Below are 112031 nucleotides of genomic sequence, written 5' to 3' on the forward strand. Positions count from 1 at the left end.
GTCGACCACTTCTTCGTCTCCACCACGCACCACTGGCTGCTGTTCTTCACCAACAAGGGCCGGGTCTACCGGGCCAAGGCGTACGAGCTGCCGGACGCCGGGCGGGACGCGCGCGGGCAGCACGTGGCGAACCTGCTGGCCTTCCAGCCGGACGAGTCGATCGCCGAGATCCTCGCCATCCGGGACTACGAGGCGGCGCCGTACCTGGTCCTCGCGACCAAGGGCGGACTGGTCAAGAAGACGCCACTGAAGGATTACGATTCGCCCCGCTCCGGTGGTGTGATCGCGATCAACCTCCGTGAGCGGGAGGACGGTTCGGACGACGAACTGATCGGTGCCGAACTGGTGTCGTCCGACGACGACCTCCTGCTGATCAGCAGGAAGGCGCAGTCGATCAGGTTCACCGCCACGGACGACACGCTGCGGCCCATGGGCCGGGCGACCTCGGGCGTCAAGGGCATGAGTTTCCGCGAGGGCGACGAGCTGCTCTCGATGAATGTCGTTCGACCCGGTACGTTCGTGTTCACTGCCACCGACGGCGGGTACGCGAAGCGGACCGCCGTCGACGAGTACCGCGTCCAGGGTCGCGGCGGCCTCGGCATCAAGGCCGCCAAGATCGTGGAGGACCGCGGTTCGCTCGTCGGCGCGCTGGTTGTCGAGGAGCTCGACGAGATCCTCGCCATCACGCTGTCCGGCGGTGTGATTCGTACGCGAGTCAACGAGGTCAGGGAGACGGGCCGTGACACCATGGGCGTCCAACTGATCAACCTGGGCAAGCGCGATGCCGTCGTCGGTATCGCTCGTAACGCCGAGGCGGGGCGCGAGGCGGAGGAAGTCGACGGCGACGTGGCCGTGGACGAGTCCGCGGAGGATGCCGCGACCACCGGCACGGACGAGGGTGAGGCGCCCTCGGCCGAGTAGCACGAGGAGTGAGTCATCGTGAGCGGAGCCACGGGCGCCGGTACGTCTTCCGGGAAGAAGGGCGGCGGCGGCCGTGGCTCCGCCGCGCAGGTGACGGATCCGCACACGACCAACCTCAAGCCGGTCAAGGTGGACACCGACTCGCCCTCTGTCGACGCGGACGGATCCCAGGGGGGAACTGTGACGGAGACCCGAGGCCCGCAGGCCCAGCAGTACGGGGCAGGCGCGGGCCCGGCCGGCGGCGCGGAGACGGCCTCGCCGCTGCCCGGCGAGCGCCGGACGCAGCAGCAGGGCGGGCCGTACCACCCGCCGCAGGCCTACCCGGCGCAGGGCGGCGCCGCGGCCGGCGCGGTACGGCGGCCCCGGACGGGCGCGCGCACCACGCCGCGGGTGCGCAAGGCCCGGCTGCGGGTGGCCAAGGCCGACCCGTGGTCCGTGATGAAGGTGAGCTTCCTGCTCTCCATCGCGCTGGGCGTCTGCACGATCGTCGCGGCGGCGGTGCTGTGGATGGTCATCGACGCGATGGGCGTCTTCTCGTCGGTCGGCAGCACGGTCTCCGAGGCGACCGGCTCCAACGAGTCGAATGGCTTCGACGTCCAGTCGTTCCTGTCGCTCCCCCACGTGCTGACGTTCGCGACGATCATCGCGGTCATCGACGTGGTCCTCGCGACGGCGCTGGCGACGCTGGGCGCCTTCATCTACAACCTGTCCGCGGGCTTCGTGGGCGGCGTGGAGTTGACGCTCGCAGAGGACGAGTGACCTGCGGCCAAACCCCTGGGGGCGGCCCCCGGACAACCGATTTTGGGACTGCCCCGGTCGTGCGCTAATCTTCAGGAGTCAGCGCGCGGGACACACCGCAGAGCGCGGCGGGGCTATAGCTCAGTTGGTTAGAGCGCATCCCTGATAAGGATGAGGCCACAGGTTCAAATCCTGTTAGCCCCACCAGCACGAAGACCCCCGGTCCCCTTGGGCCGGGGGTCTTTTGGCATCCACGCTTGACACCAACGGCGACGGCAGTGATCACCGGCGATCCTTCCCTGAAGTCAGCCACTCGCCGACCGTCCAGGACCGGGACGGTAGCTGACACCAACAAGGGCGGACGGCGGCGGAGGACGTCGACCCTCAGCGGACCGTCCGTTGAGGAACATGGCGGGTTGACGCAGGACCCCGGAACCGCATGATCGACCTGATAAGGACGGGGCCACAGGTTCACATCCTGTTAGCCCCACCAGTACGAAAACCCCCGGTCCACCCACTTGGGCCGGGGGGCTGCGCGGGGATGATCCGTTCATGCGCGTGCGGCGAGAGGTCCGGTGGGCCTTGTGGGGGTTGTGGGTTGCGTGTTTGGCGTTCTGCTTGTGGTTCTTCGCCGAGGTGATCGTGCTCTTTCGGCAGGCCGAGTCCTGGTGACGTGGGGCGGTGCCATGATGAGCGCATGTTCGTGGGGTTTCTGGCCGCGGCCGGTGTGCTCGGTGTTCTGACCATGGTTCCCGGGCCGGACATGGCTGTCGTGACCAAGCGGGCCGTGGCGTGGGGGTGGCGGGACGGGCTGCGGACGGTCGGGGGTATCGCCTGCGGTCTGCTCGTCTGGGGAGCACTCACGGTGCTGGGGCTGGCGGCCGTGCTGGCCGCGTCGGCCACGGCCTACACGGTGGTCAAACTGGCCGGCGCCGCCTACCTGCTGTTCCTGGGTGCGCAGTCGCTGCTGCAGAGCCGGCGTCACCGTGCTGCCGCTCCGGTGGCGGCGGGCGGTGCTGCGACGAAGGGGAACCCCTGGCGGACCGGGCTCGTCAGCAACGTCTTCAACCCGAAGATCGCCGTCTTCTACACCGGGCTCCTGCCGACCCTGGCGCCCTCGGGCATGTCACCGCACGCGGGCATGGCGCTCCTCGTTCTCCTGCACGCCGTGCTCACGCTCCTCTGGCTCGGCGGCTACGTGAGGGTGCTGGCGAAGGCCCGGGCGTTCTTCGAGCGGCCTGCGGTGCGGACGGCCATGGACCGGGTCACCGGCGTCGTCCTGCTCGGGTTCGGCGTCAGGGTGGCAGCGTCCCAGCCCTGATGGGGTGCACACGGGTCCGGGGGCGCGGTGTGCCGTCAACTGCCTTGCCCGTGGGGGGCCGAGGTGCGTGGATGAGCGTGTGACGCGAGTGGTGCGGAAGCGGGTGGCCTTCTTCGGGGCCGGGGCGGTGCTGGTGATGGCGGTTCTCGGGGGACGGTGGTGGGTGGGCGAGTCGTGGGGTGCCGCGGTACTGATGGGTTGTGTGGAGGTCGTGGTCATCGCGGGTGCCGTGGCTGTGCGGCGGGGGCGGCGCCCGGGTGCGGGGTCCGTGCGTCAGTCCGGGCACGGGGGGTCGTAGGACAAGCGCGGGAGGTATTCGTGCCAGGTGGTGGGTGTCAGGACGTCGTGGGTCGTCGTGCAGATGTGGGTGATCGCCGCGTCCACGTCGAGGTTCCACAGGCGGACCGTGCCCGCGCCGCTGGAGATGCCCAGGCGGTTGGTGCGCGGGGCGAAGGCGAGGAAGTGGCCCGTCTTGGCGTGGGGGCTCATCGACTGGCCGATGGGTGAGGGGGCGGCGGGGTCGCCGACGTTCCACAGGCGCACGGTGTTGTCGTTGCCGCCGCTGGCGAGGGTGTGGCCGTCGGGGCTGAAGGTCAGGGACACCACCGCCTCGGTGTGGCCCGACAGGGGGTGTGCGGAGGGGGTGGCGGCGCGCGGGTCGGTGACGTCCCACAGGCGGACCGTGTCGTCGTCGCTGCCGGCCGCGAGGGTGTGGCCGTCGGGGCCGAAGGCGAGGATGTTCACCGGGCCGGCGGGGCCGGTGAGGGTGCGGACCGGGGTGGCGTGGCGGGGGTCGTCGACGTTCCACAGGCGGACCGTGCCGTCCGCGCTGCCGCTGGCCAGGGTGTGGCCGTCCGGGGCGAACAGCAGGCTGTTGACGTAGCCCTTGTGTCCCGTGAGCGGGCGGCCGAGGCGGGTGGGTCGGCCCGGGCGGGTGACGTCCCAGAGCTGGATCGTGTGGTCGTCGTACGTGGTCGCCAGGGTGCGGCCGTCCGGGGCGAAGGCCAGGGCCGTGGGGCCGGAGAAGCGGGTGCGCAGGAGCAGGGGCGGGCCGTAGGAGACGGCGTGGGACGGGTCCCGGACGTCCCAGAGGTACACCTCGCGGTTCGGGGTGAGCACCGCGAGGGTGCGGCCGTCGGGGGAGAAGGCCAGGGTGCGCTCGGCGCCGTCGCCGCGCAGGAAGGGCTCGCCCAGGGACACCGGCCGGTCGGGACGCGTGACGTCCCACAGCCGGACCCTGCCGTCGCGCGCCGCCGTGGCCAGCACCCTGCCGTCCGGGCGGAACGCCCCGCTGCGGCCGATCACGTCCGCCGTCGGCACCGACCACAGCCGCAGCCGCCCGTCGCCGCTGCCGGTGGCGAGGGTGCGGCCGTCGGGGCTGAAGCCGACGGCGTACATCTCCCCGCTGCTGCCCGCCAGCGGCTCGCCGACCTGGGAGGGGTGGGACGGGTCGCTGACGTTCCACAGGCTGGCGGTGCTGTCCGCGCTGCCGGCCGCCAGGGTGCCGCCGTCGGGGCTGAACGCCACTGACCACACGGGGCCGGTGTGCCCGGTCAGCGGCGCGGCGAGGGCGCCGGGGTGGCGCGGGTCGGCGACGTTCCACAGGCGCACCGTGTCGTCCGCGGCGCCGCTGGCCAGCGTGCGGCCGTCGGGGCTGAAGGCGACCGAGTGCACCGTGCCGGTGTGGCCGGTGAGCGCGGTGCCGATCCGGGCCGGCCGGTGCGGGTCCGCCATGCTCCACAGGCGCACCGTGCCGTCGTCCGCGCCGGTCGCCAGCAGGTGTCCGTCGGGGCTGAACACCACGGAGCGCACGGCCTCGCTGTATCCGCTCAGGGTGGCCGACACCGTGGGCCGGTCCGGCTCGCGCAGGTCCCACAGCCGTACCGTGCGGTCGTCGTTCGCGGCCGCCACCGTGTGGCCGTCCGGGCTGAACGCGATCAGGTAGATCGTGCCGTCGTGCCGGGTGAGCGGCGTGCCGAGCGGGGTGGGGTGCCGGGGGTCGGCGACGTTCCACAGGCGGATCGTGCCGTCGTCGGAGGCGCTGGCGAGGGTGCGGCCGTCGGGGCTGAAGACGGTGCTGCTCACCCAGCTCGTGTGGCCGGTGAGCCGCCGGCCCAGCGGCCGGGGCCGGCCGGGGTCGGACACGTCCCACAGGCGTACGGTCCGGTCGTTGCCGGCGGTGGCCAGGGTGCGTCCGTCGGGGCTGAAGGACGTCAGGTAGACGGCGCCGGTGTGGGCGGCGAGCGGGGTGGCCAGCGGGGCGTTGACGATGGAGACCAGCCGGTTGCCCGTGTCCGCGTCGTGCGGCCGCAGCCGGTGGGCGACGAGGTCGATCTGCGCGGACAGCGACGGGTCGGAGTACTGCACCCGGTCGGCCTCCGCGAGCACCTGTTCGAACACGGCGTCGTCGCGCTGCTGCCATGCCAGCACGGCCGAGCCGGCCGCCAGCACGGCGAGCGCCACCAGCGCCGCCACCGCGCCCCGGCTGATCCACAGCGTGCGTCTGCGCAGCCGGACCGAGGCGGCCAGGAACTCCTTCGCGCTGCGCGTGAGGTACGTGTCGCCCGCGGTCGCCGCCCAGCCGCGGGCCTGCTCCAGCCGCGACCCCCGGTACAGCAGCGAGCTGTCCCGGTGCGAGGCCTCCCAGGCCCGGCCGTCCTCCTCCAGCCGCTGGCGCAGCAGGTGGTCGCCGCGGTCCTCGTCGATCCAGTGCCGCAGCCGCGGCCACGCGTGCAGCAGCGCCTCGTGGGTGATCTCCACGGTCTCCGCGTCCAGTGTCACCAGCCGGGCCCGGACCAGCGCCTCCAGCGACTCCTCCGTGCCCCGCGGATCGGTGGACTCCTCCGTGAGACGGCGCCGGTCACCGCGGCGCCGTGTGGCCTGGGTGTCCTCGCCGAGCCGCACCAGCCGCAGCAGGAGCAGCCGGGCGGCGCCGCGCGCGGCCGGGTCCAGACCGGACCAGGCGCGTTCCGCGGTGGCCGCGACCGCGCCCTGGATGCCGCCCGCCGCACGGTAGCCGGCCAGCGTCAGCCGGCCCGCCTTGCGGCGCTGCCAGGTGACCAGCAGCGCGTGCGACAGCAGGGGCAGCACCCCGGCGTCGTGCGCCCCGCGCGGGCCGTCGGCGCCGACCTCGCGCACGATCAGCTCGGCCAGGCCCGGTTCCAGGTCCAGGCCCACCGCCTTGGCGGGGCCGGTCACCGCCTCGCGCAGTTCGGCCGTGGTCAGCGGGCCGAGCACCAGGGGGCGGTGCTGGAGCGCGTCGGCCAGCTCGGGGTGGCCGAGGCACTGCTCGTAGAAGTCGGCGCGAATGCCGAGCAGGACGATCGCCGGCGCGGGTTCGTCCGGGCCGCCCGGGGTGCACGCGGCGTGCAGGAGCCGGATGAAGGCGCGGCGGTCGGCCTCCTCGGCGCACAGGGTGAACGTTTCCTCGAACTGGTCGACGATCAGCACGGGCCGTGCGGCCGACGGCGTGGCCCGCCGGGCCCAGGCGGCGACGGCCCGACGCACGGCGTCGGCGTCGGGGGCTGGGGCGAGGCCGGGGCCGGGGCCGGGGTCGCCCACCGGCCCTTCCACCAGCGACGCCAGCTCGGGTATGCGGCGGGTCAGCTCGCCGACGGGATCGTTGCCGGGGACGAGGTGCAGCACGCCCCGGGCCCGGTCGCCCAGGGCGCCCTCGCGGAGCGCCGGGACCAGGCCGGCGTTGAGCAGGGACGACTTGCCCGCGCCCGAGGCACCGACCAGCATCACCAGGCCGCCCGTCCCCTCGGCCGCGCGGAGCTGCTCGACCAGCGCACCGGTGCTGCGCTCCCGGCCGAAGAACCACCCGGCGTCCTCCTGCCGGTACGCCGCGAGCCCCCGGTAGGGGCACACGCTCGGGGACGGGCCGTCGTCCACGGGGCGGGCCGGGGGGACCGGGGACGAGGGGTCGGCGGACGGTGACCCGGCGCCGACCGGGTCGGCCAGCGCCCGTTCCCACAGCCGCTGCCACTGGCCGACGTCGTACAGACCCGGGACCACGGGGGCGGGCCGGGCGCGGCGGGCCGGGGGGATCAGCACCTGGAGGACGGCGGTCAGCGCGGCGAACTGGGCCGGCACGTTCCTGGCCCGGCGCCAGTCGCTGATGCGCTGCGCGGACACCCGGACGGGGCGTCCGCGCTCGTCGACCTGCTGGAGCCGGGCGACCGCCTCGGCCACGCTCTTGAGCGGTGGGTTGCCCGCCTCCTGGTAGAGCAGCGCGAGGCGTTCGGCGAAAGCTGTGCGTGCCCCTGAGTCGAGACCCAAGGTCCCACCCCTCACTTCCCGCATGCGGACGTCCGGACCGGAAAACTCACCTTACCCGGCTGACCTGCGGCGATGGTCGGAAACGGAGACCGGAGCCTGCCCGGCGGCCCCTCCCACCTGGCACGATCGCCGAGCGACAGCCCGACGCAGCCGCCGCACCGTCCGGCCCCCTCGGGGCGCGGGAGCGGCGCCGTCCGACGACCTCGCCGTCGGGTGGGGGTCGCCCCTCGACGCGTCCTTCGGCACCGGTCCCCGCGTGGGGAGGGACCGGCGCCGGAGGGCACGGAGCACGGACGGGCCCCCTCGGGTCCGGACACGGCGAAGGCCCGGTTGCTCCAGGGGAGCTTCCGGGCCTGCATCGTGCGGCTGTACGCAAGTCGCCGTTACAACGGTCGTGCGGTCGGTGCGGTCGGTGCGGTGCTGCGGGAACGGTCGGCGCGTGGGATCACGGGGGTCTCAGCGCTGCAGGGGAACCGTCCGGGAGTCCGCCGCCGGGGTGTCGTCGCAGGCTCCGTCCGGGTGGGCCGCGTCCGGCAGGCCCTGCGACTCGGCGTCCGCGAGGGGGCGGTGCCGGCAGCTCGGGGACTTGCCGTGGGCCTCGGCGCGGATGCGCTGTTTCATCGTGGGGGGAAGGGCCCTCGCCCGGGACCAGGCCCAGGGCAGTGCCGCTTGTGCCGGAATCGTCACCCGGTCGGTGTTCTCGCCGGTGCTGCTGTTGCGCGTCGGCTCGGTCTGTGCGACGGCCGGGGCGGAGGTGGTGGTGACGAGGCCCAGTGTCGTGCACAGGGCGAGGAAGGCGGTGACGATGGCGGTCCAGAGCTTCATGACCTGGGTCTTGGCCATGATCCCCTCACTTTCGGGTTGGGCGATTTGCGTACTTTCCTCATGATGTGTATGCGGCTCGCGAAGTGGGGGACCGACGCACGCGGCGTGGCGATGTTCCGATGAACACCACCCGGATGGCCGCAAGAGGGGTGAAGACAGGGGAAAAGGGGACCCGCTCACCCTCGGTGGAGGTGTGATCACCTTTCGATCGGAGGGGTGTGAGGCGCGTCTACTGAGCTGGCGCGGGCGGCAGTTGGGGCCGCCCCGGCAGGTCACCGATCGGTATCGGCCGGTGTGTATAGTCGGGCGCCAGAGGTCCCCTACGTCAAGGAAAGACGAGGTCGCGCGGTGAAGAAGCTTCTCCTGGTCGCACTGGCCGCCATCGGCGGGCTCCTCGTGTACCGCCAGATCCAGGCGGATCGCGCCGAGCAGGATCTGTGGACGGAGGCGACCGACTCCGTGCCCACGGGTTCGTGAGTCCGCACCCTGCCACCAGCACAGACCCCGGCCGCGCTCAGCGGCCGGGGTCTTGCACTGCCCGGGGTCCCGGGTTGCGGATCACCGCGGGTGCGGTGACACTCTGCGCGGCCGTCGCGCTGGCCGCTCCCCAGGCCCGGGCCGCCGACGCCCCGTCCTACGCCTTCGCCGCCGGTGCCCGTACCGTCCCCGGCGCCACCGGTACCGCCGACGCCGTGCGCCTCGCACCCGGTACGACGTACCGCAGCACCCTCTCCGACGCGGAGCGCACCTACTACCGGCTCGAACTGGACGACGCGTCGAGCACCTACGTCTCCGTGACCGCCGTCCCGCGGCCCGGCGCCCCGCTCGACGCCGGCGACGGGATCCGGGTGTCGGTGCAGGACGCCGACGGGCTGAGCTGCTCGTCCTTCGACTCCGCGACCGTCGGCGCCACCGGGAGCCCCCGGCCGCTCACCGCGTGGGGCGCGCGCGAGGTCGTCGCGGACCGGTCCCTGTGCCGCACGGCGGGCACCTATTACGTCGTCGTCGAGCGGGCCCGGCCGGAGAGCGCCTCCCAGCCCTGGGACCTGGAGCTCGCGCCGGTCTCCGAGCCGCCCCTCGCCCGGCCCGGCGCCACCCGGGCCCCCGGGGCGTGGGACTCGGCCACGCCCGCGCCGCCCGCCGGTGAGGCCGTGGACCGGCCGGGCGGGGCCGGGTTCGCCACCGCCGCCGCCGTGGGACCGGGTGCGTGGCGGAGCCGGATCGTCCCCGGGCAGACCCTCTTCTACGTGGTTCCCGTCGGCTGGGGGCAGCAGCCCGACGCCACGGTCGAGATCGGCAGCACCGGTGGCCGCAGCGCGGACTACGTCGGCGCCGCCCTCTCGCTCACCCTGCACAACCCGGTGCGCGCCGAGGTCGAGTCCGCGCAGACCGGCTACGGCGGCAGCCAGAAGTCGGCCGCCCTGGCCCCGGTGCCCCCGGTCTCCTACGCCAACCGGTACGCCGTGTCCGCCCCGGTGAACGGCATGCGCTTCGCCGGGTCCTACTACCTCGTCGTGCACCTCGCCGCCGAGGTCGGTGAGAAGTTCGGGGACGGGCCCTACGGCGTGGTCCTGCGCGTCGGGGTGCGCGGGAGCGCGCGTCCCGGGCCTGAGTACGCGGGGGAGTCCGTGCCCCGCGGGATGTTCGGGGCCGGTGCCTCCGGGGGCCCGGGGGGTGCCGGGGGACACGGCGGTGACCTGGGCCTGCGGGTCCTCGCCGCCGGCGGGATCGGGACGGGCAGCGCGCTGCTGCTGGGGCTGGCGGTGTGGACGGTCACCGCTCGGCGGCGGGACGCCGCTCAGATCCGGGCCAACGCCCAGAACCCGACGGCGTAGCAGAGCAGCGCCAGCAGCAGCACCGGCACCGCGATCCTCGCGGGCGGCCCGGGCCGGGACACCCGCCGTCCGTGCCGCCCGGCCCGGCGCCCCTGGGCGGCCACGGGCCGCGGGTCCTGGGTGGTGTACGAGGCGGTGGCCGGGTCGGCGCGCGGCAGGACGTAGGTGTGCGTGGGCTCCGGGGCGGAGTGCGGCGGGGGTGCGGGGGCTGCGTAGGACGGCGGGAAGAGGTGCGGGGCCTGCTCCTGAGGTGGCGCGGGGTGGGAGCCCCGTCCTGCCGGCGGCACGGGGTGGGAGGCCCGCCCTTGGAGTGGCGTGGGGTGCGAGGCCGGTTCCCTGGGCGGTGCGGGCTGCGGGGTCGGCTCCTGAGGTGGCGGCAGGTGGAAGCTGCCGGTGTCCGACATGGACGGCCCGGGGGTGGGGGCCGGGGTGGCCGTGGGGGTCGGCCCGGGGGCGGGGTGCGCGGTGGGCGGGTGTGCGGGCGGGCGGGGGGCGCCTGGCGACGGGTCGGGCGCCCGGCGGCGCGGATCCGTCGGTGCCACGGCGGCGGCACCCCAGCCGGTCGGGACCGAGCCGGTGCCCGCCTCGGCCGGGACGGAGCCGGTGCCGGGCCAGGTCGCCTCGGAGTCGGTCCCGGTGCGGGTGCTCCTCCCGCCCCTCCCGCTGCGCCCGGAGAAGGGGAGAGCGGCGTCCGGCACGGTGGGGCCCGTCCGGCCGCTGCCGGCCGCCGGGTCCGCCCCGGTCGGCTCCAGCGGGCCCTGCGGTCCGAACCCCTTGGGCAGCGGCCCCAGTTGGTCGAAGATCTCGATGATCTCGTCGTCCGGGCCGGGCGGCGGCAGCAGCTCGGTGGCCGAGGCGAGGGCCTTGCGGGCACCGGTGGCCGTGCGGAACCGGGCCTCGGGATCCGGCTGGACCAGGGTGGCCACCACCTGCCACAGCGGCTCGGGGACACCCTGCGGGGCGCCCGGCGTGCCGTGGTCCAGGAAGTGCTGGACCAGCGCCTTGGCGTCCGGCTTGGCCCCCTGGAGGAGGTACAGCGCGACCAGGCCGGCGGCGAACAAGTCGGCGGGGAAGTCGGGTTCGGCGCCCATCATCTGCTCGGGCGCGAGGTAGCCGGGGGTGCCCACGACGAGGTGGGTCTCGGTCAGCCGGGGCTCGCCGAGCCGCATCGCGATGCCGAAGTCGGACAGGCGCAGGCGGGGCCGGGCGGTGCCGGTGGCCTCGAGCAGGATGTTGGCCGGTTTGATGTCCCGGTGGACGACGCCCTCGGCGTGCACGGCGGCCAGGCCGGAGAGCAACTGGTCGAGGAGGGTGCAGACGAACAGGGGCGGGAGGGGGCCGTAGTCGCCGATGAGGTGGACCAGTGAGCCGCCCGCGACCAGGTCCATGGTGAAGAGCACCTTGTCGTCGTCCGCGGCCCAGCTCGCCGGGGCGAGCACGTGCGGGTGATCGATGCGCAGGGCCTGCTCGCGGACGAAGCGCAGCAGGGAGTGGGCGTCGCTCTGCTGGAGGACCTTGGCGGCCACGTAGCGGCGACGGCGGTGGTCCCAGGCGCGCCACACGGCGCCGACGCCGCCGCGCCCGATGGGGTCGACCAGTTCGTACCGTCCGGCGAAGACCTCACCCATGTCCCCTGTGCCGCTCCTCCCCGATGCGGTGTCCCCCGTGCCCCCGTGCCCCCGTGGTGCTGCGAGTCCCCCGTGTCCCCCGTGTCCCCCGTGTCCCCCGTGGGAGCCCCGATCAGCTCTGGTGGGACTGGTAATGCGTCACGGCGTCGGAGGTGCGGCCGGCGCCGTACACCCGGAGGAACTCCGCCAGCTCCGGATGGGTCGGGGCCAGGGTGTCCGCGGCGTCGATGATGTCACCGGCGGCGGCCACCGAGCGCAGCAGCGACTGGATCTCGCGGACGACCCGCTTCACCGTCGGCGCTCCCGAACTGCTCGTCGTCTGCGTGGTGTTGTTCAGCACGGAACCCCCCTGGGACCGCTTGATCTCCTCCATCCGCTCGGTCGCCTCGGCCGCGCTGACGCTCCCGTCGGCGACCTGACCCGCCAACTCCTGGAGCTGCTGCACGCGCTGTACGACGGCCGGATTGCCGATCTTCGCCCGCTGACCGCTCATCAGCTGGGACAGCATCGGCGCCGACAGTCCCAACACCCCCGCGAGGCGGGCCTGGTTGAGCCCGAGATCGTCGATGAGCTTACGGAAGAGCGCCCCCAGTGGCTCTCCGTACCAGTTCCGCTGGAGCTCCCGCGCTCTCGCGGTCGCTTCCTGTTGTGCGGCGTCCATTGCGTCTCCCCATCGCTTCCCCAAAAACGGCGGTTCGCTGTAGCGAACCACGTCGAGCATCCTACGGAGAGTGGTCGTTCGCGGGGACCCCCCAACTTTTTGGAAGATCCCGGGGGTGACCCGGTACTCTGGTCTGCGGCGCACGGTGGAGGGATCCGCCGTGGACGCTTTCCGGGGCCTTAGCTCAGTTGGTAGAGCGCCGTCTTTGCATGGCGGATGTCAGGGGTTCGACTCCCCTAGGCTCCACACCAAAATCCCCTCCGTCCCGCGGTCACGCGGAGCGGAGGGGATTCGTCGTACGCGGCGGGCCGTGGGGCGTCCGGCCGTTTCACGTGAAACATGGCGATGGGGCAGGAGACACGTGCTCTCCTGCCCCACGGACCGGCTCGGCTCAGGGTCAGTCGCGGTCCTCGCGCGCGGCGTCCTCCTCGGCCTGCTTGGCCTCGACCTCCGGGTCCAGGACGTCGCCGCTGCCGTCCACCGACGTGAGACCGCCGGATGCGGGGACCTCGGTCGCCGCGGGCGGCTCGACGAGCCAGTCGGGGTTGGCCTGCTTGTCCCACCACTTCCAGGCGGCGTAGGCGCCGCCGACGACGACGCCGGTGATCGTCAGGACCTTGGCGACCTTGCCGATCTTGGCCCGCCGCCGGTGCTTGCGCACCAGCCGCTCGATCTCCTTGGCCGTCACCTGCCCGCGCAGCGCCGCGAGCGCGGCGAGACCGCGGGCGGCGGCCTCGTCCTTGACGGGGCCGGCCGCGGCCACCGCCTGCTCCAGCTTCGGGCGGGAGAACTCGGCGGCCTGACGGGCGGCCACCTTGGCACGCAGGGCTGCTTCCTGCGCGGCCAGGTCGACCTTGGGGGGTAGCTGCGCACGGGCCTGCTCCAGGCGCGGCGCGACGTGGGCGTCGTACTGGACGCGGGCTTGTTCGGCGGCCAGCGACACCTTGGGCGCGAGCCGTACGCGGGCCTCTTGCGCGTAGTGCGCGGCCCGTTCCTTGGCCGTGTCGGCGTAGGGCGCCACCACTTCCGCGGCGTGCAGCACGCTGTCCTTCGCCGAGCCGGTCGCGGCGCGCACGCTGTCGATGCGGGTCACGGGTTCCTCCTCCTCGGTGGCGTACGGTAATCGACTGTCCACCCTTTTGCGGATCATGCCTGTCCCGGCGCGGAGAAGCATGCGGGGACGGGCATTTGGGTGCCCGGTGGATGAATACGGGGCAACAGGAGCTTGTCGTCGACAATGCCTCGACCATGCCACGGATCGCCTCTGCCCGCTCTCTCCCGCGCCATGCCGATTGTTTTTCGCCGACCCCTCCCACGCCCGCGCGGTGGGGTGGGAGGGCGGACGACGGGGGGTGCGGGGCGTGCGAGGATCGGGGGGTCACAGAGAGACGACGGAAGGCACATCGTGGCTGAGCAGCTGTACGCCACCCTGAAGACCAACCACGGCGACATCGAGGTCCGGCTCTTCCCGGACCACGCTCCCCAGACGGTCAGGAACTTCGTCGAGCTCGCGACGGGCGGCCGGGAGTGGACCCACCCCGCCACCGGTGTGAAGTCCGCGGACAGGCTCTACGACGGCACGGTCTTCCACCGGGTGATCAGCGGGTTCATGATCCAGGGCGGCGACCCGCTCGGCAACGGCACCGGCGGCCCGGGCTACCAGTTCGAGGACGAGTTCCACCCCGACCTGCGCTTCGACCGGCCCTACCTGCTGGCCATGGCCAACGCCGGCCCGGGCACCAACGGCTCGCAGTTCTTCCTCACCGTCGCCCCGACGGCCTGGCTCAGCCGCAAGCACACCATCTTCGGCGAGGTCACCGACCCGGCGAGCCAGAAGGTCGTCGACGCCATCGCGGCCACCCCGACCAACCCGCGCACCGACCGCCCGCTGACCGACGTGGTGATCGAGTCCGTCGTCGTCGAGAGGCGCTGACCCTCGGCGCACGCCGCCCGACGGGAACCATTCGCCCTGCCCGTCCGTAAGGAGGGACAGGGCGATGCAGTGTGTTCGGCTCGGTGTTCCCCGGCGGCGCACCGGCCAGGAGAGGGATCCGATGGAACAGGCGCCAGGCAGCCGGCCGGACGCCCAGGGCAGCCTGCCCGGGTGCTACCGCCACCCCGACCGGGAGACCGGCGTCCGCTGCACCCGCTGCGAGCGGCCCATCTGCCCGGAGTGCATGGTCAGCGCGTCGGTGGGCTTCCAGTGCCCGGAGTGCGTGCGCAGCGGTTCCGGCACGGGACACGCGCCGGACGCGTCCACGCCCCGCACGGTCGCCGGGGGCGCGGTCGCGGCGGACCCGCGCCTGGTGACCAAGGTGCTGATCGGCCTCTGCCTCGCGGTGTACCTGGTGCAGCTCGCGGTGGGCGACCGCTTCACGGACCGCTTCGAGATGATCGGCCACGCGATCGTGCCGTCGCTCGGCACGGACCACCTCGAGGGCGTCGCCGAGGGGCAGTGGTACCGGCTGCTGACCTCGATGTTCCTGCACGGCGGCTACATCCATGTGCTGTCCAACATGCTGAGCCTGTGGTGGATCGGCGGCCCCCTGGAAGCGGCGCTCGGCCGGGTCCGCTACCTCGCGGTGTACCTGCTGTCCGGTCTGGCCGGCGGGGCGCTGACCTATGTGCTCGCCGCGCCCAACCAGGGTTCGCTGGGGGCGTCCGGCGCGATCTTCGGCGTCTTCGGCGCCTTCGCCGTGCTGGTGCGCCGGCAGCGCTACGACATGCGGCCGGTCGTCGCCCTGCTGGTGATCAACCTGATCATCACCTTCGGCTGGAGCGGCATCGCCTGGCAGGCGCACGTCGGCGGTCTGGTCGCCGGTGCGCTGATCGGCTACGGCATGTTCCAGGCACCCCGGGAACACCGCGCGCTCGTGCAGTACGGCCTGTGCGGCCTGGTGCTCGCCGCCGTGGTCGTCATGACGCTCCTGAGGACCGCGCAGCTCACCTGAGCATCCCGTTGTCCACAGCGCGTGGCAGATCTTGTGCACAACGTGCGGGAACACCTGTGCCCCCTGTCACCGACCCGTGTTCACGCAGGTCAGGCAGGGGGCGAACAGGTTTTCGAGAGGAGCCCGGCGCCGGTAGTTCCGTCACACCGGCGTCAACCCCCGCTGAGTTATCCACAGATCGTCGTTCTTTTCCCCACTGTGGAAAACGGCTGTGGATAACTCAGCGGACAGCCCTGGTCAGAGGTTTCTCCGCTACTTCCACTGGGTGGAGACGCCGAACCCGGCCGCGATGAACCCGAAACCGACCACGATGTTCCAGTTGTCCAGCTTGTCGATGGGCAGCGAGCCGTCGGTCACGTAGAAGACCACGATCCACGCCAGCCCGATGATGAACATGGCCAGCATCACCGGCGCCACCCAGGCGCGGTTGGTCAACTTGATGGCCGCCGCCTGCCTGGCCGCCGGCGGCGTGTAGTCGGCCTTCTTGCGAATACGTGACTTCGGCACGAGGGTCTCTCCTGCTGGCAAGGGGACACGGAGCGCTCCCCCGGGCGTCCGTTAGCGTAGTGCTTCTACGGCGCCGAAGGAGATAAGGGTACGTTGAGCAATTCTGCCGACTCCCCCGGGACGGGTACAACGGGTTCCGCCCCCGCCCCCCGGCCTCGTTTCCGTCCGGTGCGGGTGCTGACGGTCGCGGTGTTCGCGCTCGCGGGGCTCCTCTTCTTCACCAGCTTCAACACGGCCAAGGGCACCAACCTCCGCACCGACACCTCTCTGCTGAAGCTGTCCGACCTCATCCAGGAGCGCAGCCGCAAGAACGGCGAGCTCGAGGAGTCCAACGCGGCGCTGCGCGACGAGGTCGAGTCCCTGGCCGAGCGCGACGACGGCCGCTCGAAGGCCGAGGACGACAAGCTCACCGAGCTGGAGCACACCGCGGGCACCCAGAAGCTCAAGGGCCGGGCGATCACGGTGACGCTGAACGACGCCCCGCCCAACGCCACCGCCAAGCTGCCGGGCTACCCCGAGCCGCAGCCCGACTACCTGGTCATCCACCAGCAGGACCTCCAGGCCGTGGTGAACGCGCTGTGGCAGGGCGGTGCCCAGGGCATCAAGGTCATGGACCAGCGGCTGATCTCCACCAGCGCCGTGCGCTGCGTGGGCAACACCCTGATCCTCCAGGGCCGGGTCTACTCCCCGCCGTACCGCATCCAGGCGGTCGGGGACCCGGAAAAGCTGCAGAAGGCGCTCGCGGACTCGCCCGCGATCCAGAACTACATGGTCTACGTGAACGTCTACGGCCTCGGCTGGAAGGTGACCGAGGACGGCACGGTGACGCTGCCCGGCTACTCGGGCACGGTGGACCTGCACTACGCCGAGCCCGCGGGGTAGCCGGCCCGCACACCGTTCCGGGGGACGTTGAGGTGATCGACCCCGTACCACGTAAGTCGGGGTACACGCCGTCCCGCGGGCCCCGTGGCGCCGCGCCGCTAGTCTGGTGCGGTACGGCGTGGGTCTGGTGCCGTGGTACGACGGAAGGGACGGCATGTACGGCTGGATCTGGCGGCATCTGCCGGGCAACGCGTGGATCAAGGCACTGATCGCGTCGGTGCTGGTCCTGGCCGTGGTCTACGTCCTGTTCCAGTACGTGTTCCCGTGGGCCGAACCGCTGCTTCCCTTCAACGATGTGACGGTGGACAACCAGTGAGCGCGCGCATTCTCGTCGTCGACAACTACGACAGCTTCGTCTTCAACCTGGTCCAGTACCTGTACCAGCTGGGCGCCGAGTGCGAGGTCCTGCGCAACGACGAGGTCGCCACCTCCCACGCCCAGGACGGCTTCGACGGGGTGCTGCTGTCGCCCGGTCCGGGCACGCCCGAGCAGGCGGGGGTGTGCGTCGACATGGTCCGCCACTGCGCGGCCACCGGCGTCCCGGTCTTCGGCGTGTGCCTGGGCATGCAGTCGATGCAGGTGGCGTACGGCGGTGTCGTCGACCGGGCGCCCGAGCTGCTGCACGGCAAGACCTCGCCGGTCGAGCACGAGGGCCGGGGTGTCTTCGCCGGGCTGCCGTCGCCGTTCACCGCGACCCGGTACCACTCGCTGGCGGCGCTGCCGACGACCGTGCCGGACGAGCTGGAGGTCACCGCCCGTACCCACGACGGGATCATCATGGGCCTCAGGCACCGTGAACTGCCCGTGGAGGGTGTGCAGTTCCACCCCGAGTCGGTGCTCACCGAGCACGGGCACCGGATGCTGGCCAACTGGCTGGCCGAGTGCGGCGACCGGGACGCGGTGGCGAGGTCGGCGGGGCTCGCCCCGGTGGTGGGCAGGGCCACGGCGTGACCGCGCTGCGCCCCGAGCGCGAGGACGCGTACGGCACGACGTCGTACGGGTCCTTCGGCGTTCCCGGCGCGGGGGCCCCGTACGGCCCGCCCCCCGACGACGAGACGATGGCCCTGCGGCTGCCGGAGGCACCGGACGCCCCGGGGTCCTACGGCGAGCCCCTGGCGGCCCCAGGCGGCCCGGCGGCCCCTTACGCCCCTCCCGGACCGGGGGGCGGCCGCGCGGCCCGCAGGAAGGCCGCCAAGCGCCGTCACGGCCGCCGTGGGGGACCCGAGGGCGGCAGCGAGCCGCAGGGGCCCGCGCGGCGCGGGGACGACGACGGCCGGCCCCTCTCCCGCGTCGAGGCCCGGCGCCGGGCGCGGGCCAGCAAGCCCGGCCCCGCGGTCCTCGCCAGCCGGGCCGTCGGCGAGCTGTTCATCACCACCGGCGTGCTGATGCTGCTGTTCGTCACCTACCAGCTCTGGTGGACCAACGTGCGCGCGCACGCCCAGGCCGACCGGGAGGCCAGCAGCCTCCAGGACGACTGGGCCAACGGCCGGCGCAACCCCGGCGCCTTCTCGCCGGGCCAGGGCTTCGCCATCCTGCACATCCCGAAGCTGGACGTGGTCGTCCCGATCGCCGAGGGCGTCAGCAACAAGAAGGTCCTCGACAAGGGCATGGTCGGGCACTACGGCGAGGGCTCCCTGCGGACCGCGATGCCCGACGCGAAGACCGGCAACTTCGGGCTCGCGGGCCACCGCAACACCCACGGCGAGCCGTTCCGGTACATCAACCGGCTCCAGCCGGGCGACGCGGTGGTCGTCGAGACGCAGGACGAGTACTTCGTGTACAAGGTGGCCTCGATGCTGCCGGTGACCTCGCCGGGCAACGTGAGCGTGCTCGACCCCGTCCCGAAGGGGTCCGGGTTCACCGGGCCGGGCCGCTACATCACCCTCACGACGTGCACGCCGGAGTTCACCAGCAAGTACCGCCTGATCGTCTGGGGCAAGATGGTCGAGGAACGGCCGCGCAGCAAGGGCAAACCGGATGCGCTCGTAGAGTAGGGGCGGATGACACCGTGGCAGCCACCACAGACGGCACCGGCGAGCACAGCGGCCCGACGGCACCGGCTCCCCCTCCGTCCGCCCCGTCCGACGCGTCCCCGCCCGCGCGGCGGCCGGGACCGGTGGCGACGGCGGTCAGCGTCTTCGGTGAACTCCTCATCACGGCCGGTCTGGTGCTCGGCCTGTTCGTCGTCTACTCGCTGTGGTGGACCAACGTCGTCGCCGACCGGCACGCCGACGCGCAGGCCGACAAGGTGCGCGACCAGTGGGAGCACCAGGCCACCGGGCCCGGCGCGCTGGACACCCGGGACGGCATCGGCTTCCTGCACGTGCCCGCCATGAGGAACGGCGAGGTCCTCGTCGAGAAGGGCACCACCTCGAAGGTCCTCAACGAGGGCGTGGCCGGCTACTACACCGACCCCGTCCGCGCCACGCTCCCCATGACCGGCAAGCCGGGCAACTTCTCGCTGGCCGCCCACCGCGACGGCCACGGCGCCAAGTTCCACAACATCGACAAGCTCGACGAGGGCGACCCGATCGTCTTCGAGACGCGCGACGACTGGTACGTCTACAAGGTCTTCGCGATCCTCCCGGAGACCTCCAAGTACAACGTCAAGGTCCTCGGGCAGGTCCCGAAGGAGTCCGGGCGGACCAAGGCCGGCCACTACATCACGCTGACCACCTGCACGCCCGTCTACACCAGCCGCTACCGGTACGTCGTGTGGGGCGAACTGGTCCGCACGGAGAAGGTGGACGGCGACCGCACCCCGCCGAAGGAACTGCGCTGAACCCCGCCCGCGCGGCGGGGACGGACGAAGACGAAGGCCCCGGCACTCGACGAGTGCCGGGGCCTTCCTCCGCTCCGGGTCAGGACGACGGCGTCAGTCCTCGCGGCCCGATCCTCCGGTGAGCCCACCGAAGAACTGGGTGCCGCCGTTGTTGTTCCCGCCGTTGTTGCCGTTGTTCCCGCCGACCGTGGCCAGGTTCACCGAGCTGCCCTTGTCGACGGTGCTGCCCGGCTGCGGGTCGGACCCCACCACGATGGCGTTGTCGTCCTGGGCCGGGCCCACGGTGCCGACGTTCAGCCCGGCGTCCTGGATCGCCTTCTTGGCGTCCTTCAGGCTCAGCCCCTGCAGGTTCTGCGGGACCTGGGTCTGGCTGCTCTTGCCGATGTTGATCTGGACCGTGGAGTCCTTGTCGACGGAGCTGCCGATGCCCGGGTTGGTCGAGACGACCTTGCCGACCTGGTTCTGGTCCTGGACGTCGACCTCGGTGCAGTTGCCCTTGAGGCCGTTGGCCTCCATCTGGGACTTGGCCTCGTCGCAGGACTTGCCGGAGACGTCGGGGACGGTCGCCTTCTCCACGGCCTTGGCGACCGTGAGGGTGATCGTGGAGCCCTTCTCGACCTCGTCACCGAGTTTGGGGTTCTGGTCCAGGACCGTGCCGGGCTCCTCCGAGGACTCCCGCTGCTTGGTCTTCACGTCGAACTGGTACTGGTCGCCCTCCAGCAGCGAGCGGGCGTCGTCCAGGCTCTTGCCCAGGACACTCGGCACCGCCACCTTCGGCGCACCCGTCGACACGACCAGGGCGACCGTGGAGCCCTTGTCGACCTCCTTGCCGGCGGTCGGGTTCTGCGAGCAGACCTTGCCGGTCTCGGTGTTCTCACAGGGCTTCTCGGTGAACGTCAGCTTCAGGTCGGCGTTGGTCGCCATGGTCTGCGCCTGGGCCTTCGTCTGGTCCACGAAGCTCGGCACCGACACGGTGTCGTTGCCCGCGCCACCACCGCCGCCGAAGGCCCACTTGCCGATCAGGATGGCGCCGACCAGGACCAGCACGGCCGCCACGACCAGCAGGATGGTCGAGGTGTTCGACTTCTTCTGCCGGCGCCGGTCCGGGCGGTCGTCGTAGCCGTAGCCGCCGTCGTCCGGGTTCGTCGGGGGCAGCATCGTGGTCGCGCCGCCGCCCGCGTCCGAGCGCAGGGCCGTGGTCGCCTGGTCGTCGGGGTAGCCGCCGTAGCCGACCGAGCCCATCGCCGCCGTGGCCGCGACCGGCTGGCCGTCGAGGCAGGCCTCGATGTCGGCCCGCATCTCGTCGGCGGACTGGTAGCGGTAGTTGGGGTCCTTGACCAGCGCGCGCAGGACGATGGCGTCCATCTCGGGCGTGATCTCGGGGTCGAACACGCTCGGCGGCTGCGGCTCCTCGCGGACGTGCTGGTAGGCGACGGCCACGGGGGAGTCGCCGACGAACGGGGGCCGCACCGTCAGCAGCTCGTAGAGCAGACAGCCCGTCGAGTACAGGTCCGACCGGGCGTCGACCTGCTCGCCCTTGGCCTGCTCGGGGGACAGGTACTGGGCGGTGCCGATGACCGCCGCGGTCTGGGTCATCGTCATGCCGGCGTCGCCCATGGCGCGGGCGATGCCGAAGTCCATCACCTTGACCTGGCCGGTGCGCGTCAGCATGACGTTCGCCGGCTTGATGTCACGGTGCACGATGCCGCTGCGGTGGGCGTACTCCAGGCCCTGGAGGATGCCGATGGTCATCTCCATGGCGCGCTCCGGCAGCAGCTTGCGGCCGGAGTGCAGCAGTTCACGGAGTGTGGAGCCGTCGACATACTCCATCACGATGTACGGGATCGAGACCCCGTCGATGTAGTCCTCGCCCGTGTCGTAGACCGCCACGATCGCGGGATGGTTGAGCGAGGCGGCCGACTGGGCCTCCCGGCGGAACCGGGCCTGGAAGGAAGGGTCGCGCGCGAGGTCCGCGCGCAGCGTCTTCACCGCCACGGTGCGGCCCAGGCGGGTGTCATGCGCGAGGTAGACCTCGGCCATGCCACCGCGGCCGAGCACCTGGCCCAGCTCGTACCGGCCGCCGAGGCGACGCGGCTCTTCCATAAGCTACCTACCAGCCCTCTCCGTCGGTCCCGACCGCACCCTGTTGGGTCCGGCGGTGTGCCCACCGGGCATACCGTACCCGGCTCGCTCTGTGTGACCTGGCCAAGCCCGTCACCCGATACAGGACCGGTATCGCTACGTGCACCGATGTGCAGGCGATGTGGGCAGGGTCACTTCTTGGTGCCGATGACGGCCTTCATCACGTTCCGCGCGATCGGGGCGGCGAGGCCACCGCCGCTGATGTCGTCACGGTTGGCTGCGCCGTCCTCGACGACCACCGCGACGGCCACCGGCGAGCTGCCGTCCGACAGCTTGGCGTAGGAGATGAACCAGGCGTACGGCTTCTCGCTGTTGTTCAGGCCGTGCTGGGCGGTACCGGTCTTGCCGCCGACGGTGACGCCGTCGATCTGCGCGTTGGTTCCGGTGCCCTCCTTGACCACGGTCTCCATCATCTGCTGGAGCTTCTGCGCGGTCTCCGAGGAGACGGCCTGGGAGAGCTGCTTGGGCTCGGCGGTCTCGATGACGTCCAGGTTGGAGGCGCGGAGCTGGTCCACCATGTACGGCTGCATCAGCTTGCCGTCGTTGGCGATCGCCGAGGCGACCATGGCCATCTGCAGCGGGGTGGCCCGGTTGGAGGCCTGGCCGATGCCGTCCATGGCGTTCTGCGGCCGGTTGTCCTCGGGGTAGATGCTCTGCGCGGCGCGCACCGGGGTGTCCAGCTTCTTGTTGTTGAAGCCGAACCGCTCCGCCTGCTCGATCATCTTGTCGTTGCCCACGCTGTCGGAGAGCTTGGCGAAGACGGTGTTGCAGGAGTAGCGCAGCGCGACGCGCAGGGTCGCGTTCTCGCAGGGGATGTTGCCCTCGTTCTTCAGCTCGGTCCTGGAGTCCGGGAGCTGGTACGGCAGCGGGGAGTCGGTCTTGTCGTCGATGCCGGAGACCTTGCCGTTCTCCAGCGCGGCGGCGGCGGTGACGACCTTGAAGGTCGAGCCCGGCGGGTAGGTCTCGCGCAGCGCCCGGTTGAGCATCGGGTCGTCGCGGTTGTTCTTCTTCTGCACCGCGTTCCACGCCTTGGCGTCCTCGTCGGTGTTGCCCGCGAACTTCGACGGGTCGTACGACGGGGTGGAGACCAGCGCCAGGATCTTGCCGGTGGCGGGGTCGATCGCGGCGACCGCGCCCTTGCGGTCGCCCAGGCCCTCGTAGGCGGCCTTCTGCGCGGCCGCGTTGAGGGTGGTGACGACGCTGCCGCCCTCCTTCTTCTTGCCCGTGATCATGTCGAGCGTGTTGCGGAAGAAGAGCCGGTCGTCGTTGCCGGTGAGGATGCCGTCCTCCAGCGCCTCGAGCTGGTTGGCGCCGAAGGCCTGCGAGGAGTACCCGGTGACCGGCGCCCACATGGCGCCGTCCTTCCAGGTGCGCTTGTACTTGAAGTCGCCGCTGGTGTTCTCCACCGAGCCGGTGATCGCCTTGCCCCCGACGATGATGTCGCCGCGCGGGGTCGCGTAGCGCGCGATGTTGACGCGGCGGTTCTTGTCGTCCGTGGCCAGGTCGTCGGCCTTGACGTACTGGAGCCAGTTGTCGCGGATGAGCAGGGTGAGGACGAGCAGTCCGCAGAAGATCGCGATCCGGCGCAGGGGCTTGTTCATGACGGGCGGACCACCTGGGTCATCTCGGCGTCGGGGTTGGTGGCGGGGGCGGGGGCCGGGCGGCGCGCGGTGTCGCTGATGCGCAGCAGGATGCCGATGAGCGCCCAGTTGGCGATGACGGAGGAGCCGCCGTACGCCAGGAAGGGCATCGTCATACCGGTCAGCGGGATGAGACCCATGACGCCGCCGGCGACGACGAAGACCTGGAGGGCGAACGCGCCGGACAGGCCGATCGCCAGCAGCTTGCCGAACGGGTCGCGGGCGGCCAGGGCGGTGCGCACACCGCGCTCCGCGATCAGGCCGTAGATCAGCAGCAGCGCCATCAGGCCGGCCAGGCCCAGCTCCTCGCCGAAGGTGGCGAGGACGAAGTCGGAGTTGGCGGCGAACCTGATCAGCTCGGAGTGGCCCTGGCCCCAGCCGGTGCCGAGGGTGCCGCCGGAGCCGAACGCCCACAGCGCCTGCATGGCCTGCTCGGAGTGTCCCGGGACGTTCTGCTGGGACAGCATGTACTCGTGCATCGGGTCCAGCCACGCCTGGACGCGCATCTTCACGTGCGGCTCGACGCTCGCCACGCCGACGGCGCCGACCGAGGACATCAGCAGACCGAAGAGGATCCAGCTGGTCCGCTCGGTGGCGACGTACAGCATGATGACGAACATTCCGAAGAACAGCAGCGACGTGCCGAGGTCGGTCTCGAAGACCAGGATCAGGATCGAGATCGCCCAGACCACGATGATCGGGCCCAGGTCGCGGCCGCGCGGCAGGTACACGCCGAGGACCCGGCGGCTGGCGAGGGCCAGCGCGTCGCGCTTCACCATCAGGTAACCCGCGAAGAAGATCGCCAGCACGATCTTGGCGAACTCACCGGGCTGGATGGAGAAGCCGCCGACGGAGATCCAGATCTTGGCGCCGTAGATGTTCTGGCCGAGGCCCGGCACGAGCGGGAGCAGCAGCAGGAGCACCGCGCCCAGCATGGAGATGTAGGTGTAGCGCTGCAGGACCCGGTGGTCCTTGAGGAAGATCAGCACCACGATGAACAGGGCGATGCCCAGCGCCGTGTACAGGAGCTGCCGGGGCGCGGCGGTGCCGGCCTGGTGGATCCGCTGGAGCAGCTTCGACTGGTCCAGCCGCCAGATGGCGACCAGCCCCAGCCCGTTGAGCAGCGTGGCCAGCGGCAGCAGCAGCGGGTCCGCGTACGGCGCGAACTTGCGGACGACGAGGTGGGCGACGCCGGCCAGCAGGCCGAGCCCGAGTCCGTAGCTCAGCAGGCCGGACGGCACCTGCTCGTTGAGGGCGAGACCCACGTTGGCGTAGGCGAAGACCGGGATGACGACGGCGAACACGAGCAGCGCGAGCTCGGTGTTGCGCCGGCTCGGCGCGCCGATCGAGCCGATCGTGGACGTGTGGTGCGTCGGCGTGTTGGTAGTACTGCTCATCGTGTGACGGGGCCTCTCACGGCTTGCCTACTGCTTACCGCACTGCGAGACGACCTCTTTCTCTTCCGCCGACAGGCTGGCGCCGGGGTTGGGAGTGGCGGTCGCGGACGGCGAGGGCGAGGGGGACGAGGACGGCGAGGGGGACGAGGACGGCTTGGCGGCGCCCGAGGCGGACGCGCTCGGCGACGGCTTGGACGGGGGTGCGGCGGGACTGGTTCCCACGGCCTGGTCCTGCTTCCGGCACGCGGACGCCAGCACGGACAGCTCGTCGATCTTCTTCTGGGCGGTGGGCAGGCTGCCCTCGGCGATCGTGGCCTGCACCAGCTTCTGCTGGTACGGCGGCAGGTACTTGAGTTCGATCTCGGGGTGGTCCTTCTCCACCTTCGACAGGCTCAGCCAGGCCAGGTCCTGGCTGATGCCCCGGTAGAGCGCCACGTGCTCGCCCTTGGTGCCGACGTAGTACTGGGTCTGGGTCCAGCGCCAGCCGCCGTACAGCGCGCCGCCGACGACGGCGAGCGCGAGCACCGTGTAGAACGACCTCTTCAGCCACTTGCGGCCGCCGCGCTGCTTGACGAAGTCGTCGTCGGAGTAGTCGAGGCCGCCGTAGTCCCCGGTGGGGATGAAGCCGGTGGTGTCGCCGGAGCCGGGCGGGCCGAACTGGCCGCCGCCGCCCGCCGCGTGCCGGCCGAGGCCGGCGGCACGGCCGGCCGGGGTCTGCATGATGCTGCTGTCGTGCGGCTGGTTCTGGTTCTCGGCGACCGCACCGACCACCACCGGCGTGTCGGACAGCTGTCCGGCGAGGGTGTCGCCGGTGTCCAGGTCGAGGACGTCCGCGACGATCACGGTGATGTTGTCGGGTCCGCCGCCGCGCAGCGCGAGCTGGATGAGCTCCTGGACGGTCTCCTGCGGGCCCTGGTAGCTGGCGAGGGTGTCCTCCAGCGTCTGGTGCGAGACCACGCCGGACAGGCCGTCGGAACAGATCAGGTAGCGGTCGCCGGCCCGGACCTCACGGATCGACAGATCGGGGTCGACGTGGTCGCCGCTGCCCAACGCCCGCATGAGCAGAGAGCGTTGGGGGTGGGTGGTGGCCTCTTCCTCGGTGATGCGTCCCTCGTCGACCAGGCGCTGCACCCAGGTGTGGTCCTGGGTGATCTGGGTGAGGACGCCGTCGCGCAACAGGTAGGCGCGCGAGTCGCCGACGTGGACCAGGCCGAGGCGCTGGCCGGTCCACAGCAGGGCGGTGAGCGTGGTGCCCATGCCCTCGAGCTGGGGGTCGTCCTCGACCATCGAGCGGAGCTGGTCGTTGGCGCGCTGGACGGCCTGGCCGAGGGAGGTGAGCACGTCCGAGCCGGGGATGTCGTCGTCGAGGGCCACGATGGTGGAGATGGCCTCGGAGGAGGCGACCTCGCCCGCGGCGGCGCCGCCCATGCCGTCGGCGATGGCGAGCAGGCGCGGACCGGCGTAACCGGAGTCCTCGTTGCCCTCCCGGATCATCCCCTTGTGCGATCCGGCGGCGAAGCGCAGTGACAGACTCATGCCCACCTCGCCCGTCGGCTCCGGGTACAGCCGGTCGTGTCGAGCCACACTGCCCACCCTCCGGTCGGGAGCGCGCCGGGGCCCGGGGTGCCGGCCGCCAGTGCGTGCTCGCTCCGCTCGCGCTCACTCATGATGTAGCACTACTTCCGCAGCTCGATGACGGTCTTGCCGATCCGGATCGGTGCACCCAGCGGAATCGGCGTGGGAGTCGTGAGGCGGGTCCGGTCGAGATACGTGCCGTTGGTGGACCCGAGGTCCTCGACGATCCACTGGCCGTCGCGGTCCGGGTAGATCCTGGCATGGCGGCTCGAGGCGTAGTCGTCGTCCAGCACGATCGTGCTGTCGTGCGCGCGGCCCAGGGTGATGGTCTGGGACTGCAGCGCGACCGTGGTGCCGGTGAGGGTGCCCTCGGTCACGACGAGCTTGGTGGGGGCGTTGCGCCGCGCGCGGCCACCGCCGGCGGCCGGCTGCTGGCGCTGCTGCGGCGGCGCCTGGCGCCGGTCCTGCTGCGGTCGTGCGGCGTCCCGGCGCGCCCCGCGCTGGGTGACGCGCGTACCGAACAGGTCGCTGCGGATGACCTGCACGGCCACGATCACGAACAGCCACAGTACGGCCAGGAACCCCAGCCGCATGACCGTGAGGGTCAGCTCTGACATTGCCCCCGCTTCACCCTTCGGCTTGCCTATAGATAACGGTGGTGCTGCCCACGACGATCCGCGAGCCGTCGCGGAGCGTAGCGCGGGTGGTGTGCTGCCCGTCCACCACGATGCCGTTGGTGGAGCCGAGGTCCTGGATCGTCGAGGGCGTTCCGGTCCGGATCTCGCAGTGCCGGCGGGACACGCCGGGGTCGTCGATCCGCACGTCGGCCTCGGTGCTGCGGCCCAGCACGAGCGTCGGGCGGGAGATCTGGTGGCGGGTGCCGTTGATCTCGATCCAGTGGCGGGTGCGCGCCCCGGGCTGCGGAGCGCCGGCGAGTCCCCCGCCGGCCGGGCGCCCGGCGGCGGGCGGGTACCCGTAGCCGCCGGGACGGGCGCCGGGGGCGCCGGGCGGCGGGGCGGCGGGCATGGGCGGGGCACCGGCCGGGGCGGCCGGCGGGTAGCCGTAGCCGCCGGGGCGCTGGCCGGCGGCGGGTGCGGCCGCGGGGGCCTGCTGGTTGCTGGAGGAGGCGAGCGTACGGCTGCGCACCCGGTACAGGCCGGTGTCGAGGTCGTCCGCCTTCTCCAGGTGCACCTTGATGGGACCCATGAAGGTGTAGCGCTGCTGCTTGGCGTAGTCGCGGACCATGCCGGCGAGTTCGTCGCCGAGCTGGCCGGAGTAGGGGCTGAGGCGCTCGTAGTCCGGGGCGCTCAGCTCCACGATGAAGTCGTTGGGGACGACCGTGCGGTCGCGGTTCCAGATGGTCGCGTTGTTGTCGCACTCGCGCTGGAGCGCGCCCGCGATCTCGACGGGCTGGACCTCGGACTTGAAGACCTTGGCGAAGGTGCCGTTGACCAGACCCTCGAGACGCTGCTCGAATTTCTTCAGGACTCCCATGGGGCACCTCCTCCGTCGTAGCTGCTGTGCCGGGGTCTTGCCGGGTACTGCTGGTCCCGCTGGTCGTGCTGGTACTGCTTACTGATCGTATCCACGCGGCGGTGAATCGGCTGGTTCCCCCTTCACGACCCGGGCGAACGACCTGGGCGACGGGTTCCGCCGGACCGTCCGCCGAACCATCCGCCGAACCGTCCTGCCGTACTTCTGCCCAGGATCGTAGAGGTGGCTGCCGACCAGTGTCCCGCACCTGGCTGTGGACTCCGTCCGGCTGCCGGGCGTGAGGGGGCCACCGGTACGAGGTTGATACGTGAACCGGTTCGCTCCGAGACGTGAGGGGCTGGTGGGAGGCGCGGGGTCCGGTGCCGGGCGGGCCGCGGGGCGCCGGTCCCGGGGTCGTGCCGGCGGGGAGAACGGATGTGAATCCACCCCGTCCAGCGTGCTAATGTTCTGCGTGTCGGAAGGCGCCGGGCCGAAAGGAACGGAGCCGGAGGACACACCCAATGCGCGGGTGGCGGAATAGGCAGACGCGCTGGATTCAGGTTCCAGTGCCCGCAAGGGCGTGGGGGTTCAACTCCCCCCTCGCGCACCACGACGGACGGGTCCCTGCAAGTGACGGAAGTCACCGCAGGGGCCCGTTTCTCGTTCCCAGGATCGCTCGAACCGACGCGTGAGCTATCTCACGGCTCCGGGGCGGTCCGTCTCAGGCCGCCTCGGCCGCCACGCGGCCGGTCCGGACGGCGTCGAGCAGCGCCTGATGGTCCTTCTCGTTCTGGTCCGCGTACCGTTCGGCGAACACCGCCAGCGCCCGGTCGAAGACGTCGCCGCGGCCGAGGTAGGACGCGAGGGCGATCCGGTCGCCGGACCGGGCGTGGGCCCGGGCCAGCGTGGCGCCGCACAGGCGGGCGAAGACGGCCATCGTCCGCGGCGCCATGGTCTCGGTCACCGCGATGCCCTTCCAGTCCCGAAGCTGCCGCACGTAGAAGTCGCGGCGCCTGCCGTCGATGCCCTGCACCCGCTCCCAGCCGAGGAAGATGTCGCTGGTGGCCTGCATGAGGCGCTGTCCGGAGACCACGCGTTCGCCCTGGGTGGCGTACGCGCTCGCCCCGGCGTAGGGGGCGAGGACCGACTCGTCGGCCTCCTTGGCCTGGAGGAACAGCGGGTCCTCGTCGTCCTTGCCGAGCAGCAGCACGATCCAGCAGCGGGTGCCGACGCTGCCCACGCCGACGACCTTGCGTGCCATGTCGGCCACCCGGTACCCCCGCAGCAGGAACCGGCGGTCGGACTGCAGGGTCCGTGCGTAGCGCTCGATCAGCCGGCTGATCTCCGTCCTCAGCGCGTCGCGCTCGGCCCGCGGCAGCAGGTCCTCCAGGCGCATCAGCAGCGGCGGGTCGGGCGCGATCAGGCGCTCGCCGTCGACCAGGTGCGTGAGTTTGTCGAACACCTGCAGGGTGTCGTGCGCGCGGGCCCGGTCCCGGGCCTGGGCCCAGCGGTCGCGGGCCTTGGCGCTCAGCACCGGGGCGAACTGCTGCTGCAGCTCGTCCGCCTCGAAGCGGGTGTACCAGACGTCGAGGTTGCCCAGCCGGGCGAGCGCCCGCATCCGCTCGCGGTAGGACCGCACGGCCTCGCGCACCACGGACGCCCGCTCCCTGGCGGAGAAGCCGTTCGCCCGGCCCGCGATGGCGAAGCTGGCCGACAGGCGTTTGACGTCCCACTCCCACGGACCCGGCAGGGTCTCGTCGAAGTCGTTGATGTCGAACATCAGGCGCCGCTCCGGTGACGCGAGCAGCCGGAAGTTCAGGCAGTGCGCGTCACCGCACAACTGGGTCGTGATGCCGCTGCGGGGCGTTCCGGCCAGGTCGGCGGCCATGATCGCGGCGGCCCCGCGGTAGAAGCGGAACGGCGACTCGCTCATCCTGCCGTAGCGGATCGGGACCAGCTCCGGCACCCGCCGGGCCGACTGGGACTCGATGGTGTCCACCGGGTCGGGGCGCCGGGGCGGGGGCGTGAACTCGGCGTGGCCGGACCGGGGGGCGAGGGAGCGGGCGGCCTTGCCGCGAGCGGCCCTCTCCCGGGGGGTGAGGTGCCGGGTCTCGTCACCGGAGTGGCGGGTGTCGGTCATGGCGCACGCTCCATGCTGTCGTCCCCGATGGGCGGAGCCCCCGGGCGACCGTCTCCGACCTGGCCTTCCAACCTAGCTCCGGCGGGCACGCCCTGCCCGCCGGGCGTGGGTGGTGCCGGGCGGGGGGCCTCGGGCCGCCCGTTGGGCCGCACGGATGAAAGGCGGATCACGCGCTCCACAAGGGCGCTCGCCCCGTCCGCCGGGTGACATCGTGTGACGGGCCGTCACGCCGTGGGCGTGGGCGCGGCGGTGCCCGAGTGCGGCGATCCTTCAAGGGGTTGAGGACATGGCGGCCGATGGCACAGGAGCACCCGCGGCGCAGCCGCGCGACCCGCTCGCCGTCGTCCGCGGGCGCGGATACCCGGTGCTCCTGGTGCTGGCCGCCGTCCTCGGCGCTCCCGTCGCCGCGGTGGCGTTCGGTTTCCTCGCGCTGACCGACAAGCTCCAGTCCTGGACCTACACCGACCTGCCCCGGGCCCTCGGCTTCGAGGGCACCCCGTCCTGGTGGCCGGTGCCGCTGCTCGCCGTGGCCGGTCTGCTGACGGCGCTGACCATCCGCCACCTGCCGGGGACGGCCGGCCACCGGCCCACCGAGGGGCTGTCGGCCAAGGGCGCCCCGCCGGCCCGTGACCTGCCCGGCGTCGTCCTCGCGGCGCTGACCTCCCTCGGGCTGGGCGCGGTCCTCGGCCCGGAGGCACCGCTGATCGCGCTGGGCGCCGGACTGGGCGCGGCCGCCGTACGGCTCGTCGTCCGCGGCGCACCGCCGAACGTGGTCGCGGCGATGGGAGCGGCCGGGAGCTTCGCCGCGATCAGCACGCTCCTCGGTTCACCGCTGCTCGGGGCGTTCCTGCTGATGGAGGCGTCCGGGCTCGGTGGCGCGGTGCTCGACGTGGTGCTGGTGCCGGGCCTGCTCGCCTCCGGCATCGGCGCGCTGATGTTCACCGGCCTGGGCTCGTGGACCGGCCTGGGCACCTATTCGCTGACGCTGCACGACATCCCGCACGCGCACGCCCCCACCGCCGCCGAGTTCGGCTGGGCCCTGGTCACCGGGGTGGCCGCCGCCTGCGTCGGCCAGGGGATCAAACGGCTCGGCGTCCTGCTCGAGGCCCGCATCGCACCCAGGGCGGTGCGCGGCACCGTGCTCGCGGGCCTGGCCGTCGGGGCGCTCGCCCTGGCCTACGCCGAGGGCAGCGGGAGGGCCGCCTCCGAGGTGCTGTACTCCGGCCAGAACGCGCTGGGCCCCCTGCTGGACGGCAGTGCGCGCTACTCGGTCGGTGCCCTCCTGCTGCTGCTCGTGTGCAAGGCCCTCGCCTACGGGGTGTCCATGAGCTGCTTCCGGGGCGGCATGGTCTTCCCGTCCATGTTCGTGGGCGCGGTGGGCGGCATCGCGCTGTCCCACTGTCCCGGACTGTCCCTGGCGCCGGCGTTCGCGATGGGCGTCGGCGGCATGTGCGTGGCCGTCCTCCGGCTCCCCCTGACGTCCGTGCTCCTGGCCACGCTGCTCATGGGGAGCGACGGCCTGACGGTCATGCCGCTGGTCATCACGGCGGTCGCGGTCGCCTACGTCACCTCCCTGCGCCTGGAGCCGGCGGCTCCCGCGGCGGGGCGGGCCGGCGGCGTCAGTGGTGGAAGCTGACGCGGTCCTCGTCCCGCGGGTGTCCCTTCTCGAGGCGCGTGACCGCCCGGCGGATGTCCTCCGCGAGGAGTTCGATCTCGTCCCGGTCGACGCCGTGCCGCACGAGCACCCGCTGGATCACCGTCTCCTGGCGGTCGGGCGGCAGCGGGTAGGACGGCACCTGCCAGCCGCGCATCCGGAGCTGGTCGGACAGGTCGTACAGGCTCCAGCCGACCGAGCCGGGGTCGGTCAGGGTCCAGGAGACGGCGGGCAGGGCCCCGGTGCCGTCGTAGAGCAGGGTGAAGGGGCCCATGGCGGCGATCTGCCGGGCGAGGTGCTGGGCCGTGTCGGCGCACGCCTGGTAGACGAGCCGGTACCCCTCGCGGCCCAGGCGCAGGAACATGAAGTACTGGGCGACGACCTGGCCGCCGGGGCGGGAGAAGTTCAGGGCCAGGGTGGGCATGTCGCCGCCGAGGTAGTCGACGTGGAAGACCAGGTCGTCCGGCAGTGCCGCCTTGTCGCGCCACAGCGCCCAGCCCACGCCGAGGGGGGCCATGCCGTACTTGTGGCCGGAGGCGTTGATCGAGGCGACCCTCGGCAGGCGGAAGTCCCACTCCAGGCCGGGGTGGAGGAAGGGGGCGATGAACCCGCCCGACGCCGCGTCGACGTGCACGGGCACGTCGAGGCCGGTCTCGGCCTGGATGCGGTCGAGTTCGGCCGCGATCTCCGCCACGGGCTCGTAGGTGCAGGTGTAGGTCACCCCGAGGATCGCCACGACGCCGATGGTGTTCTCGTCGACGTACGGGCGGAGCTGGTGGGCCTGCAGGCCGGTCGCGCCCGGCTCCACCGGCACCTGGCGCAGTTCGACGTCGAAGTAGCGGGCGAACTTCTCCCAGCAGACCTGTACCGGCCCGCACACCAGGTTCGGCCGGTCGGCCGGCCGGCCCTCGGCGCGCCGGCGGTCGCGCCAGCGCCACTTCAGGGCGAGCCCGCAGAGCATGGCGGCCTCGCTGGAACCGGTGGTGGAGCACCCCACGGCGGGTGCGGACCCGTCGGCGCCGGGGGGCGCGTGCCACAGGTCGGCGAGGATGTTGACGCACCGGGACTCGATCTCGGCGGTCTGCGGGTACTCGTCCTTGTCGACGATGTTCTTGTCCAGGCACAGGTCCATCAGGCGGCGGACCTCGTCGTCGGTCCAGGTGGTGCAGAACGTGGCGAGGTTCTGCGCCGCGTTGCCGTCGAGGAGCAGCTCGTTGCGCAGCAACTGGTAGACGACGCCCGGCCGGGCCGGGAAGTCCGGCATGGTCCGCTTGGACAGGGGCTGCTCGCTGATCGGCGAGGTGAAGATGTCGGCGGCCGCGTCGATGACCGTCTTCTTGGCTTTGTGCAGGGCCACGGGTGGCACCTCTCACTCGGGCGTGCTGTCTTGCGTGCTGTCTCGCGAAGGCCGGGCCGGGGCCGGTGGCGTGCGTCGGTCCGGGGCGCGTCAGGGGTGGTCGCGAGGTGCGGGGACCCGCGTAGCACTTCGCCGCCGCACCTCGCGGGGCCACGCAGCCCCCTGCCTCGGGTGCCTCGGGTCAGGGCTCCCGCCGCACGACGCACAGCGCCCAGATGACGAAGGCGTACAGCGCGATCAGGGTGAGGGACCAGAACGGGTAGTACGGGATCGACAGGAAGTTCGCGATGATCAGCAGGGCCGCGATGCCGACCCCGACGACCCGGGCCCACGTGGCGCGCGTGAAGAGGCCGGCGCTCACGGCCATCGCGATCACCCCGAGGATGAGCTGGATCCAGCCCCATCCGGTCAGGCTGAACTTGAAGACGTAGTTGGGGGTGGAGAGGTACACGTCGTCGTCGGCGATCGCCATGATCCCCCGGAAGAAGTCCAGGACGCCGGCGATGAACAGCAGGACGGCGGCGAACGCCGTCAGCCCGCCGGCCCAGGACTGGGCGGTGTCCGAGCGGGGGGTCGTGCTCATGGTTCTGCTCATGGTCGATTCCTCACTTTCTCGGTGAGCCGCAGCGAGCTGCACTCCGCTTCCGAGCATGGGCGAGGACTCCGGGCGGGGAACCACCCGTAACGGGTGAGGCCGGTGAGGTGGATCGCCCTATGTCCCTGGCTCGGGCGCGTCCAGGAACTCGCGGATCGCGAAGCCCGCGAGGGTGATCACCGCCGTCCACACCACGACGGCCGTGGTCGGGTAGCTCCAGGTGAACAGCACGACGGCCGCGATCAGCAGGATGGCCGCGCCGATCCAGCGCTTGAAGCGGTGGACGAACCGTCCGACCGGGCCGAGCCGGAGCCCCGCCGAGGCGGCCACCTCGCGCAGGCCCCCGATGCCCCTGCGGCAGCCGGTCCGGGTGAACACGGCGATGCGGGACGGGCCGCAGAGGAAGGCGCCGGCGGCGGTGAAGAGGGCGACCGCGGCGAGCGCCCGCACACCGGCCCGGAGGAACTTGACCAGCGCGTCGTACACGGAGCCCGCGGCCGCCTGGGACGTCCCGGGGGGCAGGTGGTCGAGGTAGACGTCGCGGGCCACGGTGAGGCCGATGCCGAGCACCAGCATGGCGACGAACACCGCCAGCGCCGTCCCGATCACCGCGTGGCGGCGGTTGAACGCCACGTACACCCCGGCGGCGGCGATCAGCAGCGCGATGAGGGGCAGCCAGCCGCCGAGGATCTGCAGCACCCGCACGTAGGACCTGACCTTGCCGATGTCCTTCGACGCGAACACCACGAAGGTCGTGTGGACGGCCGGGATCTTCGAGGCGGCCGAGAAGCCGGCGTCGACGAGCTGGTTCTTGACGTCGGCGACGATCGGCCCCAGGTCGATGACGACCTGGTTGTCCTTCACCTCCACCGCGCCGTCGGACCGGCCCGTCAGGGCCTTGTCCAGCGCCGCGTGGGCCCTGCGGTTGCCGTTCACCCAGACGGTCTCGAAGGCGCTGCTGGTGACCACCCGCTCCACCGTGCTGTCGACCAGCTGCTTGAGCCCGTTGTCGATGGGGCCCTTCAGGTTGCCCAGCAGCTCGGTCAGCCGGGGCGGGACGCCCTGTTGGCCGGCCGCGTCCGTCAGCTCCTTGACCAGCGCGTCCACGTCGATCTGCGCGAGGACGGCGGTGGTGACGCGGTTGGTGACCGCCTTCTGCACATCGGGGTCGCTCGCCAGCGGTCCGACGGTGGCGACGTAGCGGTCGGTGTCCTGCACGATGCTGTTCGCCCACACCGCGACGACGGACAGCAGCGACAGCAGCGCGGCGAGCAGGATCAGCAGGACCGAGCCGAGCGAGCGGAACGGGTGGTGCCGCGATGCCCCGGGCGGGCCGGCGCTCTCCAGCGCGTGCACCCGCTCCCGCAGCGCCTCCAGCTCACCGCGCTCCTGGGCCGGGAGCCCGCCGCCACCGCTGTCGCTCATGGTCACCAGCAGATGCGTGCGGAGCGCCGGGCGCGACCGGGGCGGGACCGGGCGGGTGACCGGCGTACCGGGGTGAGCCGGGGTGACCGGGGTGACCGTACGGAGGTGCGACCGGCGTGGCCCGGTGATGCAATGGGGGGGACGTGACGCGGGGGGTGTCCCAGGGGGAAGCCGCGAGCACCAGAGGTGACGCCGTGAGCGACGCATTCGAAGAAGTGGGCCCGATCGACTACCTCGTCGTCGAGTTCCCCGGGAACCGGATGACCGGCGAGGGACTCCCCCTCCTCGTCGACCTGGTGGACCGCGGCCTCATCCGCGTCCTGGACCTGCAGTTCGTCCGCAAGGACGAGGACGGCACCGTGACCGGGCTGGAGATCGCCGACCTCGACGGCGACGGACGGCTCGACCTGGCCGTCTTCGAGGGCGCCTCGTCGGGGCTCCTGGGCCAGGACGACCTCGAGCAGGCGGCCGCCGCGCTGGAGCCCGGCACCTCCGCAGGCATCCTCATCTACGAGAACCGGTGGGCGGCGCCGTTCGCGGCCGCCCTGCGCCGCGGCGGGGCCCGGATGGTCGCCTCCGGACGCATCCCGGTGTCCGACCTCGTGGCCGCCCTGGACGCGGTCGAGGCCACGCAGTAGGCACAGCGCTCGCGAGGGCGTTCAGGTTCGTCAGGTTCAGGGCAGAAGGGACACAGCCATGCCAGGTCTCCTCCGCGGGGTCGCGCGGACCGCCATCGTCGCCGGGACCGCGACCGCCGTCTCCAACCGGGTGTCACGCCGGCAGCAGGGGCGGTGGGCGGCGCAGCAGGGCTACGAAGCGCCCCCGGCGCAACCGGCGTACCAGGCCGAGCCGCCCGCGGCTCCGGCGCCTCCGGCCGCCCCCGACATGACCAGCAAGATCGATCAGCTCAAGCAGCTCGGCGATCTCAAGGCGCAGGGCGTGCTCACCCAGGCCGAGTTCGAGGAGCAGAAGCGGGTGATCCTCGGCTCCTGACCGCGTGCGGTTGTACCGTCTGCACGAGTTGACGGCGTACGGGTACGGGGGAGGCGGTCGGGATGACCGGGTCCGGGGTGCGGTTGCCGCACGTGCGGGGGTTCGCGCGGTGGCCGGTCGAGGGGGGCTCGCCCAAGGAGGAGGGCAAGGCCCTGCGGCGCCGTGTGCCGCGCGGGGCGCACGCCGGGTTCGACCCGGACCCGGGCCGCCCGGACGCGGTGGCCGCGGTGGAGGAGTCCAACCGGGGCCGCATACCGGAGCTGACGCCGATACGGGTGGGGCGGATGGCGGCTTCGCCCTTCGCCTTCCTGCGCGGCTCGGCGGGCCTCATGGCCCACGACCTCGCCCGCACCCCGGTGACCGGGGTCGGCGCGCAGATCTGCGGTGACGCCCACGCGGGGAACTTCGGCCTGTACGGCGACGCGCGCGGCGGCCTGGTGATCGACCTCAACGACTTCGACGAGACGGTCGACGGACCCTGGGAGTGGGACCTCAAGCGCCTGGCCGCGTCGCTGGTGCTGGCGGGCCGCGAGGCCGGCGCCGACGAGGACACCTGCCGGGCCGCGGCCCACGACGCCGCGGGCGCCTACCGCCGCACGATGCGCCTGCTGGCCCGGCTGCCCGTGCTCGACGCGTGGAACGCCATCGCCGACGAGGAACTGGTCTCCCACACCGACGCGCACGACCTGCTGGGCACGCTCGACCGGGTCTCGGAGAAGGCGCGCGCCAACACCAGCGGGCGGTTCGCCGCGCGGTCGACCGAGCCCACCGAGGACGGCGGCCGGCGCTTCGTGGACGCGGCGCCGGTGCTGCGCCGGGTCCCGCACGCGGAGGCGGTGGCGGTCAGCGCGGCGCTGGAGGACTACCTGGCGACCCTGCCGGAGGACCGCCACCCGCTGCTGTCCCGGCACGCCGTGCACGACGTCGCCTTCCGCATCGTCGGCACGGGCAGCGTGGGCACCCGCTCCTACGTCGTGCTGCTCCTGGACCACCGCGGCGAGCCGCTGGTCCTCCAGGTGAAGGAGGCCCGCCCGTCGGCGCTGGTGCCGCACCTGCGCACGGCCGGCTTCGAGGTGCCCCCCGTCGAGCACGAGGGCCGCCGGGTGGTGCTGGGCCAGAAGCGCATGCAGGTGGTCAGCGACGTGCTGCTGGGCTGGACGACCGTCGACGGGCGCCCCTACCAGGTGCGGCAGTTCCGCAACCGCAAGGGCAGCGTCGACCCGGCCGCCCTCGCCGCCGACCAGATCGACGACTACGGCCGCATGACCGGCGCCCTCCTGGCCCGCGCCCACTCCCACAGCGCGGACCCCCGGCTGATCTCCGGGTACTGCGGGAAGAACGAGGAACTGGACGAGGCCGTCGCCGCCTTCGCCGTCGCCTACGCCGACCGCACGGAAGCGGACCACGCGGACCTGCTGGCGGCGGTGCGGTCGGGGAGGGTCGCGGCGGAGACGGGGGTGTGACGAGGGGGTGCCGGGGGGCGGTGCCAGGGGTGGGACGACGGTGTGCCAGGGCCGGCGCCGGGGGTGGCGCCGGTGCGGCCGGATCGGCCGTGTCCCCGGCGTCCCCCGGGGGCCCGTCGGGCGTGGCCTACGCTGGTCGGGTGACGACCCCCGAAGCTGAGCAGGCGCGGCCCGAGGAGCGGCTGGAGCGGGCCGTGCGCGCCGCCGAGCAGGCGCTGATCGAGTTCGAGATCGCCGTGGAGACCTTCCGCGTCGAGGTGGAGAATTTCTCCCGGCTGCACCACCAGAAACTGGGCCCGATGTACGCCCGGATCGACGAGCTGGACGCCCTGATCGCCGAGGCGCGGGCCGCCCGCACCGGCGACCCCGAGGACCGGCGCCTGGCCGAGGAGGCGCGGGCGCGGGTGCTGCCCATGCCGGGGGTCGAGGAGCTGTTCCACGGCTGGATGGACGGCGACGGCCTGTTCCCGGAGGCCGCCGCGATGCTCACCGACCAGTCGGTGCGGCCCCCGGAGCGGGTGCGCCCCAGCGACGAGGCCCGCAGGCTCTACCGCGACCTGGCCCGCAAGGCCCACCCCGACCTCGCCCGCGAGGAGGACGACCGCAAGCGGCGCGAGGAGTTCCTCACCCGCGTCAACGCCGCCTACGCCCGCGGTGACGAGGCCCTGCTGCGCGAGCTGGCCGAGGAGTGGGCGGCCGGTCCGGTGCCGCCGCAGGACCGGCCCGGCCGCAGCGAGGAGCTGTACGCCCGCCTGGAGTGGCTGGCCCGGCGCAAGGAGATGCTGACCCAGGTCGCCAGTGAGCTGGAGGGCAGCCCGATCGGCTCGATGCTCCGGCTGGCTCCCGACGACCCCGACGGCCTCCTGGACGAGATCGCCGAGAAGCTGCTCGCCGACGTGGCGGCCCGCGAGGCGGAACTGGCCGGGCTGCTGGGCTGAGCCCGTCGGGTGCCGGGATCCGTGGGGCCGGTGGGGACCGCCGTCGCGTCGGGTAGCGTCGGACGCATGAGTTTCGGAGCTGGTGTGCCCACGGTCGAGGTCGGGGACCTCAAGGACGGCGACTTCCTGCTGGACGTCCGCGAGGACGACGAGTGGCAGGCGGGACACGCCGCCGGTGCCCTGCACATCCCCATCAGCGAGTTCGTCGCCCGCTACGGCGAGCTGACCGAGGCCGCCCCGCAGGACGGCCGGGTCAACGTGATCTGCCGCTCCGGCGGCCGGTCCGCCCAGGTCACGATGTACCTGGTGCAGCAGGGCATCGACGCCGTGAACGTCGCCGGCGGCATGCAGCACTGGGAGGCCGCCGGCCGCCCCGTGGTCACGGACGCGGGCGGACCGGGCTTCGTCGTCTGAGCCGCCCCTGCCCGTACCTGCTGGCGTGCCGGCGTGCCGGTCTACCGGTCTACCGGTCGAAGTCCAGCTCCACGGCCTCCGTCACCGGGTGCGACTGGCACGCGAGCACGTACCCGGCGTCGGTCTCCTCCGGTTCCAGGGCGAAGTTGCGGTCCATGCGGACCTCGCCGGAGACCAGGAAGGCCCGGCAGGTGCCGCACACCCCGCCCTTGCAGGCGTAGGGCGCGTCGGGCCGGTTGCGCAGCACCGTCTCCAGCAGGGACTCGCCCTCCTGGACCGGCCAGGTGCCGCCGCGGCCGTCGAGGCGTGCGGTGACCGTGCTGTGCGCGGGCGCCGCGGTGGTGACCGCGGGGGCGACCGGGTCCACGTGGAAGATCTCCTCGTGGATCCGCGCCCGCGGCACCCCGAGGTCCCGCAGGGCCCGCTCGGCGCCCTGCACCAGCCCGTACGGCCCGCACAGGAACCAGCCCGCCACCGCCTCCACCGGCACGAGCGCCGGCAGCAGCCCCGTCAGCCGCTCCCGGTCCAGCCGCCCGGACGGCAGCCCCGCCTGCTGCTCCTCCCGCGACAGCACGGTGACCAGCTGGAACCGCTGCGGATACCGGTCCTTGAGGTCGGCCACCTCCTCCAGGAACATCGTCGAGGCCGCCGTGCGGTCGCCGCGCACCAGGCAGAACCGCGCCCGCGGCTCCCGCTCCAGCAGCGTCGAGACGATCGACAGGACCGGGGTGATGCCGCTGCCGCCGACGACCGCCGCGTACAGCCCGGGAGCCGGTTCGAGGGTGAAGCGCCCGGCCGGCGTCATGACCTCGACCTCGTCGCCGACCTGCATCTCCTTCAGCGCAAACGTCGAGAAGGCCCCGCCCTCGACCAGCCGCACCCCGACCCGCAGCGTGCGCGGTCCCGCCTCGCCGGGGGCCGGCGCGGGGGAGCAGATCGAGTACGTCCGCCGCACCTCGACGCCGTCGGCCACGCGCCGCAGGGCGAGGTGCTGGCCGGGCGCGTGCCGGAACTCCGGCCGCAGCTCCTCGGGCACCTCGAAGGTGAGGGCGACGGAGTCGTCGGTGAGCCGCTCCACCGCGGCCACCGGGAGCGTGTGGAAGCGGGCCATCACAGCTCCTTGAAGTGGTCGAAGGGTTCGCGGCAGGCCAGGCAGCGGCGCAGCGCCTTGCACGCGGTGGAGGAGAACCGGCTGAGCAGCTCGGTGTCGCCGGAGCCGCAGTGCGGGCAGCGCACCGGCTCCAGCGGCTCGGCGGCGGTGCCGGTGCCGCCGCCGGTGCCGGCCCGGGTGCGGGTCGCGCCCAGGGTCACGGGGACCGGTCCGGACGCGGACCGGGTACGCGGGGGCGCGATGCCGAACTCCCGCAGCTTGCGGCGCCCTTCGGCCGAGATGTCGTCCGTGGACCAGGCGGGCGCGAGCACGGTGCGCACGGTCACCTCGCGCACCCCGTGGGCGCGCAGGACGCGCTCGATGTCCACCGACATCGCCTCGATCGCGGGGCAGCCGGTGTAGGTCGGGGTGAGCTCGACCTCGACGGCGTCCGCGTCCGTCCCGCGCACGTGCACCGCGCGCACCACGCCCAGTTCGCGCAGGGTGAGCACGGGCAGCTCGGGGTCGGGCACCGAGCCGGCGACCTCCAGCAGCTCGGCCTCCAGCGTGCGCGCCTCGAGCAGTCGGGCTTCCAGCGGGGTGGGGGTCACCATGACGCCCCCGGGTGGCTGCGGTGCAGGTGCTGCATCTCGGCCAGCATCCGGCCGAACGGCTCGGTGTGCAGGCCCTGCCGGCCCGCGCCCGCCGTCCACGCCCCCGACCGGGGGCCCTCGGGCACGTCGAGGGTGGACCGGCGCAGGACGTCCTCGACGGACGCCAGCCACTCGGCCTCCAGGGCCCCGCCGTCGACGTCCACCCCCTCCACCGGCTGGAACATCTCCCCGGTGAACCGCCACAGGGCCGCGCAGGCCCGGTTCATCCGGGTGTGGCTCTCCTCGGTGCCGTCCCCGAGGCGCAGGGTCCACTGCTCGGCGTGGTCGCGGTGGTAGGCGGTCTCCTTCACGGCCTTCGCGGCGAGCGGCGCGAACGGGCCGTCCCCGGCGGCGAGCCGGGCGTACAGCAGGTGCTGGTAGGTGGAGAAGTAGAGCTGGCGGGCGATGGTGTGGGCGAAGTCGCCGTTGGGCTGTTCGACGAGCTGGAGGTTGCGGAAGGCGCGCTCCTCGCGCAGGTAGGCGAGCTGGTCCTCGTCGCCGGCCATTGACAGCAGGACCCGGGCCTGGCCCAGCAGGTCCAGCGCGATGTTGGCGAGCGCGACCTCCTCCTCCAGGACGGGCGCGTGGCCCATCCACTCCCCCAGCCGGTGGGAGAGCACCAGGGCGTCGTCGCCGAGGGCGAGCGCGGCGGACGCGGTGGGCGTGTCGGTCGACGGCGCGGTCACAGGTGCTGCACCCCTTCCGGGATCTCGTAGAAGGTGGGGTGCCGGTAGGGCTTGTCGGCGGCCGGCTCGAAGAACGGGTCCTTCTCGTCGGGCGAGGACGCGGTGATCGCCGCCGACGGCACGACCCAGAGGGACACGCCCTCGCCGCGCCGGGTGTACAGGTCGCGCGCGTTGCGCAGGGCCAGCTCGGCGTCCGGCGCGTGCAGGCTGCCGGCGTGGGTGTGGGACAGTCCGCGGCGCGAGCGGACGAAGACCTCCCACAGGGGCCAGTCGGTGGTGGTCATGCCTGCGGTGCTCCTGTCGTGTGCTTGGCGGCGTGGGCTGCGGCGGCCTCGCGGACCCAGGCGCCCTCGTCGTGGGCGCGGCGGCGCTGCGTGATGCGCTGCTCGTTGCACGGGCCGTTGCCCTTGAGGACCTCCCGGAACTCCGTCCAGTCGATGGCGCCGAAGTCGTGGTGCCCCCGCTCCTCGTTCCACCGGAGGTCCGGGTCGGGCAGGGTGAGGCCGAGGGACTCGGCCTGGGGGACGCAGATGTCGACGAAGCGCTGGCGAAGCTCGTCGTTGGAGTGGCGCTTGATCTTCCAGGCCATCGACTGCGCGGAGTGCGCGGACTCGTCGTCGGGCGGGCCGAACATCATCAGCGACGGCCACCACCAGCGGTCCACCGCGTCCTGCGCCATGGCGTGCTGCTCGGGGGTGCCCTTGCTCAGGGCCAGCAGCAGCTCGTAGCCCTGGCGCTGGTGGAAGGACTCCTCCTTGCAGATGCGCACCATCGCGCGGGCGTAGGGCCCGTAGGAGCAGCGGCACAGCGGCACCTGGTTGGTGATCGCGGCGCCGTCCACCAGCCAGCCGATCGCGCCGACGTCCGCCCACGTCAGCGTCGGGTAGTTGAAGATCGAGGAGTACTTCTGGCGGCCCGAGTGCAGCTTGTCCAGCAGCTCGTCGCGGCCGGTGCCGAGCGTCTCGGCCGCGCTGTACAGGTACAGCCCGTGGCCCGCCTCGTCCTGGACCTTGGCCATCAGGATCGCCTTGCGGCGCAGGGAGGGCGCACGCGTGATCCAGTTGGCCTCCGGCTGCATGCCGATGATCTCCGAGTGCGCGTGCTGCGCGATCTGCCGGACCAGCGTGGCGCGGTAGGCGTCGGGCATCCAGTCGCGCGGTTCGATGCGCTCGTCGGCGGCCACCGCGGCGTCGAAGGCGCGCGCGAGGGCGTCGTCGGCGTCGGTGCTGCCGGCGGTGCCGTCCCTGCCCGTGCCCGGCTGGGTGCGGGCCGTCTGTTGCGCGGCTGCTGTCGCCATGCGGTCCCCCTCGACCTCGGTGTCTGGTGTTCGGCTGCGCGTCCGGTCGTCCGGCTTCCACCGGTCTGCGGGACCGGCTCCCGACCGATCGTTCGGTTCGTGCGATTCCATGGTGGGATGCCCGTCGTAAGGTGTCAACCGCTGTGGATGACCGACGTGGCTGCGCCGGGCGCCGGGGCTGAGTACCTTTCCGTGGGACCGCCGCGCTACGGCCGTCCGGGTGACTCCGGGCGGGGCGGTCGCAGCGACGGGCGGGAAGCGGACGGCGGGGACATAGGGGAACGGGGCGGAATGAACACGCACGACGGAGGCGCCGACGCCCCGGAGGCAGGGGAAGCCGAGCGGTCCGAGCGGTCCGAGCGGTCCGGGGGTGCCCAGGCGGTGGCCGAGACGCCCGGTGCGCCGGAGACGTCGCAGCCGCCGCCCCCCGCCGGCGAGCCGCGCACCGGCCTGGCCGCCCTCTCCCCCCGCTACCGGATCGGGGCCGCCGTGGCCGTCGCGGTCGTCGCCGTCGCCGTGTGCGTGCACCTCGGGATGGTGTTCCTGCACATCGCGCCGTCGAACACGGTGACCAAGGCGCACGGCAAGGCGATCGACGACTGGATCTACCCGGAGTTCGAGCAGAACTGGAAGCTGTTCGCGCCGAACCCGCTCCAGCAGAACGTCGCCGTGCAGGTACGCGCGCAGGTGCGGACGGCCGACGGCGGTTCGCGCGAGACCGGCTGGTACGACCTGTCCGCGCAGGACGGCCGGGCCATCGACGGCAACCTGCTGCCGAGCCACACGCAGCAGAACGAGCTGCGCCGCGCCTGGGACTTCTTCACCGCCACGCACGACAACGGCAACCGCGCCGCGGGCGTGCGCGGCACGCTGTCGGAGACGTACCTGCGCCGGATCGTGGTGCTGCGCCTGGAGCGGGGCGGCGCGGCCGGTGCCGGCGGCGCGGTCGAGCGGGTACAGGTCCGCTCCCGCACCACCAACGTGGCGGCGCCGTCCTGGAGCCGGGAGAAGGTCTCGACCGACCCGTCCTACCGGGTCCTGCCGTGGTGGAGCGTGTCCGGCGACGAGGCCCGCGGAGGGGTGCAGTGAATCGGTTCTCCCTGTGCGTCTCCCGGGGCATCGCCCGGGTCACCGAGTCCGCCTCCGGGCCGTACCAGAGTGCCGTCGTGCGCATCGGCCTCGCCGGGACCTGGCTGCTGTTCCTGCTGCGCGAGCTGCCCCACCGCGCCGAGCTGTACGGTCCCGACGGCCCGTGGAGCTGGTCGCTGGCCCGGCGGCTCATCGACACCAACGGTGCCTTCACGGCGCTGATGTGGGGCGACTCGCGCGCGTGGTTCGAGATCGTCTACGCGCTCGCCGTGCTGTCCGCCGCGCTGCTGCTGGTGGGCTGGCGCACCCGCACGATGTCGGTGCTGTTCATGGTCGGTGTGCTCTCGCTGCAGAACCGCAGCGTGTTCGCCGGCGACGGCGGCGACAACGTGCTGCACCTGATGTCCATCTACCTGGTCTTCACCCGCTGCGGTCAGGTGTGGTCGCTGGACGCGCGGCGGGCCCGGCGCGCGGACGCGGCCCGCGCGCGGGGCGAGGAGGTCACCGACCGCGTCGGGCCCCTGCTGTGGTGCGTGACGGGGTTCGCGCTGGTGGCGGTGACGTCGGCGGGGCGGCTCTTCGAGAGCGAGTGGACCGTGCCGGTGCTGCTGTGGGCGGTCTGGCTCGCGCAGGCGGTGTGGTGGCTCGTCGGCCGGCGGGCCGGGTCCGGCGAGCCGCGGATCCTGGCCGACGTCGTGGCGAACCTCCTGCACAACGGCGCGCTGGTGGTCATCATGGCCGAGGCGTGCCTGATCTACGCCACGGCCGGCTGGTACAAGATCCAGGGTTCGCGCTGGCAGGACGGCACCGCGGTCTACTACCCGCTGCACCTGGACTACTTCTCCCCCTGGCCCGCGCTCGGCGACCTGCTGGCCGCCAGCGGCACCATGGTCATGCTCGTCACCTACGGGACGGTCATCGTGCAGGTGGCGTTCCCGTTCACGCTGTTCAACCGGCGCGTCAAGAACGTCCTGCTGGTGATCATGATGATCGAGCACGCCGTGATCGCGGTGGTGCTCGGGCTGCCGTTCTTCTCGCTGGCGATGATCGCGGCGGACTCGGTGTTCCTGCCGACCTCGTTCCTGCGCCGCCTCGGCGGCTGGGCGGCACGCGCGCGGGCCGCCGTGCTCGCCGGGAGCGACGGCACCGCCCGCGGGCGGCGGGGCGAGGACGAGCCGGAGGACGCGGCCGGGGAGACCGAGCACACCGAGAACGCCGAGGGTGCCGAGCACACCGCGCACACCGAGCACACCGAGGGCGCCAAGGGCGACGAGGACGCCGAGGACGCGCGCATAGGCTTCACGCCATGACCGACCCCGCGGACCCCGCCGCCGACCCCGTGCGGCGGTGGCGGCGCCTCGTCGACACCGGCACCGCCGTCCTGCTCGACGGCTTCCACACCCTCAAGCACGCGGTGCGCTTCGGCGCCGACGTCCCGGTCGCGGTGACCGCCGACCGGGAGGCCGCGCTGGCCCTCGCCGACGACCTCGCACCCGACGTGCGCGAGCCGCTGGCCGCGCTGCTGGCGCAGGTGCCGAGGGCGACGTACGAGGCGCTGGTGCCGCGCCCGCACCCCACGGCCGTGGCCGCCCTGGCGGTACGGCCGCCCCGGGAGGCCAATCTCGCCGCGCTGGCCCGCGGGCCGCGCCGGGCGCCCGTCGTGGTCCTGGACAACCCGCGCAACCTCGGCAACGCGGGCGCCGTGATCCGGCTGGCCGCCGGCTTCGGGGCGACCGGCGTGGTCACCACCGGCACGCTCGACCCCTGGCACCCCACGGTGGTGCGCGGCGGGGCCGGGCTGCACTTCGCGACCGCCGTGGAGCGGCTGGACGTCGAAGAGCTGCCGCCCGGCCCGGTGTTCGCGCTCGACCCGGAGGGCGACGACCTCCGGGCGGTGCGGCTCCCGGACGACGCCGTCCTCGCCTTCGGCTCCGAGCGCGCCGGCCTGTCCGCGGCCCTGCGCGCCCGCGCCGACCACCTGCTCGCCCTGCCCATGCGCCCCCAGGTCTCCAGCTACAACCTGGCGACCAGCGTGGCCATGACGCTGTACCACTGGAGCACCACGGGCTTCGGCGAACCGGCCTAGCAGCCGTCTCGTGGCTACGCCTCCCGGCGGACTTCGACCACCCGGAAGCGGTTCGCGACGAACGCGCCGTCGCACAGGGCGGCGTTCGCGGCCGGGTTGCCGCCCGAGCCGTGGAAGTCGGAGAAGGCGGCCGTCTGGTTGACGTACACCCCGCCGGTGAGGTTGAGGGAGAGCTGCGCGGCCTCCTCCAGGCAGACCTCCTGGACGGCCTCCTCGACCTCCGGGTCGGTCGTGTACGCGCCGACCGTCATCGCGCCCTTCTCGCGCACCGTCCGCCGCAGCAGCTCGACGGCGTCCGCGGCGGAGTCGACCGCGACGGCGAAGGACACCGGGCCGAAGCACTCGCTCATGTAGGCGGCCTCGGCGTCGGGCTTGGCACCGTCCAGCTTGACCAGGACCGGTGTGCGCACGACCGCGCCGGGGAAGTCCGGGTTGGTCACCTCGCGGGAGGCGAGGGCGACCTCGCCGAGGCCCGCGGCGGCCTCCAGCCGGGCCTTGACGTCCGGGTTGACGATCGCGCCGAGGAGGGCGTTGGCCCGCGCGTCGTCCCCGAGCAGGCCGTCGATCGCGCGCGCGAGGTCGGCGACGACCTCGTCGAAGGTCTTGGGGCCCTGGTCGGTGCGGATGCCGTCGCGGGGGATGAGCAGGTTCTGCGGGGTGGTGCACATCTGGCCGCTGTACAGGGACAGCGAGAACGCCAGGTTGGACAGCATGCCCTGGTAGTCGCCGGCGGACTCCACGATCACCGTGTTGACGCCGGCCTTCTCCGTGTAGACCTGCGCCTGGCGGGCGTTGGCCTCCAGCCAGTCGCCGAAGGAGGTCGAGCCGGTGTAGTCGATGATCCGGATCTCGGGCCGGGTGGCGAGGGTCTTGGCGATGCCCTCGCCGGGGCGCTCGGCGGCGAGCGCGACCAGGTTGGGGTCGAACCCGGCCTCGGTGAGCACCTGGCGGGCCACCTGCACGGTCAGCGCGAGCGGCAGCACCGCGCGCGGGTGCGGCTTGACCAGGACGGCGTTGCCGGTGGCCAGGGAGGCGAACAGGCCCGGGTAGCCGTTCCACGTCGGGAAGGTGTTGCAGCCGATGACCAGGCCGATGCCGCGCGGGACCGGCACGAACTGCTTGGTGAGCGCGAGCGGGTCGCGCTTGCCCTGCGGCTTGGTCCACTCGGCGGTGTCGGGCGTGCGGACCTGCTCCACGTACGCGTAGGCCACGGCCTCCAGGCCGCGGTCCTGGGCGTGCGGGCCGCCCGCCTGGAACGCCATCATGAACGCCTGGCCGGAGGTGTGCATGACCGCGTGCGCGAACTCGTGGGTCCGGTCGCTGATCCGCTTGAGGATCTCCAGGCAGACCACCGCGCGGACCTCCGCGCCCGCGTCCCGCCAGGCGCGCTGACCGGCCTTCATCGCGGGCAGCAGCACGTCGAGGTCGGCGTGCGGGTAGCTCACGCCCAGCTCGATGCCGTACGGCGAGACCTCGCCGCCCACCCAGTCGTCGGTGCCGGGCTGGCCGAAGTCCAGGCGGGTGCCGAGGACGGCGTCGAAGGCCGCCTTGCCCGCCGCCATGTCCAGGCTGCCGTTCTCCCCGTAGGCCTTGGGGTGCTCGGGGTGGGGGGACCAGTACGCGCGCGTGCGGATGGCCTCCAGCGCCTGGTCGAGGGTCGGCCGGTGCTGGGCGATCAGGTCGTGGGCGGTCAGTTCGGCGGCCATACGGGACCAACTCCTCGTCTCGGGAACTCCTCGTCGAGTTCATGACCTGGGCGGAAACCTGGGCGGGAACGCACGGTCAGGGCTAGAGTAACCGAACGATCGGTCGGGACAAGGGGGCCTGCCGCATCTGTGGAAAACCCCGTGCGGGAGGATCGCGCACATGACAGCACTCGACCTCAGCAGCCCCGTGGCCGTCGTCGGCACCGGCACCATGGGCCAGGGCATCGCCCAGGTCGCGTTGGTCGCCGGCCACCCCGTACGGCTGTACGACGCCGTCCCGGGCCGGGCCCGGGAAGCGGCCGCCGCGATCGGCGCCCGCCTCGACCGGCTGGTCGAGAAGGACCGGCTCACCGCGGCCGACCGGGACGCGGCCCGCGCCCGGCTGCGGCCCGCGGACGACCTGGCCGGGCTCGCCGACTGCGCCCTGGTCGTGGAGGCCGTCCTGGAGCGCCTCGACGTCAAGCAGGAGCTGTTCCGCGCCCTGGAGGAGATCGTCTCCCCGGACTGCCTGCTCGCCACCAACACCTCCTCCCTGTCGGTGACGGCCATCGGCGGCGCCCTGAGCCACCCGGGCCGCTTCGTGGGCCTGCACTTCTTCAACCCGGCGCCGCTGCTGCCGCTGGTCGAGGTGGTCTCCGGGTTCGCCACCGACGTCACCTCCGCCACGCGCGCGTACGAGACCGCCCGCGCCTGGGGGAAGACCCCGGTCGCCTGCGCGGACACCCCCGGCTTCATCGTCAACCGCATCGCCCGGCCCTTCTACGCCGAGGCGTTCGCCGTGTACGAGGCGCAGGCCGCCGACCCGGCCACCATCGACGCGGTGCTGCGCGAGTCGGGCGGGTTCCGGATGGGCGCGTTCGAACTGACCGACCTGATCGGGCAGGACGTCAACGAGTCGGTCACGCACTCCGTGTGGCAGTCCTTCTTCCAGGACGTGCGTTTCACGCCGTCCCTGGCCCAGCGCCGGCTGGTCGAGTCCGGCCGCCTCGGCCGCAAGACCGGCCGCGGCTGGTACGACCACCGCGACGGCGCCGAGCGCCCCGAGCCGCACACCGCCGACAAGCGGCAGCCGCCCGCGTACGTCGTCGCCGAGGGCGACCTGGGCCCGGCCTCCGAGCTGCTCGCGATGATCCGCGAGGCGGGCATCGAGGTCCGCGAGGAGGCCGAGGACAACGGCACCCGGCTGGTGCTGCCCGGCGGCGGCCAGCTCGTCCTCGCCGACGGGCAGACCTCCGTGGAGTTCCGCGACGTCGTCTACTTCGACCTGGCGCTGGACTACCGCAGGGCCACCCGCATCGCCCTGTCCGCCTGCCAGGACACCGGCGCGCGGACGGTGTCCGAGGCGACCGGGCTGTTCCAGGCGCTGGGCAAGGACGTCAGCCTCATCGGTGACGTGCCCGGCATGATCGTCGCCCGCACGGTGGCCCGGATCATCGACCTCGCGTACGACGCCGTCGCCAAGGGCGTGGCCACCGAGGAGGACGTCGACACCGCGATGCGCCTGGGCGTGAACTACCCCCTCGGCCCCTTCGAGTGGAACCGGCGCCTGGGCCGCACCTGGGCCTGCTCGGTCCTGGACGACCTGCACCAGCGCGATCCCTCGGGGCGGTACGCGCCGTCGCTCGCCCTGTACCGTCACTCCTTCGCCACCGACCAGCGGGAGGGCACCTCGTGACCACCGCCAAGCGCGACACGTACACCCCGGAGACGCTGCTCTCGGTCGCCGTGCAGGTCTTCATCGAGCGCGGCTACGACGGCACGTCCATGGAGCACCTGTCCAAGGCGGCCGGCATCTCCAAGTCGTCGATCTACCACCACGTGGCCGGCAAGGAGGAGCTGCTGCGCCGGGCCGTGAGCCGGGCGCTGGACGGCCTGTTCGGGATCCTGGAGGAGGAGCACGCGCGCGAGGGACGCCCGGCCGACCGCCTGGAGTACGTCGTACGGCGCATGGTCGAGGTGCTGATCGCCGAGCTGCCCTACGTGACGCTGCTGCTGCGCGTGCGGGGCAACACCGCCACCGAGCGCTGGGCGCTGGAGCGGCGCCGGGACTTCGACCACCGGGTCGCCGAGCTGCTCAAGGCGGCCGCCGCGGACGGGGACGTGCGCGAGGACGTGGAGGTGCGGCTGGCCACCCGGCTGGTCTTCGGGATGATCAACTCCATCGTGGAGTGGTACCGCCCGGACGTCCGCGGCATGAGCGAGCGCGACGTGGCGGACGCCGTCGCCCGGCTGGTCTTCGGGGGCCTGCGCAACGTGTCCTGACCCGCCGGCCGCCGCGTGCCGCCGGGGTTCCGCGACGGCGGTGCGCCGGCGCCGCGGCTCAGCCCTGCGGCTCCACGTCCTCCTCCTCGAACACCAGCAGCGTGCGCGTGCTGAGCACCTCGGGGATCGCCTGGAGCCGGGTGAGCACCAGCTCGCGCAGGGCGCGGTTGTCCGGGGTGTGCACCAGGAGCAGCACATCGAAGTCTCCGCCGACCAGGGAGATGTGCGCGGCGCCGGGCAGGCGGCGCAACTGCTCGCGGACCGTGCGCCAGGTGTTCTGGACGATCTTGAGCGTGATGTACGCGGACGTGCCGTGCCCGGCGCGCTCGTGGTCCACGCGCGCGCCGAAGCCGCGGATGACGCCGTCCTCGACGAGCCGGTTGATGCGGGCGTAGGCGTTGGCGCGCGAGACGTGGACGCGTTCGGCGACCGACCGGATCGAGGCGCGGCCGTCCGCCTGGAGCATGCGCAGGATGTCCTGGTCTATGGCGTCCAGGGGCCGAGGGGGCGGCAGGGGCACCCCCGGGTCGGGCCCTTCGGCCATTTGTTCAGACGCCATGTCCCCCCGCCTCCCTGCCCTGGACGTACTGCGTCCATGTGAAGCTGTGCAGAACCGTTTGTCCACAGCCTGGGGCCACCCGTAGCCAAAATGTGCCGACGACCGAACAATCGGTAGGTGAGACGGGTCACAGCCGATCCGCCTCCCGTAGCCGCTCCCACGAGGAGGTGCCGTCATGACGGTCATGGAGCAGCGAGGCGCTTACCGGCCCACGCCGCCGCCCGCCTGGCAGCCCCGTATGGACCCCGCGCCGCTGCTGCCCGACCCGGAGCCCTACCGCGTCCTGGGCACGGAGGCCGCCGCCGGGGCCGACCCGGAGCTGCTGCGCCGGCTCCACGCCGAGCTGGTGCGCGGCCGGCGCTACAACGCGCAGGCGACCGCGCTCACCAAGCAGGGCCGCCTGGCCGTCTACCCCTCCAGCACCGGCCAGGAGGCCTGCGAGGTCGCCGCCGCGCTCGCGCTGGAGGAGCGCGACTGGCTCTTCCCCAGCTACCGCGACACGCTCGCCGCCGTCGCCCGGGGCGTGGACCCTGTCGAGGCGCTGACCCTGCTGCGCGGCGACTGGCACACCGGCTACGACCCCCGCGAGCACCGGGTGGCCCCCCTGTCCACCCCGCTCGCCACCCAGCTCCCGCACGCCGTCGGCCTCGCGCACGCCGCCCGCCTCAAGGGCGACGACGTGGTCGCGCTCGCCATGGTCGGCGACGGCGGCACCAGCGAGGGCGACTTCCACGAGGCGCTGAACTTCGCCGCCGTCTGGCAGGCGCCGGTGGTCTTCCTCGTGCAGAACAACGGCTTCGCCATCTCCGTCCCGCTCGCCAAGCAGACCGCCGCGCCCTCCCTGGCCCACAAGGCCGTCGGGTACGGCATGCCGGGCCGCCTGGTCGACGGCAACGACGCCGTCGCCGTCCTGGAGGTCCTCACGGACGCGGTGCGGCGCGCGCGGGCCGGCGGCGGCCCCACGCTCGTGGAGGCGATCACCTACCGCGTCGACGCGCACACCAACGCCGACGACGCCACCCGCTACCGCGGCGACGCCGAGGTCGAGACGTGGCGCGACCACGACCCGATCCTGCTGCTGGAGCGCGAGCTGACCGGGCGCGGGCTGCTCGACGAGGACGGCATCGACGCCGCCCGGCAGGACGCCGAGACGTTCGCCGCGGCCCTGCGCGAGCGCATGAACCAGGACCCGTCCCTGAACCCGATGGACCTGTTCGACCACGTCTACGCCGAGCCCACCCCGCAGCTGCGCGAGCAGCGCGCGCTGCTGACCGCCGAACTCGAGGCCGAGCAGGAGGGTTCCCACTGATGGCCACCGTCGCCCTCAAGCCGGCCACCATGGCGCAGGCCCTCACGCGCGCGATGCGCGACGCCATGGCCGAGGACCCCACGGTGCACGTGATGGGCGAGGACGTCGGCACCCTCGGCGGCGTCTTCCGCGTCACCGACGGCCTCGCCAAGGAGTTCGGCGAGGACCGCTGCACGGACACCCCGCTCGCCGAGGCCGGCATCCTCGGCACCGCCGTCGGCATGGCCATGTACGGGCTGCGCCCGGTCGTGGAGATGCAGTTCGACGCGTTCGCCTACCCGGCGTTCGAGCAGCTCGTCAGCCACGTCGCCCGGATGCGCAACCGCACCCGCGGCCGGATGCCCCTGCCGATCACGGTCCGCATCCCCTACGGCGGCGGCATCGGCGGCGTCGAGCACCACAGCGACTCCTCCGAGGCGTACTACATGGCGACCCCGGGCCTGCACGTCGTCACGCCCGCCACCGTCCCCGACGCCTACGGCCTGCTGCGCGCGGCGATCGCCTCCGACGACCCGGTCGTCTTCCTCGAACCCAAGCGGCTGTACTGGTCGAAGGACACCTGGAACCCGGACGACCCGCAGGCCGTCGAGCCGGTCGGCCGTGCCGTGGTGCGGCGCTCCGGCCGGAGCGCCACGCTGATCACCTACGGTCCGTCGGTGCCCGTGTGCCTCGAAGCCGCCGAGGCGGCCCGGGCGGAGGGCTGGGACCTGGAGGTCGTCGACCTGCGGTCCCTGGTGCCGTTCGACGACGAGACGGTCTGCGCCTCGGTCCGGCGGACCGGCCGCGCGGTCGTCGTGCACGAGTCGGGCTCCTTCGGCGGCCCGGGCGGGGAGATCGCGGCCCGCGTCACGGAGCGCTGCTTCCACCACCTGGAGGCACCGGTGCTGCGCGTCGCCGGCTTCGACGTCCCGTACCCGCCGCCCATGCTGGAGCGCCACCACCTGCCCGGCGTCGACCGCATCCTGGACGCCGTGGCGCGTCTGCAGTGGGAGGCCGGGAACTGATGGCACAGGTGCTGGAGTTCAAGCTCCCCGACCTCGGTGAGGGGCTCACCGAGGCGGAGATCGTGCGCTGGCTGGTCCAGGTCGGCGACGTCGTCGCGATCGACCAGCCGGTCGTCGAGGTCGAGACGGCCAAGGCGATGGTCGAGGTGCCCTGTCCCTACGGCGGTGTGGTCACCGCCCGCTTCGGCGAGGAGGGCACCGAACTGCCCGTCGGGGCACCGCTGCTGACCGTGGCGGTCGGCGCGGCGCCCTCCGACGGCCCCCAGGACGGCCCGGCCGACCGCTCCGGTGCCGCCCCGGCGCGCGGTGCGGCCGAGGGCTCCGGCAACGTCCTCGTCGGCTACGGCACCGGCGAGCCCCCGGCCCGTCGGCGCCGCGTGCGGCCCACGGCGCCGCTCACCCCGGCCGGCGCATCGGCCGGCGCCCCGGCCGCTCCCGCTGCGACGGCCGCCGTGCCGACCCGGGCCGACGTCGTCGGGAACGGTACACAGGGCGGCAACGGCACGCCGGGTACCGACGGCCTGCGACGCACCGACGGCGCCACCGCCCACGGGAACGGCACCGGCCCCTCGGCGCACGGCACCGGCACTCTCCGGGGCGAGGGGCCCGTCCCCGTGATCTCGCCCCTCGTCCGGCGCCTGGCCCGGGAGAACGGCCTGGACCTGCGGGAGCTGACCGGCTCGGGGCCCGACGGACTGATCCTGCGCGCCGACGTCGAGGACGCGCTGCGGGTCGCCGCCACGCGGGACCGCGCCACCCGGCAGCCGGCTCCGGCTCCCGCACCGGCATCCGGGTCCTCGGTGTCCTCCGCGCCCGCCGGAGGCATCCGCATCCCCCTCAAGGGCGTCCGGGGTGCCGTCGCCGACAAGCTCTCCCGCAGCCGGCGCGAGATCCCGGAGGCGACCTGCTGGGTCGACGCCGACGCGACCGAGCTGATGCGGGCCCGGTCCGCGATGAACGCGGCGGGCGGCCCGAAGATCTCCCTCCTCGCGCTGCTGGCCCGCATCTGCACGGCCGCCCTCGCCCGCTTCCCGGAGCTCAACTCCTCGGTGGACACGGAGGCCAGGGAGGTCGTCCAGTTCGACCACGTCCACCTGGGCTTCGCGGCGCAGACCGACCGGGGCCTGGTCGTGCCGGTGGTCCGGGACGCCCACGCGCGCGACGCCGAGGGGCTCACCGCCGAGTTCGCCCGGCTGACCGAGGCGGGCCGGGCCGGGACGCTCACCCCGGCCGACCTGACCGGCGGCACCTTCACGCTGAACAACTACGGCGTGTTCGGCGTCGACGGCTCCACGCCGATCATCAACCACCCGGAGGCGGCCATGCTCGGCGTCGGCCGCATCGTGCCCAAGCCGTGGGTGCACGAGGGGGAGCTGGCCGTGCGCCAGGTCGTCCAGCTCTCGCTCACCTTCGACCACCGGGTGTGCGACGGCGGCACGGCGGGCGGCTTCCTGCGCTACGTCGCCGACTGCGTGGAGCAGCCGGCGGTGCTGCTGCGCACGCTGTGACGGCGGGGCCGGCGCGTTCCCCTGTGATCGCGTCGGCCCGCATACTCGGGGGATGACCCCGGACGAGCCCGACGACCCCCGCGTCCACGACCCGTGCGCCTACGACGCCGTCGTCCTCGCGGGCGGCGGTGCGCGACGGCTCGGCGGGGCGGACAAGCCGGGGCTGCGCGTCGGCGGCCGGGCCCTGCTGGACCGGGTGCTCGCCGCCTGCGCCGACGCCCGCACCACGGTCGTCGTCGCCGACCCGCGCCCCACCGTCCGCCCGGTGACGTGGGCCCGCGAGGACCCGCCCGGCGCGGGCCCGGTCGCCGCGCTGGACGCCGGTCTGCGCCGCACCGGCGCCGACCGGGTCGTCGTCCTCTCCGCCGACCTGCCCTTCCTCGGGCCCGGCACGGTACGACGGCTGCTGTCCGCCCTGCGCTCCGGCGGCACCGACGCCGCCCTGCTCACCGACGCCGACGGCCGTGAGCAGCCCCTCGTCGCCGCCTACTCCGCGGCGGCGCTGCGCCGGGGACTCGCCTCGCTCGGCGACGCGCACGGCGACCTCACCGGGCTGCCGCTGCGCCGGCTGACCGCCGCACTCGACCTCACCCGCGTCCCCGACCCCGTCGCGTCGTTCGACTGCGACACCTGGGACGACCTCGCCGCCGCCAGGGCACGCATCAGGGAGCATGGCCACGTGTTGGATGAATGGATTTCCGCAGTCAAGGACGAACTGGGCCTCGACCTGGACGTCGACACCGGCGTCCTGCTCGACCTCGCCCGGGACGCCGCCCACGGGGTGGCCCGTCCCGCCGCCCCCCTGACCACCTTCCTCGTCGGCTACGCCGCGGGGCGCGCCGGCGACGACCCGGAGGCCGTGGCGCACGCCGCCCGCAAGGCCGCCGCGCTCGCCCAGCGCTGGGCCGCCGAGGACGCCGCCGGTCAGCCCGACGTGGCACCCGACGCCACCCCGGACACCCGGCCGGACGCCGGATGACCGCCCGGGGCACCCGGGAGGACCGGGACGCCGACGACCTCGACGTCGAGGAGGCGCTCGCCCTCGTGAACGACGGCAACGGCTTCGACCGCGGCTCCCCCCGCGTCCCGGCCACCGCTCCGGCCCAGGGCCACGGGGGCCGCCCGGGCCGTGCGCACGACACTCCGCACCGGGCCACGCCCTGGCCGGAGGCCCGGTCGGTCGCCGCCCGGGCCGGCCGCGCCGCCGGGGCCCGCCGCACCCCCGTGTCGGTGAGCCTGGACGCCGCGCTCGGTCTCGTCCTCGCCGCTCCCCTGACCGCCCTGACCGACCTGCCCTCCTTCGACACCTCGGCCATGGACGGCTGGGCGGTCGCCGGCCCCGGCCCCTGGGACGTCCGCGACGAGGGCGTGCTGGCCGGACAGGCCGGGCCCGACACCCTCACCGACGGCGAGGCCGTCCGCATCGCCACCGGTGCCAGGATCCCGGCGGACACCACCGCCGTCCTGCGCAACGAGCACGGCCGCCTCGACGAGAAGGGGCGGCTGCACGCCTCCCCGGAGCCGTCCCCCGGCCAGGACATCCGCCCGCGCGGCCAGGAGTGCCGCAAAGGCGACCAGTTGCTGCCCGGCGGAGCGGTCATCACCCCGGCCGTGCTCGGTCTCGCGGCGGCCGCCGGGTACGACACGCTGGCCGCCGTGCCCCGGCCGCGGGCCGAGGTGCTGGTCCTCGGCGACGAACTGCTCACCGAGGGCCGCCCGCACGACGGCCTGATCCGCGACGCCCTCGGCCCGATGCTGCCGCCGTGGCTGCGCGCGCTGGGCGCCGAGGTCGTGGCCGTGCGCCGGCTGGGCGACGACGCCAAGGCCCTGCAGCGGGCCGTCACCTCCTCGACGGCCGACCTGGTCGTCACCACCGGGGGCACCGCCGGGGGACCGGTCGACCACGTCCACCCCGTCCTGCGCCGCCTGGAGGCGGACCTGCTCGTCGACGGGGTGACGGTGCGCCCCGGCCACCCCATGCTGCTGGCGCGCCTCACGGACGGCCGCCACCTGGTCGGCCTGCCCGGCAACCCGCTCGCGGCCGTTTCCGGCCTGCTCACGCTCGCCGAGCCGCTGCTGGGCGCGCTGGCCACCCGCCCGGCCCCCGAGCCGTACACGCTGCCCCTGCGGGACGCCGTGCACGGCCATCCGTACGACACCCGGCTGATCCCGGTCGTGCTGCGCGGCGACGCGGCGGTGCCGCTGCACTACAACGGCCCCGCGATGCTGCGCGGCATCGCGGCCGCCGACGCCCTGGCCGTCGTCCCCCCGGGCGGAGCGCGGGCCGGTCAGGAGACGGAACTGCTCGACCTGCCCTGGGCGGCGGCCGGGATCGGGGCGTGTTTCACGTGAAACACGCTCAGACCGCCTCGGTCTGCACCGGACGGCTGACCGTGATCACCCGGTCCCCGGCGCGGAGCACGTCCAGCCGGGGGTCGGCGTAGTTCAGCAGGTCCTTGCCCCGTATCACCGCCACCACCAGGTCGGCGCAGGCACGGGGACTGCGGCCGGCCTCCGCGGCCGTGACGGGCCGCTCGATGAGGTCCAGGCCGCTGCCGAGGGTCATCAGGTCCTCCAGCGTCCCGGCCACGACCGGGCTGACCATGGCGACCCCGAGCAGCCGGCCCGCGGAGCTGGAACTGGTGATGACGGTGTCGGCGCCGGACTGCTTGAGCAGGGGCACGTTCTCGTCCTCGCGGGCGGCGACGACGATCGTGGCCCGCCGGTTGAGCTGGCGGGCGGTCAGGCTGACCAGGGCGCCGGTGTCGTCGCGCTGGGGAGCGACGATCACCCGGGCCGCGGTGCGCACCTCGGCCCTCATCAGGGTCTCGGAACGGGTGGCGTCGCCGGTGACGGCGACGAGGCCGTTGTCGCCGGCCATGTCGGCCACCTTGCGCTGGGCGTCCACCACGACGATGCGTTCCTTGGGGACGCCCTGCCCGACCAGGGTCTCCACCGCGTGCCGGCCCTTGGTGCCGTAGCCGACCACGATCACGTGGTCGCGGATGCGGGAGCGCCAGCGGTGGATGCGGACCTGCTGGCGGGTGCGCTCGGTCAGCACCTCCAGGGTGGTGCCGACCAGGATGATCAGGAACAGCACGCGCAGCGGTGTGATCACCAGGATGTTGACCAGCCGCGCCGAGTCGCTGACCGGGGTGATGTCGCCGTAGCCGGTCGTGGAGAGGGTGACGGTGGCGTAGTAGGCCGAGTCGAGGAGGTCCACGCCGTCGTCGGCGTTGTCGTGGTAGCCGCCGCTGTCGAGGTAGACGATCAGGGTGGTGACCGCCAGCACGACCAGGGCCAGGGCGAGGCGCTGGAGCACCTGCTGCAGGGGCGGCCGGGCGGTGTGCACCGGCATGGTGAGCGAGCGGCTGGCCTCGGCGTCGTCCCGGGCGTCGCTGCGCGAGCGGTACCAGAGGGACTTCAGCAGGGAGAGCCTCCCCGGATCGCCCGGCCGGCTCCGGTGGTCCTTCATCGTGCTCCCCCTGTCATCGCGTGCCCCCTGTGGTGCGAACCGATCGATGGGCACCATGGTCGCGGGCCGCGTCGCCGACGTCAGGCCGCCACACGAGCCCACCCACAGGTTTCGCCGATCGTTCCGGAGGCTTCCCTTGCGCGACCACACCGTCGTCGTCGGTTTCGGCACGAAAGGGCGGTCCGCGATCCGGGCCGCCTGCGCCAACGGGCTGCGCAAGGACCAGGTCGTGGTGGTCGACCCCAGCGCCAAGGTGGTCGAGGCCGCCGGGGCCGAGGGGTACGAGGGCGTCGTCGGTGACGCCACCCGCAGCGACGTGCTGCGCCGGGCGGAGGTGCAGCGGGCGGGGCGCGTCATCATCGCCACCCAGCGCGACGACACCGCCGTCCTGGTGACGCTCACCGCCCGCCAGCTCAACCGCGAGGCGAAGATCGTCGCCGCGGTGCGGGAGGAGGAGAACGCGCCCCTGCTGCGCCAGTCCGGCGCCGACGAGGTCATCACCAGCGCGGGAGCGGCCGGGCGGCTGCTGGGCCTGTCGGTGCTGAGCCCGGCGGCCGGCCGGGTGCTGGAGGACCTGCTGCACCAGGGCACCGGTCTGGACATCGTCGAACGCCCGGTCACCAAGGCCGAGACGGGCCGCACCCCGCGCGACACGGACGACCTGGTGGTGAGCGTCGTCCGGGGGCACCGGGTGCTGGCCTACGACGACCCGGACATCGGCGTGCTGGAGCCGACGGACCGGGTGGTCACGATCGTGCGGGTGGAGCCGCGGCACGGCTGATCCGGGGCCGGCCGGCGCGCCGCCCGCGGCCGTACGGCCGGTGCAGCGACGTGATCACGGACCCGGCCTCGCCCGGCCGTCGTACCGCCGGGAAGCGGGGGTAGCGTCCCTTGCATGCATGCGATCACGATTCCCGAACCCGGTGGGCCCGAGGCGCTGGTGTGGGCCGAGGTCCCCGATCCCGTGCCCGGCGAGGGCGAGGTCCTGGTCGAGGTGGTGGCCAGCGCCGTCAACCGCGCCGACATCCTGCAGCGGCAGGGCTTCTACGACCCCCCGCCGGGCGCGTCCCGCTACCCCGGCCTGGAGTGCGCCGGCCGGGTGGCCGCGCTGGGGTCCGGGGTGTCCGGCTGGAGCGTGGGCGACGAGGTGTGCGCGCTGCTGGCGGGCGGCGGCTACGCCGAGAAGGTCGCCGTGCCGGCGGGCCAGTTGCTGCCCGTGCCCAAGGGCGTCGACCTCACCCGCGCCGCGGCCCTGCCGGAGGTGGTCTGCACGGTGTGGTCCAACGTGTTCATGGTGGCCCACCTGCGCCCGGCCGAGACGCTGCTCGTGCACGGCGGTTCCAGCGGCATCGGCACCATGGCGATCCAGCTCGCGAAGGCCGTCGGCGCGCGGGTCGCGGTCACCGCGGGGACGCGGGCCAAGCTCGAGCGGTGCGCCGAGCTCGGTGCGGACATCCTGATCAATTACCGCGAGCAGGACTTCGTCGAGGAGGTGAAGAAGGCCACCGACGGCGCGGGCGCGGACGTCATCCTCGACAACATGGGCGCCAAGTACCTGGACCGCAACGTGCAGGCGCTGGCCGTCAACGGACGGCTGGCGATCATCGGCATGCAGGGCGGGGCCAAGGGCGAGCTCAACATCGGGGCCCTGCTCGCCAAGCGCGCCGCCGTCAGCGCGACCTCGCTGCGGGCCCGCCCGCTGGAGGAGAAGGCGACGATCGTGGCGGCCGTCCGCGAGCACGTCTGGCCCCTGGTGGACGGCGGTCACGTCCGCCCGGTCGTGGACCGCGAGGTGCCGATGCGGGACGCGTCCGAGGCGCACCGGACCGTCGAGGAGAGCGGCCATGTCGGCAAGGTCCTGCTGGTGACGTCACCGGCCTGACGGTCAGGGCCCGGGCGGGCTCACGGCTCCCAGGTGCGCCGCAGGCGCAGGGCCAGGAACGCGATGCCCAGGCCCAGGCCGATGAGGATCAGCCCGCTGCCCAGCGGGACGATGCGCAGCACCCGCTCGGCGGGCTGCCCGGCCCGGGCCACGGAGCCGGACGCGGTGGAGGGCGTCGCGGCGGGGGACGGGTCGGAGACCTGGCCGGTGCCGTCGCCCGCCAGGTCCTCGCCCGGGTCCTGGTCCTCGCCCGGGTCGGCCACCTGGTCCGGGTCGTCGGCCGCTGCGGCGTCGGCGTTCCCGGCCGGGTCGTCGGAGGCGTGCGCGTCCTCGGCGCGTCCCGGCCGCAGGCGTCCCTCCCCCGCCCGGCTCCCGGCCCGGTCGGGGTCCCGGGGCGCGGCGGACGCGGACCCGGGGCGGTGCCCGCCGTCCGCCCCCGCCGCGGAGGCCGAGGGAGATCCCGGCGGGGACGCGTGTCCGGAGCCGGGCCCGGGGTGGTCCCCGGGTGTCCGGCCGGTTCCCCGGCCGTCGGAGGAGCCTTGCTCAGGACGGCCGTCCGCCTGCTGGTGGCCGCCGCCCGGGTGGGCTCCGGTCCCCGGATCGCCGCCGCCCCCGGAGCCGTGCCCGGCCGTCGCTCCGGGCGCCGTCGCCGCGCCGGCCCCGGCCGAGGGAGTCCCCGGCGCGGCCGACACCGCCGTACCGCCCTCGTGCGCCTCGTGCGGCGTGTCGTACGCGCCGACCGTCCCGCACGTGAGCAGCACCGCCCCTGTCACACACCCCGCACGCCACCATGCCGTCACGGGGACAAGCGTCACATGCAGGGACGAAACCGGCACGTCCGGTGCACCCGTCCGTCCCGTCCGGACGCTCCGGTGGCGCCCGGTCGTCCCCGATGGGGGGCGGCACCGTGGTGAGGCGGGGGCGTGGGGGACAATGGCGGCATGGAGATGCCGAGGAACGAAGGGTCGCCGGAGAACGCCCAGAGGATCCTGGTCGTGGGCCAGGACGGCATGGCGCTCGGCGGCATGGACGCAGACGACGACGCCCGCGAGACCCCGGTGACGGAGCAGGTCGAGCAGCCGGCCAAGGTCATGCGGATCGGCAGCATGATCAAGCAGCTGCTGGAGGAGGTGCGCGCCGCTCCCCTCGACGAGGCGAGCCGCGCCCGTCTCAAGGAGATCCACGCCAGCTCCGTGAAGGAGCTGGAGGACGGCCTCGCACCGGAACTCGTCGAGGAGCTGGAGCGGCTCTCCCTGCCGTTCAACGAGGAGGCGACGCCCTCGGACGCGGAACTGCGGATCGCGCAGGCCCAGTTGGTGGGCTGGCTGGAGGGCCTGTTCCACGGCATCCAGACCACGCTGTTCGCCCAGCAGATGGCCGCGCGGGCCCAGTTGGAGCAGATGCGCCGGGCGCTGCCGCCGGGAGCGGTACCGGAGGGCGGGGACGACCCGCGCGCGGGCGGCCGTTCCGGCGGCCCGTACCTCTAGCCGCACACCCACCACACGACCACACACGAGGGGCCCGGCGGTGTCGCCGGGCCCCTTCTTCTTGCCTTCTTGTTCTTCCTGCTCGTGTGCCGTCGACCGGCGGTTCAGGACGCCGGGTTGCCCGTGGACACCTTCAGCTCGATCTGCGGGGGGTTCTTCGGGTCGACGTCCGTGCCCGCGGAGGGGAACTGGTCCATGACGGTGCCGTCGCCGTAGGTGTTCTCGTCGACGGGCGTGATCTTCCACGTCCAGCCGGCGGCCTGGAAGCACTCCTTGACCGACTTGACGTACTTGAACTTGAAGCTCGGCACCCGGATCTTGCTGGGGTCGTTGTACGACTCCTCCGGCTCCTTGCACTCGCTCGCGTCGATCGTCTTGGACGTGTCCGGCCCGCGGTACCCCGACGCGTGCGAGGCCGTGGCGGACGCCGAGGCGCTGCCGCCGCCGCCGCGGCCGCCGCCCCTGTCGTCGTCGCCGCCCGCGTTCGCCACGAGCGCGGCGATCAGCGCGCCGACCGCCACCACCGCGACGATCACCGAGCCGATGATCACCGGCCGGTTGCTCTTCCCGCCGCCCCCGGAGGACGCCGGGGCCGGGTGCTGCGGGGTGAGGTTGTAGGTGGGCTGCTGGGCGCCGTAGGACGCGGGCGCCTGGTAGCCGCCCTGCTGCGGGTAGCCGTACGACGGCGCGGGCGTCGAGGGCTGCGGCGTGCCGTACGGGTTCGGCGCGGGGGTCTGCGGCTGGTACGGCGTGTGCACGGCGCCCACCGGCGGGGTGCCCTGGCCGACCGGCGGGAACACCGCGGAGCCGACGCCCGAGCCGCTCTGCGTCGGCGCTCCCGGGACGATGCTCGGCGGGGCGGCCTGGAAGGAGGCGGCGACCCGCAGGCACTCGTCGCGCATGGCGACGGCGGTGGGGAAGCGTTCGTTGGGGTTCTTCTTCAGCGCGCGGGCGACCAGCGCGTCCACGGCCGGGGGCAGCGCGCGGTTGATCGAGGAGGGCGCGACGGGCTCCTCCTGCACGTGCGCGTACGCGATCGCGAGCGGTGAATCGGCGTCGAACGGCAGCCGCCCGGTCACGAGCTGGAACAGCATGATGCCGACCGAGTAGAGGTCGGAGCGGGCGTCCACGCCCCGGCCGAGCGCCTGCTCGGGGGAGAGGTACTGCGGGGTGCCGACGACCATGCCGGTCTGGGTCATCGAGGTGACGCCCGACTGCATGGCGCGCGCGATGCCGAAGTCCATCACCTTGACGACGCCGCGCTTGGTCATCATCACGTTGCCCGGCTTGATGTCGCGGTGCACCAGCCCCATCTCGTGGCTGATCTCCAGCGCCGCCAGCACGTCGGCAGTGATCTTCAGGGCCTTGTCGGCGGGCATCGCGCCGGCCTGGCGGACGTCCTCGTCGAGGACCGAGCCGAGCGGGCGGCCCTCGACGTACTCCATGACGATGTACGGCGTCGTCATGCCGTCGACGTCGTCCTCGCCGGTGTCGAAGACGGAGACGATGTTGGTGTGGGTGAGCTTCGCCACGGCCTGCGCCTCGCGCCGGAACCGCTCGCGGAAGGCTTGTTCACGGCCGAGCTCGGTGTGCAGCGTCTTGATGGCGACCTGCCGGTCGAGCACGGCGTCGTACGCCAGGTGCACCGAGGCCATGCCGCCCTCGCCGAGCAAGTCGCGCAGCTGGTAACGGCCGCCGGCGAGCGCCCGCCCCGCGTACCGGCCGTGTGCGCCGTCCTGGCTCATCTCTTCGCGTCCCCCATCGGCCTCGCGGCGCCGCCCCGGCCGTCGTCGTCCGCGCCGCCGGCGATGCGCACGGCGCGGGCAATGATCGAAAGTGTCATTACCGGCCAAGTCTGCCCCAGGGCACCGACACGTCAAGCTCGGTGCCCGTTCCGTGACCGTACGCGAAAGAAGCGTCGCGCAAGCGTTACCGCGGGCCCACGTCCGGTGCACAGGATTTGCACGTGGACAGCCGCGGGGGGTTTCATGTCCGGTCCGTCTCGGTCCGGTAACCCCGGACGACCCGGTCCGGCGGCTTGCGCGGAGGCTGTAGCGTGGCCGACGGAGACCGTGACAACACCGCGCGCACCGCGGGCAGAAACGACGGCGAGGACTGATGGCACAGCAGCAGCGCTCTCAGGGCCCGTCCGACCCCGAGGCGACTGGCGGCGGCATGTCGGACGCGCCGGAGCACTGGGGCAACGGCGGGCTCGTCGGCGACGGCCGGTACCGGCTGACCAGCAGGCTCGGCCGGGGCGGCATGGCCGAGGTGTTCGCGGCGGAGGACGTCCGGCTCGGGCGCACCGTCGCGGTCAAGCTGCTGCGCGCCGACCTCGCCGAGGACCCGGTGTCCAAGGCCCGCTTCACGCGTGAGGCGCAGTCGGTGGCCGGGCTCAACCACCACGCCATCGTCGCCGTGTACGACTCCGGCGAGGACGTGGTGGGCGGCCAGAGCGTGCCGTACATCGTCATGGAGCTGGTCGAGGGGCGCACGATCCGCGACCTGCTGCTCAACGCCGAGGCGCCGGGGCCCGAGCAGGCCCTGATCATCGTCTCCGGCGTGCTGGAGGCGCTGGCCTACTCGCACCAGCACGGCATCGTGCACCGCGACATCAAGCCGGCCAACGTCATCATCACCCACAACGGCGCCGTCAAGGTCATGGACTTCGGCATCGCGCGCGCCCTGCACGGCGCGTCGACGACCATGACGCAGACCGGCATGGTGATGGGCACCCCGCAGTACCTGTCGCCCGAGCAGGCCCTCGGCAAGGCCGTCGACCACCGCTCCGACCTGTACGCGACCGGCTGCCTGCTGTACGAACTCCTCGCGCTGCGCCCGCCGTTCGTCGGCGAGACCCCGCTGTCGGTGGTCTACCAGCACGTGCAGGACATCCCGGCGCCGCCGTCGTCGATCGCGGAGGGCACCTGCCCGCCGGAGCTCGACGGCCTCGTCATGCGCTCCCTGGCCAAGGAACCCGACGACCGGTTCCAGACGGCCGAGGAGATGCGCGGCATGGTGCAGTACGCGCTGCAGATGCTGTACGACCAGGGCGGCCACAGCGGCACCTGGAACACCGGCCCGGTCGACGCCCCGGTGGCCGCCGCGGCCGGAGCCGGGTTCGCGGCCACCGCCGTCATGGCCCACCCCGGCGCCGGCGACGGCACCTCGCAGATCCCCCAGCCGATCCTGCCCGGCGGGTACGGCAACGGCGACGAGGGCGGCTTCGAGGGCCACGGCAACAAGGGTGACGGGCGTGGCAAGCTGTGGGTGCTGGCCGTCCTCGCGGTGATCGCCATCGCCGCGGGCGTGGCCCTCGCGCTGAACAACGCGGGCGGCGACGGGAACAAGGGCGGTACGACCAAGTCGCCGACGACCTCGCCGAGCGCCACCCGGGAGTCGACCAGCCCGTCGCCGACCGACACGTCGAGCGACGAGTCCACCGGCAGCTCCTCCGACAACGACTCGGGCTCGAACTCCGGGTCGCACTACACGCCGTCGTACACGCCCTCCGACACGCCGTCGTACTCGCAGACGAGCGAGCCGAGCGACGACACGTCCTCCGCGCCGTCGGAGGAGCCGAGCGACAACCAGTCGAGCGCCCCGGGCACCACCGGCGGGACGTCCGACGGGGGGACCGGCGACGGGGGGACCGGCGACGGCGGCACCACCACCAGCGGCGGGACGGCCGACGGCGGCGCTGCCGCCGGCCCCGCGGCCGGCGGTACCACCGGGAACTGACCGCCCTCGCCCTCCCTCCGCACGCGCGCGTGGGGCCCGCCGGGCCCGCCACGCGCGCGTGGCGCGTTTCGGCCCCCGGCGTGCCCCCGCCGCGTCCCCTGGCGCACCCCTGGCCCGGGCCCGAGCCTGGTGGAAAACCCGACTTGTCGCGTTTCGTCCGCGGGATCCATCTCACAGAGGACTCTTCCCGTGACCTGGGTGGGCGGGATAACGTGCCGTTGCTCCGGCCTCCTGCAAGGCTGTGACCAGCGTCCTTCCCGGTTCTGCGGATTTACTTGGAAATCCAAGCAAAAACGCAGGTCAGGAGGGGTTTCACAGAAATGTGGAGCACTGGGTAACGTGACTGTTGCAGGGCGCTCGCCGGGGCACCTGTCACGCCTGTTCCCGGCCGAGTGGCACCCACCCCGTGCCCGGATGTCGGAAAACAGGTGAGCCGCACTGGTTCCCGGCAATCCCGGGGGCCGGACCGACGGAGGAGCACACGTGACCGTGGAGAGCACTGCCGCGCGACAGCCGCGACGCAGCGCCGGGAGCAAGGCCGGCACCACCGGCACCAAGGCGGCCGGCACCACCGGCACCAAGCGCACCACCGCTCGCACGACCGCCCGTACGGCGGCCGCCGAGCCCGAGCTCGTCCAGCTGCTCACGCCCGAGGGCGAGCGGGTGAAGAACGCCGAGTACGACCGCTACGTCGACGGCATCACCCCCGAGGAGCTGCGCGGCCTGTACCGCGACATGGTGCTCACCCGCCGCTTCGACGCCGAGGCCACCGCCCTGCAGCGCCAGGGCGAGCTGGGCCTGTGGGCGTCCCTGCTGGGCCAGGAGGCCGCCCAGATCGGCTCCGGCCGCGCCACCCGCGAGGACGACTACGTCTTCCCCACCTACCGCGAGCACGGCGTCGCCTGGTGCCGCGGCGTCGACCCGACGAACCTGCTGGGCATGTTCCGCGGGGTGAACAACGGCGGCTGGGACCCCAACGAGAACAACTTCCACCTCTACACGATCGTCATCGGCTCCCAGGCGCTGCACGCCACGGGCTACGCGATGGGGATCACCAAGGACGGCGCGGACAGCGCGGTGATCGCCTACTTCGGCGACGGCGCCTCCAGCCAGGGCGACGTCAGCGAGGCGTTCAACTTCGCCGCGGTCTACAACGCGCCGGTGGTGTTCTTCTGCCAGAACAACCAGTGGGCGATCTCCGAGTCCAACGAGAAGCAGACCCGCGTGCCGCTCTACCAGCGCGCCCAGGGCTTCGGCTTCCCCGGCGTCCGCGTCGACGGCAACGACGTGCTGGCCTCGCTCGCGGTCACCCGCTGGGCGCTGGAGCGGGCCCGCCGCGGCGAGGGCCCCGCCCTGATCGAGGCGTGGACGTACCGCATGGGCGCCCACACCACCTCCGACGACCCCACCCGCTACCGGCACGACGACGAGCGCGTGGCCTGGGAGGCCAAGGACCCGATCCTGCGCCTGCGCCGGTACCTGGAGTCCGCACACCACACGGACGAGGGATTCTTCGCGGAACTCGAGACCGAGTCCGAGGCGTTGGGCAGGCGAGTGCGCGAAGCGGTCCGCGCCATGCAGGACCCGGACCACTTCGCCATCTTCGAGAACGTGTACGCGGACGGGCACGCGCTCGTCGACGAGGAGCGCGCCCAGTTCGCCGCCTACCAGGCGTCGTTCGCGGACGTCGAGGGGGTCTGACATGGCAGCGGACGTGACAGCGAAGAACCTGCCCCTGGCCAAGGCGATCAACGAGTCGCTGCGCCGTGCCCTGGAGGAGGACCCCAAGGTCCTCGTCATGGGTGAGGACGTCGGCAAGCTCGGCGGCGTCTTCCGGGTGACCGACGGCCTGCAGAAGGACTTCGGCGAGGACCGCGTCATCGACACCCCGCTCGCCGAGTCGGGCATCGTCGGCACCGCGATCGGCCTCGCGCTGCGCGGCTACCGGCCGGTGGTGGAGATCCAGTTCGACGGCTTCGTCTTCCCGGCCTACGACCAGATCGTCACGCAGCTCGCGAAGATGCACGCGCGCTCGCTGGGCAAGGTCAAGCTCCCGGTCGTCGTGCGCATCCCCTACGGCGGCGGCATCGGCGCGGTCGAGCACCACTCGGAGTCCCCCGAGTCGCTCTTCGCGCACGTGTCCGGCCTGAAGGTGGTCAGCCCGTCGAACGCGTCGGACGCCTACTGGATGATGCAGCAGGCCATCCAGAGCGACGACCCGGTGATCTACTTCGAGCCCAAGCGGCGCTACTGGGACAAGGGCGAGGTCTCCACCGAGGCCATCCCCGGCCCGCTGCACAAGGCGCGCGTGGTGCGCGAGGGCACCGACCTCACGCTCGCCGCGTACGGCCCGATGGTCAAGCTCTGCCAGGAGGTCGCCGACGCGGCCGCCGAGGAGGGCCGGAGCCTGGAGGTCCTCGACCTGCGCTCCATCTCCCCGCTGGACTTCGACACCGTCCAGGCGTCGGTCGAGAAGACCCGCCGGCTGGTCGTGGTGCACGAGGCGCCGGTGTTCTTCGGTTCGGGCGCGGAGATCGCCGCGCGCATCACCGAGCGCTGCTTCTACCACCTGGAGGCCCCGGTGCTCCGGGTCGGCGGCTACCACGCCCCGTACCCGCCGGCGCGCCTGGAGGAGGAGTACCTGCCGGGCCTGGACCGGGTGCTCGACGCCGTCGACCGTGCCCTGGCGTACTGAGGAGAGGGTCGTGACGACGATGACCGAAGCGTCCGTGCGTGAGTTCAAGATGCCCGACGTGGGCGAGGGACTCACCGAGGCCGAGATCCTCAAGTGGTACGTCCAGCCCGGTGACACCGTCACCGACGGCCAGGTGGTGTGCGAGGTCGAGACCGCCAAGGCGGCCGTCGAGCTGCCCATCCCCTACGACGGCGTGGTGCGCGAGCTGCGCTTCCCCGAGGGCACCACGGTGGACGTGGGCACGCCGATCATCACGGTGGACGTCTCCGGCGGCGCCGCGCCGGCCGAGGCGGCCCCCGTGGCGGAGGCTCCCGCCGCGGCCGCTCCCGCGGCGCAGGAGGAGGCCAAGTCCGTCGGGTCCGGCCGCCAGCCGGTCCTCGTCGGCTACGGCGTGGCCACCACCTCCACCAAGCGCCGCCCCCGCAAGGGCCCCGAGACGCCCGCCACCGAGGCCCCGGCTGTCCCGGCGGCACCGGCGAACCCGGCGGCCCAGGCGCTGCAGTCCGAGCTGAACGGCCACGGGGGCGCCTCCGCGGCCGTCGACCGGCCCCGCCCGCTGGCCAAGCCGCCGGTGCGCAAGCTGGCCAAGGACCTGGGCGTCGACCTGGCGGCGATCACCCCGACCGGCCCCGACGGGATCATCACCCGCGAGGACGTCCACGCGGCGGCGGCCCCGCCGCAGGCCCCCGCGCCCGTGGAGCAGGCCGCGCCCGCCCCGGCGGCCCGCCCCGCCACCGTCGCGGCCCCGGCCCCGGCGTCGTACGACGGGGCGCGCGAGACCCGTATCCCGGTCAAGGGCGTGCGCAAGGCCACCGCGCAGGCGATGGTCGGCTCGGCGTTCACGGCGCCGCACGTCACGGAGTTCGTGACGGTCGACGTCACGCGCACGATGAAGCTCGTCGACGAGCTCAAGCAGGACAAGGACCTGCAGGGCCTGCGGGTGAACCCGCTCCTGCTGATCGCCAAGGCCCTGCTGGTCGCCGTCAAGCGCAACCCGGGGATCAACGCCTCCTGGGACGAGGCCGCGCAGGAGATCGTCCTCAAGCACTACGTGAACCTGGGCATCGCGGCGGCCACCCCGCGCGGGCTGATCGTGCCGAACATCAAGGACGCGCACGACAAGACGCTGCCGCAGCTCGCCGAGGCGCTGGGCGAGCTGGTGGCGACCGCGCGCGAGGGCAAGACCTCGCCGGTGGCGATGCAGGGCGGCACGCTCACCATCACCAACGTCGGCGTCTTCGGCGTCGACACCGGCACGCCGATCCTCAACCCCGGCGAGTCCGCGATCCTCGCGGTCGGCGCGATCAAGCTCCAGCCGTGGGTCCACAAGGGCAAGGTGAAGCCCCGTCAGGTCACCACGCTGGCGCTGAGCTTCGACCACCGCCTGGTCGACGGCGAGCTGGGCTCCAAGGTGCTGGCGGACGTGGCGGCGATCCTGGAGCAGCCCAAGCGGCTCATCACCTGGGCCTGACGGCCCGGCGCGCACACCGCGCGCGGAAAAGCGATCGGGCCCGCCGTGTGGATCACGGCGGGCCCGAGGGCTAGGGGGGTGTCTTGTCGATCAGGCCGGGCTCCCGGTGCGTACGTGCGACTCAGCCCAGCCGGGCGAAGCCGTAGTTCAGCAGACGCGTGGCGTCGGTGGCGCGCTGGGTGGTCGACGTGGAGGCGAGGACCGTGCCGACGACGGTCTTGCCGCCGCGGGTCGCGGCGAAGACCAGGCAGTACTTCGCCTCGGGGCCGGAGCCCGTCTTCACGCCGATGGTGCCGCTGTAGCTGCTGAGCAGCGTGTTGGTGTTGGTCCAGGTGCCCATGGTGCGGGTCGAACCGGTCCGGGTGATCGTCTTGGCCGTGTACGCCTTTGTCTTGACGATCGCGCGGAAGTTCGCGCTCTTCAGCGCGTTGCTGGCCAGCTTGGTCAGGTCCTTGGCGGTGGAGTAGTTGGACCCGTTGCCGATGCCGTCGAAGGAGTCGAAGTGGGTGCTGGTCATGCCCAGCGACCGGGCGGTGGTGTTCATCTTGCCGATGAAGCTCTTCACCCGCGCGGCCCGCGTCGTGCCGCTGCCGAACTTGTCGGCGAGGGCGTAGGCGGCGTCGCAGCCCGACGGCAGCATCAGCCCGTACAGAAGCTGACGCACGGTCACCTTGTCGCCCACGATGAGGCGGGCCGACGAGGCGTTGTTGGCGACGATGTAGTCGCTGTAGGCCTTCTGGATGGTGACCTTGGCGTCCAGGTTCAGGTTCGGCTGCGAGAGCACGACCTTGGCGGTCATGATCTTGGTGGTGGAGCCGGTGGAGAGCTTGGTGGTGGCGCCCTTCGCGTACAGCTGCGCACCGTTCGCGTTGTTCATCACGAAGCCGGCCTTGGCGGCGATGGTGGGCGTGGAGACGGCCTGCGCAGGCGCCGCGGTGAGGGCAACGGTCGCGAACATCGCGCCGGTCGTCACGGCGACGGCTGCGGCTCGGCGGACTCGGATGCCCTGGGTTGCGGTTATCAACTGAAATACCCCGATTACGTCGAATGCCCCTGATGTGCGGCCGAGTTGAAAGGGGAAAGAAGGTGGGGCCGCACGTACGAGACACGTAAGTAGCACAGATGGTTGTGCGCCCGCTGGGAGGAATCTCCGCCGTCACCGGTCCGGGGGACGCCGCGGGCCGCCCCGGGTCCGCATGGTGGACGGGCGTACCGCATGCGTACGTGTTGTATCTATCCTGTCGGCATGCCTTCCGCCCCAGCCGTGCCCACCCGCACCCCGACCCCGCGCCCGAGCGCACCCCGGGGCAAGCAGCCCCCCGCCGCCGACCGCGTCTACACCCACGTCAAGCAGGGCGTCCTGGACCGCCGGTACGAGGGCGGCACGCTGCTCACCGAGGGCGAGCTGGCCGGGGCCGTCGGCGTGTCGCGCACCCCCGTCCGGGAGGCCCTGCTGCGCCTGGAGGCCGAGGGGCTGCTCAGGCTCTACCCGAAGAAGGGCGCCCTGGTCCTGCCGGTCTCCGCCCAGGAGATCGCGGACGTGGTGGAGACCCGGCTGCTCGTCGAGGAGCACGCGGCGCGCAAGGCCGTCCCCGCCCCGGCCGGGCTCCTGGAGCGCCTGGAGGAACTGCTGGCCCGCCAGCGCGAGCAGGCCGCCGCCGGTGACCTGGCGGGGGCCGCCGTCACCGACCGCTGCTTCCACGCCGAGATCGTCCGCAGCGGGGGCAACGAGATCCTCTCCCGCCTCTACGACCAGCTCCGCGACCGCCAGCTCCGGATGGGCGTGGCGATCATGCACTCCCACCCCGACCGCGTCGCCAAGACGCTCGCCGAGCACCAGGAGATCCTGGAGGCGCTGCGCTCCGGGGACGCCGAGGCGGCGGTCGGCGTCGTGCACCGGCACGTGGGCTGGTTCTCACACCTGGCCCGGGGTGAGGTCCGGTGAGCACCCCGCGCAACTCCACCCTTCCGGGTGACCCGCCCGGCGGCCGGCGCGCGGTCACCGTCTGGGTGATCGGCGTCTCCGTCTACTTCGTCGCCGTCATCTTCCGCACGTCGCTCGGGGTGGCCGGCCTCGACGCCGCCGACCGCTTCCACGTGAACGCCTCGGCCCTGTCGACGTTCTCCATCCTCCAGTTGCTGGTCTACGCGGGCATGCAGATACCCGTCGGCCTGCTGGTGGACCGGCTCGGCACCAAGCGGGTGCTGGCCATCGGGGTCGTGCTGTTCACGGCCGGGCAGCTCGGCTTCGCGTTCTCCCCGTCGTACGGCACCGCGCTCGCCTCGCGGGCGCTGCTGGGCTGCGGCGACGCCATGACGTTCATCAGCGTGCTGCGGCTGGGCACGCGCTGGTTCCCGGCCCGGCGCGGGCCGCTGATCGCCCAGCTCGCCGGACTCGCCGGGATGGCGGGCAACCTGGTCTCCACGCTCGTCCTGGCCCGTCTGCTGCACGGCGTCGGCTGGACCGCGGCGTTCGCGGGCAGCGCGCTCGCCGGCGTGGTCGTGTTCGTCCTGCTGCTGCTGTTCCTGAAGGACCACCCGGAGGGGCACGCCCCCGAGCCGTTCCCGCACCAGGGCGCGGCCTACGTGCGCCGGCAGATCGCCGCCTCCTGGCGGGAGCCGGGGACCCGGCTGGGGCTGTGGGTGCACTTCACCACCCAGTTCCCGGCGATGGTGTTCCTGCTGCTGTGGGGCCTGCCGTTCCTGGTCGAGGCGCAGGGGCTGTCGCGCGCCACCGCGGGCGGCCTGCTCACCCTGGTCGTGCTGTCCAACATGCTCGTCGGACTGGTCTACGGCCAGATCATCGCCCGGCACCACGAGGCACGGCTCCCGCTCGCGCTCGGCACGGTCGCGGCGACCGCCGCGCTGTGGGCGGCCACGCTGCTCTACCCGGCCGACCACGCCCCGATGTGGCTGCTGGTGGTCCTGTGCGCGGTGCTGGGCGCCTGCGGCCCGGCGTCGATGATCGGCTTCGACTTCGCGCGTCCGGCCAACCCGCCCGAGCGCCAGGGCACCGCGTCCGGCATCACCAACATGGGCGGTTTCGTCGCCTCCATGACGACGCTGTTCGCGATCGGCGTGCTGCTGGACGCCACCGGCGACGACTACACCGTCGCGTTCTCCGCCGTGTTCGTCCTGCAGGCCCTCGGCGTCACCCAGATCCTGCGCCTGCGCCGCCGGGCGGCCCGCCGCGAGCGGGAGCGGCTGGTGGCCAGCCGGGTGGAGACGGTGCACGTCCCCGCCTGAGGCTCCCGTCAGGGCGAGGCGGGGGCGCGCGTCACCGGCACGAGCGTGAGGTACGCGAGCCCCAGGACGCCCCGGTAGTGCATCCACTGGTGCCGGTGGCGGTCCAGGCGCTCGCGCGTCGCGGCGGCCAGCGGGTGGCCGGGGTGGGTGGCCAGCCAGACCTCCGTGTCCGCCTGGTAGCCCGACTCGAACGCCTCCCACTCGCCGCGGTCCGCCGTCTCCACCCACTCGGGGCGGAACCCGGCCCCCACGGCCAGGTCGAGCAGCCGCGACAGGTCGTGGTGGTCGCCGGCCGAGGCGCCGGGCCACATCCCGGCCAGCTCCCGCTCGGTCGGCGGGCGCTCCCAGAACCCCTCGCCGAGCAGCACCCGCCCGCCGTCGGCGACCAGCCGCCGCAGCTCGCCCAGCGCCTCGCCCAGGTGCGCGGGCGGCCGCCGCGCGCTGAGCGCCTGACTGGCGCCGACGCACAGCACCAGGTCGGCGGGGCCGCGCCGGGTCCCCACGGCGGACTCCTCGACGAACGCCACCCGGTCCGCGAGCCCGCGCTCCCCGGCCGCCCGCCGCCCGCGCCGCAGGTCCTCGCCGTTCAGGTCCACGCCGACGCCGTGCGCCCGCGGTACGGCCTCCAGCACCCGCAGCAGCAACTCCCCCCAGCCGCAGCCCAGGTCGAGCACGGTCCGGGGCGCCCCCGCGGCGAGCCGCCGCACGAGGTCGCCGGCCCGCCGCTCGGACAGGGGCCCGTGGAAGACGAGCCGGCCGAGCCGGGGCGGGGCGTCGGCAGCGTCCGTGGCGGTGGCGTCGGACGCAGGGGCGTCGGATGCGTGGGTGCCAGGTGCGGTGGCGTCGGGCGCGTGGGCGTCGGTCATGGCAGGGCACGCTAGTTTCCGCCGGGCGCCCGGCGACACCGGTTAAACGCCGCGACACCCGGCGGACCGGGCCGGTCCGGCCCCCGCCCGGGCCTGGCTCCCTACGGCGTCACGGCGTCACGGCGAAGTTGCGCAGGATCGCCGTCGTCAGGGCCGTGTCCCCCTCGACCTTCACGCGGTCGGCGACCGCGTCGGGGCCGACCCGACCGCAGGCCAGGCGCACGAAGGTCTCCCAGTCGAGGGAGAAGGACGCGGCGGGGCCGAGGGCGGGCACCGCCTCCACCGTGCCGCGGCCCTGGATGTCGACGCGGACGGTGCGCAGGAACTCCACCGGGCCGTGCACGTCGAAGACGATCGCCGAGCTGCGGGGCGCGTCGGCGCGCTCGGCGACGACCCGGGGCAGCTCGTCGAGGAGCACGTCCCGGGCGACGTACGCGCCGGGGGAGTCGAGGTTGCCGGGCCGGCCGAGGGAGGCGCGCAGGTCCTGCTCGTGCACCCAGATGTTGAACGCATGGGAGCGCATGGACTCTTCGAGGGTCAGCTCGGCGCCGAGCGGGCCGCGCACCTTGGCCCCGGGGTCGCGCGACTCGTTGCGGAGCTGGCGGTTGCGGCGGATGACCATCAGCTCCAGCTCGGACGTCATCTCCGGCGCCGTGTGGTGCCGGCGGACGTCGACCTGCATCTCCATGTACCGCTGGTGCTCGTTGGTGACGTGGAAGAGGTCCCGCGGCAGGGAGTGGATGGGGCGGGGGTCGCCGTACATCTCGCTGTCGAGCCCGATCACGTGCGACACGATGTCGCGCACCGACCAGCCGGGGCAGGGGGTGCGCCGGTTCCAGTCGGCCTCCACCAGGTGCTGCACCAGCTCGGATATCGCTTCGATGGAGTGGGTCCAGGCGTCGGCGTAGGGCTGGAGGGTGGGATGCAGACTCACGGAACGGGACCCCTCGGCGGTCGGTACACGGGCAGGTTGACGGCGGTGCCGGCGGGAAGTGGCTGCTCGGCGGGTGCCTTGAGCCTCCCCCGGCTGTCGGCTGCGCTCCAGCCGCAGTGCCCCCAAGCTACGCTGCTGTGAGGCACCCCGGCAGTGCTTTCGTGTGACGATCGTAGGCCCGTGTGGACGACTCGAATGCCAGGACGGTGGTAGTGTGCGCGCCTCTTTGATCCAGATCGCCGTGGACGAGGGCGAATCGGCCGAGGCCCGGCGGCGGCGGGCGGTCTCGTTGGTCCGTGACCAGGCGGGCGCGGCCGACCTGGTCGTCCTGCCGGAGCTGTGGACGACCGGGGCGTTCGCCTACGAGGCGTTCGCCGCGCAGGCCGAGCCGCTCGACGGACCGACGTACGAGCTGATGGCCAAGGCGGCGAGCGACGCGGGCGTGTGGCTGCACGCGGGCTCGATCCCGGAGCGCGACCCCGAGGGCCCGCTCTACAACACCTCGCTGGTCTTCTCCCCCTCCGGCGACCTGGCCGCCGCCTACCGCAAGATCCACCGGTTCGGCTTCGACCAGGGCGAGGCGGTGCTGATGGGTGCCGGACGCGAGCTGGTGACGGTCCGTCTGCCCGACACCACGCTCGGCGTGGCGACCTGCTACGACCTCCGTTTCCCCGAGCTTTTCCGCGGTCTCGTCGCCCACGGCGCCGAGACCCTGGTCGTCGCGGCGGGCTGGCCGGAGCGCCGCCGGTCGCACTGGACGCTGCTGGCCCGGGCGCGGGCGGTGGAGAACCAGGCGTTCGTGCTCGCGTGCGGAACGGCCGGGACGCACGCCGGAGTTCAGCAGGCGGGCCACTCGGTCGTGGTGGACCCGTGGGGCGAGGTCCTGGCGGAGGCGGGGCCCGGCGAGCAGGTCCTCACCGTGGAGTTCGACCCGGCGCGGGTCGCGGCCACCAGGGACCAGTTCCCCGCCCTGAAGGACAGGGTCCTGGGCCTGGAGCCGCCGACGGGCGCCTGACGCCGGACGGGACCGTCCCTCAGTCGTCCTCCCGTTCCTTCTCCGCCAGGTGGATCACGCACACCGTCACCGCGATCAGCAGCGCCGGGTCGGCGTCGTCGCGGACCACGTCGACGCCGTAGGTCTCGCGCACGTGCAGCCAGCGCCGGGAGATGACGGCCAGCAGCTCACCGTCGTACTCGACGGCGAACTCCCGGTCCATGATCTTGCCGCTGACGTCGAGGACCGTGCCGTCGACCAGCGTGACGCGGTAGTGGTTGCGCAGCAGGGAGAGCCGTTTGCGGCGCACGGTGGCCAGCGGCTCCCCCTCCCGCTCGATCACCATGGTGTCGCGCAGCGCGAACATCTTCTGGTGGATGTCGACGAGCACGCGCCCGCGGGTGTCCTTCAGCTCGAAGGTGTCCCGCACCCGCATGGCCTTGCCGTCGACGAGGAACACCTTGTTGCCCCGGTCGTCCTCGATCCAGTAGTCGTCACCGATGCTGAGGAGCCGGTCGCGTACGAGGAATCTCATGACAGGACCGCTTCCCCGGCACCGGCCCCGAAACGCCGCCGATAGGCCGACGGGCTGAGACCGGTCTCGCGCCGCAGCCGGACGCGCAGGTTGGCGGCGGTGCCCAGACCGCACCGGGCGGCGACGACGTCCAGGCGTCGCTCACCGCGCTCGATGAGCCGGCACGCGAGCGCCACGCGCTCCCCGGTGAGCCACGCCAGCGGGGTCGTGCCGAGCTGGGCGCGGAAGCGGCGGTGCAGCGTCGCCGGGGACACCGCCGCGCGCGTGGCGAGGTCGGCCACCGTCAGCGGCTCCGCCAGCCGCACCTGGGCCCACGCCAGCAGCGGTCCGAGCGACTCGTCCCGTACGTCGGGCAGGGGCCGTTCCACGAACTGCCGCTGCCCGCCGTCGCGGTGGGCCGCGAACACCAGGCGCCGGGACACCGCGCCCGCGATCTCCGCGCCGTGGTCGCGGCGCAGGACGTACAGCCCGAGGTCGAGCGCGGCGGCGCTGCCCGCGGCGGTGAGGATCTGCCCCTCGTCGACGTAGAGCACGTCGGGCTCCAGCCGCACCCGGGGGTGCAGCCGGCGGAAGGTGTCGGCCCACATCCAGTGGGTCGTGGCCCGCCGCCCGTCGAGCAGCCCCGCCTCGGCGAGCGCGAAGCTGCCGGTGCACAGGCTGACGATGCGCGCCCCACGCGCGTGGGTGCGCCGGACGGCGTCCAGGACGTCCGCACGGCGCGGTACGACGTTGTCGGGCCGCCCGGGCACCACCAGGGTGTCGGCGTCGTCCACGGCGTCCAGCGGGGCGGCGCCGGTCAGCGTGAAGAAGCCGTGGTTCATGCGCACCGCGCGCGTGGGCGTGCACAGGGTCACCTCGTACAGCGGCCCCGGCAGCCCGAGTTCCGGCCGGGGCAGCCCGAACAGCTCGGTGGCGACGCCCACTTCGAAGGGGTTGGTCCCCTCGTCGACGATCACGGCGACCCGGTGCGGCGCGGGCCGGGGCCGGCCCGGAGCGGGATGCGAGGATCCTTGCGGCATGTGCGATTCCTAGCACTCGCCCGTCCCGCCGTCACCCCCGAGGATGACGGACATGACGACCGAACGGACCCCTGAACGGACCCCCGAGCCCCTCTCCCTCGACGCCGTCCTCGCCTCCTTCACCCAGCGGTGGAGCCCCCGCATCGTCACCACCGTGAACGACTACGACGTGCGCGTCGCCCACGTGGAGGGCGAGCACGTCTGGCACGTCCACGACCACACCGACGAGTTCTTCCTGGTCCTCGACGGCGAACTGCACATCGCCCTGCGCGAGCCGGCCGGGGAGCGCACGGTGGTGCTCACCCGCGGCTCGCTGCTCACCGTGCCCCGCGGCACCGAGCACAAGCCGTACGCCCCCGTCCCCTCCGACATCCTGGTGTTCGAGCCCTCCGGCACCCTCTCGGTCGGCGACCGCCACGACGAGGTCCCGTCCCACGTGGACGCGACGACGGGCCACGCCCTGCCCTGATACCGCGCCCCGCCTGGCACCCTGGACCCATGAGCGACTCACCCGCCCGCCGTGCTCCCCGCCGCGTCCGCGTGCGCGCCCCCGAGCTGGTCGGCAGGGGCGGCTGGCTGAACACGGGCGGCCGTTCCTACCGCCTGGCCGACCTGCGCGGACGGGTGGTCGTGCTCGACTTCTGGACCTTCTGCTGCATCAACTGCCTGCACGTCGTCGACGAGTTGCGCGAGCTGGAGGAGCGGCACCGGGACACGCTGGTCGTCGTCGGGGTGCACTCGCCGAAGTTCGTGCACGAGGCGGAGCACGGGGCCGTCGTGGACGCCGTCGAGCGGTACGGCGTCGCGCACCCCGTGCTGGACGACCCGGAGCTCGCCACCTGGAAGCAGTACGCGGTGCGGGCGTGGCCCACGCTGGTGGTGATCGACCCCGAGGGGTACGTGGTCGCCCAGCACGCGGGTGAGGGCCATGTGCACGCCATCGAGCGGCTGGTCACGGAGCTGGAGGCCGAGCACGGGGCGAAGGGCACCCTGCGCCGGGGCGACGGCCCGTACGTCGCGCCGGAGCCGGAGCCGACCGCGCTGCGCTTCCCGGGCAAGGCGCTCGTCCTGCCGGGCGGGACCTTCCTGGTCAGCGACACCACCCGGCACCAGCTCGTGGAGCTGGCGGAGGACGGCGAGACGGTGCTGCGGCGCATCGGCTCCGGGAAGCGCGGGTTCGCCGACGGCGGGCCCGGGGACGCGTCGTTCAACGAGCCGCAGGGGCTGGCCCTGCTCGACGGCACCGGCGTGGTCGTCGCCGACACCGTCAACCACGCCCTGCGCCGCCTGGACCTCGGCTCCGGCGCCGTGACGACCCTGGCGGGGACCGGACGGCAGTGGTGGCGGGGCTCGCCGGTGTCCGGGCCGGCCCGGGAGACCGACCTGTCCTCCCCGTGGGACGTGGCGGTGTTCGACGGGCGGGTGTGGATCGCGATGGCCGGGGTGCACCAGCTCTGGGCGTACGACCCGGCCGACGGGACGGTGCGGGTGGCGGCCGGGACGACCAACGAGGGGCTGGTGGACGGCCCGGTCGCCGAGGCGTGGTTCGCGCAGCCCTCGGGGCTGGCCGTGTCGGCCGACGGAGAGCGGCTGTGGCTCGCCGACTCCGAGACGTCGGCGCTGCGCTGGGTGGACCGGGCCGGGATCGTCCACACGGCCGTGGGCACCGGTCTGTTCGACTTCGGGCACCGGGACGGCCCGGCGGGCCAGGCCCTGTTCCAGCATCCGCTGGGGGTCACGGTGCTGCCGGACGGCTCGGTCGCGGTGAGCGACACGTACAACCACGCGCTGCGCCGCTACGACCCGGCGACGGGTGAGGTGAGCACGCTCGCCACGGACCTGCGGGAGCCCAGTGACGCGGTGCTGGTGGGCGGCGACATCGTGGTGGTGGAGTCGGCCCGGCACCGGCTGACGCGGCTGCGCCTGCCGGAGGAGGCGGTGCGGGTGGAGGCCGTCGCGCACCGCACGCAGCGGGCGGCGACGGAGGTCGCGCCGGGCCCGCTCGCGCTGGAGGTGGTCTTCCAGGCGCCGGCGGGCCAGAAGCCGGACACCCGGTACGGCCCCTCGACGCGGCTGCTGGTGTCCGCCACGCCGCCGGAGCTGCTGCTGAAGGGCGAGGGCGCGGGCAGCGACCTGGCGCGCTACCTGGAGCTGAACCCGGCCGTGCCGGAGGGCGTCCTGCACGTCTCGGCCATGGCCGCGAGCTGCGACGACGACCCGGACAACCCGTACCCGGCCTGCCGTGTCCACCAGCAGGACTGGGGGGTTCCGGTCCGCCTCACCGAGGGCGGGGCGGACCGGCTGCCGCTGGTCCTGGCGGGGATGGACGGAACGGACTGAGGCGCGGTCCCGTGCGGTCGGGCCGACCGCGGGTCAGACGCCGTAGCCGTCGCTGTAGCCGCCGGGGCCGTGGTGGTGGTGGCGCTCCTCCTCGACGACGGTCGTCGTCGTGGGGGGCACCATGACGCGCCTGCGGCGCGCGATGCTGCTGAAGGTCGTCACCCCGATCAGGCCGACGATCATCAGGATGACGCCGACCAGGTCGAGGTTGACCCCCTGCATGTGCCAGTCGGTCGCGAACGTGAGAATGGCTCCCACGGCGATGAGGATGATGCACCCGCCGAGGCCCATGAGTGTCGCCTCCCTGTCCGGTCCGGTCCTTCCGGTCCGGACAGTCGGGTACCCCCGTTGTCAACCCCCATGCGGCGCAAGGGCGTTCCGGGCCGGGCGGCTAGCCCTCCAGGAACGCCGCCAGGGCGTTGGCCAGCAGGTACGGGTCGCGGTCGCCGCACAACTCGCGGGCGCTGTGCATGGAGAGGATCGCCACGCCGATGTCGACGGTGCGGATGCCGTGGCGGGCCGCGGTGATGGGGCCGATGGTGGTGCCGCAGGGCATGGAGTTGTTGGACACGAACGACTGGAAGGGCACGTCCGCCTTCTCGCAGGCCGCGGCGAACACGGCCCGGCCCGAACCGTCCGTGGCGTAACGGTTGTTGACGTTGACCTTGAGGATCGGTCCGCCGTTGACCCGCGGGTGGTGCGTCGGGTCGTGCCGCTCCGCGTAGTTGGGGTGCACGGCGTGGCCGGTGTCCGAGGACAGGCAGACGGTGCCGGCGAAGGCGCGCGCCCGGTCCTCGTAGGAGCCGCCGCGCGCGAACACCGAACGCTCCAGCACGCCGCCCAGCAGCGGCCCGTCGGCGCCGGTGTCCGACTGGGAGCCGTTCTCCTCGTGGTCGAAGGCCGCGAGGACCGGGATGTACCGCAGGTCCGCCGCGCCCGGGCCGCCGGCCACCGCGGCCAGCGCCGCCGTACCGGCGTGCACGGACAGCAGGTTGTCCATGCGCGGGCCGGCGACGAACTCCTCGTCGCGGCCGAGGTAGGCGGGGCGTTCGACGGGGTGCGTCATCAGGTCCCAGCCGGTGACGGAGCCGCGTTCGAGGCCGTTCTCCTCCTCCAGGAAGGCGATCAGGTCGCCGTCGCGCACGTCGTGGCCGAGACCCCACACCGGCTGGAGGTGGCGCTGCTTGTCCAGCTTGAGGCCCTCGGAGGCGACCGCGCGGTCGAGGTGGATCGCGAGCTGTGGCACGCGCAGCAGCGGCCGGTCGACGTTGACCAGGCGGCTGGAACCGTCGCGGAGGGTGAGCCGGCCCGCCAGTCCCAGGTCCCGGTCCAGCCAGGAGTTCATCAGCGGGCCGCCGTAGATCTCCACGGCCACCTGGCGCCAGCCGTGCGCGCCGGAGTCGGGGAGCGGCTTGACGCGCAGGTTGGGGGAGTCGGTGTGCGCGCCGACGATCCGGAACGGGGTGTGCGGGTCGGCGCCCTCGGGCACGTACCAGGCCACGATCGCGCCGCCGCGCAGCACGTACTTCCCGCCGCTCGTGCCGTCCCAGGCGTCGGTCTCGGCCAGGTGCCGGAACCCGGCCTTCTCCAGCCGCTCCGCGGCGGTCGCCACGGCGTGGTACGGCGACGGGGCGGCCGCGAGGAAGGACATCAGGTCGTCGGTGTGGCCGCGGTCGAAGCGGGGGGATTGGCTCATGGCATTCACCTTAACGACGGACGAGGGCCCGCTCCCCCTTACCGGGAGCGGGCCCTCGTGAGGACGGTGTGGAGGTGAGAGAAGGGTGTGTCCCTTGCGTCCTCAGAGGTCCGGTGGGACCTAGAACGCGGCCTCGTCGAGCTCCATGAGGTCCAGGTCGACGCCGGAGGCCACCTTGCGGGCCAGGGTGACGCCGGGCAGGACGGTGGCCGCGAAGAACTTCGCCGCGGCGATCTTGCCGGTGTAGAACGCCTGGTCCTTGGCGGAGGCGGTCTGCAGCTTCTCGGCGGCGATCGCGGCGCCCTTGAGCAGCAGGTAGCCGACGATGACGTCGCCGGAGGCCAGCAGCAGGCGGGTGGTGTTCAGGCCCACCTTGTAGATGTTCTTGACGTCCTGCTCGGTGGCCGCGAGGTCGGTCAGCATCAGGCCGACGATGGCCTCCAGCTCGACGGCCGCCTTGGCCAGGTGCTCGCGGGACTCGGCCAGCTCCTCGCCGCCGGTGCCGAGCGCCAGGAACGACTTGATGTCCTCGGCGAGGGAGTTGAGCGCGGCGCCCTGGTTGCGGACGATCTTCCGGAAGAAGAAGTCCTGGCCCTGGATCGCGGTGGTGCCCTCGTAGAGGGTGTCGATCTTGGCGTCCCGGATGTACTGCTCGATCGGGTACTCCTGCAGGAAGCCGGAGCCGCCGAAGGTCTGCAGCGACTGGGCGAGCTGCTCGTACGCCTTCTCGGAGCCGTAGCCCTTGACGACGGGCAGGAGCAGGTCGTTCAGGGCGTGCTCGGTGGAGGCGTCCTCGCCGGCGGCCTCCTTGAGCTGGATGGCGTCCTGGATCGAGGCCGTGTACATCACCAGGGCGCGCATGCCCTCGGCGTACGCCTTCTGCGTCATCAGCGAGCGGCGGACGTCCGGGTGGTGGGTGATGGTGACCTTGGGCGCGGTCTTGTCCATGAAGTTGGCCAGGTCCGGGCCCTGGACGCGCTCCTTGGCGTACTCGAGCGCGTTGAGGTAGCCGGTGGAGAGCGTGGAGATCGCCTTCGTGCCGACCATCATGCGGGCGAACTCGATGATGCGGAACATCTGGCGGATGCCGTCGTGCTTGTCGCCGATCAGCCAGCCCTTGGCGGGGTGCTTGTCGCCGAACGTCATCTCGCACGTGTTGGAGGCCTTCAGGCCCATCTTGTGCTCGACGTTGGTGGCGTAGACGCCGTTGCGCTCGCCCAGCTCGCCGGTCTCGAAGTCGAAGAGGTACTTCGGGACGAGGAAGAGGGACAGGCCCTTGGTGCCGGGGCCGGCGCCCTCGGGGCGGGCGAGGACGTAGTGGAGGATGTTCTCCGACATGTCGTGCTCACCGGAGGTGATGAAGCGCTTCACGCCCTCGATGTGCCAGGAGCCGTCCTCCTGCTGCACGGCCTTGGTGCGGCCGGCGCCGACGTCCGAGCCGGCGTCCGGCTCGGTGAGGACCATCGTGGAGCCCCACTGCTTCTCGACGGCGATCGAGGCGATGTGCTTCTGGACCTCGTTGCCCTCCTCGAAGAGGATGCCGGCGAACGCGGGGCCGGAGGAGTACATCCACACGGCCGGGTTGGCGCCCAGGATCAGCTCGGCGTAGGCCCAGATCAGGGAGCGGGGCGAGGTGGTGCCGCCGATCTCCTCGGGCAGGCCCAGGCGCCAGTACTCCGAGTCCATGAAGGCCTGGTAGCTCTTCTTGAAGGACGCGGGGACCGGTGCGGTGTTGGTCTCCGGGTCGAAGACGGGCGGGTTGCGGTCGGCGTCGGCGAAGGACTCGGCCAGCTCGTTCTCCGAGAGGCGGGTCAGCTCCTCCAGGACGCTCTTGGCGGTCTCGACGTCCATCTCCTCGAACGGACCGGTGCCGTAGACCTTGTCGCGGCCGAGTACTTCGAAGAGGTTGAACTCGATGTCGCGGAGATTCGACTTGTAGTGCCCCATGGCGAAGGCTCCCGGCTCCGTAGAGAGATCGGCGAGGCACTGGAATCCTCGCGCACGTTTACATACCAACAAGTAGCTCCGATGATGCTACCCGTCGGTAATAAGCCGCAACCCCATCCCCGCATCTGTGACCGGGCACACCGCTACGCTTGCGCCCATGTACGGATACGGCCAGCCCATGGACGGCGGCGCCGCGCAGCAGCAGTACGCCCCGCCGCAGCAGCCCATGGCGGGCGGTGTCGGGGGGTACGGCCAGCAGCCACCCCTGTATCCCGAGCCGTCCCCGCCCTCGCTCGCGGACGCCGTGCGCGCGTTCACGACCGGGCAGATGTCCGCCGAGGACTTCCAGCAGATCTTCGCCACGTCGAAGGTGTACTGCCCGCGCGGTGACACCCCCGGCTTCCTGGCGCTGCACAACACCCAGCAGCCGGTGATCCCGATGTTCAGCTCCCTGAAGGAGCTGCGCCGCTACGCGGGCAAGGAGTCGAAGTACTTCGTCATCACCGGCGCCGAGGTGATCGACCTGCTGCCCACCGGCTACGGGTTCGTCCTGGACATGGAGGGCGAGCACCGCATGGTCTTCGACGCCAAGGCGGTCGAGCAGATGGTCGACTTCGCGATGCGCCGCATGTACGGATAGGGCGCTGCGCAACGGCGCGACCAGCGCCCTCGTGCCCGGGGAGCCCGGAGGGAATGCCCTCCGGGCTTCCGCTGTTCTGGGGTGGCAGAAAGTTCAACGCTCAACTAAACTGGGCGTACCAAGGAGGTACCGACATGCCTGCAGTGACCGTCGAGAACCCGTTGACGCTGCCCCGTGTGACCGCACCGGCCGATGCCGTGGCGCGTCCGGTGCTCGGCGTCACGACCGCGCCGAGCGGTTTCGAGGGCGAGGGCTTCCCGGTGCGCCGGGCGTTCGCGGGGATCCACTACCGCCACCTCGACCCGTTCATCATGATGGACCAGATGGGTGAGGTGGAGTACGCGCCGGGCGAGCCCAAGGGCACCCCCTGGCACCCGCACCGCGGCTTCGAGACCGTCACCTACATCATCGACGGGATCTTCGACCACCAGGACTCCCAGGGCGGTGGCGGCACCATCACCAACGGCGACACCCAGTGGATGACCGCCGGCTCGGGCCTGCTGCACATCGAGGCCCCGCCGGAGTCGCTGGTGATGTCGGGCGGCCTCTTCCACGGCCTGCAGTTGTGGGTGAACCTCCCCGCCCGGGACAAGATGATGGCGCCCCGCTACCAGGACATCCGCGGCGGCCAGGTCCAGCTCCTCACCTCCCCCGACGGCGGCGCGCTGCTGCGCGTCATCGCCGGTGAGCTGGACGGCCACGCCGGGCCCGGCATCACGCACACCCCGATCACGATGATCCACGCGACCCTCGCCCCGGGTGCGGAGATCACCCTGCCGTGGCGCGAGGACTTCAACGGCCTGGCGTACGTCCTCGCGGGCCGCGGCTCGGTGGGTGCCGAGCGGCGGCCGGTCCACCTCGGCCAGACCGCCGTCTTCGGCGCCGGCGGCTCGCTGACGGTCCGCGCGGACGACAAGCAGGACTCCCACACCCCGGACCTGGAGGTCGTCCTGCTGGGCGGCCGGCCGATCCGGGAGCCGATGGTCCACTACGGCCCGTTCGTGATGAACACCAAGGACGAGCTGATGCAGGCGTTCGAGGACTTCCAGAAGGGCCGCCTGGGCACGGTCCCGGCCGTGCACGGCATGACGGAGAGCGGCCCGGAGGCCTGAGCCTCCCCGTCGTCCCCGGTCGTCCCCGCGAGGGTGACGCGGCGTCCGATCTGACGTCGCGTCACCCTCGTGGCACGTCCGGCGGGACAGCCGGGCCCCGGCGTGGTGCGGTGGGGGTGTGCTGCTGCTTCCCCCGTCCGTCCGCCGGCTCGCCGCGTGGTGCGTCGTCGTGCTGTTGGTGTGCGGCGTCGGGTGGGTCGGCATCCGGCTGTGCGTGGAGTTCCGTACGGCCGTCACGCCCGTGCTGCTGGCGCTGCTGGGCACCGCGCTGCTGCGGCCGCTGCACCGGCGGCTGATGCGATTGCGGGTGCCGCGGTCGCTGTCCGCGGGGCTCACCTGTGCCGCCGTCGTCGCCGTGGTGGGCGGTGCCGTGTACATCGTGGTGGCCGCGCTCGTCGACACCGGGGACCAGATCGTCGCCTCGCTGCAGGACGCGGCGCGCTCGCTCCCGCGGCACTTCGGGACGGCGGACACCTCCCTGGACGACCTGACGTCCCACGGGCGCGAGCTGCTGGGCAAGTTCGGCGGGACGGCCGCGTCGGGCGTCGTCAGCGGGGTGAGCGTGGTCGGGGAGACCCTCGCGATGGCCGTGCTGGCGCTGCTGCTCGTCTTCTTCTTCCTGCGCGACTCCGACCGCGCGGTCGGAGCGCTGCGCTCGCTCGCCCCGAACGGCACCGCCGACCTGCTGGAGGCGATGGCCCGGCGGGCGTTCCGCGCGGTCGAGGGCTTCATGCGCGGGACGACGCTCATCGCGCTGATCGACGCCCTGTGCATCGGCGTCGGCCTGCTCGTCCTCGACGTGCCCGGCGCCGCGGGGCTGGCCGCGCTGGTCTTCGTCGGCGCCTACATCCCCTACCTCGGCGCCTTCATCTCCGGCACGGTCGCCGTGCTGGTGGCGTTCGCCGACCGGGGCTTCGTCACCGGGCTGTGGGCGCTCGGCGTCGTGCTGGCCGTGCAGGTCCTCGAGGGGCACGTCCTGCAGCCGGCCATCCAGAGCCGGACCGTGCAGATGCACCCGGCGGTCGTCCTGCTCGCCATCACGGCCGGTGCGTCCGTCGCCGGCATCGTCGGCATGCTCCTCGCCGTCCCCCTCACGGCAGCGGCCTTCGGCGTGGTCAACGAACTCCGGGAGCGCTACGGCGCGCAGGCGCCGGGGCAGCCCTCCCCCGGGGACACCGGCTAGGGGGTCGCGGCCGCCGGGTCCTGCCCCGTCCCGTCCTCGCACAGCTCGAACCAGATGCTCTTGCCCTCGCCGCGCGGGGCCACCCCCCAGGTGTCGGCGAGGAGTTCGATGAGCAGCAGGCCGCGGCCCGAGGACGCCATCTCGCCGGGGCGGCGCTTGTGGGGCAGGTCGTCGCTGGTGTCGCTGACCTCGACCCGCATCCGCCGCCCGGCCGGACCGCTCGACACCTCGGCGACCAGCAGCGCGTCGGCGTCGGTGTGGACGAGGACGTTGGTCAGCATCTCGGAGACCAGCAGGACCGCCGAGTCGACCTGGTCGGCCGAGGCCCAGTCGTGCAGCAGCTCGCGGAGCTGCTGCCGGGCGACGGCGATCCGCTCGGGCTCGGCCTGCGCGACCGTCAGCATCGTGCGGCGCGTGCGGGGCCGGGCGGGGGCGGCCGGGCCGAGGGAGCCGGCGCCGTGCCGGCACAGCAGGAGCAGCGCGATGTCGTCCTCGCGGCGGTCGGTCAGCCGGCCCGTGGTGTGGTGGGAGGAGGGGCCGTGCACCGCCTGCACCAGGGCGTCGGCCAGGTCCTCCAGGCCGGCGTCGTGCTCCTCCAGGATGCGGCGGACCCGCTGCCAGCCGGTGTCGAGGTCGTGCCCGCCGGTCTCCAGGAGGCCGTCGGTGCACAGCATCATCGCCTCGCCCGGCTCCAGCAGCAGCCGGGTGGTGGGGTAGTCGGAGTCGGGGTCCACGCCGAGCGGGGGCCCGCCGGCCGTGTTGCGCAGGATGACCGTGCCGTCGGCCAGCCGGATCGCCGGGTCGAGGTGGCCCGCCCGGGCGGCCTCCAGGACCCCGGTGGCGGGGTCGACCTCGACGTAGAGGCAGGTCGCGAAGCGCAGGTCGGAGGGGTCGTCGTCGCTGGGGGCGATCGCGGCGAAGAAGCGGGAGGCGCGGGAGAGGACCGCGTCGGGGCGGTGGCCTTCGGCGGCGTACGCGCGCAGCGCTATCCGTAGCTGGCCCATGAGCCCGGCGGCCCGTACGTCATGGCCCTGGACGTCGCCGATGACCAGCGCGAACCGTCCTCCGCCGGAGGGCGAGCCGCCGGGCAGCGGGATCATGTCGTACCAGTCGCCGCCGACCTGGAGACCGCCGCCGGTGGGGATGTAGCGGGCGGCGAGCGTCATGCCGGGTATCTCTGGGCCCAGGCGGGGCAGCATGGTGCGCTGGAGGCCGTCCGTCAGCTCGCGCTGGGTCTCGGCGGCGCCCGCGCGGGACAGGGCCTGCGCCAGCATGCGGGCCACGGTGGTCAGCACCGAGCGCTCGTCGGGCGTGAACGCCACCGGGTAGGCGAAGGCCGCCATCCAGGCGCCCATCGTGCGCCCCGCGACCGTCAGCGGCAGGAAGGCCCAGGAGCGGCGGCCGAACTGCTGGGCGAGCGGCCAGGTGAGCGGATAGCGCTGCTTGTACTGCTCGACGGTGGACAGGTACACCGCGCGGCCGGTGCGGACCACTTCGGCCGCCGGGTAGTCGGTCTCCAGCGGCATGTGCAGGAACGGCATCTCGTCGCCCGGCTGCTGGCCGTGGTGGCCGATGATCGTCAGCCGGTCGCCCTCCACCCCGAAGACGGCGAGGCCGTCCGGGCTGAAGCCCGGCATCGACAGCCCGGCCGCGACCCGCAGCACCTCCTCCGTGGAGCGGGCCTCGGCCAGCGCGCGGCCCGCGTCCAGCAGGAACGCCTCCCGCGAGCGCCGCCAGTCGCCGGTGACGGCGGTGCGCCCGGCGGACGTGCCGGGGGCCGGCTCGGTGACCTGCTGAAGGGTGCCGATCAGCTCGTACGCCTTCTTCACGGGGTCGAAGGAGGGCTTGGAGCGGCTGCGCACGACGCGGATGATGCGGCCCCGCTCGTCCATGATCCGGATGCGGACCTCGGCCAGGGTGCCCTCGGCGACCGCGAGCTGTACGACGCCGGTGATCTCGTTCCAGTCGACCGGGTGGAGGCGGGCGCGCGTCTGGGCCTCGGTGAGGACGGTCCCCTCGGCGGGCAGGCCGAGCAGCCGGGCCGCCTCGGCATCGACCGTGACCAGGCCGGTGGACGTGTCCCAGTGCCAGACTCCGGTCGCGAGGGCGGCGAGAACCTCACCCACGGCGGGCAGGGGCTCACCAGTGCGCATTGCCCCACTTTAAGAAGAGCGTCCCGGGACGTGCCACCGAACGGATGTGAGACCCGCCACTGTCGGGCCGTGATCACCGGGCCGTGAGGGAGGAGAGCCGGGGGTGAGCCGCCCGGTACGCTGGGGGGTGTTTCACGTGAAACACCGGCCGAAACCGGCTGCGACCGGGCGGTACCGGCCGAAACCTCCACCCCGATCCGCGAAGACTGGATGAACGACGATGCATCGGTACAGGTCCCACACCTGCGGCGAGCTCCGCGCTTCTGACGTCGGCACCGACGTCCGGCTGAGTGGCTGGCTGCACAATCGGCGCGACCTGGGCGGCATCCTCTTCATCGATCTGCGCGACCACTACGGCATCACGCAGCTCGTGGCCCGTCCCGGCACCCCCGCCTACGAGGCCCTGGACAAGCTCTCCAAGGAATCGACCGTCCGCGTCGACGGCAAGGTCGTCTCCCGCGGCGCCGAGAACATCAACGCCGACCTGCCCACCGGCGAGATCGAGGTCGAGGTCGGCGAGGTCGAGCTGCTGGGCGCGGCCGCCCCGCTGCCGTTCACGATCAACACCGAGGACGGGGTCAACGAGGAGCGGCGCCTGGAGTACCGCTTCCTGGACCTGCGCCGTGAGCGCATGCACCGCAACATCATGCTGCGCACCCAGGTCATCTCGGCCATCCGGCAGAAGATGAGCGGGCTCGGCTTCAACGAGCTGGCCACCCCGATCCTGACCGCGACCTCCCCCGAGGGCGCGCGCGACTTCGTGGTGCCCTCCCGCATCCACCCGGGCCGCTTCTACGCGCTGCCGCAGGCGCCGCAGCAGTTCAAGCAGCTCCTGATGATCTCCGGCTTCGACCGCTACTTCCAGATCGCGCCCTGCTTCCGCGACGAGGACGCCCGCGCCGACCGCTCGCCGGGCGAGTTCTACCAGCTCGACGTCGAGATGAGCTTCGTCGAGCAGGAGGACGTCTTCCAGCCGATCGAGAAGCTCATGACCGAGCTGTTCGAGGAGTTCGGCGGCGGCCGGCACGTCACCTCGCCGTTCCCGCGCATCCCGTTCCGCGAGGCGATGCTCAAGTACGGCTCCGACAAGCCGGACCTGCGGGCCCAGCTGGAGCTGGTCGACCTCACCGACGTGTTCGAGAACAGCGAGTTCAAGGCGTTCGCCGGTCAGCACGTGCGGGCGCTGCCCGTGCCGGCCGTCCAGGACCAGCCCCGCAAGTTCTTCGACCAGCTCGGCGACTTCGCCGTCTCCCAGGGCGCCAAGGGCCTCGCCTGGGTCCGCGTCGGCGAGGACGGCAAGCTGTCCGGGCCGATCGCGAAGTTCCTCACCGAGGAGAACGTCAAGGTCCTCACCGAGCGCCTCGGCCTGGAGGCCGGGCACGCCGTGTTCTTCGGCGCGGGCGAGTTCGACGAGGTCTCCAAGATCATGGGCGCGGTGCGCGTCGAGGCCGCCAAGCGGGCCGGCCACTTCGAGGAGAACGTCTTCCGGTTCTGCTGGATCGTCGACTTCCCGATGTTCGAGAAGGACGAGGAGACCGGCAAGATCGACTTCTCGCACAACCCGTTCTCGATGCCCCAGGGCGGCATGGAGGCCCTGGAGACCCAGGACCCGCTGGACATCCTGGCCTGGCAGTACGACATCGTCTGCAACGGCGTCGAGCTGTCCTCCGGCGCGATCCGCAACCACGAGCCGGACATCATGCTCAAGGCGTTCGAGATCGCGGGCTACGACCGCGAGACCACCGAGCGCGAGTTCGCGGGCATGCTGCGCGCGTTCCGCTTCGGCGCCCCGCCGCACGGCGGCATCGCCCCCGGCGTGGACCGCATCGTCATGCTCCTCGCGGACGAGCCCAACATCCGCGAGACGATCGCCTTCCCGCTCAACGGCAACGCGCAGGACCTGATGATGGGCGCCCCGACCGAGCTGGAGGAGTCCCGCCTGCGGGAACTCCACCTGACGGTGCGCAAGCCGCAGCCGAAGTAGGACTGCGCCTGACTCCGCCGAAGGGGGCGGGAAACGATCCGTTTCCCGCCCCCTTCGGCTTGTCCCCGGCCCGTCCCGGTGCCGTCAGGCCCAGAAGGAGAGGCCGGTGCCGCCCAGCATGGTCGAGTCCTGCTGGGTCAGGCCGAGCGCGGCGGCCGTGAACAGGCGGCTGCGGGTGGTCGTGGGGCCGGAGGCGACGCCGGGAGCCGACCGACCTGGTCGCCGCCTACAACGCGGCGGCGTCCCACGGCGGGTGGTCCGGCTCAGAATCCGAGGCAGGTGATCTGGACGACGTAGACCCGTTGGCTGCGTACGACGACCTGGTACCGGAACATGCCGCCCGGCACGATGACGTCGCCGCCCTTCGGATCGAAGCCCTCATGGTCCCGACCGTGAAGGTGGAGGGCTTCGGCGGCCCTGACGAGCTCGTCCGCCTTCCTTTCCACCTGGGCGAGGAAGGCGGCGGGTGCGGAGCGGGCGGCTTCCTCGGCGCCGAAGGCGTACTCCCACTTCCAGCTCAACCGCGCACTGCCCTCATGGCCTGGTCCAATACAGCGGACAGCTCGCGTAGGGCTTCTTCACCGACGCTCGGGTCCTCGTCCTCGAGCCTGCTCTCCGCGCGCTCGAATCGGGCCGCCAACTCCGGTCGGCGGGCGATCTCGATGTCCCGGGCCCAGCGGAGGACCCAACTCTGTACGGGGCTCAGGGACTGCCACTCGACGGCCTTGGCGAACGCCTCGTCCTTCGTGGCCTGCATCTCCGCGAGGCGGCCCGGAGCCACGACGGCGAGGGCCGCACGGAGGGCCTCGGGTGTGTGCTCGGGACGGGGAACCAGCTCGCGTCCGTGGTCGGGCAGAGTGCTCATGGTGTCCTCCAGGCGTACCCCGACCAGGGTATCCGGCCGAGCCGCCACAGGGAGGGGCCGCTGTAGGTCATGGGCGAGTCTCACTGCTGGTGGTCGCTTCCCTCTGGTTGGGGTGACTGAGCGGGTCGGCAGTCGCGGCAGCGGCCGGGGGTCGGGGCGCGGAAGGGGCGGTCGCAGCCGTCGCACGTCTGGAACGGGTGGCGGGGGGTGGGGGGAGGGGTGAACGGGGGCGGGGGTGGGAGGTGCGCCGTCAGGCGGTGGGCCAGGAGGGCGGCCGGGCGGGTCAGGGGCTCCTGTGGCAGGTTCGCGGTCAGGGCGTGGCGTACGGCCGTGGGGGTGAGGTCGCGCTCCAGCCAGGCGGCGACCCCGGGGGCCAGGTGTTCCGCGTCCGTGGCCGACAGGAGCAGGCGGGGGTCGTGGCGGCGCAGGCCCGCCAGGACGTCGACGGCCGTCCGGAGGAGCGCGGGGGCCGGGTACGCGGGCTGCGGGACGGCGGGGAGGCGCTTGCGGGGGGCCGGCTCGTCGGGGGTCGTGCGCCGGGCGGGCCTGCGGGGTGCCGTCTCCCGGGCGGCGGCCCGGTGACCCGGGCGGTTGCAGGACACCGTCCGGGTCACGATCCGGCCCGTCACGGTGCGCTCGCGGCTGCGGCGCAGGTAGCCGTGGGTCTCCAGCTCGCGCAGCGCCGCCGCGATGCGGGTCGGGCCCTCGGGGAAGCGGGCGGCCAGGGTCTTGATGTCGACGGCCGTGCCCGGGCGCACCGACTGGATGTGGCAGGCCAGTCCGATGGCGAGCAGGGACAGCTCCGGGTGCTGCGCCAGGTCGTTGCCGATCACCGTGAAGTTCTCGGTGTGGCGGACGTGTTCGTGGACGACGCCGGCCGGACGGTACCCGGCGGGGTGGTTTTTCGCCGGGACACGGGACTCGGCGGGGGTGGTCGCGCTACGGTTTTCGGTGTCCATCGGGAAGTTGCCCTTCCTCGGTGGTCAGGCCCTCGCAGTGGGATGGCAGTCCCGGCGAGGGCCGTCGCATGTCTGGAGTTGTCGCGTGCTGCTGGCGCTGAGCGTAGGGCACGCAACCGGGTGCGAATCCAGCCCAGTTGGGCATATTCACTCGCCGGAGTGACGCCGCCCGGCGGGAGGGAGGGGTGGGGCTTGGTGGGGTGCTTTTTCCCCGGTGGGTTGTTCTTGGGGAGCGCCGGTCCGACCGGGGCGTGGGGGTTCAGGTTCCGGTGACTGCCCAGCCCGGTGGGTGACTTCGGCCCACACCGTCTTGCGGGGCGGCAGGCCCGGGACGACCCCCCAGCGGTCCGCCAGGGCGGCCACCAGCGCCAGGCCCCGGCCGCCCTCGGCACCCTCGTCCGTAGCTCGGCGGTGCGGGAGCCGGTCACCCCGCGTGTCCGTCACCTCGATGCGGAGGGTGTCGCCCACCACGTACAGCAGGAGCCGGAAGTTGCGGCCCGGTACGCGGCCGTGGGTGGCGGCGTTGTTCGCCAGCTCGGCCACGATGAGCCGGGCCGGGTCCAAGGGAAGCCCCCAGTCGCGCAGTTGCTCGGTGGCCAGCAGGCGGGCGAGCCGGGCACCACGCGGGGTCGGGGACAGCAGGACGCTGAAGTTCTGGATCACGTCACTCAGCGTGGCCGGATGCGCCTACCGTGGGGAGTGACACCGTGCTTGCGTACGGTGACTGTCCGGTCGTTGTCCGGCCGTGTCCGGGCCTGTCGGGGGGAGGAACGCGCATGTCGGTGGACGGTGAGGTCCGGCGTCTGAGGACCGAGGCCGACGAGCCCGGCTGGGAGGTCGACCCGGACGACGAGTGGGGCGTGGCCGTCGTCGCCACCGTGGGGCGGCAGGTGAAGCTGCGGCGCGAGGCCGTCGGCATGCGGGCCGGCGAGTTCGGCCGGGCCGTGGGGTACGGCGAGGACCTCGTCTACAAGATCGAGAGCGGCAAGCGCATCCCCCGGCCCGAGTTCCTGGACAGGGCGGACGAGGTGTTGGACGCGGGCGGGCTGCTCGCGGCGATGAAGGAGGACGTGGCCAAGGTCCGCTATCCGAAGAAGGTGCGGGATCTGGCGGACATGGAGGCGCGGGCCGTTGAGATCGGGGTCTACGAGAACAGCAACATCGCCGGTCTGTTGCAGACCGAGGAGCACATGGCGGCGCTGTTCGGGGTGTGGCTCCCCGCCTACTCGGACGAGGAGACGGAGCGCATGGTGGCCGCGCGCATGGCTCGTCGTTCGATCTTCCAGCGGTCCCCCGCGCCGACGCTCAGTTTCGTCCAGGAAGAGGCGACGCTCCGGCGGCCGGTCGGGGGCAGACTGGTGTGGCGTCGTCAGCTCGAACGTCTGCTGGAGCTGGGCGCGTTGCGCAACGTCTCGATCCAGGTGATGCCGACGGAGACGGAGGACCACTTCGGCACGGGCGGACTGATCGAGGTGCTGAAGTTCCCGGACGGTACGGAAGTGGGGCGCTCCGAGGGGGCGTTCAACGGCCGGCCCGTGACCGATCCGAAGCAGATCCGCATTTTGGACCAGCGCTATAACATGATCCGGGCCCAGGCGCTCACGCCCCGAGAGTCACGGGCTCTCATCGAGCAGATGCTGGGAGAGACATGAGCGGCAACCCCTCCACGCCGACCTGGTTCAAGAGCAGCTACAGCAGTAGCGGCGACGGCAACTCCTGCGTAGAAATCGCCCGCACCCCCGGCACCGTCCACGTCCGTGACTCCAAGTACCGCGACACCGGCCCCCGGCTCGCCCTCGCGCCGCAGGCGTGGGCCGACTTCCTCCTGCTCGCCGCCGGGCGCTAGGGCTCCGGGTCCGCGTCCGGGGACGCGCCCTCCTCCAGCAGGCGTTCCGCGATGTCGTCGGACCAGTGCTGGGCCCACGCGCGCAGGCCGGGGATGGAGGCGGCGTCCAGGCCGTACGCCGTGAACGCGCTGTCGGGGTAGTAGTCCGAGCCCGTCAGGCGGGACTGGAGGGTGGGCAGGTCGAACGGGTCGCGGGCGTGCCGGCGGCCCAGCTCCTCCAGTTCCGGGAAGCCGAAGCGGGCGGCGGCCGCGCGGGCGTCGATCAGGTCGACGGCCGCGCCCCGGTCGTACAGGGCGCGGATCTTGGTGCCCACCGCGTCCTCCAGGGCCAGTACCGGGCCGAGGTCGGTGACGGCGAGCGGGTGGCGCAGGGCCTCCTTGTGCAGGGACAGCTCGCTCGTCTCCCCGGTCTCCGGGTCCGTGACCGTGAGCTGCGCCGACAGCGGGGTGAGGGAGCGGACGGCCACCTCGTGGCCCCGGTCGGTCAGCGCCCGCTCGACGGCGGCGGTGACCTCCTCCATCGGCTCCGGGGCCTCGGTGGCCAGGTCGACGTCGGCGTGGGGGCGCTCGATCAGGCCGTGGGCCTCCAGGGCGTGGCCGCCGGCCAGGGCCAGTGGATGGGACAGGCCGGCGGCGCCTGCGTCCGCGAGGAGACGCGCGTGGGGTGCGGGAACGTTCACGGGGTGTGGAGCGTAGCGGTCCACGCCCACACCCCGCTGCTCACGCGCTGCGCGCTCAGGCGTCCTGGCCGCCGAAGCGCTCCTTGTAGCCCTCCAGGTCCTCGTCCGTCAGCTTCGCGAACAGCACCGGCGGGATCGTGAACGGCGTACCGGCCGGGAGCGCCGTCAGCGACCGCGCCTCGTCCGCGGTGACCCAGCGCGCGGTGTCGTCCTGCAGCGTGAACGCGGCGCGCATCGCGGCCGACGTGGTCGGGATGAACGGCTCGGAGACCACCGCGTACAGGTGGATGAGGTTCATCGCCGTGCGCAGCGTGAGGGCCGCGCCGTCCTTGTTCGTCTTGATCTCCAGCCAGGGGGCCTTCTCCTCCAGGTAGGAGTTGCCGGCCGACCACAGGGCGCGCAGCGCCGCCGCCGCCTTGCGGAACTGGAGGGCCTCCATCTGCTCCTCGTACTCCGCGAGCAGCCGGGCGATCTCCGCGCCGAGCTTCGCCTCCGCCTCGCCCGGCTCGCCGCCCTCGGGGACGGCCTCGCCGAAGCGCTTGCGGGAGAAGGACAGGACGCGGTTGACGAAGTTGCCGAGGGTGTCGGCGAGGTCCTTGTTCACCGTGGCCGTGAAGTGCTCCCAGGTGAACGACGAGTCGTCCGACTCCGGGGCGTTGGCCATCATGAAGTAGCGCCAGTAGTCGGCGGGCAGGATGTCGAGCGCGTCGTGCGTGAACACGCCCCGGCGCTGCGACGTGGAGAACTTGCCGCCGTAGTAGTTCAGCCAGTTGAAGGCCTTGATGACGTCGACCTTCTTCCACGGCGCCCGGGTGCCGAGCTGGGTCGCCGGGAACATCACGCTGTGGAAGGGGACGTTGTCCTTGCCCATGAACTGCGTGTAGTGGACGTCGGCGTCCGACTCCCACCACCACGAGCGCCAGTCGCGGTTCTCCGGGTCCTGGTCCGCCCACTCCTTCGTCGCGCCGATGTACTCGATCGGGGCGTCGAACCACACGTAGAAGACCTTGCCCTCGGCCGCCAGGTCCGGCCAGGTGTCCGCGGGCACCGGGACGCCCCAGTCCAGGTCACGGGTGATCGCCCGGTCGTGCAGGCCCTCGGTCAGCCACTTGCGGGCGATGGAGGACGCCAGCACCGGCCAGTTGTCGGCCCGCTCGTCCACCCACGCCTCGACCTCGCCGGCCAGCGTCGACTGGAGCAGGAAGAGGTGCTTGGTCTCGCGGACCTCCAGGTCGCTGCTGCCGCTGATCGCCGAACGCGGCTCGATCAGGTCCGTCGGGTCCAGGACACGGGTGCAGTTCTCGCACTGGTCGCCGCGGGCCTTGTCGTAGCCGCAGTGGGGGCAGGTGCCGATGATGTAGCGGTCCGGCAGGAAACGGCCGTCGGTGATCGAGTAGACCTGGCGGATCGCCCGCTCCTCGATGAAGCCGTTCGCCTTCAGCTCGCGGGCGATCTCCTGGGTGATCTCGTGGTTCTGCGGGGAGGAGCTGCGGCCGAAGTAGTCGAACGCGAGGCTGAACCCGTCGTAGATCGCCTTCTGCTGCTCGTGCGCCTGGGCGCAGAACTCCGCCACCGGCAGGCCCTGCTCCTGGGCGGCCAGCTCGGCGGGGGTTCCGTGCTCGTCCGTCGCGCAGATGTAGAGGACGTCGTGGCCGCGCTGGCGGAGGTACCGGGAGTACACGTCCGCCGGGAGCATGGACCCCACCATGTTGCCCAGGTGCTTGATCCCGTTGATGTACGGAAGGGCGCTGGTGATGAGGTGTCGAGCCATCGGGGGCTGCTCCCAGGTCGGGTTGTTTTACGAACCTGGAAATGGTAGCCGACATGGGTCGGCCGCCCGCTTGCCGTTTTACGGCGTGGGAAGCGGGCGGCCGGGGTGGTTCTGCGGCTTGCCTACGGGCGCGGGCGCCAGTTCGTGAGGACGCCTTCGTAGAGCTCGGCGTCCGTCAGCTCGCGGGGGGTGGGGCCCGCGTGGAAGAACGACACGTTGTCCGTCTTCAGCTTGCGGAGGTAGTCGAACGCCTTGTTGTCGTGCTCGCCGAACGCGACGAAGGAGAAGAACACCTCCGGGTGCTTCTTCGCGGCGTCCGTGAGGGCCTGGGTGGCGGGGGTCTTCGCGTCGGGCGCGCCGTCCGTCTGGAAGATCACCAGGGCGTCGGCCTTGGGGTCCTCGGACTTCTTGTGGTGGGCGAGGACCGCCTCCACGGCGGCGTGGTAGCTGGTACGGCCCATGCGGCCGAGGGACGCGTGCACGTCGTCGATCTTCGTGGCGCGGTCGGGGTCGGTGGGGGTGAGGTCGGTGGTGCCGTCGACCTCCGTCGAGAAGAAGACGACGTGGACGGTGGGGGTGTCGGCGGGGTCCAGGTGCTCGGCGAGGGCGAGGATCTGGTCGGCGAGGGCCTGGGCGGAGCCGTCCTTGTAGTACGGGCGCATGCTCGCGGAGCGGTCGAGCACGAGGTAGATCTTGGCGGGGGTGTGCTGTCTGTCGAGCTTGGCGAGGGCGTGGGCGACGGGGTTCCGGGGCTCGGGTACCTCGGCCTCGGCTTCGCCTTCGGCCTCGGTCTTGTTCCCACCCGCACCACCCGTGCTGCTTTCGTCGTCGGGTGCGGGTGGCCCCTGCGGGGTGTCCTCGCCGTCGGCGGCCGCGGGCTCGTCCGGCGTCGGCTCGTCCTCGACGGCCTCCGCCGTCTCGGCCTCCGGCTCCTCAGCCGGCTCCGCCTCTGCGGCCGGCTCCTCCTGAGGCTCAGCCTTTTCCTCCACCTGCGGCTCCGCCTCGGCGGCCGGCTCGGCCTCGGCCTCGGCCTCTGCGGCGACCGGTTCCTCGGCTGCGGGCTCCTGCGCCGTGGGCTTCTCCTCGGCCTCCGGCTCTGCCGCGGCCGGCTCCTCAGCGACGGACTGCGCCTCGGCCTCCGGCTCCTCAGCTATCGGCTCCTCGGCGGCCGGCTCCTCGGCGGCCGGCTCCTCGGCCTCCGGCTCCTCAGCTATCGGCTCCTCGGCCGCAGGCTCCTCAGCGGCAGGCTCCTCGGCGGCAGGCTCCTCGGCCGCAGGCTCCTCAGCGGCCGGCTCGGCCTCGTCGGCTGCGGCCTTCTCCTCGGGCTTGGGCTCCGGCGTGACCGGCTCCGCCTCGGTGGTCGGCTCGGGCTCGGGCTCCGGTGCGGGCGGCTCCTCCTCGGTCTCCGGCTTCCGTGCTGCCGCCGGAGGGACCGTGACGTTGTCGAAGGCTGCCGCCACCAGCTCGTGTTCGTCGTCCGCCGCCGTGCGGGGCTCCGGGATCGTCGGCGTCTTCGCGGGTTCCGGGGTCGCCGGAGTCGCCGGGGTCGCCGGGGTTGCCTCCTGGGAAGGGGACGCATCCTCTGGCTGGGGCCCCCGGCCCTTGCGTGGCCTGCTGAACGCGTTTCGCAGGAGAGTGAGAATGCCCATGTGCGCAACCCTTCGCGTGAGGTGAGCCGTCGATCCCTGGCCAGGACGGACACGTAAGGTTAGCGGCGGTCGGTGTCAATACCGCCCCCTGGCCTCGGGAACCGTGCCGCTGCCCGGGATTCACCCGTCGTTCACCGCCGCGCCGCGCCCCCGCACGGACCCGCCCCTAACGTCACGTCCACACCAAGGGCATGCAAGGGGAGAGCAAAGTGCGCAAGCTGCTGCCGATCATCGGGACGCCGTCCGCGGCCCATCCCGGCGGGCGTTCCGCCATGACCTGTCGCTTCCGGTGCGGTGACGCCTGCTTCCACGAGGTCCCCAACACCAGCGACAACCCGTACGTCGGCGACGTCATCTCCGGTGCGCTCAGCCGCCGTTCGGTGATGCGCGCCGCCGCCGTCGTGACCGTGGCGACCGCCGCCGCGGGAACCGTGGCGGGGACCGTGGGGGCTCCGGCCGCCTCCGCCGCGCCGGCCGGGAAGGCCGGGCGGCCCGCCGGCAAGGGTGACGGTGCGCGCGGGCTGCGGTTCGGCGCCGTCGCGCCCAACACCACCGACGCCGTCGTCGTGCCGGACGGGTACCGGCAGAACGTCGTCATCCGCTGGGGCGAGCCCATCCTGCGCGGTGCCCCCGCCTTCGACCCGGAGCGCCAGACCGCCGCCGCCCAGGCCGGTCAGTTCGGGTACAACAACGACTTCCTCGCGCTGCTGCCCCTGCCGGGCGAGCACGGCCGGCAGCTCCTCGTCGCCAACCACGAGTACACCGACGAGGTGCTGATGTTCCGCGGCTACGACGCCGCCGCCCCCACCCGGCAGCAGGTCGAGGTCGCCTGGGCGGCGCACGGCCTGTCCGCCGTCGTGGTGGAGGAGGACCGCCGTACCGGGAAGCTCACCCCCGTGCCGCGCCACCACCTCAACCGGCGGGTCACCGCCACCACCGAGTTCCGGCTCACCGGGCCCGCCGCCGGGTCGGACCTGCTGAAGACCTCCGCCGACCCGACCGGCACCAAGGTGCTCGGCACGCTCAACAACTGCTCCGGCGGCACCACCCCGTGGGGCACGACCCTGCACGGCGAGGAGAACTTCAACCAGTACTTCGCCAACAGCAGCCGCCCCACCGACAAGCGGTACGGCATCGGCACCGGCGCCACCGAGCGCAAGTGGGAGCGTTTCGACCAGCGGTTCGACGTCGCCCAGGAGCCCAACGAGGTGCACCGGTTCGGGTACGTCGTCGAGTTCGACCCGTACGACCCGTCGTCCACGCCGCGCAAGCACACCGCGCTCGGCCGGTTCAAGCACGAGGCCGCCACCGTGCGGCTGACCGCCGACGGGCGGCCCGTCGTCTACTCCGGTGACGACGAGCGGTTCGACTACTTCTACAAGTTCGTGAGCAGCAAGCGCATGCGGAAGGGGTCGGGCCGCGCCGTGCGCGAGCACAACCTCTCGCTGCTCGACGAGGGCACCCTGTACGTCGCCCGGCTCACCGGTGACTCCCCGGCCGCCGACATCGACGGGACGGGCAAGCTGCCCGCCGACGGCGAGTTCGACGGCAGCGGCGCGTGGATCCCGCTGGCCACCGCGACCGCCGACGGCGCCGTCTCGCACGTCGAGGGCATGACCGCCGACGAGGTGTTCGTCTTCACCCGCCTCGCCGGTGACAAGGTCGGCGCCACCAAGATGGACCGGCCCGAGGACATCCAGCCCAACCCGGTCTCCGGCAAGGTGTACGTCGTCCTCACCAACAACAGCAACCGCGGGGTCGGCGCCAACGCCAAGGCGGACGAGGCCAACCCGCGCACCGCCAACAAGCACGGGCACATCCTCGAGCTGACCGAGCGGCGCAACCGGCCCGAGTCGCTGACCTTCGCCTGGTCGCTGTTCCTGGTCGCCGGCGACCCCGAGGACCCGGCCACCTACTTCGCCGGGTTCCCGAAGGACCGGGTCAGCCCGATCTCCTGCCCGGACAACGTGGCCTTCGACCCGCACGGCAACCTGTGGATCTCCACCGACGGCAACCAGCTCGGCTCCCACGACGGCCTGTTCGGCGTGGCCACGCGCGGCGAGCGGCGCGGTGAGCTCAAGCAGTTCCTGACCGTGCCGACCGGCGCCGAGACCTGCGGCCCGATCGTCCAGGACCGGCGCGTCCTGGTCGCCGTGCAGCACCCGGGCGAGGTCGACGGGGCGTCCGTGGAGAAGCCCGCGAGCACCTGGCCCGACGGGCCCGGCCGGATCGTGCGCCCCGCGGTCGTCGCCGTGTGGCGGGCGGACGGGCGGGACATCGGCGTCTGAGGGTCTCCCTCGTGACGTCGTCCCCGTGCACGTCGTCCGTGCGGCGGGGGCCGGGGTCTCCGCCGCACCGGTCATCGGTCATCGGTCACCGGTCCGCCGCCTCCACGCGCGTGAGGAACGCGGCCAGGGCCTCGTTGAACGCCGCCGGGGCCTCCAGGTTGGGCAGGTGGGCGGTGCGGGGGATCACCGCCAGGGCCGCGTCGGGGAGCGCGGCGTGCAGGGACGTGGCCTCGGCGACCGGGGTGTACGTGTCGTCCTCGCCGACGACCACCAGCGCCGGGACGGTGACCTCGGCCAGCAGGGGGCGGTAGTCGGGGCGTTCGGCCCGGCCGCGCAGGGCCGCGGCGGCGCCCTCGGGGGAGGCGGCCGTCATCATGCGGTGGACGTGGGCCTTGACCTCGGGGTCGGCGTACGGGGCGACCATCTTCTCCAGGACCTCGTCGGCGTAGCCGCGCAGGCCCTCGGCGAGCAGCCGGTCGGCCATGGCGGCGCGGGCCGCCTTCCCCGCGCCCGTCTCGGGGGCCGCCGAGGTGTCCGCGAGGACCAGGCCCCGGACGCGGTCGCCGAAGCGGCCGTAGCACTCCAGCGCGATCTGGCCGCCCATGGACAGGCCGGCCAGCACGAAGCAGTCCACGCCGAGGGTGTCGAGCAGTTCCTCGACGTCCTCGGCGAAGCGGGACAGCGGGGTGCGGCCGGGGGTGACGGGGGAGGCACCGTAGCCGCGCAGGTCGGGCACCACGACCCGGCGTTCCGCCGCGAACGCGGCCACCTGCGGGGCCCACATCGTGCGGTCGAAGGGGTGGCCGTGGATCAGGACAAGGGGAAGCAGGGGGGAATCCGCGCCTTTGTCCTCGTATGCGAGGAAGGGGGTCATGGGAGCGACCCTAGGCGCGGCCAACTCCTCGGTGCAATAAGCTCTTTGTCCTCGGTGCAATGCCGGGGTGAGGGTGTGGGACGAGGGTGGAGGCCAGGGGGGCGGGCATGGAGTCCTATCGGCGCATCGTCGAGCAGATCGCCGGTGACATCCGGGACGGGCGGCTGCTGCCCGGGCAACAGCTGCCGCCGCAGCGGGTGTTCGCCCGGCGCCACCGCATCGCGCCCTCCACCGCCGGGCGGGTCTACGGCGAACTCGTGCGGCGCGGGCTGGTCGTGGGCGAGGTCGGACGGGGGACGTTCGTGCGGGCCGCGCCCGAGGCGCCGGCGGGGCGGGCGCTGGTCGAGGGCGGCGGCACCGGCGACGTGGTGAACCTGGAGCTCAACTACCCCTCCGTCCCCGGCCAGTCGGAGCTGCTGGCCCCCGCGCTCGCCCCGCTGCTGCGCCCCGACGTCCTCACCGAGGCCCTGCGCCCGGCCCCGGCCGCGGGGACGCCGGCCGCCCGCGAGGCCGCCGCGGCGCTGCTCGCCGTCCCGGGCGGTCCCGCGCGGGCCGGTTGGCGGCCCGGGGCCGGGCAGGTGCTGTTCACCGGGAACGCGCGGCAGGCCATCGCCGCCGCGCTCGCCTCGCTGGTGCCGGCCGGCGGGCGGGCCGGGGTCGACGAGCTGACGTATCCGCTGGTCAAGGAGATCGCCGGGCGGCTCGGGGTGCGGCTGGTGCCGGTCGCCGGGGACGAGGAGGGGATGCGGCCGGACGCCCTGGCCGCCGCGCACCGCTCGGGCGCGCTGTCCGCCCTGTACCTCCAGCCGGCCCTGCACAACCCGACCTCGCGGGCGACCGGGGAGCGGAGGCTGACCGAACTCGCTTCGGTCGTCGGGGACTTGGGGCTGCCGGTGGTGGAGGACCGGATCTGGTCGTTCCTGCGGCCCGGGTCCGTGCCGCTCGCCGCGCACCTGCCCGGCCTCGCGCACGTCGTCGACGGGCTGTCCAAGCGGGTCGCGCCGGGCCTGACCGTCGGGTTCCTCGTCGTGCCGCCCGGGCGGGTGGAGACGGTCGCCGCGGCCGTGCGGTCCGGCGGGTGGAGTGCGGGGCGGTTCGCGCTGGAGGCGGCCGTGCGCTGGCTCGGGGACGGGACGGTGGAGCGGCTCGTCGCGGCCAAGCGCGAGGACGCGCGGCGGCGGCAGGAACTGGTGCGCGAACACCTGGCCGGGCTGCGCGTGCGCAGCGACCCCGGCGCCTACGTCGCCTGGTGGGAGCTGCCCGCGCCCTGGCGGGCCGACACCTTCACCGCCGCCGCGGCCGCGCACGGCATCGCCGTCACCCCGGGCACCGCCTTCACCGTCGACCCGCACCGCACGCCGTCCGCCGTCCGCCTCGGACTCGCCTCGGCCCCGCCGCCCACGCTCGGCCAGGCGCTGCGGACGCTCGCCGCGCTCGCCCGCACGGGCCCGCCCGGCGGCTGAGCCGGGTGACGGTGGTGACGGTGGTGACGGTCGCAGCGGGGGCGGCCCCGCAGGCCGAGCGCCGGGCTCGCCCCTGCTCCGGCGCCGACCCTGGGGCGGGCGCTGCGGACGTTCGCCGTCACCCCGGGCACCGCCATCACCGCGACCCCACCGTGCGCCGCGCCCCGCGCCCCGCGCGGCGTCAGGCTCGGGCTCGGCCCGGTTCCGGGGCCGGGGGGGACCCCGGTACGGGCGTCGCCGACGCTCGTCGGCGGCGGCCGCGCAGGCTCGCCCGGCGGGTGAGCCAGGTGACGGCGGCCACCGTCAGGCCGAGGACGAGCAGCAGCCACGACGCGGTGCGCAGGGTCGCGGTGAGGGCGTCGTAGACGGCGGCGGCGGCCGGGCGGTGGGCCGGGTCGCGCAGGTCGTCCAGGGTGAGGCGGCGCCCGACGGCCACCGCCAGGCCCAGGAACGCCCCGCCCAGCGCGGTGCCGAGCGCGGTCGCCGTGACCGCGCGCCGGCGGCACGCGGCGACGGCGATCCCGGCGGCGCCGCAGAGCACGGCCGCGAGCGGCAGCCAGAATCCGGCGGTGTGCAGCACGTGGTAGCCCTTCCTCAGGGCCGCCAGCTCCCCCGGCGGCAGGACCGCGACGGGCCGGTGCTCGACCGGGAGGCGGGCGGCGAACGGGGCGTGGTCCTCGGTGAGCCGGCGCTTGAGCGGGGTGGTCACCGTGGCCAGGTCGACGGTCACGGGACCGGCGCGGTCGTCGTCGTGCAGGGCCGTCATCACCGCCGCGTGCGCGGCCTGGTTGCCGGCGTCCCAGGCGGCGCGGAAGGCGGGGGTGGCGGTGAAGGAGCGGGCCGCGTCCTCTGCGAACACCCGGTTCACGCCGATCTCCTGCGCGATGCCGTCGCCCACGGTGTCCGCGACGGCGTCCCGCACGGCGGGGTCGGCGGCCAGCGGCGCCATCGTGGTGACGTAGCGGTCGGTGTCCGTCAGGTCGTACGCCGCCCAGGCCGCCAGCGTGCCCAGCGGCACGAGCAGGCAGGCCAGCGCGATCAGGACGGCCGAGGAGGCGGTCCTCAGACGGGGCGACACCCTTCAAGGCAACGGCGCCGGAGGGCGTGCCGCGAGCGAACGTGCGCCGTTCGGGTGGGGCGCGGACGCCGCCGGGCCCCGGCGCGGCCGTGACGGCTGCTCCGGGGCCCGGCGGGCACGGCGGGTGGCGGGCCCGCGGTCACCTGACGCGGTGGCCCTCGGCGTCCTCGCGCGTGTAGTAGCGGTAGAAGAGCAGCACGAACGCCAGCCCCGAGACCGCGAGCGACATGAGCACCGCGCGGCCGGTGCTGGCGCCGGTCTGGCTGTAGCAGAAGCCGAACGCGCAGCCGATGAACGCCGTCCACAGCGCGGCGTGCAGTTCGCGGGGCAGACGCCCGGCCAGGGTCCGCACGGCCACGTACAGCACCATGAACGCGAGCGCCGTGACGAAGCCGAACAGCAGGTTCCAGCCCGTGATGGGACCGCCCGAGCGGCGGATCTCGGCGGCCCAGAAGCCGTAGACCAGCCCGAGCGCGACGGGTGTCACCCAGGCCATGATCCGGTGGACCCTCGCGTCGAAGACGTCGGGTGCCCGGTGCATCCCGGTGGGCGTGCCCGCGGTGGGTGCGGCGTGAACCATGGGAGCACTCCTCTCTCCTGGTCTCTCCCCGCCCTCGCCTTCCAGGGCACACCCGGCGGCCGGGTGGGAGCAACTCGGGCGCCCGGATCACGGCGGCCCACCGCGGATGCGGGCCCGCCCGGGGCGTGTTTGTCTGGGCCCATGAAGCGGAGGGCCCGAGCCGGACGCCCGCCCGCGCCGTCGCACGTCCGGGGCCGGCCGGGCGTCGCCACAACCGTCGTCGCACGCCTGAACCCGGCCCCGCGCCGGGCCGTGCTCCAGCGGCAGCAACTGCTGCGGTTCCGCGGGCGCAGTGTCACCTGGCTGGTGCCGCTGCTGCTGCTCGTGACCATCACGGTGGTCGACTTCAACACCACGGGGCGGTTCCGGATCGTCTCGTGGTGCGTGTTCGTGTCGGCGATCGCCGCCGCGCTGTGCGGGGTGTGGACGACGGTGGCCTTCTCCGTGCTGTCCCTCGCCACGTACGTCGGCACCGACCTCGCCGCCGCCGAGCAGTACCAGTCCGGGCCCGCGGACTTCGTGCTGGTCGCCGTCGGCGGGGTGCTGTCCGTGCTGGCCTGCGAGCTGCGGGTGCGCGGGGAGCAGCGCCTGATGCACATGATGGACGTCGCCGACACCACGCGCCGCACCGTGCTGCGCCCGCTGCCGCCGGCCTGGGGCGGCCTCGACCACGCGGCGGTGTACCTCGCCGCCGACGCCGAGGCCCGGGTGGGCGGCGACTTCTACGACGTCCAGCCCGGCCCGCACGGCACCCGGGTGCTCGTCGGGGACGTGCAGGGCAAGGGGCTCGGCGCGGTGGAGGCGGCGGCCGCGCTGCTCGGCACGTTCCGGGAGGCGGCCTACCACGAGGCGGACCTGGCGGTCGTCGCCCGGCGCCTGGAGACCCGGATGCGCCGCCACCGCACGCACCTCGGGGCGCTGGGGCGGCCGGACGGGGACCGGTTCGCCACCGCGGTCCTGGTCGGCTTCCCCCGGGACGACGACGGGTACGTCGACCTGGTCGGCTTCGGCCACGAGGCGCCGCTGGCCGTCGGCCCGGACGGCTCCGTGCGCCGCCTGCCGCAGGGCGACGGGCTGCCGCTCGGCCTGGCCGACCTCACCGCCGACCCGGACCCGCCCCCGGTGCGGCGCGTGCCGCTCGCCCCCGGGGAGACGGTGCTGATGGTCACCGACGGGGTCACCGAGGCCCGCGACGAGCAGGGCTGCTTCTACCCGCTCGCCGACGAGCTGGCCCGGGCCGTCGCCCGCGACCCCCGGTTCGCCGAACCCGCCCGGCTGGTACGGCTCGTGCGCGACGGCACACTGCGGCACTGCGGCGGGCGCCTCGCCGACGACACGACGGTCTTCGCGGTACGGCGCACCGCGCGCGACGCCCCCGTACGGGGACGTTCGCCGTCCTGACACCCCTCTTTGCAGGCGCAGCGGTTACGGTGCTGACGTACGTGATCGAAGGGGGAGGGGACCATGCCCGGAACCGTGCTGCTGCTGGCGGCCTCGCCCGTGGGCCGTGGACGCCTGGTGGACGCCGCCTCCGTGCTGCCCGTGCTCGCGGCGGTGCCGCCCGCGGTGCTCGCGGGGACCGACACGGCGAACGTCGTCGAACTCGCCGACCCCCTGGAGCCGCAGGCCGTCCTGACCCGGCTGCGGGCCGCGGCGGCCGCGCCCGGGCCGCTGACCCTGTTCGTCACCGGCCAGCTCCAGCTCGACCGGCGCCAGCGGCTGCCGCACCTCGCGCTCGCCCGCTCCACGCCCGCCACCGTGCGCTATACGGGACTGCCCTGGCACTGGCTGCGCGAGGAGCTGCGGCTGCGCCCGCCCGGCACCACCACCCTGGTCGCCGACCTGCACGCGGACCCGGAGTCCTGGCAGTGGCTGGGCGCCAACCCCCTCGACTGCGGGCGCACGACCGCCGTGTACGGGCGCGTCGCGCCGCCCCGGGGCCGGCGCGCCGTGGCCGCGCCGACGTACATGAAGGCGGTCGCGACGATCCTGCGCAGCGGCAGCCGTCCGGCACTCGACCAGCTCCACCAGGCCGCGGTGACCCGCGTGACCGCCGAGGGCGAGGTCGGCGACCTGCTCCTGCCCCAGCACCTGGTCCCGGCGCAGCAGCAGTGGCCGGCGCAGGCACCGGCCGGGACCGTGCAGCAGCCGGTGACCGCGCCCGGCGGGGGCTTCCCGCAGCAGCCGCCGGTCCCCGCGCCCGGCGGGGCCCCCGCGGTCCCGGCCGCCCCGGTCCCCACCGTGGCCGCGGCCGTCCCCGCCACCCGGGCGTCCGCTTCCGGCGCGGCGCCCGACCCGCACACCGCCATCTCCGCCGCCGTCCAGGACGGGCGGCACCGCGAGGCCGACGAACTCGCCGCCCGCTGGGAACGGCAGGCGCGCGAGGCCCACGGCGACGGGTCGGACGAGGCCCTGCACTGGGCCGAGGTGCGCGCCGACCTCGCCATGTTCGCGGGCGACGCCGAGCGGAGCTGCCGCACCTGGCTGACCGTCGCCGAGGCCCGCCTCGCCGCGGGCCAGCCGGCCGACGCGGCCGCCGTGGAGGCCGCCGTCGACCGCGCCCACCACCAGTGGGGGCGCATCGACGACCCCGCCCGCGCCCGCGAGCTGGGGGCCGCCCTCGCGGAGCTGCGGCGCCGGGTGCCCGGCCGTCGCGAGGGCGCGCTGGACGACGTACGGGGGCGGTTGCGGGACCTGCAGACGCAGGCGTAGTCGTGCGGCTACGCTCTGCTACATGGCCAACATCCGTGAACTCGACCCGAGCGCTCACCGTTGGACTACTTCGGCTACGAGCTGCGGCGCAAGCGGGAGGCGGCGGGCATGCGGCTGGCCGATCTCGGGTCCGTGATCTTCTGCACGGGTTCGCTGGTCGGCCAGATCGAGACGGCGAAGAAGGTCCCCACGCGCGAGTTCGCCGAACGGGCGGACGCGGCGCTGATGACGGACGGGTTCTTCTCCCGCCTGGTCGGGCTGGTGCTGCGGAGCCAGTTGCCGAGCTGGTTCCAGCCGTTCGCGGACATGGAGGGGAGGGCCGCCTACATCTCCACGTATCAGTGCCAGTTGGTCTACGGGCTGCTGCAGACGGAGGCGTACGCACGGGCCGTGTTGAGCGTGGAGCAGGGGGACAGGCTCGAAGAGATGGTGGCTGCCCGGATGGAGCGACAGCGCATCCTCCGGCGCGAGCAACCGCCCGTGATGTGGACCGTGCTGGACGAGGCGGCACTGCACCGTGAGATCGGCGGGCCGGACGTCATGCGAGAGCAACTGGGCCACCTGTTGACCCTCTTCGGGCGGCCGTGGATGGAGCTCCAGGTGCTGCCGTTCTCGGTCGGACAGCACTCCAGCATGATGGGCTCGTTCACCCTGCTGCGCTTCGACGATCACCCCGAGGTGCACTACAGCGAAAGCTACGACCAGGGCCACATGACCGCCAATCCGCAAGTGATCAGGCGGCGTTCAGTCGGTTACGCTCGCCTCCAGGCCGAGGCCCTCTCACCGAGGGAGTCGGCGGCACTGATCGCCCGGGTGATGGAGGAACGCTATGGCAAGCAGCCTGGACCTGACGCGCGCTCAGTGGCGTAAGTCGTCATTCAGCGGAAGCAGCGGAGGCGAGTGCGTCGAGTGCGCCCCCCTCGGCACCACCGCGTGGCACAAGTCCAGTTACAGCGGCAACACCGGCGGCGACTGCGTCGAGGTCGCCGACTTGCCCGCCCGCGTGGCCGTCCGGGACTCCAAGAACCCCGGTCACGGCATCCTCACGCTCACCCCGGAGGCCTTCGCCGCGTTCGTGGCTTTCGTGCGGGCGTAGCTGGGGGGTCGCTCTCGCCGGGACGGCGTTCGCGGCCGTGACGAGGGTGGCCACCGCGATCACCGCCGCGGCCAGGCCGCGGGCGAGACGGGTGGGCGGGTGTTCGCGGCGGGGGGTGGCGGGGTCGAGCACGGCTACCTCGCAACGTCGGCGGCTCCGGATGGTCAGGCCGGAGATGACGATTCGGGCGACAGGCGGGGGTGAAGCCCTGTATTAAGCATGGTTAAGTCGTCGTTTAACCTAGGGGCAGTCCGACCCCAACGGCAAGGGCGTCCAACCGAGTTGGGGAGCGGGACATGGCCGAGCGGGACGAACCCGGCGTGATCGGCCGCCGCGTGCAGAAGCTGCGCGTGGACCGGGGTCTCACCCAGCGGCAGCTGGCCGAGCCCACCTACACCCCCGCCTACGTCTCCACCCTGGAGGCCGGCCGCGTGCGGCCCTCCGACGACGCCCTGCGGCACATCGCCGGCCGGCTCGGCGTCGACTTCGAGGAACTGGCCACCGGCCGCCCCGCCCACCTCGGCACCGACCTGCGCCTGCGGCTCACCGAGGCCCAGCGCGCCCTGGCCACCGGCGCCGCCGAGGACGCCGCCCGCCAGTACGCCGCCCTGCTCGCCGAGGCCGAGCGGCACGCGCTCGTCGAGGAACAGGCCACCGCCCTGCTCGGCCTCGGTGAGTGCGGCATCGACACCGGCGACCTCACCACCGCCCGCGCCCACTTCGAGCGCGCCGAGGCCCGCCTGGCCGACGCGCCGCTGACCGCCCGCGTCCCCGCCCTGCGCGGCCGCGCCGTCACCCACTACCTGGCCGGTGAACTCCGCTACGCCGTCTACCTGCTGGAGTCCACCCTCGACGAACTCAACCGCGGCGGCCTGCACGACCCCGACGCCCTGCTCCTGCTGTACGCCTCCGCCATCGGCCCGTACATGGACATGGGCGCCCACGCCCGCGCCGCCCAGGCCGCCGAGCTCGCGCTCGCCCTGGCCCCGCAGGTCGGCGACCCCGCCCTCGTCGCCCGGATGCACCGCTCCGTCGCCCGCACCCTCCTCGCCGAGGGCCGCATCGCCGAGGCCGACGCCTCCCTGGCCAAGGCGAGCGAGCTGTACCGCCAGCTCCAGCTCCGCACCGAACTCGCCAACTGCCACTGGATGCGCGGCTACGTGTGCGCCCAGAACGGCGAACTGGACCGTGCCGAGGACGAGTTGCGCCAGGCGCAGAGCATGCTCGACGCCCAGCGCGCCACCCTCTACAGCAGCCAGGTCGCCGTCGAACTCGCCGACGTGCTGCACCGGCGCGGCCGGTCCGACGAGGCCGCCGCCCTGCTGCACCGGGTCCTCGGGGACCTGTCCTCCGAGCGCGGCGCCGTCCACTCCGCCGCCGCGCACCGCCTGCTCGGCATCATCGCCGAGGACGCCCGCGACACCGACGCCGCCGAGGAGCACTACGTCCGCGCCCTCAGCCTGCTGGAGCGGGCCGGCGCCGCCGGCGACCTCGCCGACCTGTGCCGGCTCCTCGGCGACCTGCTGCGCCGCACCGGCCGCACCGAGGCCGCCCTCGACGCCTACCGCACGGGCCTGGGCCACCGCACCGCCCCGGGCACCACCACCCTCGGCCCGGCCCCCGCCCAGCCGCCCCTGTGACCCCCCGCGGCGACCCCGCCGCCCCCTGACCCGCGGCCCCACCGCAGCGCGCGACCCGGTCGTTTCCCCCGGGAACCGCACGGGTACCCGGCGGCGGACCGAACGCCGGCCGCGGGCGGAGGTGAGGGGCGTGTCCGATCAGGACCGGGTCGCGCAGGTGCTCGCGGAGGAGGTCCGCGGGGCCAACCCGGCCGAGACGCCCGGACGGCTGTGCCACGCGGCGGTGCGGCTGCTGCCGGTGACCGGCGCGAGCGTGTCGCTGACCGCCGACGGAATGGCCGTACCGCTCAGCGCGAGCAGCCCGCGCGTGGAGTACCTCATGGAGGTGCAGGCCACCCTCGGCGACGGGCCCTGCCTCACCGCCGCGGCGACCGGCGACCCGGTGTTCGCCAGTGACCTCACGGCCCGCGACGCGCTGCGCTGGCCGGTGTACGCCCAGCAGGCCGCCGCCGCCGGCATCCGCGCCGTGTACGCGCTGCCGCTGGGCCACAGGACCGTGTGCGTCGGCACGCTCGACCTGTACCGGGAGGCCCCCGGCGACCTCGACGTCGCCGACCTCGACGCGGCGCGCACCGTGGCGGGACGAGATCACCCGGGCGCTCATGGCCCTGTCGCGGGACGCGGACAGCGGGCGCCGCGACGGGGACACCTGGCTGCACGGGATGATCGCCCACCACGACGAGGTCCACCAGGCCGTCGGCATGGTGATGGCCCAGCTCGGCGTCGCCGCCGACGAGGCCCTGGCCCGGCTGCGCGCCCGCGCCTTCGCCCAGGGCCGCACGCTCATGGACGCGGCCCACGACCTGGTGGGCCGACGGCAGGGCTTCGACGCGGGCTGACCCGCTGTGACGCGGTCGCGTCAGACCTGGGCCCGGCCCTGCTTGCGCACGTCCGCCAGGCGCAGCGCGCCGACCTGGACCGCGGCCTGGGTGGCCTCGTTCGCCACGTCGCCCAGACCGCCGTTGGTGAGGGCGAAGGAGTCCTCGCCGACGCGCACAGCGGCCACGTCCAGGGTGAGCACGGTCGGCTCGCCGGTCGGCGGCTGCGCGGTGAGGACCACGCGCAGGCCCTGGCGCACGTCCCCGACCTCCGGCAGCGGTGCGTCGAAGACCTGCACGTCCTCGGTGACGTCCCGCCCGGCGCGGGCCGAGAACCGGGCGCAGTCGCGCGGCATCGTCGCCAGCCAGGCCAGCGCCCGGTCCGCGTCCTGCGGGCTGCTGCCGCCGATCTGGTAGCGGAGCTGCGCGCCGGTGTCGGCGTCGTCCAGGCCGACGGCCGCGCGAGGCGTGCCGCCGAGGAGCTCGTCGGTGTAGAGCACGTCCAGCAGGCGCTGGCACGGACCGGCCGCGGTCGCCTTCAGCAGGCCGTCCCGCCACGTGGCCGCGCCGCGCGTCGCGGACCAGGGCGCGCCCAGGTCGGTCTCGGTGAGGAGCGCGGCCTGCGCCTGCGCCTCGGTGAGCGCCGTACCGGGGCCCGCCGCCCGCGCCTTGGGCGAGGCCGCCGGCGACGGGGAGGCGATCGTCGGCAGGGACCGGGGCGCGGTCGGCGGATGCTCCAGCCCGAGGCTCGCGCAGCCGGTGACGCCGAGCAGTCCGACGGCGAGCAGGAGGACACGGGCGGGAGCGACGGTCATCGGGTGCCTCCTGGGCGGGCGGGCCGCGGGGGTGCGGGCCGGGGGCGGTGCGCGGGACCTGCGGGACATGCCGGGACGTCCCGGGGGGATGTCTCCCTCACGGCACCACCACCCGCACCACCCGACCAGCGCGCGGGCCCGTACGGGTGACGGAGGTTGCTGCGAGCGGGTGCCGGACCGCGGCCCGCCGCCCGCTCAGCCACCCGCCGGCTCAGCCACCCGCCTGTTCAACCGCCCGTCCGCTCAGCCGCCCACCGGCTCGGCCACGCGCCGGGTCAGCCGTCCGCCGCGCAGTGACCCAACAGGCCCGCGACGTCCGCGTCCACCACCCGGTAGCGCACCACGCGGCCCTCCTTCTCGCCGGCCACCACGCCCGCCGCCCGCAGCAGGCGCAACGCCTGGGACACGGCCGGGTCGTTCATGCCGGTGGCGACGGCGAGGTCGGACACCGCCAGCGGGCCCGTCCGGTGCAGGGCGAGCAGCAGCGCCAGCCGTTTGGGGTCGGCGAGCAGGGCGAAGCGGTCGGCCCAGGCGCGGACACGACCGGCGTCACCGATCGCGGCGATGGCGTCGCACACCCGGTGACCGTCGATGGTGCGGCGGTCGGCACGGTCGGCCGGTACGAGATGCATGGGGGCATCCTCGCAGGCGCCCGTATGTGATCTTGCATACCTGCGTAGCTGTGCAGCTATGCAGCGGACGGCACGGCCCCCTACGGTGGGCGGGCCGTGGTGCTCGGGAAGCCGGTGGGAAACCGGCGCGGCCCTCGCCACTGTGACCGGGGAGTCCCCGTTCCGTCCGGCACCCGCCGGGCCACTGGTCGTACGACCGGGAAGGCAGGAACGGCGGACATACCAGCCCCGTAAGCCAGGAGACCGGCCACGGCAGCTCACGAAGTGATCCACGAGGTGCTGGAGCGTGAAACGCATGACCGATGCCGTCTCCTTCCGCTGGCGACGCGAGGACACCGTCCGGACCGCGGGGCTGATGGCGGTGATCGCCGCCCTGCACGTGGTGGCGTTCGGAATCCTCTTCCTGCTGGTCGTCCCCGCCCATTACGAGGTCGGTGACAAGGCGTTCGGGATCGGCCTGGGCATCACCGCGTACACGCTCGGCATGCGGCACGCCTTCGACGCCGACCACATCGCCGCGATCGACAACACCACGCGCAAGCTGATGGCGGACGGCAAGCGGCCGGTGTCGGTGGGCTTCTGGTTCGCGCTCGGCCACTCCAGCGTGGTGGTGCTGATGGCCGCCCTGGTCGCCGGCGGCGCCGCGCTCGCGGGCGTCCTGATGAACGACGACTCGCGCACCCACCAGGTGCTCGGCGTCGTCGGCACGACCGTCTCGGGGACGTTCCTCTACCTGATCGCCGCGCTCAACCTGGTGGCCCTGCTGGGCATCGTGAAGGTGTTCCGGGCGATGCGGGGCGGCGAGTACGACGAGCGCGAGCTCGAACAGCACCTGGACTCGCGGGGGTTCATGAACCGCATCCTCGGCCGCCTGACCAGGTCCATCAGCCGCCCCGGCCAGATGTTCCCGCTCGGCTTCGTCTTCGGCCTGGGCTTCGACACGGCCACCGAGATCACCCTGATGGTGATGGCCGGCTCGGGCGCGGCGGCGGGGCTGCCCTGGTACGCGGTGCTGTGCCTGCCGCTGCTGTTCGCGGCCGGGATGAGCCTGTTCGACACGCTCGACGGCACGTTCATG

The 112031-nt window shown here is 73.2% G+C and carries 100 protein-coding genes, 3 tRNA genes, 3 pseudogenes and 1 riboswitch (2 of these 107 cut by a window edge); of the genes and pseudogenes, 59 read left to right on the top strand and 47 right to left on the bottom strand.

Going from position 1 to position 112031, the window contains the following annotated elements; all coding sequences use genetic code 11:
* From gyrA to E4U92_RS01950, 4 genes are all read left to right on the top strand, one after another.
* Positions 1-921: the 3' portion of a DNA gyrase subunit A gene (gene gyrA / locus E4U92_RS01935; protein WP_137298472.1), read on the top strand. Its footprint begins 1674 nt before the window's first position; the window shows 921 of its 2595 coding nt (coding positions 1675-2595); its start codon lies beyond the left edge, outside the window; it ends in the stop codon at positions 919-921.
* An 18-nt stretch (positions 922-939) separates the two neighbouring features.
* Positions 940-1680 carry a DUF3566 domain-containing protein gene (locus tag E4U92_RS01940; protein ID WP_137298473.1) on the top strand — a complete coding sequence of 247 codons (741 nt, stop codon included), beginning with the start codon at positions 940-942 and terminating at the stop codon, positions 1678-1680.
* 109 nt (positions 1681-1789) lie between these two features.
* A tRNA-Ile gene (locus E4U92_RS01945) sits at positions 1790-1866 on the top strand.
* A 490-nt stretch (positions 1867-2356) separates the two neighbouring features.
* Positions 2357-2980 (top strand): LysE family translocator, encoded by a 624-nt coding sequence (locus E4U92_RS01950; protein WP_137298474.1) that lies wholly within the window; start codon positions 2357-2359, stop codon positions 2978-2980.
* Between the two features lie 273 nt (positions 2981-3253).
* On the opposite strand, the gene E4U92_RS01955 is transcribed toward E4U92_RS01950, so the two are convergent.
* Both E4U92_RS01955 and E4U92_RS01960 read right to left on the bottom strand, forming a co-directional pair.
* The gene (locus E4U92_RS01955) at positions 3254-7285 is read right to left on the bottom strand and encodes an nSTAND1 domain-containing NTPase (RefSeq protein WP_137298475.1); all 4032 of its coding nucleotides are present in this window, start codon (positions 7283-7285) and stop codon (positions 3254-3256) included.
* 432 nt (positions 7286-7717) lie between these two features.
* Positions 7718-8104 (bottom strand): DUF6344 domain-containing protein, encoded by a 387-nt coding sequence (locus E4U92_RS01960; protein WP_137298476.1) that lies wholly within the window; start codon positions 8102-8104, stop codon positions 7718-7720.
* Positions 8105-8434: 330 nt separating this feature from the next.
* Between E4U92_RS01960 and E4U92_RS36440 the strand changes: the two genes are divergently transcribed.
* Positions 8435-8563 carry a DLW-39 family protein gene (locus E4U92_RS36440; protein WP_003999697.1) on the top strand — a complete coding sequence of 43 codons (129 nt, stop codon included), beginning with the start codon at positions 8435-8437 and terminating at the stop codon, positions 8561-8563.
* Between the two features lie 95 nt (positions 8564-8658).
* Positions 8659-9921 carry a hypothetical protein gene (locus tag E4U92_RS01970; protein WP_229862765.1) on the top strand — a complete coding sequence of 421 codons (1263 nt, stop codon included), beginning with the start codon at positions 8659-8661 and terminating at the stop codon, positions 9919-9921.
* On the opposite strand, the gene E4U92_RS01975 is transcribed toward E4U92_RS01970, so the two are convergent.
* Entirely contained in the window at positions 9885-11549 is a 1665-nt protein-coding gene (locus E4U92_RS01975; protein ID WP_137298479.1) for a serine/threonine-protein kinase, read from the bottom strand. The genes E4U92_RS01970 and E4U92_RS01975 overlap by 37 nt on opposite strands.
* Before the next feature lie 112 nt (positions 11550-11661).
* The gene (locus tag E4U92_RS01980; protein ID WP_137298480.1) at positions 11662-12210 is read right to left on the bottom strand and encodes a helix-turn-helix domain-containing protein; all 549 of its coding nucleotides are present in this window, start codon (positions 12208-12210) and stop codon (positions 11662-11664) included.
* 173 nt (positions 12211-12383) lie between these two features.
* On the opposite strand from E4U92_RS01980, the gene E4U92_RS01985 reads away from it, so the two are divergent.
* Positions 12384-12456: transfer RNA gene (locus tag E4U92_RS01985), tRNA-Ala, on the top strand.
* Positions 12457-12607: 151 nt separating this feature from the next.
* On the opposite strand, the gene E4U92_RS01990 is transcribed toward E4U92_RS01985, so the two are convergent.
* Positions 12608-13303, bottom strand: coding sequence for a DUF5324 family protein (locus tag E4U92_RS01990; protein ID WP_137298481.1), 696 nt, complete (start codon positions 13301-13303; stop codon positions 12608-12610).
* A 312-nt stretch (positions 13304-13615) separates the two neighbouring features.
* Between E4U92_RS01990 and E4U92_RS01995 the strand changes: the two genes are divergently transcribed.
* Complete coding sequence (locus E4U92_RS01995; protein WP_137298482.1) at positions 13616-14143, top strand: peptidylprolyl isomerase; 528 nt, start codon at positions 13616-13618, stop codon at positions 14141-14143.
* A gap of 121 nt (positions 14144-14264) precedes the next feature.
* Positions 14265-15161: a rhomboid family intramembrane serine protease gene (locus E4U92_RS02000; protein WP_137298483.1), complete on the top strand. Its 897-nt coding sequence runs from the start codon at positions 14265-14267 to the stop codon at positions 15159-15161.
* A gap of 252 nt (positions 15162-15413) precedes the next feature.
* On the opposite strand, the gene crgA is transcribed toward E4U92_RS02000, so the two are convergent.
* A complete protein-coding gene (gene crgA, locus E4U92_RS02005; protein ID WP_067239742.1) occupies positions 15414-15668 on the bottom strand; it encodes a cell division protein CrgA in 255 nt (84 codons plus the stop codon).
* A gap of 93 nt (positions 15669-15761) precedes the next feature.
* Here crgA and E4U92_RS02010 point away from each other — a divergent pair, with 93 nt between their 5' ends.
* The 5 genes from E4U92_RS02010 (at position 15762) to E4U92_RS02030 (ending at position 19332) form a co-directional block, all read left to right on the top strand.
* Entirely contained in the window at positions 15762-16550 is a 789-nt protein-coding gene (locus tag E4U92_RS02010) for a DUF881 domain-containing protein (RefSeq protein ID WP_137298484.1), read from the top strand.
* A 118-nt stretch (positions 16551-16668) separates the two neighbouring features.
* A complete protein-coding gene (locus E4U92_RS02015; RefSeq protein WP_174863633.1) occupies positions 16669-16866 on the top strand; it encodes a hypothetical protein in 198 nt (65 codons plus the stop codon).
* Positions 16863-17501, top strand: a complete 639-nt coding sequence (locus tag E4U92_RS02020) for an aminodeoxychorismate/anthranilate synthase component II (RefSeq protein WP_137298486.1) — start codon at positions 16863-16865, stop codon at positions 17499-17501. The genes E4U92_RS02015 and E4U92_RS02020 overlap by 4 nt, the downstream gene beginning before the upstream one ends.
* Complete coding sequence (locus tag E4U92_RS02025; RefSeq protein WP_168725014.1) at positions 17498-18544, top strand: class E sortase; 1047 nt, start codon at positions 17498-17500, stop codon at positions 18542-18544. The genes E4U92_RS02020 and E4U92_RS02025 overlap by 4 nt, the downstream gene beginning before the upstream one ends.
* 14 nt (positions 18545-18558) lie before the next feature.
* Positions 18559-19332 carry a class E sortase gene (locus tag E4U92_RS02030; RefSeq protein ID WP_137298487.1) on the top strand — a complete coding sequence of 258 codons (774 nt, stop codon included), beginning with the start codon at positions 18559-18561 and terminating at the stop codon, positions 19330-19332.
* 93 nt (positions 19333-19425) lie between these two features.
* Here the strand turns inward: E4U92_RS02030 and pknB are convergent, their stop codons facing one another.
* The 6 genes from pknB to E4U92_RS02065 form a co-directional block, all read right to left on the bottom strand.
* Positions 19426-21435: a Stk1 family PASTA domain-containing Ser/Thr kinase gene (gene pknB, locus E4U92_RS02035; protein WP_137298488.1), complete on the bottom strand. Its 2010-nt coding sequence runs from the start codon at positions 21433-21435 to the stop codon at positions 19426-19428.
* A 170-nt stretch (positions 21436-21605) separates the two neighbouring features.
* Positions 21606-23075, bottom strand: a complete 1470-nt coding sequence (locus tag E4U92_RS02045) for a peptidoglycan D,D-transpeptidase FtsI family protein (RefSeq protein WP_137298489.1) — start codon at positions 23073-23075, stop codon at positions 21606-21608.
* Positions 23072-24511, bottom strand: coding sequence for an FtsW/RodA/SpoVE family cell cycle protein (locus E4U92_RS02050; RefSeq protein WP_137298490.1), 1440 nt, complete (start codon positions 24509-24511; stop codon positions 23072-23074). The genes E4U92_RS02045 and E4U92_RS02050 overlap by 4 nt, the downstream gene beginning before the upstream one ends.
* Positions 24512-24538: 27 nt before the next feature.
* Positions 24539-26047 carry a Stp1/IreP family PP2C-type Ser/Thr phosphatase gene (locus tag E4U92_RS02055; RefSeq protein WP_137298491.1) on the bottom strand — a complete coding sequence of 503 codons (1509 nt, stop codon included), beginning with the start codon at positions 26045-26047 and terminating at the stop codon, positions 24539-24541.
* Positions 26048-26187: 140 nt separating this feature from the next.
* On the bottom strand, positions 26188-26703 hold the full coding sequence (locus E4U92_RS02060) for an FHA domain-containing protein FhaB/FipA (protein WP_137298492.1): 516 nt from the start codon (positions 26701-26703) through the stop codon (positions 26188-26190).
* Between the two features lie 10 nt (positions 26704-26713).
* Positions 26714-27580, bottom strand: a complete 867-nt coding sequence (locus E4U92_RS02065; protein ID WP_137298493.1) for an FhaA domain-containing protein — start codon at positions 27578-27580, stop codon at positions 26714-26716.
* 502 nt (positions 27581-28082) lie between these two features.
* Here E4U92_RS02065 and E4U92_RS02070 point away from each other — a divergent pair.
* Positions 28083-28169 (top strand) — tRNA-Leu (locus E4U92_RS02070).
* A 111-nt stretch (positions 28170-28280) separates the two neighbouring features.
* Here E4U92_RS02070 and E4U92_RS02075 read toward each other — a convergent pair.
* Entirely contained in the window at positions 28281-29699 is a 1419-nt protein-coding gene (locus E4U92_RS02075; RefSeq protein ID WP_137298494.1) for a DUF2252 domain-containing protein, read from the bottom strand.
* A 286-nt stretch (positions 29700-29985) separates the two neighbouring features.
* Between E4U92_RS02075 and E4U92_RS02080 the strand changes: the two genes are divergently transcribed.
* On the top strand, positions 29986-31335 hold the full coding sequence (locus E4U92_RS02080) for a chloride channel protein (RefSeq protein WP_137298495.1): 1350 nt from the start codon (positions 29986-29988) through the stop codon (positions 31333-31335).
* On the opposite strand, the gene gad is transcribed toward E4U92_RS02080, so the two are convergent.
* The 3 genes from gad to E4U92_RS02095 all read right to left on the bottom strand — a co-directional run bounded on the left by gad (position 31319) and on the right by E4U92_RS02095 (position 34730).
* Positions 31319-32710 (bottom strand): glutamate decarboxylase, encoded by a 1392-nt coding sequence (gene gad, locus E4U92_RS02085; RefSeq protein ID WP_373311547.1) that lies wholly within the window; start codon positions 32708-32710, stop codon positions 31319-31321. The two genes, E4U92_RS02080 and gad, sit on opposite strands and share 17 nt — an antisense overlap.
* Before the next feature lie 181 nt (positions 32711-32891).
* The gene (locus E4U92_RS02090) at positions 32892-33305 is read right to left on the bottom strand and encodes a DUF7144 family membrane protein (protein ID WP_174863643.1); all 414 of its coding nucleotides are present in this window, start codon (positions 33303-33305) and stop codon (positions 32892-32894) included.
* Positions 33306-33422: 117 nt separating this feature from the next.
* On the bottom strand, positions 33423-34730 hold the full coding sequence (locus tag E4U92_RS02095; protein WP_229862768.1) for a hypothetical protein: 1308 nt from the start codon (positions 34728-34730) through the stop codon (positions 33423-33425).
* A 194-nt stretch (positions 34731-34924) separates the two neighbouring features.
* Here E4U92_RS02095 and E4U92_RS02100 point away from each other — a divergent pair, with 194 nt between their 5' ends.
* From E4U92_RS02100 to E4U92_RS02120, 5 genes are all read left to right on the top strand, one after another.
* Complete coding sequence (locus E4U92_RS02100; RefSeq protein ID WP_174863645.1) at positions 34925-35368, top strand: DUF6325 family protein; 444 nt, start codon at positions 34925-34927, stop codon at positions 35366-35368.
* A gap of 58 nt (positions 35369-35426) precedes the next feature.
* Positions 35427-35723 (top strand): SHOCT domain-containing protein, encoded by a 297-nt coding sequence (locus tag E4U92_RS02105; protein WP_137298497.1) that lies wholly within the window; start codon positions 35427-35429, stop codon positions 35721-35723.
* A 62-nt stretch (positions 35724-35785) separates the two neighbouring features.
* Positions 35786-37186, top strand: coding sequence for a DUF2252 domain-containing protein (locus E4U92_RS02110; RefSeq protein ID WP_137298498.1), 1401 nt, complete (start codon positions 35786-35788; stop codon positions 37184-37186).
* A 140-nt stretch (positions 37187-37326) separates the two neighbouring features.
* On the top strand, positions 37327-38124 hold the full coding sequence (locus E4U92_RS02115) for a J domain-containing protein (protein ID WP_137298499.1): 798 nt from the start codon (positions 37327-37329) through the stop codon (positions 38122-38124).
* A gap of 84 nt (positions 38125-38208) precedes the next feature.
* Complete coding sequence (locus tag E4U92_RS02120; RefSeq protein ID WP_137298609.1) at positions 38209-38538, top strand: rhodanese-like domain-containing protein; 330 nt, start codon at positions 38209-38211, stop codon at positions 38536-38538.
* Positions 38539-38587: 49 nt separating this feature from the next.
* On the opposite strand, the gene E4U92_RS02125 is transcribed toward E4U92_RS02120, so the two are convergent.
* Genes E4U92_RS02125 through paaA form a run of 5 tightly spaced genes read right to left on the bottom strand, consistent with a single transcriptional unit; the run spans position 38588 to position 42264 of the window.
* Positions 38588-39649: a 2Fe-2S iron-sulfur cluster-binding protein gene (locus tag E4U92_RS02125; protein ID WP_137298500.1), complete on the bottom strand. Its 1062-nt coding sequence runs from the start codon at positions 39647-39649 to the stop codon at positions 38588-38590.
* The gene (gene paaD / locus E4U92_RS02130) at positions 39649-40242 is read right to left on the bottom strand and encodes a 1,2-phenylacetyl-CoA epoxidase subunit PaaD (RefSeq protein ID WP_137298501.1); all 594 of its coding nucleotides are present in this window, start codon (positions 40240-40242) and stop codon (positions 39649-39651) included. Before paaD ends, E4U92_RS02125 begins: the two co-directional genes overlap by 1 nt.
* A complete protein-coding gene (gene paaC / locus E4U92_RS02135; RefSeq protein WP_137298502.1) occupies positions 40236-40967 on the bottom strand; it encodes a 1,2-phenylacetyl-CoA epoxidase subunit PaaC in 732 nt (243 codons plus the stop codon). Before paaC ends, paaD begins: the two co-directional genes overlap by 7 nt.
* On the bottom strand, positions 40964-41251 hold the full coding sequence (gene paaB / locus E4U92_RS02140) for a 1,2-phenylacetyl-CoA epoxidase subunit PaaB (RefSeq protein ID WP_067242028.1): 288 nt from the start codon (positions 41249-41251) through the stop codon (positions 40964-40966). Before paaB ends, paaC begins: the two co-directional genes overlap by 4 nt.
* On the bottom strand, positions 41248-42264 hold the full coding sequence (gene paaA / locus E4U92_RS02145) for a 1,2-phenylacetyl-CoA epoxidase subunit PaaA (protein ID WP_137298503.1): 1017 nt from the start codon (positions 42262-42264) through the stop codon (positions 41248-41250). Before paaA ends, paaB begins: the two co-directional genes overlap by 4 nt.
* Before the next feature lie 291 nt (positions 42265-42555).
* Here paaA and E4U92_RS02150 point away from each other — a divergent pair, with 291 nt between their 5' ends.
* The 3 genes from E4U92_RS02150 to E4U92_RS02160 are packed head-to-tail and all read left to right on the top strand — an operon-like array spanning position 42556 to position 45439.
* A complete protein-coding gene (locus tag E4U92_RS02150; protein WP_137298504.1) occupies positions 42556-43353 on the top strand; it encodes a DUF5819 family protein in 798 nt (265 codons plus the stop codon).
* Positions 43350-44663 carry an HTTM domain-containing protein gene (locus tag E4U92_RS02155; RefSeq protein ID WP_137298505.1) on the top strand — a complete coding sequence of 438 codons (1314 nt, stop codon included), beginning with the start codon at positions 43350-43352 and terminating at the stop codon, positions 44661-44663. The genes E4U92_RS02150 and E4U92_RS02155 overlap by 4 nt, the downstream gene beginning before the upstream one ends.
* Complete coding sequence (locus tag E4U92_RS02160) at positions 44660-45439, top strand: TrmH family RNA methyltransferase (protein WP_137298506.1); 780 nt, start codon at positions 44660-44662, stop codon at positions 45437-45439. Before E4U92_RS02155 ends, E4U92_RS02160 begins: the two co-directional genes overlap by 4 nt.
* Positions 45440-45453: 14 nt before the next feature.
* Here E4U92_RS02160 and paaN read toward each other — a convergent pair whose 3' ends face one another.
* A complete protein-coding gene (gene paaN / locus E4U92_RS02165) occupies positions 45454-47145 on the bottom strand; it encodes a phenylacetic acid degradation protein PaaN (protein ID WP_137298507.1) in 1692 nt (563 codons plus the stop codon).
* Between the two features lie 160 nt (positions 47146-47305).
* Between paaN and E4U92_RS02170 the strand changes: the two genes are divergently transcribed.
* Together E4U92_RS02170 and E4U92_RS02175 are read left to right on the top strand one after the other, a co-directional pair.
* Entirely contained in the window at positions 47306-48820 is a 1515-nt protein-coding gene (locus E4U92_RS02170) for a 3-hydroxyacyl-CoA dehydrogenase (protein WP_137298508.1), read from the top strand.
* Positions 48817-49407, top strand: coding sequence for a TetR/AcrR family transcriptional regulator (locus E4U92_RS02175; RefSeq protein ID WP_137298509.1), 591 nt, complete (start codon positions 48817-48819; stop codon positions 49405-49407). Before E4U92_RS02170 ends, E4U92_RS02175 begins: the two co-directional genes overlap by 4 nt.
* Before the next feature lie 58 nt (positions 49408-49465).
* Here the strand turns inward: E4U92_RS02175 and E4U92_RS02180 are convergent, their stop codons facing one another.
* Complete coding sequence (locus E4U92_RS02180) at positions 49466-49951, bottom strand: Lrp/AsnC family transcriptional regulator (protein ID WP_137298610.1); 486 nt, start codon at positions 49949-49951, stop codon at positions 49466-49468.
* A 190-nt stretch (positions 49952-50141) separates the two neighbouring features.
* Between E4U92_RS02180 and pdhA (E4U92_RS02185) the strand changes: the two genes are divergently transcribed.
* The 5 genes from pdhA (E4U92_RS02185) to E4U92_RS02205 are packed head-to-tail and all read left to right on the top strand — an operon-like array spanning position 50142 to position 56139.
* Positions 50142-51275 carry a pyruvate dehydrogenase (acetyl-transferring) E1 component subunit alpha gene (gene pdhA, locus E4U92_RS02185; RefSeq protein WP_137298510.1) on the top strand — a complete coding sequence of 378 codons (1134 nt, stop codon included), beginning with the start codon at positions 50142-50144 and terminating at the stop codon, positions 51273-51275.
* Entirely contained in the window at positions 51275-52279 is a 1005-nt protein-coding gene (locus E4U92_RS02190; protein ID WP_137298511.1) for an alpha-ketoacid dehydrogenase subunit beta, read from the top strand. Before pdhA (E4U92_RS02185) ends, E4U92_RS02190 begins: the two co-directional genes overlap by 1 nt.
* The gene (locus E4U92_RS02195; RefSeq protein WP_137298512.1) at positions 52279-53787 is read left to right on the top strand and encodes a dihydrolipoamide acetyltransferase family protein; all 1509 of its coding nucleotides are present in this window, start codon (positions 52279-52281) and stop codon (positions 53785-53787) included. The genes E4U92_RS02190 and E4U92_RS02195 overlap by 1 nt, the downstream gene beginning before the upstream one ends.
* A gap of 52 nt (positions 53788-53839) precedes the next feature.
* Complete coding sequence (locus E4U92_RS02200; protein WP_137298513.1) at positions 53840-54766, top strand: NTP transferase domain-containing protein; 927 nt, start codon at positions 53840-53842, stop codon at positions 54764-54766.
* Positions 54763-56139: a molybdopterin molybdotransferase MoeA gene (locus E4U92_RS02205; RefSeq protein ID WP_137298514.1), complete on the top strand. Its 1377-nt coding sequence runs from the start codon at positions 54763-54765 to the stop codon at positions 56137-56139. Before E4U92_RS02200 ends, E4U92_RS02205 begins: the two co-directional genes overlap by 4 nt.
* Positions 56140-56146: 7 nt before the next feature.
* On the opposite strand, the gene E4U92_RS02210 is transcribed toward E4U92_RS02205, so the two are convergent.
* Positions 56147-57262, bottom strand: coding sequence for a potassium channel family protein (locus E4U92_RS02210; RefSeq protein ID WP_168725015.1), 1116 nt, complete (start codon positions 57260-57262; stop codon positions 56147-56149).
* Positions 57263-57389: 127 nt separating this feature from the next.
* On the opposite strand from E4U92_RS02210, the pseudogene E4U92_RS02215 reads away from it, so the two are divergent.
* Positions 57390-58043 (top strand): annotated as a pseudogene (locus E4U92_RS02215) (potassium channel family protein); the annotation flags it as partial.
* Positions 58044-58157: 114 nt separating this feature from the next.
* A complete protein-coding gene (locus E4U92_RS02220) occupies positions 58158-59144 on the top strand; it encodes an NAD(P)H-quinone oxidoreductase (protein ID WP_137298516.1) in 987 nt (328 codons plus the stop codon).
* A gap of 20 nt (positions 59145-59164) precedes the next feature.
* On the opposite strand, the gene E4U92_RS02225 is transcribed toward E4U92_RS02220, so the two are convergent.
* A complete protein-coding gene (locus E4U92_RS02225) occupies positions 59165-59917 on the bottom strand; it encodes a hypothetical protein (RefSeq protein ID WP_137298517.1) in 753 nt (250 codons plus the stop codon).
* A gap of 168 nt (positions 59918-60085) precedes the next feature.
* Between E4U92_RS02225 and E4U92_RS02230 the strand changes: the two genes are divergently transcribed.
* Positions 60086-60631 carry a bacterial proteasome activator family protein gene (locus tag E4U92_RS02230; RefSeq protein WP_137298518.1) on the top strand — a complete coding sequence of 182 codons (546 nt, stop codon included), beginning with the start codon at positions 60086-60088 and terminating at the stop codon, positions 60629-60631.
* A gap of 104 nt (positions 60632-60735) precedes the next feature.
* On the opposite strand, the gene E4U92_RS02235 is transcribed toward E4U92_RS02230, so the two are convergent.
* Entirely contained in the window at positions 60736-62376 is a 1641-nt protein-coding gene (locus tag E4U92_RS02235) for a Stk1 family PASTA domain-containing Ser/Thr kinase (RefSeq protein WP_137298519.1), read from the bottom strand.
* Positions 62377-62749: 373 nt separating this feature from the next.
* Between E4U92_RS02235 and E4U92_RS02240 the strand changes: the two genes are divergently transcribed.
* The 4 genes from E4U92_RS02240 (at position 62750) to E4U92_RS02255 (ending at position 68538) form a co-directional block, all read left to right on the top strand.
* Positions 62750-64372, top strand: coding sequence for a protein kinase domain-containing protein (locus tag E4U92_RS02240; protein WP_137298520.1), 1623 nt, complete (start codon positions 62750-62752; stop codon positions 64370-64372).
* 483 nt (positions 64373-64855) lie between these two features.
* Positions 64856-66073, top strand: coding sequence for a pyruvate dehydrogenase (acetyl-transferring) E1 component subunit alpha (gene pdhA, locus E4U92_RS02245; protein ID WP_137298521.1), 1218 nt, complete (start codon positions 64856-64858; stop codon positions 66071-66073).
* Between the two features lies 1 nt (position 66074).
* On the top strand, positions 66075-67067 hold the full coding sequence (locus E4U92_RS02250) for an alpha-ketoacid dehydrogenase subunit beta (RefSeq protein WP_137298522.1): 993 nt from the start codon (positions 66075-66077) through the stop codon (positions 67065-67067).
* A gap of 10 nt (positions 67068-67077) precedes the next feature.
* Positions 67078-68538, top strand: coding sequence for a dihydrolipoamide acetyltransferase family protein (locus E4U92_RS02255; protein WP_137298523.1), 1461 nt, complete (start codon positions 67078-67080; stop codon positions 68536-68538).
* A 121-nt stretch (positions 68539-68659) separates the two neighbouring features.
* Here the strand turns inward: E4U92_RS02255 and E4U92_RS02260 are convergent, their stop codons facing one another.
* Positions 68660-69562 carry a D-alanyl-D-alanine carboxypeptidase family protein gene (locus tag E4U92_RS02260; RefSeq protein WP_174863647.1) on the bottom strand — a complete coding sequence of 301 codons (903 nt, stop codon included), beginning with the start codon at positions 69560-69562 and terminating at the stop codon, positions 68660-68662.
* A gap of 222 nt (positions 69563-69784) precedes the next feature.
* Here E4U92_RS02260 and E4U92_RS02265 point away from each other — a divergent pair, with 222 nt between their 5' ends.
* A complete protein-coding gene (locus tag E4U92_RS02265; protein ID WP_168725016.1) occupies positions 69785-70483 on the top strand; it encodes a GntR family transcriptional regulator in 699 nt (232 codons plus the stop codon).
* The gene (locus E4U92_RS02270; protein WP_137298525.1) at positions 70480-71784 is read left to right on the top strand and encodes an MFS transporter; all 1305 of its coding nucleotides are present in this window, start codon (positions 70480-70482) and stop codon (positions 71782-71784) included. Before E4U92_RS02265 ends, E4U92_RS02270 begins: the two co-directional genes overlap by 4 nt.
* A gap of 8 nt (positions 71785-71792) precedes the next feature.
* Here E4U92_RS02270 and E4U92_RS02275 read toward each other — a convergent pair whose 3' ends face one another.
* Together E4U92_RS02275 and E4U92_RS02280 are read right to left on the bottom strand one after the other, a co-directional pair.
* Positions 71793-72650 carry an SAM-dependent methyltransferase gene (locus tag E4U92_RS02275; protein ID WP_137298526.1) on the bottom strand — a complete coding sequence of 286 codons (858 nt, stop codon included), beginning with the start codon at positions 72648-72650 and terminating at the stop codon, positions 71793-71795.
* A 109-nt stretch (positions 72651-72759) separates the two neighbouring features.
* Entirely contained in the window at positions 72760-73584 is an 825-nt protein-coding gene (locus tag E4U92_RS02280; RefSeq protein ID WP_137298527.1) for a maleylpyruvate isomerase family mycothiol-dependent enzyme, read from the bottom strand.
* Positions 73585-73798: 214 nt separating this feature from the next.
* Between E4U92_RS02280 and E4U92_RS02285 the strand changes: the two genes are divergently transcribed.
* Complete coding sequence (locus E4U92_RS02285) at positions 73799-74599, top strand: carbon-nitrogen family hydrolase (protein ID WP_137298528.1); 801 nt, start codon at positions 73799-73801, stop codon at positions 74597-74599.
* A 19-nt stretch (positions 74600-74618) separates the two neighbouring features.
* Here E4U92_RS02285 and E4U92_RS02290 read toward each other — a convergent pair whose 3' ends face one another.
* Together E4U92_RS02290 and E4U92_RS02295 are read right to left on the bottom strand one after the other, a co-directional pair.
* Entirely contained in the window at positions 74619-75113 is a 495-nt protein-coding gene (locus E4U92_RS02290; RefSeq protein WP_137298529.1) for an LURP-one-related/scramblase family protein, read from the bottom strand.
* A complete protein-coding gene (locus E4U92_RS02295) occupies positions 75110-76132 on the bottom strand; it encodes a GlxA family transcriptional regulator (protein WP_137298530.1) in 1023 nt (340 codons plus the stop codon). The genes E4U92_RS02290 and E4U92_RS02295 overlap by 4 nt, the downstream gene beginning before the upstream one ends.
* Positions 76133-76184: 52 nt before the next feature.
* Between E4U92_RS02295 and E4U92_RS02300 the strand changes: the two genes are divergently transcribed.
* Entirely contained in the window at positions 76185-76601 is a 417-nt protein-coding gene (locus E4U92_RS02300; RefSeq protein ID WP_137298531.1) for a cupin domain-containing protein, read from the top strand.
* Between the two features lie 29 nt (positions 76602-76630).
* The gene (locus tag E4U92_RS02305; protein WP_137298532.1) at positions 76631-78472 is read left to right on the top strand and encodes an NHL domain-containing thioredoxin family protein; all 1842 of its coding nucleotides are present in this window, start codon (positions 76631-76633) and stop codon (positions 78470-78472) included.
* 33 nt (positions 78473-78505) lie between these two features.
* Here E4U92_RS02305 and E4U92_RS02310 read toward each other — a convergent pair whose 3' ends face one another.
* From E4U92_RS02310 to E4U92_RS02320, 3 genes are all read right to left on the bottom strand, one after another.
* Entirely contained in the window at positions 78506-78763 is a 258-nt protein-coding gene (locus tag E4U92_RS02310) for a DUF6458 family protein (RefSeq protein WP_067242103.1), read from the bottom strand.
* Positions 78764-78863: 100 nt separating this feature from the next.
* Positions 78864-80168 carry a M18 family aminopeptidase gene (locus tag E4U92_RS02315; RefSeq protein ID WP_137298533.1) on the bottom strand — a complete coding sequence of 435 codons (1305 nt, stop codon included), beginning with the start codon at positions 80166-80168 and terminating at the stop codon, positions 78864-78866.
* A 120-nt stretch (positions 80169-80288) separates the two neighbouring features.
* Entirely contained in the window at positions 80289-82115 is a 1827-nt protein-coding gene (locus E4U92_RS02320) for an acyl-CoA dehydrogenase (RefSeq protein WP_137298534.1), read from the bottom strand.
* Between the two features lie 157 nt (positions 82116-82272).
* Here E4U92_RS02320 and E4U92_RS02325 point away from each other — a divergent pair, with 157 nt between their 5' ends.
* The 3 genes from E4U92_RS02325 (at position 82273) to E4U92_RS02335 (ending at position 85050) form a co-directional block, all read left to right on the top strand.
* Positions 82273-82755 (top strand): SseB family protein, encoded by a 483-nt coding sequence (locus E4U92_RS02325; RefSeq protein ID WP_137298535.1) that lies wholly within the window; start codon positions 82273-82275, stop codon positions 82753-82755.
* 134 nt (positions 82756-82889) lie between these two features.
* Positions 82890-83867 carry a pirin family protein gene (locus E4U92_RS02330; RefSeq protein WP_137298536.1) on the top strand — a complete coding sequence of 326 codons (978 nt, stop codon included), beginning with the start codon at positions 82890-82892 and terminating at the stop codon, positions 83865-83867.
* Between the two features lie 118 nt (positions 83868-83985).
* A complete protein-coding gene (locus E4U92_RS02335) occupies positions 83986-85050 on the top strand; it encodes an AI-2E family transporter (RefSeq protein WP_137298537.1) in 1065 nt (354 codons plus the stop codon).
* On the opposite strand, the gene E4U92_RS02340 is transcribed toward E4U92_RS02335, so the two are convergent.
* Positions 85047-87203, bottom strand: a complete 2157-nt coding sequence (locus E4U92_RS02340) for a SpoIIE family protein phosphatase (RefSeq protein WP_137298538.1) — start codon at positions 87201-87203, stop codon at positions 85047-85049. The two genes, E4U92_RS02335 and E4U92_RS02340, sit on opposite strands and share 4 nt — an antisense overlap.
* A 220-nt stretch (positions 87204-87423) precedes the next feature.
* Between E4U92_RS02340 and aspS the strand changes: the two genes are divergently transcribed.
* On the top strand, positions 87424-89187 hold the full coding sequence (gene aspS, locus E4U92_RS02345; protein WP_137298539.1) for an aspartate--tRNA ligase: 1764 nt from the start codon (positions 87424-87426) through the stop codon (positions 89185-89187).
* A gap of 263 nt (positions 89188-89450) precedes the next feature.
* On the opposite strand, the gene E4U92_RS02350 is transcribed toward aspS, so the two are convergent.
* The 4 genes from E4U92_RS02350 to E4U92_RS02365 all read right to left on the bottom strand — a co-directional run bounded on the left by E4U92_RS02350 (position 89451) and on the right by E4U92_RS02365 (position 91674).
* Entirely contained in the window at positions 89451-89708 is a 258-nt protein-coding gene (locus E4U92_RS02350; protein ID WP_137298540.1) for a cupredoxin domain-containing protein, read from the bottom strand.
* The gene (locus E4U92_RS02355) at positions 89705-90052 is read right to left on the bottom strand and encodes a hypothetical protein (RefSeq protein ID WP_137298541.1); all 348 of its coding nucleotides are present in this window, start codon (positions 90050-90052) and stop codon (positions 89705-89707) included. Before E4U92_RS02355 ends, E4U92_RS02350 begins: the two co-directional genes overlap by 4 nt.
* A gap of 80 nt (positions 90053-90132) precedes the next feature.
* A complete protein-coding gene (locus E4U92_RS02360) occupies positions 90133-91011 on the bottom strand; it encodes a helix-turn-helix domain-containing protein (protein ID WP_137298542.1) in 879 nt (292 codons plus the stop codon).
* 147 nt (positions 91012-91158) lie between these two features.
* Complete coding sequence (locus tag E4U92_RS02365) at positions 91159-91674, bottom strand: ATP-binding protein (protein WP_137298543.1); 516 nt, start codon at positions 91672-91674, stop codon at positions 91159-91161.
* A gap of 113 nt (positions 91675-91787) precedes the next feature.
* Between E4U92_RS02365 and E4U92_RS02370 the strand changes: the two genes are divergently transcribed.
* On the top strand, positions 91788-92663 hold the full coding sequence (locus E4U92_RS02370) for a helix-turn-helix domain-containing protein (RefSeq protein WP_137298544.1): 876 nt from the start codon (positions 91788-91790) through the stop codon (positions 92661-92663).
* A complete protein-coding gene (locus tag E4U92_RS02375) occupies positions 92660-92857 on the top strand; it encodes a DUF397 domain-containing protein (RefSeq protein WP_137298545.1) in 198 nt (65 codons plus the stop codon). Before E4U92_RS02370 ends, E4U92_RS02375 begins: the two co-directional genes overlap by 4 nt.
* Here E4U92_RS02375 and E4U92_RS02380 read toward each other — a convergent pair.
* The 3 genes from E4U92_RS02380 to E4U92_RS02390 form a co-directional block, all read right to left on the bottom strand.
* Positions 92854-93537: a nucleotidyl transferase AbiEii/AbiGii toxin family protein gene (locus E4U92_RS02380; RefSeq protein ID WP_137298546.1), complete on the bottom strand. Its 684-nt coding sequence runs from the start codon at positions 93535-93537 to the stop codon at positions 92854-92856. The two genes, E4U92_RS02375 and E4U92_RS02380, sit on opposite strands and share 4 nt — an antisense overlap.
* Before the next feature lie 55 nt (positions 93538-93592).
* Entirely contained in the window at positions 93593-95308 is a 1716-nt protein-coding gene (gene metG / locus E4U92_RS02385) for a methionine--tRNA ligase (RefSeq protein WP_137298547.1), read from the bottom strand.
* A 122-nt stretch (positions 95309-95430) separates the two neighbouring features.
* On the bottom strand, positions 95431-96957 hold the full coding sequence (locus E4U92_RS02390; protein ID WP_137298548.1) for a VWA domain-containing protein: 1527 nt from the start codon (positions 96955-96957) through the stop codon (positions 95431-95433).
* Positions 96958-97166: 209 nt separating this feature from the next.
* Here E4U92_RS02390 and E4U92_RS02395 point away from each other — a divergent pair, with 209 nt between their 5' ends.
* Positions 97167-99245 carry a PhoX family protein gene (locus tag E4U92_RS02395; protein WP_137298549.1) on the top strand — a complete coding sequence of 693 codons (2079 nt, stop codon included), beginning with the start codon at positions 97167-97169 and terminating at the stop codon, positions 99243-99245.
* An 85-nt stretch (positions 99246-99330) separates the two neighbouring features.
* Here E4U92_RS02395 and E4U92_RS02400 read toward each other — a convergent pair whose 3' ends face one another.
* Positions 99331-100119: an alpha/beta fold hydrolase gene (locus tag E4U92_RS02400; RefSeq protein ID WP_137298550.1), complete on the bottom strand. Its 789-nt coding sequence runs from the start codon at positions 100117-100119 to the stop codon at positions 99331-99333.
* A 107-nt stretch (positions 100120-100226) separates the two neighbouring features.
* Here E4U92_RS02400 and E4U92_RS02405 point away from each other — a divergent pair, with 107 nt between their 5' ends.
* Positions 100227-101582 (top strand): aminotransferase-like domain-containing protein, encoded by a 1356-nt coding sequence (locus E4U92_RS02405; RefSeq protein WP_137298551.1) that lies wholly within the window; start codon positions 100227-100229, stop codon positions 101580-101582.
* Between the two features lie 181 nt (positions 101583-101763).
* On the opposite strand, the gene E4U92_RS02410 is transcribed toward E4U92_RS02405, so the two are convergent.
* Both E4U92_RS02410 and E4U92_RS02415 read right to left on the bottom strand, forming a co-directional pair.
* Positions 101764-102660 (bottom strand): hypothetical protein, encoded by an 897-nt coding sequence (locus tag E4U92_RS02410; RefSeq protein WP_137298552.1) that lies wholly within the window; start codon positions 102658-102660, stop codon positions 101764-101766.
* A gap of 139 nt (positions 102661-102799) precedes the next feature.
* A complete protein-coding gene (locus E4U92_RS02415) occupies positions 102800-103240 on the bottom strand; it encodes a hypothetical protein (protein ID WP_137298553.1) in 441 nt (146 codons plus the stop codon).
* 141 nt (positions 103241-103381) lie between these two features.
* On the opposite strand from E4U92_RS02415, the gene E4U92_RS02420 reads away from it, so the two are divergent.
* From E4U92_RS02420 to E4U92_RS37125, 7 genes and pseudogenes are all read left to right on the top strand, one after another.
* Positions 103382-104641, top strand: coding sequence for a PP2C family protein-serine/threonine phosphatase (locus tag E4U92_RS02420; RefSeq protein ID WP_137298554.1), 1260 nt, complete (start codon positions 103382-103384; stop codon positions 104639-104641).
* A gap of 63 nt (positions 104642-104704) precedes the next feature.
* Entirely contained in the window at positions 104705-105952 is a 1248-nt protein-coding gene (locus E4U92_RS36210; protein WP_174863649.1) for a hypothetical protein, read from the top strand.
* Positions 105953-105974: 22 nt separating this feature from the next.
* Positions 105975-106822: pseudogene (locus E4U92_RS02435) on the top strand (helix-turn-helix domain-containing protein).
* A complete protein-coding gene (locus E4U92_RS02440) occupies positions 106782-107048 on the top strand; it encodes a DUF397 domain-containing protein (RefSeq protein ID WP_137298555.1) in 267 nt (88 codons plus the stop codon). Before E4U92_RS02435 ends, E4U92_RS02440 begins: the two are co-directional and overlap by 41 nt.
* Positions 107049-107344: 296 nt before the next feature.
* Positions 107345-108688, top strand: a complete 1344-nt coding sequence (locus E4U92_RS02445; RefSeq protein ID WP_137298556.1) for a helix-turn-helix domain-containing protein — start codon at positions 107345-107347, stop codon at positions 108686-108688.
* Positions 108689-108941: 253 nt separating this feature from the next.
* Positions 108942-109211 (top strand): annotated as a pseudogene (locus E4U92_RS37120) (GAF domain-containing protein); the annotation flags it as partial.
* 79 nt (positions 109212-109290) lie between these two features.
* The gene (locus E4U92_RS37125; RefSeq protein WP_308433305.1) at positions 109291-109527 is read left to right on the top strand and encodes an ANTAR domain-containing protein; all 237 of its coding nucleotides are present in this window, start codon (positions 109291-109293) and stop codon (positions 109525-109527) included.
* Between the two features lie 20 nt (positions 109528-109547).
* Here E4U92_RS37125 and E4U92_RS02455 read toward each other — a convergent pair whose 3' ends face one another.
* Together E4U92_RS02455 and E4U92_RS02460 are read right to left on the bottom strand one after the other, a co-directional pair.
* On the bottom strand, positions 109548-110321 hold the full coding sequence (locus tag E4U92_RS02455; RefSeq protein ID WP_137298557.1) for a hypothetical protein: 774 nt from the start codon (positions 110319-110321) through the stop codon (positions 109548-109550).
* 275 nt (positions 110322-110596) lie between these two features.
* Positions 110597-110953 carry an ArsR/SmtB family transcription factor gene (locus E4U92_RS02460; protein ID WP_137298558.1) on the bottom strand — a complete coding sequence of 119 codons (357 nt, stop codon included), beginning with the start codon at positions 110951-110953 and terminating at the stop codon, positions 110597-110599.
* Positions 110954-111033: 80 nt separating this feature from the next.
* Positions 111034-111219, top strand: a riboswitch (cobalamin riboswitch).
* Positions 111220-111248: 29 nt separating this feature from the next.
* On the opposite strand from E4U92_RS02460, the gene nicT reads away from it, so the two are divergent.
* Positions 111249-112031: the 5' portion of a Nickel transporter NicT gene (nicT, locus tag E4U92_RS02465; RefSeq protein WP_137298559.1), read on the top strand. Its footprint extends 300 nt past the window's final position; the window shows 783 of its 1083 coding nt (coding positions 1-783); its start codon is at positions 111249-111251; its stop codon lies off the right edge, out of view.

Source organism: Streptomyces galbus, from assembly GCF_005280195.1.
In the GTDB taxonomy this organism is placed as follows: domain Bacteria; phylum Actinomycetota; class Actinomycetes; order Streptomycetales; family Streptomycetaceae; genus Streptomyces; species Streptomyces galbus.

What these genes read in the sequence shown, in the direction of transcription:
- E4U92_RS02240 (WP_137298520.1), top strand. Translation starts at nt 62,750, where the DNA reads ATGGCACAGCAGCAGCGCTCTCAGGGCCCGTCCGACCCCGAGGCGACT.
- pknB (WP_137298488.1), bottom strand. Translation starts at nt 21,435, where the DNA reads ATGGAAGAGCCGCGTCGCCTCGGCGGCCGGTACGAGCTGGGCCAGGTG.
- E4U92_RS02275 (WP_137298526.1), bottom strand. Translation starts at nt 72,650, where the DNA reads ATGACCGACGCCCACGCGCCCGACGCCACCGCACCTGGCACCCACGCA.
- E4U92_RS02095 (WP_229862768.1), bottom strand. Translation starts at nt 34,730, where the DNA reads ATGAGCGACAGCGGTGGCGGCGGGCTCCCGGCCCAGGAGCGCGGTGAG.
- E4U92_RS02105 (WP_137298497.1), top strand. Translation starts at nt 35,427, where the DNA reads ATGCCAGGTCTCCTCCGCGGGGTCGCGCGGACCGCCATCGTCGCCGGG.
- E4U92_RS02195 (WP_137298512.1), top strand. Translation starts at nt 52,279, where the DNA reads ATGGCACAGGTGCTGGAGTTCAAGCTCCCCGACCTCGGTGAGGGGCTC.
- E4U92_RS02210 (WP_168725015.1), bottom strand. Translation starts at nt 57,262, where the DNA reads ATGAAGGACCACCGGAGCCGGCCGGGCGATCCGGGGAGGCTCTCCCTG.
- E4U92_RS02075 (WP_137298494.1), bottom strand. Translation starts at nt 29,699, where the DNA reads ATGACCGACACCCGCCACTCCGGTGACGAGACCCGGCACCTCACCCCC.
- E4U92_RS02310 (WP_067242103.1), bottom strand. Translation starts at nt 78,763, where the DNA reads ATGGGCCTCGGCGGGTGCATCATCCTCATCGCCGTGGGAGCCATTCTC.
- E4U92_RS02265 (WP_168725016.1), top strand. Translation starts at nt 69,785, where the DNA reads ATGCCTTCCGCCCCAGCCGTGCCCACCCGCACCCCGACCCCGCGCCCG.
- E4U92_RS02055 (WP_137298491.1), bottom strand. Translation starts at nt 26,047, where the DNA reads ATGAGTCTGTCACTGCGCTTCGCCGCCGGATCGCACAAGGGGATGATC.
- E4U92_RS02235 (WP_137298519.1), bottom strand. Translation starts at nt 62,376, where the DNA reads ATGAGCCAGGACGGCGCACACGGCCGGTACGCGGGGCGGGCGCTCGCC.
- E4U92_RS02320 (WP_137298534.1), bottom strand. Translation starts at nt 82,115, where the DNA reads ATGGGGCACTACAAGTCGAATCTCCGCGACATCGAGTTCAACCTCTTC.
- E4U92_RS02360 (WP_137298542.1), bottom strand. Translation starts at nt 91,011, where the DNA reads ATGGACACCGAAAACCGTAGCGCGACCACCCCCGCCGAGTCCCGTGTC.
- E4U92_RS02445 (WP_137298556.1), top strand. Translation starts at nt 107,345, where the DNA reads ATGGCCGAGCGGGACGAACCCGGCGTGATCGGCCGCCGCGTGCAGAAG.
- E4U92_RS01950 (WP_137298474.1), top strand. Translation starts at nt 2,357, where the DNA reads ATGTTCGTGGGGTTTCTGGCCGCGGCCGGTGTGCTCGGTGTTCTGACC.
- E4U92_RS02170 (WP_137298508.1), top strand. Translation starts at nt 47,306, where the DNA reads ATGACAGCACTCGACCTCAGCAGCCCCGTGGCCGTCGTCGGCACCGGC.
- E4U92_RS02190 (WP_137298511.1), top strand. Translation starts at nt 51,275, where the DNA reads ATGGCCACCGTCGCCCTCAAGCCGGCCACCATGGCGCAGGCCCTCACG.
- E4U92_RS02355 (WP_137298541.1), bottom strand. Translation starts at nt 90,052, where the DNA reads ATGAGCACTCTGCCCGACCACGGACGCGAGCTGGTTCCCCGTCCCGAG.
- E4U92_RS02000 (WP_137298483.1), top strand. Translation starts at nt 14,265, where the DNA reads ATGGAACAGGCGCCAGGCAGCCGGCCGGACGCCCAGGGCAGCCTGCCC.
- E4U92_RS02080 (WP_137298495.1), top strand. Translation starts at nt 29,986, where the DNA reads ATGGCGGCCGATGGCACAGGAGCACCCGCGGCGCAGCCGCGCGACCCG.
- aspS (WP_137298539.1), top strand. Translation starts at nt 87,424, where the DNA reads ATGCATCGGTACAGGTCCCACACCTGCGGCGAGCTCCGCGCTTCTGAC.
- E4U92_RS02065 (WP_137298493.1), bottom strand. Translation starts at nt 27,580, where the DNA reads ATGGGAGTCCTGAAGAAATTCGAGCAGCGTCTCGAGGGTCTGGTCAAC.
- E4U92_RS02300 (WP_137298531.1), top strand. Translation starts at nt 76,185, where the DNA reads ATGACGACCGAACGGACCCCTGAACGGACCCCCGAGCCCCTCTCCCTC.
- E4U92_RS01980 (WP_137298480.1), bottom strand. Translation starts at nt 12,210, where the DNA reads ATGGACGCCGCACAACAGGAAGCGACCGCGAGAGCGCGGGAGCTCCAG.
- paaB (WP_067242028.1), bottom strand. Translation starts at nt 41,251, where the DNA reads ATGACCACCACCGACTGGCCCCTGTGGGAGGTCTTCGTCCGCTCGCGC.
- E4U92_RS02455 (WP_137298557.1), bottom strand. Translation starts at nt 110,321, where the DNA reads ATGACCGTCGCTCCCGCCCGTGTCCTCCTGCTCGCCGTCGGACTGCTC.
- E4U92_RS02090 (WP_174863643.1), bottom strand. Translation starts at nt 33,305, where the DNA reads ATGAGCAGAACCATGAGCACGACCCCCCGCTCGGACACCGCCCAGTCC.
- E4U92_RS02390 (WP_137298548.1), bottom strand. Translation starts at nt 96,957, where the DNA reads ATGGGCATTCTCACTCTCCTGCGAAACGCGTTCAGCAGGCCACGCAAG.
- E4U92_RS02125 (WP_137298500.1), bottom strand. Translation starts at nt 39,649, where the DNA reads ATGGCCCGCTTCCACACGCTCCCGGTGGCCGCGGTGGAGCGGCTCACC.
- E4U92_RS02050 (WP_137298490.1), bottom strand. Translation starts at nt 24,511, where the DNA reads ATGAGCAGTACTACCAACACGCCGACGCACCACACGTCCACGATCGGC.
- E4U92_RS02400 (WP_137298550.1), bottom strand. Translation starts at nt 100,119, where the DNA reads ATGACCCCCTTCCTCGCATACGAGGACAAAGGCGCGGATTCCCCCCTG.
- E4U92_RS02440 (WP_137298555.1), top strand. Translation starts at nt 106,782, where the DNA reads ATGGCAAGCAGCCTGGACCTGACGCGCGCTCAGTGGCGTAAGTCGTCA.
- E4U92_RS37125 (WP_308433305.1), top strand. Translation starts at nt 109,291, where the DNA reads ATGGCCCTGTCGCGGGACGCGGACAGCGGGCGCCGCGACGGGGACACC.
- E4U92_RS02110 (WP_137298498.1), top strand. Translation starts at nt 35,786, where the DNA reads ATGACCGGGTCCGGGGTGCGGTTGCCGCACGTGCGGGGGTTCGCGCGG.
- E4U92_RS01975 (WP_137298479.1), bottom strand. Translation starts at nt 11,549, where the DNA reads ATGGGTGAGGTCTTCGCCGGACGGTACGAACTGGTCGACCCCATCGGG.
- pdhA (WP_137298510.1), top strand. Translation starts at nt 50,142, where the DNA reads ATGACGGTCATGGAGCAGCGAGGCGCTTACCGGCCCACGCCGCCGCCC.
- E4U92_RS02160 (WP_137298506.1), top strand. Translation starts at nt 44,660, where the DNA reads ATGACCGACCCCGCGGACCCCGCCGCCGACCCCGTGCGGCGGTGGCGG.
- E4U92_RS02150 (WP_137298504.1), top strand. Translation starts at nt 42,556, where the DNA reads ATGAACACGCACGACGGAGGCGCCGACGCCCCGGAGGCAGGGGAAGCC.
- E4U92_RS02460 (WP_137298558.1), bottom strand. Translation starts at nt 110,953, where the DNA reads ATGCATCTCGTACCGGCCGACCGTGCCGACCGCCGCACCATCGACGGT.
- E4U92_RS02200 (WP_137298513.1), top strand. Translation starts at nt 53,840, where the DNA reads ATGACCCCGGACGAGCCCGACGACCCCCGCGTCCACGACCCGTGCGCC.
- E4U92_RS02205 (WP_137298514.1), top strand. Translation starts at nt 54,763, where the DNA reads ATGACCGCCCGGGGCACCCGGGAGGACCGGGACGCCGACGACCTCGAC.
- E4U92_RS02250 (WP_137298522.1), top strand. Translation starts at nt 66,075, where the DNA reads ATGGCAGCGGACGTGACAGCGAAGAACCTGCCCCTGGCCAAGGCGATC.
- E4U92_RS02295 (WP_137298530.1), bottom strand. Translation starts at nt 76,132, where the DNA reads ATGCCGCAAGGATCCTCGCATCCCGCTCCGGGCCGGCCCCGGCCCGCG.
- E4U92_RS02405 (WP_137298551.1), top strand. Translation starts at nt 100,227, where the DNA reads ATGGAGTCCTATCGGCGCATCGTCGAGCAGATCGCCGGTGACATCCGG.
- E4U92_RS02290 (WP_137298529.1), bottom strand. Translation starts at nt 75,113, where the DNA reads ATGAGATTCCTCGTACGCGACCGGCTCCTCAGCATCGGTGACGACTAC.
- E4U92_RS01960 (WP_137298476.1), bottom strand. Translation starts at nt 8,104, where the DNA reads ATGGCCAAGACCCAGGTCATGAAGCTCTGGACCGCCATCGTCACCGCC.
- paaN (WP_137298507.1), bottom strand. Translation starts at nt 47,145, where the DNA reads ATGGCCGCCGAACTGACCGCCCACGACCTGATCGCCCAGCACCGGCCG.
- E4U92_RS01955 (WP_137298475.1), bottom strand. Translation starts at nt 7,285, where the DNA reads ATGCGGGAAGTGAGGGGTGGGACCTTGGGTCTCGACTCAGGGGCACGC.
- E4U92_RS02415 (WP_137298553.1), bottom strand. Translation starts at nt 103,240, where the DNA reads ATGGTTCACGCCGCACCCACCGCGGGCACGCCCACCGGGATGCACCGG.
- E4U92_RS02045 (WP_137298489.1), bottom strand. Translation starts at nt 23,075, where the DNA reads ATGAACAAGCCCCTGCGCCGGATCGCGATCTTCTGCGGACTGCTCGTC.
- E4U92_RS02330 (WP_137298536.1), top strand. Translation starts at nt 82,890, where the DNA reads ATGCCTGCAGTGACCGTCGAGAACCCGTTGACGCTGCCCCGTGTGACC.
- E4U92_RS36210 (WP_174863649.1), top strand. Translation starts at nt 104,705, where the DNA reads ATGCCCGGAACCGTGCTGCTGCTGGCGGCCTCGCCCGTGGGCCGTGGA.
- E4U92_RS02375 (WP_137298545.1), top strand. Translation starts at nt 92,660, where the DNA reads ATGAGCGGCAACCCCTCCACGCCGACCTGGTTCAAGAGCAGCTACAGC.
- E4U92_RS02305 (WP_137298532.1), top strand. Translation starts at nt 76,631, where the DNA reads ATGAGCGACTCACCCGCCCGCCGTGCTCCCCGCCGCGTCCGCGTGCGC.
- E4U92_RS02325 (WP_137298535.1), top strand. Translation starts at nt 82,273, where the DNA reads ATGTACGGATACGGCCAGCCCATGGACGGCGGCGCCGCGCAGCAGCAG.
- E4U92_RS02220 (WP_137298516.1), top strand. Translation starts at nt 58,158, where the DNA reads ATGCATGCGATCACGATTCCCGAACCCGGTGGGCCCGAGGCGCTGGTG.
- E4U92_RS02060 (WP_137298492.1), bottom strand. Translation starts at nt 26,703, where the DNA reads ATGTCAGAGCTGACCCTCACGGTCATGCGGCTGGGGTTCCTGGCCGTA.
- E4U92_RS02315 (WP_137298533.1), bottom strand. Translation starts at nt 80,168, where the DNA reads ATGAGCCAATCCCCCCGCTTCGACCGCGGCCACACCGACGACCTGATG.
- E4U92_RS02370 (WP_137298544.1), top strand. Translation starts at nt 91,788, where the DNA reads ATGTCGGTGGACGGTGAGGTCCGGCGTCTGAGGACCGAGGCCGACGAG.
- E4U92_RS02180 (WP_137298610.1), bottom strand. Translation starts at nt 49,951, where the DNA reads ATGGCCGAAGGGCCCGACCCGGGGGTGCCCCTGCCGCCCCCTCGGCCC.
- metG (WP_137298547.1), bottom strand. Translation starts at nt 95,308, where the DNA reads ATGGCTCGACACCTCATCACCAGCGCCCTTCCGTACATCAACGGGATC.
- paaA (WP_137298503.1), bottom strand. Translation starts at nt 42,264, where the DNA reads ATGGCGACAGCAGCCGCGCAACAGACGGCCCGCACCCAGCCGGGCACG.
- paaD (WP_137298501.1), bottom strand. Translation starts at nt 40,242, where the DNA reads ATGGTGACCCCCACCCCGCTGGAAGCCCGACTGCTCGAGGCGCGCACG.
- E4U92_RS02340 (WP_137298538.1), bottom strand. Translation starts at nt 87,203, where the DNA reads ATGCGCACTGGTGAGCCCCTGCCCGCCGTGGGTGAGGTTCTCGCCGCC.
- E4U92_RS02230 (WP_137298518.1), top strand. Translation starts at nt 60,086, where the DNA reads ATGGAGATGCCGAGGAACGAAGGGTCGCCGGAGAACGCCCAGAGGATC.
- E4U92_RS02420 (WP_137298554.1), top strand. Translation starts at nt 103,382, where the DNA reads ATGAAGCGGAGGGCCCGAGCCGGACGCCCGCCCGCGCCGTCGCACGTC.